Below are 113,941 nucleotides of genomic sequence, written 5' to 3' on the forward strand. Positions count from 1 at the left end.
ACCCGGACCTGGACGGGGTGTTCGCCGCCAACGACCTGATGGCCCGGGGTGCACTCGCGGTGCTCGCCGACCAGGGCCGCCGGGTGCCGGAGGACGTCGCGGTGGTCGGCTTCGACGACAGCAGCGCCGCCACCGTGGGCCGCCCGCTGCTCACCACGATCCGGCAGCCGGTCGAGGAGATGGCCGCCGAGATGACCCGGATCCTGCTCTCCCAGCTGGCCGAGCCGACGGCCAGGGCCACTTCGGTGCTGTTCGAGCCGGTGCTGGTGCTGCGCGGCTCCGCCTGAGAGGGGGTGGCGCGCTCCGGCGTGCGCTCGCGCCGGTGGGTCTGCCGGGTGGCCGGAGCAGGGCGGGTGCGGACGTACTGGTGGCAGTCATGTCACTCGACGTACGGGAGTTCTGCTCATGCGTATTGCCATTGCGGCCGGTGCGGCCCTGCTGATCTCGCTCGCCGGTGTCCCGCTCGCCGGGGCCGCCCAGGCCCAGGACCGGGACTGCCCCGAGTTCCGGACCCAGCCGGAGGCGCAGGCCGTCTTCAACATGGATCGCTCCGACCCGAACCGGCTGGACGCCGACAACGACGGGATCGCCTGCGAGAACCTGCCGGCCGGCTTGCCGGGCGCCACCGTCACCCCGGCCCCGGGTGCGGTGGCCACTCCCGCCCCGAGTCCCGCCGCCACTCCCGCGCCGCTGGTCCCGCCCGCTCCGGCGCCGCACGGCGCGGTGGCGGCGGGAGCCGGTCCGGCCGAGGGCGGCAGCACCCCCGTCGCGCTCTCGCTCGGCGCGGGTGCCGTGCTGGCGGCGGGCGGTGCAGTGGTGCTCCGGCGTCGTCAGGCCAAGCGGGAGAACTGACCGCGCATCGGCCCGGGCCGGGACGGCAGGCCGCCGTCCCGGCCCTCGCACGGAGGAGGGACGGATGGCCACGGCGGTCGGCGGCCGACGACGAGCCCGCCCGCGAGCACCCCGGCTGCTGCTCGGGTTGTCCGCCCTGCTGGCGGTCGGCGCCTGGCAGATCGGCCTGAGCGCGCCACCGGGCCCGGCCCCGCCGGCGGCGGCGCCACCCGTCGTTGCGTCGGCAACGCCGGACGGCGGCGGACTGGCCCGCGCCGTACCGGTGCGGGTCCGGATTCCGGCGCTCGGCATCGACACCCCGCTGGTGCCGCTGACCCTCGATCAGGACGGCGCACTGCGCCCGCCGGACCCGAACGGCCCCGATCTGGTGGGCTGGTACGCGGCGGGCACCAGCCCGGGCGAGACCGGTACCGCGCTGATCACCGGGCATGTGGACACCGCGCGTGGCCCGGCGGCGTTCTTCGGTCTGTCCACCCTGACCGCCGGTCAGCAGGTCGAGGTGGCAAGGGCCGACGGCTCCACCGTCCGCTTCACGGTGGACGCGGTGGTGAACCATCCCAAGAGCGACTTCCCCGAACAGCGGGTCTACGCCGCCGCCCCGCGTCCCGAGCTGCGCCTGATCACCTGCGGCGGCCGCTACGACCGGGCGCACGGCGGCTACCAGGAGAACACCGTGGTGTACGCCCACCTCGTCGGGTCTCAACCGGAGGTCCGGTGAGCCGAGTTGCCACCGCCCGAGCGAGGCGCGCGCCCCGGAGTGCACTCGACCGCGCCGGGTGCCGGACGGGGTGTCCGGGCCCGCAGTCCGGCGTCGTGGTGGTCAGGCGGAAAGAATGCGGTGCGTTGACGAAGCACCCTTGCGGTGCAGGGATCTCGATGCCGGAATCGCGCTGAGCAGATGATCGTCCGGTGAGCCCGGCGGCCCCGGTCCGAGCTCGGTGAATCGGCAACCACTTCTCGGACGGTGTGCAGCGGGCTTTTGATGCTCCTCTTCTGGTGGGAGCCGTTCCGGTTCTCGCCGAACTGGGTTCCGTGGCCGGGGTGTTGAGCCGTGCGGCGGTATCCGTCGTGATGTCAGGGGCCACTCGTGAACGTTCACCGCATCAGTGCCGTCGTCCTCACCGCCGCTCTCATGGTGGGTGGTACGGCGCTCACCACGGCGCCGTCCAGCGCCGCCGCTGCCGATCCGGTCGCCTGTGCCGCGTCCACCACCGGTGCGGCCACCGCCGCCACGAACGCGGCCACCGCCGCCGAGGTGGCCAAGACGGATGCGGCGAGCTCCGCCGCCGCCGTCAAGACGCTGTCCGCCGCGATCGCCGCAGGCGACCCCGCTCCCGCCGTCGCGGCTGCGGCCACCACGGCGGTCGCCACCGCCGACGCCGCGGTCACCTCGGCCGTGGCGAGCGCGGCGGCCACCACCACCGCTGTGGACGCCACGGCTGCCGCCGTCACCGCCTGCGCGGTCTAGCCGCCCTGCGGGCCCGACTCCGTCCACTTCCCGAAAGGAACGTCATGCGACGCACCCGTACCTTCCCGGTCCTCGCCGGTTCCGTCCTGCTGGCCACCGGGGCAGCGATCCTGGTGCCGACGGCGGCCCAGGCGGCCGTGGCCTGCAACGAGAGCGCGTTGGTGGCCGCGGTCACCACCGCCAACCTCGCCGGCGGGGGAAACATCGTCCTCTCGACCGGCTGCACGTACACCATCACCACGTCCCACGGCAGTGACGCCGACGGGCCCGACGCGCTGCCGGTCATCACCACCGCCGTCACCCTGACCGGCGACAACAACACCATCACCCGGTCGACGGCCCCGGGAACGCCCGCCTTCCGGATCGTCAAGGTGGCCGCCGGCGGCGGTCTCACGGTCAAGGGGAACGTCACCCTCAGCCACGGCAGCGCCGCCACCGACGGCGGTGGCATCCTCAACCGCGGTGCGGTGACCCTCACCGCCAGTGCCCTCACCGGCAACAGTGCGACGGGGCGCGGCGGCGGTCTCGCCAACGCCGACATCGCGGCGCCGGCCCTGGGGGCGACGGCGACGTTCACCAGCAGCAGCGTCTCCGGCAACAACGCCGGTGGCCGGGGCGGCGGCATCTACAACGGTCTGCGCGGCTCGCTCACCACCACCAGCAGCTCGCTGGTCGGGGCGAACACCTCCGGCGCGCAGGGCGGTGGCATCGCCGCCGTCGACTCCACCGCGACCACCCTGACCAGCACCCAGGTGAGCGCCAACGGCGCGACCGCCGCCGGTGGCATCTACCGTCAGAACGGCACGATGACCCTCACCACCTCGCCGGTCAGCGGCAACACGCCGAACAACTGCGTCACCAGCTCGCCCGCTGTCCCCGGCTGCGTCGGCTGATCCCGCCGGGCGGGTCCGGGCCACCGAACAGGCCGACGGACCGCCACGGCGCCCGTACCAGGGTGTCCGTGGCGGTCCGTCGGCCTGTTCGCCGGGTTCAGGCGGGGTGGGCCGCCGTGAAGGCGGCCGCGTCCCAGCTGCCGCCGAGGGCCGGGGCCAGGGCGGACTTGGCCAGGGCGGCGAAGTCGGGAGAGTGCGGGGCGCCGTGCGGGAGGGCGCCGAGCAGCGGGGCGCCGGCGGCGCGGGGGAGGTCGGTGAGGTTGCAGCGGGTGGCCAGGTCCGGGTCGGCGGGCCAACTGCCGATCACCACGCCGAGGGTGTCCAGGCCGCGGTGGCGCAGTGCCTCGGCGGTGAGCGCGGTGGTGTTGAGGGTGCCGAGCCCGGCGGAGGCCACCAGCAGGACCCGGACCGGGAGTCCGAGGGCGGCGGTGGCGAGCGCCTGGTCGGCCAGCGTGCGGCCGTCCTCGTCGTAGCGGACCAGCAGGCCGCCCGCGCCCTCGACCAGCACCAGCCGGTGGGCGGTGGCCAGTTCGGCCACGGCCTCGGCCGTCTGCTGCGGCCGCAGGGGCGGCAGGCCGGACCGCCGGGCGGCGGTGTCGGGGGCCAACGGCTCGGGGTAGCGGGCCAGTTCGCGGGTGGTGACGTGCGGACCCGCCAGCCGGGCGACCTCGTCGGCGTCGCCGGGCTCGGTCGCGGTGACGCCGGTCTGACCGGGCTTCAGGACGGCCACCGAGGCGGCCAAGGCGGCGACGGCCGCGGTGACGGCGGTCTTGCCGACCTCGGTGCCGGTGCCGGTGACGAACAGGACGGTGGCGGTCATCCGGCCACCGCCGCCGAGGCCACGGCCGTGGTGATCCGGGCCAGGTCGGCGTCGGAGGTGATGAACGGCGGCATGGTGTAGATCAGATCGCGGAACGGCCGGAGCCAGACGCCCTCCCGGGCGGCGGCCTCGGTGGCGGCCCGCAGGTCCACCGGATGGTCCAGCTGGACCACGCCGATCGCCCCGAGCACCCGGACATCGGCCACCCCGGGGAGTTCGGCCGCCTCGGCCAGCCCCTCGGTCAGTCCGGCCTCGATCCGCTTCACCTCGGTCCGCCAGTCCTGCCGGAGCAGCAGGTCGATCGAGGCGTTGGCGACGGCGGCGGCCAGCGGGTTGCCCATGAAGGTCGGCCCGTGCGCCAGCACCGGCAGTTCGCCCTGGCTGATGCCGTCGGCGACCCGGGCGGTGCACAGGGTGGCGGCCATCGTGAGGTAGCCGCCGGTGAGCGCCTTGCCCAGGCAGAGCACGTCGGGGGAGACGCCCGCGTGGTCGGCGGCGAAGAGTTCGCCGGTCCGGCCGAAGCCGGTGGCGATCTCGTCGAAGATCAGCAACACGCCGTGCCGGTCGCAGAGTTCGCGCAGCAGCCGGAGGTAGCCGGGGGAGTGGAAGCGCATGCCGCCCGCGCCCTGCACCACCGGCTCGACGATCACGGCGGCCAGCTCGTCGGCGTGCTCGGCGATCAGCGCGGCCAGCTGCTCGGCGTACGCCTGGTCCGGCTCGGCGCCGAAGCCGGCCGGGGGCTCGCCCGCGAACAGCTGACGCGGCAGCACCCCGCCCCAGAGCTGGTGCATCCCGCCCTCGGGGTCGCAGACCGACATCGGATGGAAGGTGTCGCCGTGGTAGCCGCCGCGCCAGGTGAGCAGCCGGCGCTTCTCCGGCCGTCCGGTGGACTGCCAGTACTGCAGGCACATCTTGATCGCGACCTCGACGGCCACCGAGCCCGAGTCGGCCAGGAACACGTGCCGGAGCGGTTCGGGGGTGATCTCCACCAGTTTGGCGGCGAGCCGGACGGCGGGTTCGTGGGTGAGCCCGCCGAACATCACGTGACTCATCCGGCCGAGCTGGTCCCGGACCGCCTCGTCCAGCACCGGGTGCCGGTAGCCGTGGATCGCGGCCCACCAGGAGGACATGCCGTCGATCAGCTCCCGGTGCCCGGCCACCGGCTCGGCGAGCCGGAGCCGGACGCCGGCGGCGGACTCCACCACGTACGGGGTGGAGGTGCCGGGCATCGGTGCGTACGGGTGCCAGACGTGCGCCCGGTCGAGGTCGAGGAGGGTGTTCACGGTGCGTCAGTTCCTAGACGAGTAGATCCGATGTGATTAGTGGTCGTAGGCGATCAGCGAGCGGGTGACCGGTGCGCCGATCAGGTCGTTGTGCCAGATGCCGGCGGCCATCGCGAGGACCCGCTGGGTCACCCGGACGGCAACGCCCTCGAAGGTCCGTCCGCCGTGTTGTTCCAGGTCAAGCTGCCCTTTGAGGGTGTCGTTGACCGACTCGATCAGCTGGCGGACCTTCTTGAGCATCGGCTCGCCGTACCGCTTCTTCTCACGCTTGAGTGACGGACGCAGGAGCTCGATGCCCTGCTCGGCGAGGTCCTTCTCGAACGGTTTGGAGGCGAAGCCCTTGTCCGTGATGAGCAGGATGCCCTCGCGTCCGGCGACCAGGTCGGCGTCGACTTCGAGCATTGCCGCCAGAACCTCGCGTTCGCCGATCTTCGGGTTGGCCAGTGCCCACATGATCGGCATCCCGGTAGGAGTGCACACCAGGTACAGGCGCAGGCCCCAGAAGAAGCGGGAGTGGGAGGCGCAGTAGCCGTAGCCGGCCCAGCCGGCCAGGTTGGATCGCTGGACGGTCGGGCGGGACATGCCGCAGGGCACCGGGGTCGAGTCGGCGATCCAGACCGTGTCGGTCCAGAAGTCGCTGTCCATGGCGAGTTCCCGGATCATGCGCTTGAGCAGTGGCAGTGCTGACTTCAACCGCTTGTTGTAGCCCGGCCGTTGGGGCAGGTAGGGGAACATGTCGGACAGGTTCTTGCGGGCGTAGCGCAGCCAGCGGGCTTCGGAGTGGTAGCCGAGCAGGGCCTGGGCGACCGCGAGACAGACGAGTTCGGAATCGCTGAGCAGGGGCGGTCGTCCCATCCATCGAGTTCCTCCGATCTCGTCGTCGATCTTCACGTAAAGTGCGGTCAAGAGGGTGTTCAGGTCGGTCGTCACAAACTGATCTTGGACACCCTCTGCCCTTTGGCGGGCCAGAACTTCGGATCTACTCGTCTAGGCGTTCGGGGCCAGTTCGGTGCCAGCGCCACGGCGGCGGACCCGGACCAGGTCGGAGCGCAGTTCGTCGTTCTCGTGGGTGTCGGCGGGAGCGCCGGCGTGGCCGCCGCACGGCCCGCAGCCGCCGGTGCCGCAGGCGTGGGCCTCCTCGGCGTCGCCGGAGCCGGAGCTGCCGCAGCCGCCGCCACCGGTGCCGCAGCCGCCGCCGAGTGCGGCCTCCGCGCGGTGCCGGGGCAGGGTCGGCTCGCCCGCGCCCTCCACCTCGAAGCCCGCGTCCGCGATCATGTCGAGGTCGGTCTGGCCGGCCTGGCCCTCACTGGTGAGGTAGTCGCCGAGGAAGATCGAGTTGGCGATGTGCAGGCCGAGCGGCTGCATCGAGCGCAGGTGCACCTCGCGGCCGCCGGCGATCCGCACCTCGACGTCGGGGCAGACGAAGCGGACCATCGCCAGGATGCGCAGGCAGCGCTGCGGGGTGAGGTTCCACTCCTTGGCCAGCGGGGTGCCCTCGAACGGGATCAGGAAGTTGACCGGCACCGAGTCGGAGCCGATCTCGCGGAGCGCGAAGACCACGTCCACCAGGTCCGCGTCGCTCTCGCCCATGCCCGCGATCAGACCCGAGCAGGCGGAGAGCCCGGCGCCGTGCGCCTTGGTGACGGTGTCCACCCGGTCCGCGTAGGTGTGGGTGGTGGTGATGTCGCCGTAGGTGGCTTCCGAGGTGTTCAGGTTGTGGTTGTAGGCGTCGGCGCCCGCCGCCTTCAGCCGCTCGGCCTGGTTGTCGGAGAGCAGGCCCAGGCAGGCGCAGACCTCGACGGCCTCGTTGGCGTCCTTGATGGCGGCGATGGTGTCGGCCACCCGGTCGATGTCACGGTCCGTCGGACCGCGTCCGCTGGCGACCAGGCAGACCCGCTTGGCGCCGCCCGCGAGACCGGCGGCGGCGGCCTCGGCGGCCTGCTCCGGCTTGAGCCAGGTGTACTTGAGGATCTCGGCCTTGGACCCGAGCCGCTGCGAACAGTAGTTGCAGTCCTCGGGGCAGAGGCCGCTCTTGAGGTTCACCAGGTAGTTCAGCTTGACCCGGCGGCCGAACCACTGGCGGCGCACCCGCCCGGCGGCCGCGACCACGTCCAACAACTCGTCATCGGTGGTGGCGAGTACGGCCAGCGCCTCCTCCCGGGTCGGTGTTTCCCGGCGCAGGCCCTTGGCGGTGAGGGTGTCAAGCAGATCCATGAGCCTGATCCTGCCCGGGCGACGTGGAGTCGCGCCAGAGGGAACCACCCAGAAGATCTCTCGGAACGTGTGCGGGTTGTCACAGTCGCCGCGGTGCGGTACGGCGCGGCCCCGGGGGGTCGGCTGTTCGGATCATCCGTTTAGAATCTGCGCCATGACCACGCAGGGGGAACGCCACACCCATCGGGCGCACGGCAGCCGACGCCGGACCATCGCCCTCTGCATCGTCGGCGCGGCGGCGATCACGGTAGGGGTGGTGGTGACCGAGACCGGCGACTGGCTGGAGGGCGCCGGGCGGACCACCCAGGTGGTCGCCTCCGACTCCGTGCCGCCGTCCCAGCCGCTGTCCGAGAAGGACTTCTTCGTCGCGGAACGGTACTTCCCGGCCGCCAAGCCGATCGAGCAGGACGGCTACAAGGCGCTGCGCACGGTCGGACGGCAGGGCGAGCCCTGCGCGGACACCCTGGCGGACCGGGCCCACGACGTGCTGCACGACACCGGCTGCCTGGGCTATGTGACGGTGGGCTACCTGCGCGAGGACAAGCAGGTGACCACCAGCGTGACGGTGCTCAGGTTCGCCGACCAGGCGGCGGCCGAGAAGGCCGGGCAGCTGCTGGCGGCCGACAGCGCCGCCGCGATCGCCTTCGTCGCGGCCGATCCCGGCACCGCCCCGCCGGTGACCGGCTCGCCCTCGCCGGGCGCGGCCAAGCCGGTCGCCGTCACCAAGGTGGAGTCGGTCGGCCACTACCTGACCGTCACCACCTCGCGCTTCGCGGACCTGCGGCCCACGCCGCCCGCCAACGACGTCTCGCTGGACGCGGCGACCCGGGCGGTGTCGTTCACCGCCCGGGCTCCGTTCGTCTGGCTCTGAGGACCGCTACGGGTAGCTGACCAGGTTGGCCACGTTGCTGCCGGAGTTGGACGGTCCGCCGGTGCCGTTGATCACGTGGTTGATGGTCCCGGTACCGCCGAGCGAGACCGTCACCATGTCGTGGAACCGTACGCCGCTGCGGTTCGGCACCTCGAAGGCGTGCTCGGCCACCACCGCCGGGTTGACGTTGAAGTAGCAGTAGCTGCCCAGGCCCCAGGCCTCGTGCGTGGTGACCGAGTCGGCCACCTTGTACGCGGCGTAGCCCTTGGTGCCGCCGTTCGTCCAGGCGGCCTGGTTCGGCGGGTCGTAGGGCATCTCGTTCTGGTAGAAGTACGTCCGCCCGCCGTTGCCGTTCCAGATCACCTGGTGCTGCTGGTAGTGCTCGACGAACAGGCCGTACATGGTGACGTCGGTGCCGTTCACCACCAGGCCGGTGGCCGCGGTGTTGCCGGACCAGCCGACGCCGCTGCCGTGGTCGGCGCGCCAGATCCACATGTGGTCGCCGATCACGTCGGAGCTGTTCACCACCAGGCTCTGGCCGGCCTTGCCGACGCCCGCGCCGCCGATCCGGAAGAACACGTCGTGCAGCGAGGTCGGGTCGGCGGTGTGCCGGGCGGCCGCACCGGCCGGGCCGATCTGCATCAGCACCGGGGAGTTGACCGGGCCCGCGTCGATCAGCAGGCCGGCGATCTTCACCCCGTCCACGTCGGCCACGGTCATCGCGGTGATGCCGTTGTCCGGGATCAGGGTGGCCAGGCCGAGGCCGAGCACCACGGTGTCGGCCCGGGCCACGTTCAGGGTCTGGTCCAGGTGGTAGACGCCCGGGGTGAAGAGCAGGTTCTTGCCCTGGCCGAGCGCGGCGTTGATCTGGCCGGCGGTGGCGCCCGGCTTCACCACGAAGAACTGGTCGATCGGCAGCGAGCTGCCCGGCTGGCTGCCCGAACCCCAGCTGGTCCCGCTGGAGTTGCCGCGCAGCGCGGGCACGAACACCCGGTACGCCCCGGCGCCGTCCACGTACAGGAACGGCTTCTCCCGGACCACCGGGGTCTGGCCGACCGTGGTGTAGGGCGGGTTCGGGAAGGTGTTGGCGGGTGCGTTGACGTCGCCGACGAAGACCATGTTCCAGTTGGAGCCGGTCCAGCTGCCCCACTGCGAGTTGCGGGACAGCCACTGCTGCTGGGAGCCGGAACGGACCTGGCCGTCGATCTTCGAGTCGGCCATCAGGCCGCCGCTGGACCAGCCGCCGTCGTCCAGCTGGAGGTTGCCCCGGACGTGCATCCGGCGGTACGGGGCGGCCTGCGAGACCGCCCAACGGTCGGTCCCGGAGGGCGGGTTGACGGAGAGGTTCTCGGCCGAGCGCCAGAAGTTCTGGGTCGCGTTGCCCTGGAACCAGTCCGCCTCGGCGTGCACCCCGCCGTTGATCGTGACGTCGTCGGGGGACAGGCCGAGCCCGGCGACCTGGGTGTAGAAGCCGACGTTGGCGTCCACGTTGTAGCTGCCGGGTTTGAACAGCAGGGCCTGGCGCTGGGTGCCGAACTGGTTGGTCTCCTGCTGCTGGAAGACCGAGTTCAGCTTGGACTGGATGGTCGAGGCGGCCATCGAGGGGTCGAAGACGGTGACGTTCGGACCGAGATCGGGGTTGCCGGGGGTCACCGGGGTGCCGAAGGTGAAGGACTGGGCGGTGGTGCCATTGCAGGTGTACTGCTGGAGCACCACGCCGTCGGCGGTCGAGGCGGCGGGCACGTCGAGGCACTTGCCGCTGTTGCGGTTGACGAAGTGGTAGCCGCCGCCGGCCTCCTCGACCGGCAGCCACTGCTGGTTGGCGCCGCCGCCGTAGGCCCAGAGCTGGAGCTTGGCGCTGTCGGCGGTCGACACGCCGGTCACGTCGATCACCTTGGTGGCGTCGTTCAGGTTGGCGATCCGGACATAGCCGGAGTCGGTCGGCTGGAGCTGCCACTGCTGGGCGGTGGTGCCGTTGCAGGAGTACTGCTGGACGGCGGTGCCGTTGGCGGTGGCGGCAGCGGCGGCGTCCACGCACCGGCCGCTGTTCCGGTTGACCAGGGTGGTCCAGCCGGTGGGGACGGCGGCCTCGGCGGGGGCGGAGGCGACCAGGGCGGCGGGTGCCAGCAGGGTGGCGGCGGTGAACAGGCGTACGCCGTAGCGCCGTTGTCCGGGATTCACGGGTGTTCGCTCCTGAGGTGGGGGGATCAGCGGCGGGTGGTCAGGCCGAAGCCGTACCGGAACAGCGGGTCGTAGTCGCGGTCGCCGACGTTGATCGGCTCCTGGGCCTCGGTGCGCGGCCAGCTGACCGGGAGCTTCCCGGTGAAGCCGCGCTCGCCGAACAGCACGTCGGCCACCCCGGCACCCTCGCTGCCGGGCAGCCAGGACATCACGAAGGCGTCCAGCTTGGGCAGTTGGTCGGCGATCAGCTGCGGACGTCCGGCCACGTCGAGCACCACGCAGGTGGCGATCGCCGAGCAGACCCTGTCGATGTTCGCCTGGTCGGCGGCCGAGAGCGCGAGGGTGTGGCCGTTGTTGCCGACGTCGCCGACGCCCTCGGCGTACGGGGTCTCGCCGACCACCACGATGCCGACCTGGTAGCCGGCGGTGGGGGCCGAGGCGTCCAGGCTGTAGGCGGCGTCGGGGGCGTACTGGCGGATGCCCTCCAGGAGGGTGGTGGCGGGGATGGTGTCGCCGGATCCGCCCTGCCAGGTGACCGTCCAACCACCCGCCTGGTTACCGGGGTTGTCGGCGTTGGCGCCCGCCACGTAGATCCGCTGGGAGCGGTTCAGCGGCAGCGCCCGGTGGTCGTTCTTCAGCAGCACCTGGGACTTGGCGACCGCCTCCCGGGCCACCGCGCGGTGGGCCGGCGAGCCGATGGTGTCCGCGTACCGGCGATCGGTGAACGGGTGCTCGAACAGGCCGAGTTCGAACTTGGCGCGGAGGATCCGGCGGACCGCGTCGTCGATCCGGGCGGTGGTCACCCGGCCGCCCTGCACCTCGGTGAGCAGGGCCTGCTCGAACCTGGCGGCGCTGTACGGCACCATGAACATGTCCAGCCCCGCGTTGACCGCCGTCCGGACCTGGGTGGCGTAGTCGCCGGGGAGTTGGTTGATCGCGTCCCAGTCGCTGATCAGGAAGCCGTCGAAGCCGATCTTCTGCTTGAGCACCTCGGTGAGCAGCTCGTGATGGGCGCTCATCTTCACCGGGTTGCCGACGCCGTCCTCGGTCCAGTCCACGCTGGAGTAGGACGGCATGATGCTGCCGACCCGGTGCTCTCGGACCGCCGCGACGTACGGTGCCAGGTCGATCCGACGGAACCGCTCGTGCGAGGTGACGGTCACGCCCTGGTCCAGCTTGTAGCTGCCGGCCGCCGAGCCGTAGGTGGTGTCGCCGTCACCGGCGAAGTGCTTCGCGGTGGCCAGCACCCGGTCGGGGCGGTCGAGTTGGCTCGCGTTGCGACCCTGGAAGCCGTCGATCGCGGTCTCCAGGCTGGTGACCAGGTCGGGGTCCTCGCCGAAGCTCTCGTAGGTACGGCCCCAGCGGTCGTCCCGGGCCACGCACAGGCACGGGGCGAAGACCCACTGCGGGCCGGTGGCCCGGGTCTCGGTCGCGGTGATGTGGGCGGCCTCGCGGACCAGCTCCGGGTCACGGGTGGCCCCGAGGGCGATGTTGTGCGGGAAGACGGTGGCGCCGACCAGGTTGCCGTGGCCGTGCACCGAGTCCACGCCGTAGAGCAGCGGGATGTGCAGCCGGCCGGCCAGCGCGCGGGACTGGTAGCCGTCGATCATGTCGGCCCAGGCGGCCGGGGTGTTGGGGGTGGGGGTGGAGCCGCCGCCGGAGAGCAGCGAGCCGAGGCCGAGGTCGGTGATCTGCGCCGGATCGCCGTCGACCGCGTTGCGTTCGGCCTGGGTCATCTGGCCGATCTTCTCCGGCAGGGTCATCCTGGCCAGCAGGTCGCTCACCCGACGCTCCACCGGTTGGCGGGAGTTGAGGTAGGGAGCGATGCCCTCGGCGGCCGCCGAGGGCGTGACCGAGAGGGTGCCGGCGGCGACGGTCGCGGCGGTGAGCAGGGCGCCGCCGAGCAGGGTGTGCCGTTTCATGCAGGTGTCTCCAGTCCTGGGTGGGATGCCGGAGGTGCGTTGGCAGCAAGCATGAAAGCAGACCTACCGAGTGGTTGGTAAGTAGTTGGCGACTCTTTGTTCAATACTTGAAGTTACTCGTGAAGTAACCCGTGGTCAGGGCGCTGGCGCCCGTAGACTCGGGCGATGAAGAGCGGACAGACCGTCAGAGCAGTTCGGGTGGGCCGGCGCGAGGAGATCCTGCGGATCGCGATGGAGACCTTCGCCACCCGGGGCTACCACCATGCCTCGCTGGCCGAGATAGCCGACCGGGTCGGGCTCACCCAGGCCGGGCTGCTGCACCACTTCCGGTCCAAGACCGCACTGCTGAGCGGGGTGCTGGCACTGCGCGACGAGTCCGACATCGAGCAGCTCGGCACCGAACGGCCGCGCGGGCTGGCCTTCCTGGACCACCTGGTGGACACCGCACGGCACAACGCGGAGCGGGAGGGCATCGTCCGGCTGTACGCCGTGCTCTCGGCGGAGAGCGTCACCGACGGGCACCCCGCCCAGGGCTACTTCCGGGAGCGCTACCGGGGGCTGCGGGCGATGGTCGCCGAGGCGCTGGTCGAGGCGGCCGAACTCGGCGAGCTGCGGCGGGAGTTCGAGGTCGAGTCGGTGGCCGCCGCGATCGTCGCGGTGATGGACGGGCTCCAGGTGCAGTGGCTGCTCGACCCGGGCTCCGTCGACATGGCGGAGAGCACCCGACGGGCCGTCCGGGTGTTGCTGGCCGACCTGCGGAGCCGCTGAGGAGTGGGGTTCCGAGGGCTATCGGCGCCACCGGCGCCGGTGCTTGAATGGCCGCCATCAACCCCCGGTCCCCACAGACTTGGACGGTCCTGTGACCACGCGCGTAAACCTGGTGCCGCGGTGGATACTTCGCCCGCTGAGATACGCCGCCCTGCTCTCCGTCGTCGCCGCCCTGGCGGTCTTCTTCGCGGGCGTCCAGCCCGCCCGGGCGGCCCCCGCCTGCGGGGTGCTCGCCTCCGGTGCCGCCCCGCAGGCGGGAGCGGCCGTCAACGCCGCCTGCGGCCTGATCGGCACCCCCTACTCCTGGGGCGGCGGCCACGGCGCCCAACCCGGTCCCTCGTACGGCAGTTGTGACGCCTCCAACGGCGCGCCCGACGACTGCCACGTGCGCGGGCTGGACTGCTCGGGTCTGGTCCGCTACGCCTACTACCTCGCGGTCGGCGCCGACGTGATCAACGGGACGACGTACACCCAGTGGCCGTCCTCCCGCGCGGTGGCCCGCTACTACCGGGGCGACGGGCCGGCCCCGCTGCTCCCCGGTGACCTGGTGTTCTACGGGAACACCGCCGCGAGCATCCACCACGTGGCGATCTACCTGGGCCAGGGCTACATCGCGGAGGCGCCGTACTCCGGCGGTCACGTCCAGGTGGCGACGCTCTACTCGCACGGTGACTACTACGGCTCGATCCGGCTGTACGGGCCCGGTGGTGGCTCCACCACCCCGCCGCCGTCGGGCGGTGGGCAGTACTGGGTCGACACCTTCGCCAACGCGCCGGTCTACGGTTCGCCGAGCAGCACCACCTCGACGGGGACGTTGTACCAGGGCACCAACTACGTGTTCTGCAAGGCGTGGGGGCGGGAGGTCTCCAGCGGGAGCAGCTTCAACCACTGGTGGTTGAAGACCGATCCGGACGTCGGTCCCGGGGGACAGTGGGTGTCCGCGTTCTACCTGTCGCGTTGGGGCAACGACGTCGCGAAGGACAACAACGGCACGGTGATCCCCGACTGCCCGGGCGGCGGCGCGCCACCGGCCACCGGGAAGTACTGGGTGGACACCTTCGCCAACGCCTCGGTCTACGGCTCGCCCAGCAGTACGGCGGCGACGGGGACGTTGTACCAGGGCACCAACTACGTGTTCTGCAAGGCGTGGGGACGGGAGATCTCCAGTGGGGGCAGCTTCAACCACTGGTGGTTGAGGACCGATCCGGATGTGGGCCCCGGGGGACAGTGGGTGTCCGCGTTCTACCTGTCGCGCTGGGGCAACGACGTGGCCAAGGACAACAACGGCGCCGTGATTCCCGACTGCTGACGAACCATCTCACCGGCCGGGGCCGGGCGGTGGCCTGCCGCCCGGCCCCGGCTCACGCTGTTCAGCTGGGGTGATGCGCCGGACGGGTAATGAAGTTGTGAGGGTTGCGTCGGCGTGCCAGCATCGCCGGGCCGTCGAGATCGTCGGCACACCGAACAACGGGGGGATTCACATGCACGGAACGTCCGTACGACCAGCCGTCGGCCGGGGAGCGATCGGCCTGCTGGCCGGGGCCCTGCTGGTGGGGGGTGTCGCCACCGGAGCGGAGGCGGCGCCGAAGCCGCGCCTGGCGCTCACCGCGCTCGCCTTCGCGGAGGCGTCGGTCGACGCCACCACCGGCAACGCCCGGGCCACCGTGGAGTGGACGGTGGCCGACAACCAGCAGACCGCCACCAACGTCGCGGGGAACGTGGTGATCCAGCAGCTCGGCCGGGACGGCCGCCCGGTCGGCGCCGCGTACCCGGTGAGCTTCGCGTTCCAGCGCAAGTGGGACACCAAGGCCACCCTGGTCTCGGGCACGGCGCAGTCGGCGACCTACCGCTACGCCTTCCCGGTGCCGCGCTACGCGGCCGTGGACCACGCCACCTGGGCGGTGGTGGGACTGACCGCCGCCGACGACCGGGGCACCGAGCTCTCGCTCGGCCGGGCCCGGCTGGGCGACTTCCACAACAGCTTCACCGCGACCGAACTGACCGACACCACCGGCCCAGGCGTCGAGGGCGCGTACGTGGTGTACGGGCAGCCCGTGTACCGGTTCCTGGACGGTCGACCGGTCGCGGTCTCCTACGAGGTGATCGCCTCCGACCACGAAGCCGGCGTGTACAGCGGTGAGCTGACGGTCCGTGGGCCGGACGGGGGCACCGCCACCGGCGGTTTCACGATCGAGCGGAGCAACGGTTACTACACCTGCGGCCCCGGGACCGGGAACGGTGACACCGAGGAGGTCAGGTGCCGGGTCGACGTCCAGCTTCCGGCCACCGCCGCCGTCGGCGACTGGAAGATCACCCGGGTCCGCCTGACGGACAACACCGGCAACGTCGCGGTGCACCGCGACCAGGCACTCGCTCCGGTCCACCTGACCCGGAACGAGCAGCTGAAGGCGACCGAGCTCGCGATCAGCCCGAAGGTGTTCGACAACTGGAGGGACTCCACCGAGGTCGCGGTCTCCCTGAAGCCGGTCGGACTGCGCGGGACGGTCGTCGAGGCCACCGTGCTGGCCAACGGCGCCTGTGACGACCAGAAGATGGAGGCGCCGGCCCTGGAGGCCGACGGGACGCTCAAGGTGCGGCTCTGGGTCCCGCCGGGCTACTCCGACCACTGCACCGTCACGGGCCTCGCGCTGCTGGACAGTTCGGGACGCGCCGCGGCGTACGGGACGGCCTTCGGCGGCCCCGCGCTCGAACTGACGTCGACCCGTCTCCCGGACAGCACCGATCCGGTGGCCACCTCGGCGGTGCTGAGCGGGACCGAGTTCCGCACCAGCGAGATGCCGATGAGACTGGGGCTGGCCGTCGAGGCGAGCTCGCCGGTGGGCATCACCCAGGCCTCGTTCACCATCTACGACGCCGCGGGCCGGTCGGTCGGCGGCGAGAGCGGTGGGGCGGCTCCGGCGGCGGACGGGAAGTTCCACCTGGGCTTCGACGGCTACCTGGCCCCCGGCAGCTACACCGCGGGCTTCACCGTCACCTCGGCGGGCGGCCGGTCCGCGATGTACGGCTACCCGGGCGGCGCAGGTCTGCCCGCCCCGTCCGGTCCGCTCGCCTTCACGGTGATCGAGGGCTGACCCGACCCACCACCACGGTGTGCCGATCCCGGACCAGTTGCAGCATCGGGCAACGCCGGTCGGCCTCCGCCAGCAGCGCGGCCAACTCCTCGGAGTCGGCCGCGCTGTCCAGTTCCACCTCGGCGACCAACTCGTGCGGCACGGCGGGTGCTTCGGTCGGCACCCCGAAGAACCGGGCATCGTTGTTCCGGGCCCGGACCCTGACCTCGACCCGGTCCAGCGGGACACCGCCGACGGCGGCCAGACAGAGCACGGTGTGGGTCAGGCAGGTGCTGACCACGGCGCAGAGCAGCTCGGGTGAGGACGGCCCGAGGCCGAAGCCGCCGATGTCGGGACCGCCGTCGCCGAGCAGCGACCAGTCGCCGACCCGGACCTTGCGCACACCGGTCGCGTCGTCGGCGACGCAGACCGCCTCGATCCGCTCGTCCCAGTCGGCGCCGGCCGGGCGGCGGGCGGCGGCGGCCCGCATCGCGGCGCCCTTGTCGAGCAGGTGGTCGGCGAGCCCGGGCCGGCGGGCGGTGTCGGTCATGGCCCTCAACCTAGGCGGACCCGAGCCGGTCCGGCCGGTCCGGTCACGAGGCTGTAGGAAGACTGCAACGTACGCGGAGCACGGGCGGGTCGGCCCGGTGGAGGTTTGCAACTCGCCGGACGGGCAAGGCGGGGTTCGGTGGCCGCGACGGCGGCCCGTCCCGAAACCGACCGAGAAGGAGTGGACATGGAGGTCGTCTACGTCGTCGTCGTTCTGCTGCTCGCCCTTGGCGCGGGCTTCGCAGTCATGGCGCCCCGACTGCGCTCGCACCGACTGCACGAACGGTTCGGCGCGGAGTACGCCCACGCCGTGACCGCCCACCACGGCAACGTCCGGGAGGCCGAGCACGAGCTCGCCGACCGGCTGACCCGGCACCGGCAGCTCAAGCTCACCCCGGTGGACGCGGCCGAGCGGGACCGGGCACTGGCCGAACTGCGCGGCCTGCAGGCGCTGTTCGTCGAGGACCCGCGGCAGGCCGTGACCCGGGCCGAGGGACTCCTCGACTCGCTGCTCGGCACCATCGGGTACCCGGAGCAGGGCCGGGAGGCGGCGCTGTCGGTGGACCACGGCGGCCGGATCCCCGCCTACCGTGCCGCCCGGCAGACCCTGAGCACCCCCGAGGCCGACAGCGAGGAACTGCGTCAGGCCATGATCGCAGTCCGCGACCTGGTCCTGGCCCTGCTGCACCACGACCGCACCGGAGCGCTCGCAGCCCACTGAGCCCGCACCCGGAACACCCGCCCCAGGAGGAGACCCATGACGAACAGTCAGCGGAACACCGACAGCGACCTGCAGGGCCGGCCGGACCCGCGTGCCGGGATACCGGAGCCCCGCGACGGGATGCACCCCGACCGTCAGCCGCCGCAGCCCGACGGCCGCTCGGACGGCATCGTCGACCCCGTGCACGCCACCGAGATCCCGAAGGCCACGGGGCGGTTCGTGGACGGCACCGGTGATCCCAAGGGCGCCACCGGGCGGTTCGTCGACGGCACCGGTGCCCCCGAAGGTGCCGCCGGACGGTTTGCGGAGGGTACCCATGGAGGCGCCCGGCCCGTCGGTGCCGAGCCGGTCGTCGGACCCTGGCTCGGGACGAAGGAGGTGCAGGGCGTGCGCGAGGAGTGGACCGGCGTCCAGGCCGACTTCGTGGACGACCCGGCCCGGGCGGTCGCGGCGGCCGGTGAACTGGTGGAGCGCACCGCCGAGCTGACCGCGGAGGCCGTCCGCCTCCGCCTGAGGAAGCTGCGGGACGGCAGCCGGCAGGGCGCCGACGGCACCGACGACGACGCCGCCAGCACCGAGCACCTGAGGCTCGCGATGCGCGAGTACCGCGCCGTGCTCGACCGCCTGGCCGGCTGACGGTCAGCGGCCGACGGCGTCAAGTGTCCTGGTGCGCAGGCGGGCAACGGGAGTTCGGCGACGGAGGGAGCGGTGGGATGGACGAACAGCGGCCGGTGTTGCGGGCGTTCGGCTGGGCCCGGGTGTTCCCGGTGTCCGGCGGGGTCCGCAACGGGCGGGCCTGGGCGCGGCAGCACCTCGACGCGCTCGGCTGGACGGAGCACGCGCCGGAGTCGGCCGACGCGGTCGTCCTGACCGTCTCGGAGCTCATCACCAACGCCCACCAGCACGCCGCCAGCGCCGCCGACCTGGTCCTCACCTGGGACGGGAGCTTTCTGTACGTCAGCGTGCACGACGCCTCTCCCGAGGCGCCTCGGCCACGGGAGGCGGACTCCGAGGCCACCTCGGGCCGGGGCATGGCGCTGATCGACGCCCTCGCCGACGACTGGCAGACCCGGACCAACCCGTCCGGCAAGACCGTCACCGCCCGGTTCCACCCGCGACGCGGGCCGGGTGTCGGGTGGTGCCGGTCCGGGTGAGCGCGGTGGACGGACCGATCCGGTCCGTCCACCGCGCTCACCCGCGACGCGCCGGGCTCAGCGCGAGTACACCCCGATCTCGTAGACCGAGTACCGGTTGTCGGTGGCCCGCTCCAGGCAGACCAGCCGGACGTACCGGGCGTCGACCGGTGCGAAGGCCCGGTTCTCCACTCCGCCCCGGCCCGCCGAAGTGGCCCACGCCGTACGCCAGTTGACGTTGTCGGCGGAGACCTCGACCCGGTAGGCGCGGGCGTACTGGTCGGCCCAGCGCAGCGCCACCCGGCCGACCCGCCGGGAGCTGCCGAGGTCGACGGTCAACCAGGCGGTGGCGACCGTCTTGCTGGCCCAACGGCTGCCGATGTCACCGTCGTTGGCCTTGCCCGGCGGGTAGGAGACCACCACCGCGTCCTGGTAGTCGGAGGCGGTCACCCGGGCGCCGGTGGCCAGGTTGGCGAGGTTGTCCGACCGGCGGGCCGGGAACTCCACCACCTGCTGGTAGGTGGGCCGGTTCTGCCAGGCGATCCGGGGCACGGTGATCCCGCCCATCGCCCGGTGCACGATGGAGTCGGCGCAGAGCTGGTCCCCGGCCGCGCAGTACTTGTCCGCCGGGTAGACCTGGGCGGCCGGGGTGGCCGCCGCCGTCGCCAGGGTGGCGAGCAGCAGCTGCCGGCAGGCGGCGAGCGAACCGCCGCCGCAGTACGTGGTGGGCAGCGGGCCCGCCACCGGGCGGCCGAGCACCGCGCGGAGGTCCTTGTCCACGTAGGACCACCATCCGTGCTGCAGCGCCGAACCCTTGTGCGGCTCGCTGCTGTTGAGGTCGGTGCCGGGACCGCCGGCGCCGTTCTGCCCGCCCGAGGGCGACTCGTTGACCGGGGCCACGGCGGCCAGCGCCCGGAACGTCTCGTCGCCGAGGCCGGGCTTGAACTGACCCTCCACCAGCAGCGGCCACCAGGCGTCCAGGGTCCGGATCGCGGCCGCGTCGGTGTACGCGCCCGCGCCCTTGGACGGTTCCCTGCGGTGCGACCCGGAGGCCGCCCAACCGCGCAACTGCTGCACGGTGGCGGCCAGCGCGGGGTCGGTGACCGGCGCCGAGTCGATCACCTGGAGCAGCTCGGGCAGCACCCGCTCGGCCCGCAGGTCGACGTTGGCCGCGTCCTCCATCGCCTGCACCAGCTTGCTGCGGGTCACGCCGCCCGCCGCCACCAGCGCGGCGACCCGGCGGTCCAGCAGGTCACCCCGGTGCACCGAGCCGTTGCCCCAGGGGGAGGCGAACCCGGGAGCCTGCTTGTTGTTCCAGCTGACGTAGTAGTCCTGGCCGACCGACTGCGGGTGCTCGGCCGGGGGCGTGACCTGGGAGACGTTCGAGGCCGGGTCCCAGCCGCGCCACTCGAACTCGGGCCGGGCCAGGATCGGTTGGTCCGGATCGGTGTTCGCGGCCCGCACCGGGTTGACCCCGGAGTTGTAGTAGGCGGCCTGGTTCGCGTCCACGTAGAGCCAGTTGAAGGTGTAGCCGATCTCCGAGGCGGCCTGCTGGAAGGTCTGCGCGGAGGTCACCGCCGAGGGGTCGTTCAACTTCTGGAAGCCGATCACCGAATCCACCTCGTGCTGATAGGTGGAGCGCAGCGCGGTGTACGCGACCGGTCTGCCGCCGACCGTGCCGGTGTGGGTGACCAACCCGTACGCCGAGCGCAGGGTGACCAGGTCGTAGGCCCCGGCGGCGGTGGAGTCCGCGGTGCTGGGCGCCCAGCTGTTGCGCTTGGCCAGCCGCTCGAAGGGCGTGCAGACGCCGCGCAGCAGGTAGCTGCCGGAGGCGGTGGTGGGAGACCCGCCGCCCGGCTCGCAGAGCTCGACCGCGAAGGTGTCGGTGATGTCCTGGTTGGCCGAGGTGGCGCTCCAGGAGTAGTCCAGGCCGCGCCCGAGCTGGACGTAGAAGCTCAGACCGGGGAAGGAGGCGCCGCGCGAGCGCAGCCCGGGCCCGTCCAGCTCCTGGACCAGCAGGATCTCCGGTGCGAAGTACCCGGTCTGCGGCCCGTAGACGGCCACCGGGTGCCCGGAGGCGGTGTGTGCGCCGGAGACCACCAAGGCGTTGGACATACCCTTCCGCGCGGTGATCAGGTCGGCCGGCAGCACGCCGTCGGCTGCCGTCGGCGCCGCGCCGGCGCCCGTACCGGTGCCGTTCTGGGCGTGCTGGTAGCCGTGCACCGAGCCACCGTCCGGGGCCGCCACGCCGACCGGGTTCGCGGGTGAAGTGCCGTACGGGAAACTGGTGTTGTGGACGGTGGTGGTCGCCTCGGGGTCGTTCTGCGCCCGCCAGGCGGTGTACGCGGCGGCCCCGGCCGTGCTGCCCAGCCGCTGCTGGAAGGCCAGCTCGGCGAGCGCGTTCTCCACCTCGCCGCCACCGCCGCTGCCGAAGATGGCCCCGATCACCGAGGCGATCGCCACCACGTCGGTGCCGGTGAACGGCCGGATGTCGCTGCCGTGCCCGGTGAGCACGTACTCGCCCGGGTAGTTGTTGGCGGCCAGGTCGGCGGCGATGAAGGCGTTCAGCCCGGCCACGTAGTCCTGCACGTCCTGGTACGCCTGCGCGCCGCGCGGCCCGGAGTCGCGGACCCGGTCGATCTGCCGCTGCAGGTCCGCCTCGGTGTACGGGGCCACCGCCCACAGGCTCTGCTCCAGCGCCCGGTTGCCCGCCGCGCCGCCCGCGAACGAGGACAGCTCGCCTCGGCCGATGTGCCGCAGGATGTCGATCAGCCAGAGCCGGTCCTGCCCGGCCGCGTAGCCCGCGCCGAACTCGGTGCCGGAGCGGGTGGTGCCCTTGATGTGCGGGGTGCCGGTGGCCTTGTCCCGGCTGATCGTGACGTCGGCGCGCGGGGAGAGGGTGCTCTCCACCTGGCCGGGGGCGATGCCGAAGGAGGCGTCGTTGAAGTAGTCGGAGAGCTGGTCCTCGGTCAGGCCCGAGTAGTCGTGCAGCAGGTTGTCGTAGGCGTCGATCTGGTCGGCGGAGTGCGCGGGGCGGGTGCCCACGCTCTGGTGCAGCAGGATGCCCGCCAGGGTGGCGTGCCCGTTCTGACCCGCGGTCAGGATGTCCTGGCACTGGCCGAGGCAGGGGTCGCCGGCCAGCGGCGAAGGGGCGGGAGCGGGGGCGGCGGCGAAGGCGGGGGTGGCCGCCACGGGGGCGAGCAGGACGACGGCGGACAGGGCGGCGGCGAGGACGCTGCGGAGTCCGGCCCGGCGCAGGCCGGGTCGTGCGGGGGCACGGGTCACCTGAGTCCCTTTCGGAGTGTGAGGTGGACACGCCGCGATGGCGGTGGCTGGCACGGTAGTCCCGTACCGCTACCGCCGGGTAGACCCGTGCATGCAGTGCCATGCATCCGCAACAGTCAAGATCTGCAAGGGAGTTGCCGTCCGGGCCCGGTGGCACCCGAGGAACCGGGCGGTCGATTCGCATCCACGCCCCGGAAGGTTGTCCACCCATGCCGCACGACCACCGGCACCGGCCACCCGTCACGACCGTCCAGCTGAACCACACTGTCGTCCCCGGTGCGCGTGCGATACGTTTCCCGGCATGACCGATCTTGGAGCCGTCGCCTGGCCACCGGACCCGATCAGGACCGAGCGACTCGTGCTCCGGGTGTCCGAAGCCCGGGACCGCGCGGCGTTCGTCGAGCTGTTCGCCTCGCCGGAGGTGGGTACCTACCTCGGCGGCGCCCGACCGCGCGAGGAGCTCGAACGCGCGGTGCCGGACCTGCCCGGGCGGCGGCCCGGCATCTTCGTGATCGCCCTCGACGGAGCGATGATCGGCACGGTCACGCTGGATCGGCGCGACCCGGAGCGCCCGGGGCACCTCCACCCGGGCGCCGAAGAGGCCGAACTCGGCTACCTGCTCATGCCGGAGACCTGGGGGCGCGGGTACGCCGCCGAGGCGTGCGCGGCGGCACTCGACTGGTTCGCCGGCGCGCGCCCCGGCGAGCCGGTGGTGCTCTGCACCCAGACCGCCAACAGCCGCTCGATGAGCCTCGCGGCCAGGCTGGGGTTCGCCGAGGTCGAGCGGTTCGAGGAGTTCGGCGCCGAGCAGTGGTTCGGTGTGCGGTCCCTGGCCGCGTCGTCCGCCTGATTCCGCAGCAGGGTCACCCGGGCCGGCCGGTCACCGATGGTGGCCGGCCGGCCCGGGAAGTCTCACCTGGTGTACAGCGAACTGCCGTTGACGGTGCGGGTGGTGCCGTCGGCGAGGGTGATGCTGGCCATGTCGACGGAGCCGCCGCGCGACGTGGCGCCGGGCCACCAGGCGGTCCAGCGGCCGTCCGCCACGGTGACCTGGAAGGTCCGTCCGTTGGCCTGCATGCTGATCGCCTTGACGTTGGCCCCGACCGAGCCCTGCGCGTAGTTGAACGTCTCGTCCCCGTCACCGTGGGAGCCGCCCGTGTCGTACGTGACCGCGTCGGCCGGCACGGTCATCACCGGGTCGATCGCCTCCCAGAAACCGCTGTGCTCCGAGGCGACGTAGCAGAGCATGGCGTTGCCGCCACGGTTGACGATCAGTGAGGCGATCTTGCCCCGCAGGTCCGCGTTGGTGATCGTGGCGGGCGCCCCCGCGCCGGGGGCGTCGGTCATCCGGTCCAGGCACCACTTCTCGGCGGTGGCGCCCGGGCCCGTCGAAGCGGCCAGCGGCGTCGGCACGCCGGTCCAGCTGGCCAGTTCGGTGGAGCTCAGCGACCCGCTGGCGGCGCCACCGCCGGTCAGCCCGTACTGCGTCGAGGCCACGGCCACGGCCGCACCCACGACGAGCGCACCGGCGACGGTGACGGCCAGCCGCCGCCGAATGCGCGGCCTGGCGGGCGTGGTTGCCGGGGCCGGGGCGGCGGCCGGGGTGGGGGTGTCGAGGTCGATCTGTCGCATCAGGCGCTCCCGGTGTAGGGCGTGGCGTCCTGCGGGGAGGTCGCGCTCGGCCGGCACGGGCAGCTGCCCGAGCAGTTCCGCGCGCTCGACCGGCTCCGGCCGCTGTCCGGCGTTCACTGGTGTACCTCCTTCGGGGACGGGGCCGCATGCGCGGTCCCACCTTTGATCTGGTTCCGGCCACGAGCGGGTTCCACTTTTTCTCGCTGCGCCCGACGCTGCGCCGTCTCGGCGAGCCGGTGCAACCGGGTCCGGGCGCGGGACAGGCGTGAGCGCACGGTGCCCACCGGTACGCCCAGGGCCTCGGCGGCCTCCTGGTAGTCCAGGCCCGCCCACACGCACAGGGCCAGCACCTCACGGTCCGGGCGGCGCAACCGCGCCAACGCCACCTGCAGGACCGCGATTTGGGACGCGTCGTCGATCCGCCCGGCCAGCTCCTGGGCGAAGTCGGGGACCTCCTCACGCGGCGTCGGGAGCTGCGCCAGCACCTGCCAGTACCGCCGGGCGGCCCGGCGCTGGTTGCTGACCAGCTTGGTGGCGATGCCCAGCAGCCAGGGCCGCAGCGACCCGCCCTCCGCCTCGATCCGGTCGTGCCGGCGCCAGGCCTCCAGGAACGTCAACGACATCACGTCCTCCGCCGTCGACCAGTCCCCGGTCAGCCGGAACACGTGGTTGTACACCGCGCGCGCATGCGTGTCGAAGAGCAGGCCGAACGCGTCCCGGTCTCCGGCCCGCACCCGCGCGCGCACATCTCGATCTGAAGATTCCACGTCCTCTATCTGGTACCCCGTCCGCCCGAGTTCCTATGACCTGGGTCACATGTGACCGGACGGGCCCGGTGCCGACCGCAGGTCAGACGGGGTACCCGCCTCGCGCCGCCTTGCGTCGGCTCCTGTCGGCGCACGGTCGTACGGTGTGCGGATGACTCAGCATGTGATCACGCGACGTTCCTTGGCGGCCGTGGCCCTGGACGTCGAGCAGGCGGTGACCGAGTACGACAACGCCCGTGCCTGGCTGCTCCGCGCGGAGGCGGCGGACGCGACGGGCGTGGCGGACGTGGCGACGAGTGGGCCGCTGGCGGCGGAAGTCTGGGTGTTCGACCGGGAGTTGGAGCAGGTGCTGCTGGTCGAGCATCGTTGGCGCGGATGGGTCTGCCCCGGCGGGCAGGTCGAAGTCGACGAGACGCCTCGTGAGGCGGCGACCCGCGAACTGCTCGAAGAGGCCGGGGTCAGCGCGCAACTCCTCGCCGTACCGGCGGCCGTGACCGTTCGTTCGTACGGTCCCGGCCTGGCGGCGACCCTGGGGGTGTCCTTCGTCGCAGTCGTCGACCGGGCGACACCCCTGGCCCCCGAGCCCGGTCAGCCGGCGGCCTGGCTGCGCCTGGACGAGCAGTGGCAGGGGTACTTTCCTGAGGACCGGCTCAGGATGACGCGGCATGCCGCGTGGATCGCGGCCCGCCGGTCCTACTGACCCGCTCCACAGGCTCTGCCGGCCACTCCCGACGGGCGGAGTCCGACCGTGAGCGAGCCCCGGGTGCTGTGCATCGCGGCCCGGGCCCGGGCCGCGCCCCTGCGGGCAGCCGTCGCGCCGTTGCCGACTGCGGTCACCCGTCCGCCGAGGCCCGCGCAGGCCCGGCAGATGCCGCGCTGCGGCACCGGGTCGTGGCACCTGTCGCACTCGGCGTACCGGGCCGTCGGGCGCTGTGCCGCAGTGCGGGGCGGTGGCATCTTGCGCTCCAGGCGGCTGCGCAGCACGGCCACGGGGGAGTGCACCGTGGTCGGCAGGCCGTCCAGCAGGGCACGGGCCAACTCGCCTGCGGTGGCGCCACGTTCCAGCCAGTCGGTCACCAAGGGCGCCAGGCTCAGGGCCTCGCTCTCGCCCAGCCACAGTCGTGGCTCCGGCCGGACTGCCCGGAGGAGAGTGTCCGCCGCCACGCGTGCCGCTTCGTCGGGGACTTCGGCTGACCGTTCGTCGGCTCGCCGGTCGGGGAGGGAGGGTGCTTTCCCGTCGTCCTCTACCGAAGGAGCGTCTGTACGGCCGGTGTTCGGCCCACCGGTGCCCGGGTGGGCGACACCCGGTGGCGTCCACTGCGGGGTGTCGAAGACGTGGGCCTCCGAGCGGACGGTGCCGTTGGGGAGGCGGACGGTGTCGACCCGGTAGTACCCGGCCGCCGTGAGCTCCTTCAGCGCCCGGCGGACGGCACCCCGCCCCTGGGGGCTGGAGTCGGCCATCTGGCGACCGTCCTCACGCCGGCCGTCCGGCCGGGAGAGCAGGTCGACGAGCAGGCCACGGGCGGTGTAGCTGAGTCGGCGGTCCTGGAGGAGTGCGTTGGGCAGCACGGTGAAGTTGCGCGCGTGGGCGCTACGATGAACCCGCATCTGGAGGTTGTGCTCCTGTTGCCGGACCCCGGGGTGTTGGCGCACCGCCGGGGTCACCTGTTTATGTTTTGACCACGGAACGTAGCACGCCCCGCTGCTGGGGTGGCCAGTTCTCCGGAGACGGCCGGATCGTGGCCCAACTCGACCGTTCTCGCGATGAATTGACCACTGACCCCGGAAGTTCGTTCAGTGGGTGCGGCGCAGGTGGTAGGCGCGGGTGACCACGGCGAGCAGCGGCCCCCAGGCCAGGATCGGGAGGTAGCAGATCCACAGTGCCCAGGCGCCCGGTCCGCTGGTCGGCAGCACCTCGCCCTTGTCGTTCAGCCCCGGGACGAAGTGGAAGAAGTAGTTGAGCGTGCCGTACGCCGCCAGGGCGGTGGCGAGGAAGGCGCCCAACGAGGCAGGGACGACGACCGCGCGGACCGGCAGTGGGCGACCGCCGACGAACGGTACCCGGTCGGGGAGCCGCTCGCCCCACGGTCGGACCAGCCCGAGCGTGAGCAGCGCCAGGCACTCCGCGATCAGCGAGAGCGAGAGGACGTACGGCCGCTCCCACGGGAGCCACTCGTGCTCCCCGTACCAGTCGGGCCAGCCGACGACGAGCGCGATGCGCCACAGGCCCGACGGCAGCGCGCAGAGCGGGACGGCGTGCGCCGCCCATCTGATGCCGCGTGAGATGTGGGGCGCCGGCTCGGCGGTGGTCGTGGCGGGGCGGTCGAGCACGCTCATCGGGGGCTTCTTTCCGGGAAGGAGGGACCCCCCAATCCTCCGGCGGCCCCGGCCGCCCGGCCTCCGCCCCAGGACCTGGTCACCTCCCCCGCGCGAGGGAGGCCCCGGTCCGGCGTCCGTGCGGCTTCGACGTCTGCAAGCGCCGAGGACGTGAGTTCGACTGACGAACCTGGCAAGGAGTCGTGTCCGACCGCCCCGCTACGTCCTACTCCTCCGGTTCCCAGGCGCGGAGCAGGTCGAGCAGCCCTGCGTCTCCGTCAACTCGCAGGGAGTCGGCCGGGATACGGTCGTACAAGTAGATGACCAACTCACTGGCCGTGCCGTGGACGGAGGCGCCGGCTGGGTCCGAGTCCTCGCCGGTCGCGGCCGTGGGTGCGGGGATGCGGGTGGAGCGTGCGCCGTCGCCGTCGACCGTGACGCGCCAGGAGCGGCCCTCGGTGGCGTGGAAGTCGAAGGTCGTGGGCTTGTGCGGCCAGGCGCTGGGCGACGCGACGCAGGTGAACAGGAACTCCTCGACACCGTCGAGTGCCACCTCGGTCGGCAGCGGCTGCGTGGCGCCTGCGGCGAGCCGGGCGTCGTACGTGTGCACCGCGCTCTCCTGGACCCGGTGTCGGGCGACTCCGCCGGAGGTCCGCGGCGTCTGCAGGTCACTCCACCACGTCCAGCAGCCGGCGTCCGGTCCTGTCTCGCGCAGGGCGCTCAGCAGAAGCTGCGTCGACGCGGCCAGCCAGGCCAGCAGGGCCTCACGCTCCTGCGGCACCTCCAGAGCGGCGCGCGCAGCGGCGGCCTCGGCCGGGGGAGTGTCGGCAGGCCCCGCGCCGACGATGCCGGCCCAGAAGCGGTCTCCCCCACCCAGGTGCTTCGCCAGATCGAACAGCGTCCACTCGGGGCAGGTCGGCACGGGTGCGTCGAGACTGGGCGCGTCGGCGACCGCGGCGCGGAAGGCGGTCGACCGGTCGTCGATCAGGCGCAGCAGGTCAGGGAACTCAAGATTCTTTTCCACGCCGGATGTCTACCACCGTGATCCGGTGGTTGGACAGCAATTTTTTCACAGTCGCTGCCAGCTGGTGCTGAGCACTCCGGTGCGCGACACCCGCGCCCAGGTGGCGGAGCTGCCGGTCCTGACGGCGCGGGCGCACCAAGGCCCCGTCACCCTCTCGGCAAGGTGGCGGGGCCTCTTGGTCACGCGGTCAGAGCGAGCCGAAGTGCTCAGCGAAGGCCGTATCGAAGTACCCCGAGCCAGCGGCAGTGGCGAACGAGCTGAGAGCTTGTGGAGTGAAGTCCAGCACGGGGCCGTCCGGGTCCTTGGAGTCACGGACCTTGCCGTAGTTGTTCATGTCGAACTCAACGCACGAACCGTTATTGCCGCCGCTGTGACTGCTCTTGCGCCAGGCTGGCCGACGTCGTTTCTGGTGATCATCGTTGTGCATTGTGATGGTCCTCCGCCGCCGACCGGATCAGGGCTAGGGACGCCTCCGGCGACAGCGCGGCGGCCCGTACCAGATCGTAGGACCGTGAGCAGGCGGTAACCAACCGAGAATCATCAACCAGTTGTCCAGCGTGAGGGCCTTCGAGGTAGGCGAGTGGCGGGGCATCGGCGAAGGTCATCAGGCTGATCATGCCTTCCAGCAGGGCATGAGCCCCAGCAGCGAACTCCACAACCTGAACGATCACCTTCCGGGTCTCGATGAGATCCACGATATGCCGGAGTTGACCCGCCATCACGGCTCTGGTACCAACCACGCGGCGTAGTACGGCCTCGTCCAGGATGTACCACAACAAGCGCTCTGTTGGGTCGATCAGCTTCCCTGCTCGCTCCAGCCGCGCGGCTATCCGGGAGGCCAGATCCTCCTCAGAGAGCAGAGGTTGAGCACCAAGGAACACGGCAGCCGCGTAGTCCTCGGTCTGCATCGGACCCGGGACCAGCAAAGGTGCGTACTCGTTGATCGTCAAGGCCAGGAGTTCGTGTTCCGCTGCCTCTGAGAAGTAGTGAGCGAACCGCGAGTAACTGAGCATGTCGTGGAGCCGCTCAAGTTGACCACCGCTACTCAGTGAAGTTCCCCCTCTGAACTGGACAGCCTGATACTGGGACGGTTGGGTCCCGGAGGAAGCAGTCCAGGTAGTGAGTGGCAAGAGCAACATGAGTAAGCGGTACACGGCGGAGTTCAAGCGGGACGCGATCGCGCTCGTCCGGTCCTCGCCGCATCGGAACGTCACCGAGATCGCCCGGGAACTGGGGGTGAGTCCCGAGGGGCTGCGGGGCTGGGTCAAGCAGGACCGCACCGACCGGGGCGAGGGGGCGCCCGGTGCGCTGACCACGACGGAGAAGGAAGAGCTCCAGCGGCTGCGCCGGGAGAACCGGGAGCAACAGCAGACCATCGAGATCTTGAAAAAAGCCGCGGCCTTCTTCGCGAAGGAGACGATGAAGTAGGCACGTTGTGCCGTTTCATCGACGCGGAGAGGGCTGCCGAGGACAGACCCGGCGGCTTCAGCGTCGCGCTGTTGTGCCGGGTTCTGAGGCTGTCGCGTGCCAGCTACTACGCCTGGCTCGCCGGTCGGCCGGCCGCCGCCGAGCGGCAGCGGGCAGAGGACGAACTGGCCGAGGAGATAAGGGAGATCCACGCCGGCTCGCGCGGTGCCTACGGCGTCCCGCGCGTGCACGCGGCCCTGCGGCGCAAGGGCCGTGCGGTCAACCGGAAGAAGGTCGAGCGGATCATGCGTGAGCGTGACATCCGCGGCGTGACCCGTCGCAGACGCCGGTACCTGACGAAGCAGGACTCCAAGGCCGCCCCAGCTCCGGACCTGGTCGGCCGCGACTTCACGGCCGAGCGGCCCGGCATGAAACTCGTCGGCGACATCACGTATCTTCCGACGATCGAGGGCTGGTGGTATCTGGCGACGGTCATCGACCTGGCCACCCGCGAGGTCGTCGGCTACGCGATGGCCGACCACCACCGCGCCGAGCTGGTCACCGACGCCCTCAAGATGGCCGCCGTCCGGGGCGGCCTGAAGCCCGGCTGCATCATGCACACCGATCGCGGTAGCGAATACACGAGTAGTGAATTCCGCACGGAGGTAAGGGAGTTGAACCTGAGGCAGAGCATGGGACGAACCGGCATATGCTACGATAACGCCGCAGCCGAGAGCTTCTTCGGACTGCTCAAAGCGGAGATCGGCACCACCGTCTGGGAGAGCCGCGAGGCCGCCCGGGCCGACGTGTTCCGCTTCATCGAAGTCGAATACAACCGCACCAGGCTCCGCAAGCACCCCGAGTTCGGATACCTCACCCCGCTCGAGACCCGAGCCAGACTGCAGCACGACTTCACCCCCGCAGCGTAAGCAACCGCTGTCCAGGATCAGGGGGGAACTTCACAGTGCGGTGTCGAGGCGAACCGACAGGTCGAGCTGGGGGGCGCGGGTCGCGTTCTCCAACTGGCCGATGTACGCGCCCGAGACGTACACCAATTCGCCGAGAGCCTGTTGGGACAGCTTCGGGGCAACGGTCTCGCGCAGCCGGCGAAGCTCTGAGCCGTAGAAGTCCCTGGGGGATCGGCCCGGGTTGAGATCGTTTGGGCTGACCACCGTTGCCCCCTTTGAGCAGTCCTTTTGTTGGGTTGCCGCTGCTTCTCAGGGTAGCGCCGGACCGCGACGCTTGGACCACAGACAGCGGCGGTGGGCCAATGCAAGGCGCCGGAGAGGGACATGATGGATGCTCAGACCGAACAATTGAGCGGGATGCGCCCGCAGTATGTGGGACGCCTCCGATCGAACCCTGTTCCTGTGGTCGACGTCGTCCAGCCGTTCCCCAAACCGGCTGCACGTGAGAGTAGTTCGCCGCTGGACGACTACCGGCTGGCCCGCAGCACGGGGTACCCGATCCCCGGTGACTCCGGAATCCAGCGGGACGCGCAACGCGCCATCTGCGGCTGTCCCGATCCAGAGTGCAAGGGGCGCAAGGCATGAGCCGGCCGAGCTGCGTTCAAGTGGCGGCAGTCGGCCTGGTCGTTGCCGTCGGGGTCGGGCTGGCGTTCGCCGCTCAGACCATGATCGACCCGGGACAGACCGGAGTGCGCGGACTGGTCTGGTGGCTGGTCGCCGGAACGGTCTGTGCCGGTATCCCGTACGCCTACGACGGGGCAGGCCGGTGGGAACGGCGAAGACGGGCGACTGTCCGAGTTCGACGAATCCTCGCCAACCCGCCCTCGGGGCACGTCGATTCGTGAATCTGTTCGGCCCGCATGCCCGGATTCCTGATCGGCGCGTGCCCCGTGATCGGCGCTGGATTCTCGGCTGGTGCCGTCCCTGCGGCGCATGGCAAGACGTGACGTCGATCGGGTCGCTCAGTATGCGGCCGTGGATCACCGTCTGCCGCGTGCACTAGAGCCCGTACGAGGAACTGCACCTCCGGGCAGCGCAGTTGGGGCCGTGGTCCCAAGCCCGTTCCCGTGCCCACCAGGCGGCCATGCCCGCCCTTTCATCTCCCGTTCCGGCCGTGTGAGCGCCTGCCTATCAACCGTGCACTCACGGCTGCCCGGCGCTCGGCATAGACACGGCCGGGGCGGGCCCAACTCCACACCGGAGGGTGTTCCATGGAACCGCAGGATCGGGCTCGGCTCGACGCGTACTTCGACAAGATCGCAAAGACGTTCGTCCCGGAGCAGCGCCCCGCCGGACTGCTGGTAACGCACCTGTTGCCCGACCGGCCGAGCTTTGTTAGAGCGGTCGACAAGGTGACCGAGCTTCGTGCCGTGCTGCCCAAGCCCAAGAGCATCGACCTGGGTGCGCGCCGCGAGATCGAACAAGCGGTGGCTGTCGACGCGTTGTCGCGTGAGCTGTTCGCCGACCCGGTGGCAGCCGTGACGTATCTGGAGACCAGGGCCGCCGACGAAGACGTGGTGCTGTTGGACGTGGGTGGCTACTTCGCGCCCTCGCTCACGGAGATGTGTGACACCTTCTCGGGCCGCATCCTCGGCGTGGTCGAGGACACCGAGAACGGGCACAAGCGGTACGCGGAGATGCCCAAGCCGCCGTGTCCTGTCGTGTCCGTCGCCCGCTCGCCGCTCAAGGACCCCGAGGACTATTTGGTGGGGCAGTCGGTCGTGTTCTCCACCGAGGCCCTGTTGCGCGGCCGAGGGGACATCATGAACGGCCGCCCTGCCTTGGTGCTGGGCTTCGGCAAGCTCGGTTCGAGCATCGCCCGGCTGCTGCACGCGAAGGGCGTGCACGTCACGGTGTACGACATAGACCCGGTCCGGCAGGCACAGGCGTTCTCGCAGGGCTTCACCGTGGCGCAGGACCGTGACCGGGCGCTCACCATGGCGGGGGTGGTGCTGTGCGCAACCGGATCGTTGGCCCTGCGCGGTGAGGACTTCCCGAAGCTCCGGAACGGCGCGTTCGTGGCCTCGGTCACCAGCTCGGAGGACGAGTTGGAGTTGGACGGACTGCCCGACTACTACGGGCGCACCACGTCCGGGGAGAACATCACCCGGCACACGACCACGGGTCACTACTTCTACCTGCTCAATGGCGGAAACGCCGTCAACTTCCTGCACGGTGCGTCAGTTGGGCCGTTCATCTTCCTGGTACAGGCTGAGATCCTGGCGGGCGTGCGGTTGCTCGCGCGCGGTGACCTCGGCCCCGGGATGCACGAAGTCTCGGTCGACGACCGCGCGGCCATCGCCGCTACCTGGCTCCACTACTACAACAGGTGATCCCATGACCATCACGAGTGCAGAGATCCGCGAGACCATCGGCGGGTATCTCGACCGGTACCCCGACGAGAAGCCGGATCTGTCCGTGGTTCTCGCGCTGCTCGACCAGGGCACCGACGTGACCAGCCGGAAGGAGTTCCGGGGCCACGCGACCGCCGGGGCCGTGCTGGTCGACCCCGACGGGAAGGCGCTGTTCATTCGTCACGTGGCGCTCGATCGATGGCTGACCCCCGGCGGGCACCTTGAGCCCGAGGACCACAGCTTGGCTGCCGCCGCTCTCCGGGAGCTGACCGAGGAAACCGGCATCCCGGCCGAGCCGGTCGCTCTCGCCGACGCCGATCCCGTGCACATCGACGTGCACCCGATCCCGGCGAACCCGGGCAAGGGCGAACCCGACCACCAGCACTTCGACTTCCGGTTCGTCTTCCGCCTGATCGACGGCGGAGCGGTCACACTGCAAGAGGAAGAAGTGAGCGGGTACTCATGGGGCCCGCTGGACATGATCGCCGACGAGACGTTCCGATCCCGGGTGCGGGAGGCCCTGCGAGGGCGCAAGTAGGGTGAAAGTCGGGCTCGGGGACCGGTGATCCTGACGCCCCGAGCCCGAGTCGCCGGCCCCGGCCCCGGCGGTCGACAGTGGCGACGTGCCTGCCCTGACCGAGCCCCAGGCGTTGGCCGTCGTCGAGGCCCCGTCAGGACATCGTTCCGCAAGTAGCAGCACCACGGCCCCGGTCGGCGCTCGTCGGTGCTGTGACCGCGCCGGTTCAGCGGTTTCGGGCTTGCCCTAGGATCCCGTGGACATGGGGGGATCTGATCGTGGCCGCGACCCGCGTCGCTCTGGCCGGCGCGCTGTTCGGGCCGTTGTCGTGGCGTCGGCTGTGCTGGCTGTGCTTGCCGTACTGGCCGTTGTGCTCCTGGTGCTTCCGGGGCTGGTCGTCGACCGCGATCTCTCAGGTGCCCAACTCGCTGCGGCGGACCGTCTGAACGCGGTGAACAACGTGCGCACCACGTTCCTGCAAGCGGTCGGCGGCGTGGTCGTGCTGTTCGGCGCCTGTGCGACGTGGCGTCAGTTGCGCGTCAGCCAGGACGGGTTGAACGCCACCCGGGAGGGAAACGTCACCGATCGCTTCAGTCGCGCCGTGGATCAACTCGGCAGCGACAAGCTGGACGTGCGGATCGGGGGCCTCTACGCACTCTGGCGGATCGCGGATCACTCCGGCCACGACCGCGAGGCGGTCATCTCGATCATGGCGGCGTATCTTCGGACGCACCTTCCCTGGCCGCCGGAACAGCCGGGAGCTCCGGCGGCGGATGTGTCCATCAACGCGGTGCGCCCGCTCGAATCCCGCGCGGCGGACGCTCAGGTGGCGCTGACGGGCCTCGGCGTGCTGGGCCGGGAACGCCGTCCGGAGTGGCTCAACGTCAGTTTCACCGACCTGCGTCGGGCCGACTGTGACGGACTGTGGCTGAACGGGGTCAATCTCGATGGCGCCTGCCTGGAAGCGGCCAGCATCTACCAGGTCAACCTGACTGGGACGTCACTGATCGCGGCCAACCTGCGGCATGCCGAGCTCGGCACCTCGATTCTCCGCCGGGCCCGCTGCGTCGAAGCCGACCTGCGCGGCGCTCGTCTGGTCAAGGCCGACCTGGGGGAGGCGGACTTCTCGGGTGCGGACCTGCGGGAGGCGAACCTGCGCAAGGCCCACGCTCATGGTGCGGTATTCGTCCGAGCCGATTTGCGGTTGGCCGATTTGCGGGGATGCGACCTGAGCGCCGCCGACCTGCGGGAGGCGAAGCTGGAAGGCGCGCTGGCGAGCGATCGCACGACCTGGCCGACCGGTTTCGCAGTCGAGGGGACCGGCACGGTCGTCACGGACGACCCCGGTGCCGAACCGGACAACCTGCTGCCGGCCGCCGCGATCACGAGGGCTGCGCCGCCGCTGCGATCGGCCTGAGGCCCGTGCAGTCGCGCGTACCAGGGGCAGGGTTCCCGGCGGCCGCGCGGCGAGGACCTCCGGCGAGCGGCCGCCGGGAAATCCGGTAGGGATGTCAGGAGCGGTGGATAGCCTGCGCGGATGGGTGAACTGATCGACTACGTACGGGGGGACGCCACGGCCCCGCAGGGCAAGGGCGTCAAGGTGATCGCCCATGTCTGCAACGACCTGGGCGGCTGGGGCAAGGGCTTCGTGGTCGCGCTGTCCAAGCGCTGGCCGGAGCCCGAGGCGGCGTTCCGGCGGTGGCACCGCGAGCGGGCGGGCAACGACTTCGGTCTCGGGGCGGTGCAGTTGGTGCAGGTGGAGCGGTACGTGTGGGTGGCGAACCTGGTCGGTCAGCGGGGGATCAGGACGAGTCGGTCCCAGGGCGTCCCGGTCCGCTACGAGGCGATCGACGCCGCACTCGCCCGGCTGGCTCCCCGGGTGCGGGAGCTCGGGGCCTCCGTGCACATGCCCCGGATCGGCTGCGGCCTCGCGGGCGGGCGCTGGGACCGGGTGGAGCCGTTGGTGACGGCGCGGCTGACCGGGGCCGGTGTGCCGGTCACGGTGTACGACTTCGACTGAGCAGTGGTCCGGCGGCGGTGACCGGATCGGTCCGGATCGGGGCATGATGGTGTCTGTCGCGGGGGACCGGCAGGCAGCAGGATCGAGGCATGAACAGCGCACTCGTCGTCATCGACGTCCAGGAATCGTTCCGGCAGCGGGAGAACTGGGCCGCCGTGTCCAACCCCGACATCGTCGGGCAGGTGAACAGGCTGGTCGACGCCACCCGGGCGGCCGGGGACCTGGTGGTGTGGGTCCTGCACTCCGAGCCGGGCACCGGTACGGTCTTCGACCCGGCGCTGGGCCACGTCCGCCTGATCGAGGGGGTGCGGGCCCCGGCCGAGGGCGAACCGGTCGTCACCAAGACCTCCCACAACGCGTTCACCACCACGAACCTGCAGCAGCGGCTCACCGAGCGGGGCGTCCGGGAGGTGGTGATCAGCGGCATCCGGACCGAGCAGTGCTGCGAGACCACCGCCCGGGTCGCCTCCGACCTCGGGTACGACGTCACCTTCGTCACCGACGCGACCGCGACCCACCCCATCGAGCACCGGGACGCCCCGGCGGGCCGCAGCCTGGCCGAGATCCTGGCCGATCCGCGCACCCTGACCACCGATCAGATCATCACCCGCACCGAGTACGTCCTCGCGGGCCGGTTCGCCCGGGTGGCCACCGTGGACGAGCTGACCGGATCGTGACCCGGTGACCCAGGTGGTCTTCCTGCTCGTCCCGCAGTTGCATCTGCTGGACCTGGCCGGGCCTGCACAGGTCTTCTCGACCGCGGCGGACTTCGGCTACGACTACCGGGTCAGCTACGTGGCCGAGCAGGAGGACGTGCCGACCGCGCAGGGCCTGGATCTGCGGGCCGCCACCGACTGGCCGGAGCTGGGAGCCGAGGACCTGCTGGTGGTGCCCGGCTGGCGCGCGCCCTCGCTGCGCAGCAACGGTGCGCTGCACGACGACACGCTGGCCCGGCTGACGGCGCATCACGCGGCGGGCGGCACGGTGGCCAGCATCTGCGCGGGCGCGGACGCGCTGGGCCGGGCCGGGCTGCTGGACGGGCGGCGCTGCACCACCCACCACGAGGCGCAGGACGAGCTCGCCCGCTGCTACCCCCGGGCCACCGTGGTGCGGGACGTGCTCTACGTGGTGGACGACCGGGTGGTCAGCTCGGCCGGGATCGCCAGCGGCATCGACCTCGCGCTGCACCTGGTGGCCGTCCGGCACGGCCCGGCCGCCGCCGCCAAGGTGGCCCGGGACATGGTGGTCTACGCCCGCCGCAACGGCGACGAGCAGCAGACCAGCGCCCTGCTCCGGCACCGCACCCACCTCAGCGACGCCATCCACCGGGTGCAGGACCTGATCGACAACCGGTTCACCGACCGGCTCGCGCTCGCCGACCTGGCCGCCGCCTCCGGGGTCAGCGAACGGACCCTCACCCGCCGGTTCACCGAGGCCACCGGCCTCACCCCGCTGCGCTACCAGCAGGAGCTGCGGGTCGAGCGGGCCGAGCACCTGATCACCCGGGGCAGCACGGTCGAGGCCGCCGCCCGGGTGGTCGGCTTCCAGGACGCCCGGATGCTGCGCCGCCTGCGGTCGAGGGTCTGACGGGCGGTCGGGCCGCCGCCCGGAAACGCCCTGGCCGGGGCGCGTTCGGTGACGCCCGGTCAGATCCGGAAGATCGACCCCACGAACTCCGCCAGCAGCCGCTCCTGCAACGGTGCGGGCAGTGCGTCCAGCAGCACCAGCACCGGCGCCATCCGGGCCGGCAGCCCGCCCGTGCCGGTCAGCCCCGCGAAGGCCAGCACGGCGGCCACCTCCTCGGGCCCGAGGGTCGCCGGGTCCAGGGCGGCGGCCAGGTCGAGCACCCCGGGATCGACGGTGACCGGCGGCAGGGAGCGGGCGGCCTTCAGGGCCTCGCGCAGGTCGGCGAGCAGCGCGTCGACCCGGTCGACGGTGGCCGGGGTCAGGGTGAGGTGCAGGTTGGCGGGCAACTCGCCGTGGGAGAGCTGGGGTTGCAGGTACCAGCCGCGCTCGCGCAGCTCGTCGGCCAGGTGCAGCAGCAGGCTCAGCCCCGCCGGCAGGGTGAAGGAGACCAGTCCGGCGGACGGATCGCCGAGCACCTCGACGCCCTCGGTGTCGCGCAGTCCGGCCAGCAGCCGGTCGGAGGCGTCCGCCACCCCGGCGGCCAGGGCCGTGTAGCCGTCCTCGCCGACGTACTGCAGGACGGCCCAGGCCTGGGCCAGCAGCCCGGCCGACTTGGTGCCCTGGACGGTCGGGTTGACCACGGGGTAGCCGGGCCAGCCCGCGTGCGCGAAGTACTGGTGGCGGCGCAGCTCGGCGTCGCGGTAGAGCACCACCGAGGCACCCTTGTCGGCGTAGCCGTACTTGTGCAGGTCGACCGAGAGCGAGGTGACCCCGGGCACGGTCAGGTCGAAGGCGGGCACCGGGCGGCCGGCCCGGCGCAGGTACGGCAGCAGCCAGCCGCCGATGCAGGCGTCCACGTGGCAGAGCACGCCGCGCGCCGCCGAGGCGGCGGCGATCTCCGCGACGGGGTCGATCACGCCGTGCGGGTAGGACGGCGCGGAGGCGACGGTCAGCACGGTGCGGTCGGTGATCGCCGCCGCGAGGGCGTCGGTGTCGGCCCGGAAGGTGACCGGGTCGACCGGGACGAAGACCGTCTCCAGGCCCAGGTAGCCGGCCGCCTTGTGGAAGGCGGCGTGCGCGGTGGCGGGCAGCAGGAGCTGAGGACCGGTCACCCCACGGGTGGCCCGGGCGTGGTCGCGGGCGGTCTTCACGGCGAGCAGGATGCTCTCGGTGCCGCCACTGGTGAAGGTGCCCTGGGTGCCCGGTGCACCGAGCAGCGCGGCCGCCGCGCCGACCAGGTCGTTCTCCAGCCGGGCGACGCTCGGGAAGACGGTCATGTCCAGGCCGTTGACGGTGGCGAACTCGGCGTACGCGGCGGCGGCCAGCTCGTCCAGGCCCGGCAGCGCGGGGTCGTAGACGTAGGCGAAGGTGCGGCCGCCCCGGGTCGGGGCGTCGGCGCCGCGCAGGGCGCGCAGGTCGGCCAGCACCTCGGCGGCGGGGCGGGCGGGGTCAGGGGACACGGCGGGTCTCCTCCTCGTCGAGGGAGTAGCGGTGCAGCAGCCAGAGGCTCAGCGCGGTCAGGACGGCGGGCAGCAGGCTCATGCCGACGGTGATGCCGGTGAGCGCGGAGCCGGGCTGTGCCACCCGGTGACCGGCGTCCGAGGAGCGGAAGCCGCTGACCGCCAGCACCGCGGCGAAGGTGCCCGCACCCAGGGCGAAGCCGAGCGTCTCCGCGGCGGTCCACAGGCCGGTGAAGGTGCCCGCCCTGGTCCGGCCGGTCCGGCGGTGGTCGCCGGCCAGGGTGTCGGCGAGCATGGTCAGCGGCAGCAACTGGAGCCCCGCGTAGGCGATGCCGACCAGGGCGACGGCGGTGTACCCGAGCCAGTGGCCCGCCGGCGGGGTCAGCGCGAGCGCGAGGGCCGCCAGCAGGAACAGCGAACTGGCGCACCACTGCGCGTACTTGACGCCCCGGCGGGCCGCCAGGCGGTTCCACAGCGGCATCACCAGCACCAGCGGGCCGATCATGCAGGCGAACAGCGGGGTGACGGCCGCCGCCGACCCCAGGGTGTAGGTGGCGAAGTACTGCACGCCCGCCAGCATCACGCCGACCGCCAGGGCCTGGAGGGTCCACATCCCGGCCAGGTTCAGGAACGCCGGGTTGTCCCGGGCGGTCGCCAACTGGGCCCGCAGGGACGGCTCGGAGTCGTTGCGGGCGACCACCGGGGCGTGCCGGGTGAAGTGCCAGGCGCCGAACATCCCGACCGCGAGCAGGACGGCCACCGCCAGACCCATCAGCCGGTAGCTCGCCGGGGTGTCGCCGTCGGCGTGCGCGATCGCCGGGGCCAGCGCGCCGGAGAGCAGGATCGCCACCCCGAGGAAGCCGACCCGCCAGCCGAGCACCCGGGCCCGCTCGCCCTGATCCGCCGTCATCTCGGCGGGCAGCGCGACGTACGGCACCTGGAAGACCGCGTAGGCGGTGGCCGCCAGCAGGAACAGCACCGCGACGTAGGCGGCTGCCGCCGCGCCGCGCAGCGGCGGTGCGGCGAAGATCAGCGCGAACAGCGGCGGCAGCGTGCAGGCGCCGATCAGCAGGAACGGACGGCGCGGGCCGCCGGGCAGCCGGCTGCGGTCGGAGAGCGCACCGACCAGCGGATTGACCAGCACGTCCCAGACCTTGGGCAGGAAGACGGCGGCCCCGGCCACGGCGGCCGGCACCGCCAGCACATCGGTCAGGTAGTAGAGCAGGATCAGCCCGGGGACGGTGCCGAAGGTGCCGGTGCCGAGCGAGCCGAGACCGTAGCCGATCCGGACGCTGCGGGGCAGCCCGCCGCTCATCCGGTGCCGCCGGTCGGGGTGAGCGCGCGCAGCCGGGCCGGTCGCTCGCCGAGCGCCACCGGTGGTTCGCCCCAGCGGAGTTGGACGTCCGCGCGGCGGGTCCGGGCGGCCGGGTCGCCGCCGGTGGGCCGGAACGAGTGGAACGACACGGGCATGGGGGTGTCCTCGGAAAGGTGACAGCGGGGCGTCGGCGTCCGGTCGAACCGGACTACGGACAGGCCACCTTGGCGGCGAGGACGCGGGGCATACGGCAGATCATGGTGGACGCCACCGCCGCTGACAAGCCCCGGGAACGCCGCCGGCCGCCCGGGTTCTCCCGGGCGGCCGGCGGCAGGTGGCGGAGGGTCAGCCGTCCAGGCGGTTCACGCCGGTGACCCGGAGGACGGCGCGGCCCTCCTCGTCGGAGCCGTACAGGTCGACCTCGGCGCTGATGCCCCAGTCCTGGTCGCCGGCCGGGTCCTCGAAGATCTGCCGGACCCGCCAGGAGCCCTCCTCCGGGTCCTCCTCGATCAGCAGCATCTTGGGACCGCGCGCGTTCGGGCCGGTGCCGAGGTCGTCGTGCTCCTCCCAGTACTCGTCCATCGCGTCCGCCCAGCGGTCCCGGTCCCAGCCGTACTCGCCGTCCAACTCGCCCAGCGTGCCGTACTGTTCGAGCGCGCAGAGCTCGACCCGGCGGAACATCTCGTTGCGCACCAGGACCCGGAAGGCGCGGGCGTTGGCGGTGACCGGGGCGGGCTTGTCGTCCAGCCGGACCTCGGTGGTCGCCGGGGAGGTGGGGTTGGCCAGCTGCTCCCACTCGTCCAGCAGGCTGGAGTCGACCTGGCGGACCAGCTCGCCGAGCCAGGCGATGACGTCCTTGAGGTCGTCGGTCTTCAGGTCGTCCGGGACGGTCTGCTCCAGCGCCTTGAAGGCGCCGGCCAGGTAGCGCAGCACGATGCCCTCGGTGCGGGCCAGGTCGTAGTGGCCGACGTAGTCCGAGAAGGTCATCGCCCGTTCGTACAGGTCGCGGACCACGGACTTGGGCGCCAGGTGGTGGTCGCCGATCCACGGGTGGGCCTGGCGGTAGACCTCGTAGGCGTGGCCGAGCAGCTCCTCGAGCGGCTTGGGGTAGGTGATGTCCTGGAGCCGCTCCATCCGCTCCTCGTACTCGATGCCGTCCCGCTTCATCTCGCCGATCGCCTCGCCGCGCGCCTTGTTCTGCTGCGAGGCGAGGATCTGGCGCGGGTCGTCGAGGGTGGCCTCGACCACCGAGACGATGTCCATCGCGTAGGAGGGCGACTCCTGGTCGATCAGCTCGAAGGCGGCCAGCGCGAAGGTGGAGAGCGGCTGGTTGAGCGCGAAGTTCTCCTGCAGGTCGACGGTGAGGCGGACGATCCGGCCCTCGGCGTCCGGCTCCGGCAGGCGCTCGACCACGCCGCCCGCGAGCAGCGAGCGGTAGATGGCGATCGCACTGCGGATGTGCCGGCGCTGGGCCGAGCGCTCCTCGTGGTTGTCGGTCAGCAGGTGGCGCATCGCCTCGAAGGCGTTGCCCGGGCGGCCGATGACGGAGAGCAGCATGGCGTGGCTGACCTTGAACCGGGAGACCAGCGGCTCCGGGTCGGCGCCGATCAGACGCTCGAAGGTCTCCTCGGACCAGCTGACGAAGCCCTCGGGGGCCTTCTTCCGGACCACCTTGCGCTTCTTCTTCGGGTCGTCGCCGGCCTTGGCGACCATCTTGTCGTTCTCGATCACGTGCTCGGGCGCCTGGGCGACCACCTGGCCGACGGTGTCGAAGCCGGCCCGCCCGGCCCGGCCGGCGATCTGGTGGAACTCCCGGGCGCGCAGCACCCGGACCCGCTGGCCGTCGTACTTGGAGAGCGCGGTGAACAGCACGGTGCGGATCGGCACGTTGACGCCGACGCCGAGGGTGTCGGTGCCGCAGATGACCTTGAGCAGCCCGGCCTGGGCGAGGCGCTCGACCAGTCGGCGGTACTTGGGCAGCATGCCCGCGTGGTGCACGCCGATGCCGTGCCGGACGTAGCGGGAGAGGTTGCGGCCGAACTTGGTGGTGAACCGGAAGCCGCCGATCAGGTCGGCGATGGCGTCCTTCTCCGCCTTGGTGCACATGTTGATGCTCATCAGCGACTGGGCGCGCTCGACGGCTTCCTTCTGGGTGAAGTGCACCACGTAGACCGGGGCCTGACCGGTCTTCAGCAGCTCCTCCAGGGTGTCGTGCAGGTTGGTGCGGCGGTACTCGTAGAACAGCGGCACCGGGCGGGTGACCGAGCGGACCACGGTGGTCGGGCGGCCGGTGCGGCGGGTCAGGTCCTCCTCGAACCGGCGGACGTCGCCGAGCGTGGCGGACATCAGCAGGAACTGCACGTGCGGGAGCTCCAGGATCGGGATCTGCCAGGCCCAGCCGCGGTCCGGCTCGGCGTAGAAGTGGAACTCGTCCATCACGACCTGGCCGACGTCGGCCCGGGCGCCGTCGCGGAGCGCGATGTTGGCGAGCACCTCGGCGGTGCAGCAGATGATCGGCGCGGTCGGGTTGACGCTGGCGTCACCCGTCATCATGCCGACCTGCTCGGTGCCGAACATCTTCACCAGGTCGAAGAACTTCTCCGAGACCAGGGCCTTGATCGGCGCGGTGTAGAAGGTGCGCTTGCCCTCGGCCAGCGCGGCGAAGTGCGCACCCGCCGCGACCAGGCTCTTCCCCGACCCGGTGGGGGTGGCGAGGATGACGTTGTTGCCCGAGACCAACTCGATCAGCGCCTCCTCCTGGGCGGGATAGAGCGTGATGCCACGGTCCTGCGCCCACTCGGCGAAGGTCTCGTACAGGGCGTCGGGGGTAGCGGGCTTCGGCATCAGGTCCAGGAGGGTCACCGGGCCATCTTGCCTGGTTGGGAACGTCACGGGCAAAGCTCGGGCGCGCACGGCCGGGCCGCGCCGCCGCCCACCCGCGCGGGTGACTTCGCAGGGTGCCCGGCATATCACCCTGGGTAGCGGGGAAACTGCCGTGGACCGCCCACGAACGAGTTGGGCGGACGACGGAAGGACATCCATGCGCAAGCGACTCCTGGGGGTGGGTCTGGCCGCGGCCGGCCTCGCCGCCCTGCTGGCCGGCCCGGCCCACGCCGACGACACCACCAGCGTCTCGGTGACCGGCTCCCCGGGCGGGGTGGAGGCCCACTGTCCGGAGGGCACGCACCTCACCGACTGGAAGGTCACCAACGGCGACGGCAGCCCGCTCGGCCCGGACCAGCGGGTCCGCTGGACCGACGCCGGCAACGAGGGCGTCGGTGCCTGGATCGCTCCGTACGAGGGCTCCCCGCCGCCGCCGGAGTCCATCACCCTGACGGTCTTCTGCACCTGCTGACGGTCCCTCGGGCCGGGCGGGCGGAGCCGGTGACCGGTGGCTCCGCCCGCGCAGTGGTGTGGTCAGCCCAGGGTCCACCGCTGGGCGGCGCTGCCGTTGCAGGTCCACTGCTGGAGCCGGGTGCCGTCGGCGGCGGAGCCGTTCGGGGAGTCCAGGCACTTGCCGGAGCCGGGGTTCAGGAAGTCGTGGCCGGAGCGGTACGTCCACTGCTGGGCGCCGGTGCCGTTGCAGGTGTAGAGCTGGATGACGGCGCCGTCGTTGTGCGAGGCGCCGTCCACGTCCAGGCACTTGCCGAGGGCCCGGACGGTGCCGTCGGTCCCGACCGTCCACTGCTGGGCCGCGCCGCCGGTGCAGTTGTGCAACTGGATCGGGGTGCGGTCGGCGCCGGAGGCGCCGGCCACGTCGACGCACATGCCGCCCGGGCCGGTGATCCGGCCGGTGTACGGCAGGCCGGAGCTGCCGCCCCAGGTGGTGGTGTGCACGTAGTCGACGGTCATGGTCTGCGGGTAGGTCGACGAACCGTCGGGGCTGCCCGGCCAGTCGCCGCCGACCGCCAGGTTGAGGATGACGAAGAACGGGTGGTCGAACACCCAGCGGTTGCCGCCCAGGTCGGCCGGCGTCCGGGTCTGGTAGGCGTGGCCGTCCACCGACCAGGTGATCGCGGAGGGGCTCCAGTCCACCGCGAAGGTGTGGAAGGCGTCCGCGAAGGACTGCCCCGCCGGCAGGCTGTACGGGGCGCCGATGCCGCCCGCCCCCGAGTAGCCGGGGCCGTGGATGGTGCCGTGCACGGTGCCCGGCTCGCGGCCGATGTTCTCCATCACGTCGATCTCGCCGCTGGTGGGCCAGCCCGCCGTGCCGAGGTCGTTGCCGAGCATCCAGAAGGCGGGCCAGATGCCCTGGCCGCGCGGGATCTTGATGCGGGACTCGAAGTGCCCGTACGCCTGGGTGAAGGTGCGGGCGGTGTTCAGCCGGGCCGAGGTGTACTGGCAGGTGCCGTACCAGCAGGCCAGGCCGCCGTCGGTGTTGCGCCTGGCGGTGATGACCAGGTTGCCCTGGCCGTCCAGCGCGGCGTTCTGCGCCCCCGGCGTGTAGTACTGGAGCTCATGGTTGCCGTTGCCCGAACCACCGGTCTCCATTGTCCACTTGGTGGGGTCGACGGCCGAGCCGGCCGGTCCGTCGAAGTCGTCGTTCCAGCTCTGCGCGGCGACCGGGGCGGTGCCGTCGGGCGCGCTGGCGGCGCCGGGGGCGGCCGGCGCGAGCAGGGCGGCCGCCAGCAGGCCGGCGCCGAGCAGTGAGAGCAGTCCGCCGAGGGGTCGGCGGCGTGGGCGGGGTGCAGCAGGCATGGGGGAACCACCCTTGACTGTGGGGGAGGAAGGGGGAGGACCGTGCTGAGAGCGCTCTCCGGGAAATCCTACGGACGCCGTTCAAGTCATGGCAACGTCAATGCGCGGACTTCTTCCGCCGGACGGGAAAAGGAGCCTGACGGAGCCTCAGCGGCAGCGGCCGCGTTCGGATGGTGAAGGCAGTCGGGAGCGCTCCCCGTCCGGGGAGAGAAGTTCCGCTTCCCGGCGCGTGACGCGGGCCGGCGGGGGGCATTACTCCTAGTCTCACGGTCACACCGCTGCTGCGAGGGAGTCCGTCATGAGTCGTGTCGTACGTGCCGCCCTGTTCCAGACCGCGTGGACGGGGGACGAGGAGACAATGATCGCGGCCCACGAGCGGGCGGCGCGGGACGCCGCCGCGCAGGGCGCGCAGATCATCGGGTTCCAGGAGGTCTTCAACGCCCCGTACTTCTGCCAGGTCCAGGAGCCCGAGCACTACCGCTGGGCCGAGCCGGTGCCGGACGGGCCGACCGTGCGGCGGATGCAGGCGCTGGCCAAGGAGCTTGGCCTGGTGGTCGTGGTGCCGGTGTACGAGGTCGAGCAGTCGGGCTTCTACTACAACACCGCCGCGGTGATCGACGCGGACGGCTCCTACCTCGGCAAGTACCGCAAGCACCACATCCCGCAGGTGAAGGGCTTCTGGGAGAAGTACTACTTCAAGCCCGGCAACCTCGGCTGGCCGGTGTTCGACACCGCGGTCGGCAAGGTCGGCGTGTACATCTGCTACGACCGGCACTTCCCCGAGGGCTGGCGCGCGCTCGGCCTGGCCGGGGCCGAGATCGTCTACAACCCCTCGGCCACCAGCCGGGGCCTGTCCGCCTACCTCTGGCAGCTGGAGCAGCCGGCCGCCGCGGTGGCCAACGAGTACTACATCGCCGCGATCAACCGGGTCGGGGTGGAGGAGTACGGCGACAACGACTTCTACGGCACCTCCTACTTCGTCGACCCGCGCGGCCAGTTCGTCGGCGAGGTCGCCTCGGACAAGGACGAGGAGCTGGTGGTCCGCGACCTGGACCTGGACCTGATCGAGGAGGTCAGGCAGCAGTGGGCGTTCTACCGGGACCGGCGCCCGGACGCCTACGGCCCGCTGACGGAAGCCTGAGGGGGCGTCGGATGACCCGTACCGTGATCCGCGGCGGCCTGGTGATCACCGCCGCCGAGGAGATGCACGCGGACGTGCTGGTCGAGGGCGAGCAGGTGGTCGCGCTGGCGTCCACCGGCAGCGAGGTGGCCGACGGCTGGACGGCGGACCGGGTGATCGACGCCACCGGACAGTACGTCATCCCCGGCGGCGTGGACGCCCACACCCACATGCAGCTGCCGTTCGGCGGCACCGAGGCCAGCGACACCTTCGAGACCGGCACCCGGGCCGCCGCCTTCGGCGGCACCACCACCATCGTGGACTTCGCGGTCCAGTCGGTCGGCTCCTCGTTGCGGGCCGGGCTGGACGCCTGGCACGAGAAGGCGGCCGGGGTCTGCGCGATCGACTACGGCTTCCACATGATCCTCGGGGACGTGAACGAGGCCAGTCTGAAGGAGATGGACCTGCTGGTGGGGGAGGGGGTGACCTCCTTCAAGCTGTTCATGGCCTACCCGGGCGTGTTCTACAGCGACGACGGCCAGATCCTGCGGGCCATGCAGCGCGGCGCCGACAACGGCGGGCTGATCATGATGCACGCCGAGAACGGCATCGCGATCGACGTCCTGGTCGAACAGGCGCTGGCGGCCGGGAAGACCGACCCGCGCTACCACGGCGAGGTGCGGCGCGAGCTGCTGGAGGCCGAGGCCACCCACCGGGCGATCAAGCTGGCCCAGGTGGCGGGCGCCCCGCTGTACGTGGTGCACGTCTCGGCCGCCTCGGCCGTGGCCGAGCTGGCGAAGGCGCGGGACGAGGGCCTGCCGGTGTTCGGCGAGACCTGCCCGCAGTACCTCTACCTGTCGACCGACAACCTGGCCGAGCCCGGCTTCGAGGGGGCCAAGTACGTCTGCTCCACGCCGCTGCGCCCGCGCGAGCACCAGGCCGCGCTGTGGCGGGGGCTGCGCACCAACGACCTCCAGGTGGTCTCCACCGACCACTGCCCGTTCTGCTTCGTCGGGCAGAAGGACCTCGGGCGGGGCGACTTCTCGAAGATCCCGAACGGCCTGCCGGGTGTGGAGAACCGGATGGACCTGCTGCACCAGGCGGTGGTGGAGGGGAAGTTGACCCGGCGCCGGTGGATCGAGATCGCCTGCGCCACCCCGGCCCGGATGTTCGGCCTGTACCCCAGGAAGGGGACGATCGCGCCGGGCGCCGACGCCGACCTGGTGGTCTACGCCCCGACGGCGGTGCAGACCCTCTCGGCCGCCACCCACCACATGAACGTCGACTACTCGGCGTACGAGGGCAGGCAGCTCACCGGCAAGGCCCGCACCGTGCTCTCCCGGGGCACGGTCGTGGTCGACGGCGACGTCTACCTCGGCCGGGCCGGCCACGGCCGCTACCAGCCGCGCTCGACCTGTCAGTACCTGTAGGGCCTGTCTGACCATTCCCGTCGGGTCCGGCCCGCCCGGTGCGCACGCTCGCCGCACGGCCGAAACGCCCAAGTAGCTCCGCTACGAGGGCGTCCCGGCCGCACGCCGATCGCACGCACCGAACGACCCGGCCTGATCCGACGCGAATGGTCAGACAGGCCCTTGAGGAGAACCAAGTTGGACATCGGCCTCGTACTCCAGACCGACCCGCCCGCCCGGCTGCTGGTCGAGCGGATGGTGCGCGCCGAAGCGGCGGGCTTCACCCACGGGTGGACCTTCGACTCGGTGGTGCTCTGGCAGGAGCCCTTCGTGATCTACAGCCAGATCCTGGCGCAGACCTCGCGCCTGACGGTCGGTCCGATGGTGACCAACCCGTCGACCAGGACCTGGGAGGTCACCGCCTCGCTGTTCGCCACCCTGAACGACATGTTCGGCAACCGCACGGTGTGCGGGATCGGGCGCGGCGACTCCGCGATGCGGGTGGCCGGCCGGCGGCCGGCCACCCTGGAGCGGCTGTCCGCCGGGATGCACGCGATCAAGGAGCTGGCGGAGGGCCGGGAGACCGAGGTGGACGGCACCCCGATGCACCTGCCCTGGGTGCGGCCCGGCGCCGAACTCCCGGTCTGGATGGGCGCGTACGGCCCGAAGGCACTCGACCTGACGGGACGGCAGGCGGACGGCTTCATCCTCCAGCTGGCCGACCCCTACCTGACCGAGTGGATGGTCAAGGCGGTGCGCACCGCCGCCGAGCGGGCCGGGCGCGACCCCGCCTCGATCACGGTCTGCGTGGCCGCGCCCGCGTACGTCACCGCCGACGACTCGCCCGAGGCGCTGGCGCACGCCCGGGAGCAGTGCCGCTGGTTCGGCGGCATGGTCGGCAACCACGTCGCCGACCTGGTCTCCCGCTACGGCGAGCACTCCGGCCTGGTGCCGGAGGCGCTGACCGACTACATCCGGGACCGGCACGGCTACGACTACGCCCACCACGGCCGCTCCGGCAATCCGGACACCGCGTTCGTACCGGACGAGATCGTCGACCGGTTCTGCCTGATCGGCCCGCCGCAGGCGCAGCTCGCCAAGCTGCGCCAACTGCGGGACCTGGGGGTCGACCAGTTCGCGGTGTACGCGATGCACGACGCGATCGAGGCCACCATCGACGCGTACGGCGCGGAGGTGATCCCCGCCCTGTGACGCGCCGGGAGCCCCGCAGGCGGGGTGCCTGCGGGGCTCCTGAGCGGGGGTCAGAAGTAGATGTTCCAGGTGACGCTCACCGAGGCGGACCTGCCCGCGCCGTCGGTCACGGTGAGGGTGCTGGTGCGGAAGCCCCAGGTGGTGGGTGCGCCGGTGACCAGCCCGGTGGCCGGGTTGAGGGTCAGGCCGGCCGGGAGGCCGACCGCCTTGAAGGTGTACGGGGTGGTGCCGCCGGTGGCCCGGAGGGCGAGCGAGACCGGCTTGCCGATGTAGGCGGTCTGGCTGCCCGGGTTGGCGAGCACCGGGGTGCCGCCGCCCTGGCCGGCGCTGACCGTCCAGCTGAAGCCGGTGGAACCGGCCCGGCCGGCGCTGTCGGTGGCGGTCACGGTCACCGAGCTGCTCCCGGCGGTGGTGGGGGTGCCGGTCACGGTGCCCGTGGCGGCGGCGATGGCGAGACCGGCGGGCAGGCCGGTGGCGGTCCAGGTGTACGGGGCGGTGCCGCCCTCCGCGCTGTTGCGCAGCTCGACCGCCGTGCCCAGGGCGGTGGTCCGGTCCGAGACGGCCGCGACGGTGACGCCGTCGGGCTGCGGGGCGGCCACCACCACGGCGGCGCCGAACCGGGTGAGCGCCTCGTTGACGGGCTGGAAGATGGTGAACTTCTCGCCGCTGCCGGAGGTGCAGGTGGCGCTGCCGCCGCCGGAGTGCAGGCCGACCGCCTTGCCGCCGGTGGCGGTGACGTAGGCGCCGCCGGAGTCGCCGCCGGCCGAACAGGCGCTGGAGTAGGAGAGTCCGTCGACGACCACGTTCCCGTAGTCGACGCTCTGGTCGACCTTGGTCACCTCGCCGCAGCGCAGGCCGGTGGTCTGGCCGGAGCGGCAGATCGCGGTGCCGACCACCGCCTCGGCCGAGCCGGTGACGGTGATGTCGCCCTGCCCGTAGCCCGCCACCTTGGCCGCGACGTTCCAGCCGGGCTGGTCGACGTCCACGATGCCCATGTCGCCCTCGCGGGCGTTCACGCTGCCGACGCCGCCCCGGTTGGAGGTGCCGACCCGGGTGCCGTCCTTGCCGTACGCCGCCTGGTCCGCGTCGTTGGTGCAGTGACCCGCCGTCAGGAAACCCTTCGCCCCGCCGCTGGTACGGGTCACCGGGAAGCCGATCGAGCAGGGGCTCTCGGTGCCGGGGGTCCACTTGTCACCGCCGACCACGTCGGCCTGCTGCCGGGGCGCCTGGTCGGAGACGCTGACCCGGACCAGGTCGCCGAGCGCCCCGAGCCGGGTGAGGAAGGCTTCGGTGGCCGCCGTCCGGCCGGTGGCGGCGACGGTCACCTCGATCCGGTTGCCGCGCACGTCCGGGCCCCAGGAGTGGACGCCGGGCACGCCCGGGCCGACCAGGGCGGTCACCGCCCGTGCGGTGGCCGCGAGTTCGGCCGGGCCGTGGGCGACCAGGCGCGGCACGGCACCGGCCGCCCGGGCCAGCGCGGCGTCGGACTCGCCGGTGACGGCGGCGTTCAGCCGGCCGGTGGCGGCGTCGAACCAGAGACCCGCGACCCGGTCGCCGATCCGGCCCCGGACCAGGGTGGCCGCGTGCGCCGCGGCGCTCTCGTCGGCGACCCGCTCGCGGGCCTGAGCGGCCGTCAGGCCGAAGTCCCGCTGGACGGCCGCCAGGATCCGGGCGGTGGTGGTGTCCGTCGGCGGTGCGGCGGCGGCGGGCAGGGCGTTGAGACCGGCCAGCGCGAGGGCGGCGGCGAGACCGGCCAGCAGGGGCCGGTGGGGAAGAGCACGCACGGCGGGGTTCCTCTCGTGGGGGTACCGACCGTTGGTCGGTTGCGGGGCCCGGGCCGGGGCCGGTGGGGGGCTGCGAGGCACTGGCCGGGGTGGTGAACACGGTGGCCCGCCGGGCGGTCCGGCGGCATCGGAGGAATCCCCTGCGTCCCGGACCGGCCATGAGGGGAAACCCTTGCCGCGCCTGCTCCGGCCCCCAGACCGTTGCCGGCGTCGGCGGAGCCGCATACCGTGCCGTGTCGTGGCAGTACAGCTGACGTCCGCGCAGGCCGGAGCCGCCGCCTCGTGGCCCGCCGCCCTGGCGACGGCCGCGCGGGCGCTGGACGAGCACGGCCGCCTCGCGGTGACCGGGCCGTGGGGCTCCGGAAAGACCAGCCTGGTCGCGCAGTTGACCGAGGCCCGGGGCGCGCAGGCCCCGACGGTGCTGCGGATCAGCCCGGCGGACGGCGACCAGGAGCTGGCCTTCGGCGCGGTGGCGCAGCTGCTGGCCGGCTGCCCGGCGCCGCTGCTGGACGCCCTGCCGCCCAGCCGGGCCGCCGTGGTCGACCGCCTGCTGCACCGCAGCCCCGAGGGGCCGCTGCCGGGCGGGGAGCTGCCGGCCGCCCGGCTGACCCTGGCCGAACTGCTCGGCACCGGCGGCCTGTTGCTGGTGGTGGACGGTGCCCAGTGGCTCGACCCGGCCAGCGCGGACCTGCTCGGGTACGCGCTGCGCACGGTGCCGGCCGAGCGGCTGCGCGCGGTGGTCACCGAGCGCGGCACCGGGGGAGCGCCGACCGCGGCCCGGCTGCTGGGCGGGCACCCGGCCGAGGTCCGGGTGCCCGACCTGGATCTGCCGGAGACCTCGGCCCTGCTCTCCCGGCACGGGCTGCCCACCCGGTGGGCCGCGCTGCTGCACCGGCAGTGCGGCGGCCACCGGTTGCTGACCTCCTTGTGCTGCACGGCACTTGCCCAGCAGCCGCCGTCCGCGCGCGGCCGTCCGATCGTCCCGCCGGAGGCCCGGGAGGCGGCCGAGACCTGGTTGGCCGCACTGCCCGGACCGGTCCGGAGCACCCTGCTGGCGGCGGCGCTGGCCCACCGGCCGACGCCCGCGCTGCTGCTGCGGGCCGGGTGCGAGGAGGCCGAGGAGCACCTCCGGCAGGCCCGGCGGGCGGGCGTCCTGCGGGCCGGTCCTGGGGTCCGGTTCACCGCCACGCTGCTGGCGGAGGCGGCGTCCTGCACCGCGGGCCGGGCGGCCCGGTCCGCCGTGCACCGCACGCTGGCCGCCGCCGTGGACGATCCGGTGCAGGTGGTCCGGCACCGCGCGCTGGGCCATCAGGGCGGTACCGAACGGGAGTTGGCGGAGGACACCGAGGCCGCCGGTGAAACCGCCCGGCAGGGCGGGGACCGGGAGCTGGCGGCCGAGCTGTTCCTGCTGGCGGCCGAGCTCACCCCGGCCACCGGCGCCGGGCTGCGGCTGCGCCGGCTCGGCTCGGCCGCGCGGGAGGCGGCGGTCGCCGGGCGGACCGACCTGGCCTGGCAGGTCGCCGACACCGTGTCGGCCGCCCGCGCGGGGGCCGAGCACCAAGTCCCCGCCCTGCTCGCGGTGGTGGACGCGCACAGCCAGGCGCTGGCCGCCCTGGACCCGCTGATCGCCCGCTGCCGCGAGCTGGCCGGCGCCGATCCCGGCCTGCTGGCCGCCGTCGAACTGCGGGCCGCGATCGCCGCCAACGTCACCCACGGGGCGCCAGGGGAGGCGCTCGGGGCGGCCGCCCGGGCGGCCGAACTGGCCCACCGGAGCGGGCAGTCGGGGCTGGAGGCGGCCGCGCTGACCATGCGGGCCCGGATGGAGCGGGTGCTCGGCCGGGACGACGCGCCCGCGACGCTCGGCCGGGCGCTGGCGCTGGCGGTGCCCGCGCACCGGTTCGGGGTGCGGAACAGCGCGCAGTACCTGGCAGCCCGGCACGCGGTCTTCGACGACCGGCTGCCCTGGGCCAGGGAGCAGCTGACCGGGCTGCTCGCGGTGGCCGAGCGGCACGGCGACACCGAGGACCTGGTGGACATCTGGCGCAGCCTGGCCGAGGTGGACACCCGGCTCGGCCGCTGTCCGGACGCGCTGGCCGGGGCCGACCGGGCGGTGCGGGTCTCGGTCTCGGCCGGGCTCTCGCTCGGCCCCGCCTGGTACACCGCCGCCCTGGCGCAGAGCGTCGGCGGCTCGTTCCCGGCCGCGCTGCGGTACGCCGCCTGCGGGGCCGGGGCGGCCGAGGAGGAGGGGGACGCCCTGCACCTGGCGCGGAACCTCTGGGTGCTGGCGGCGGTCCGGCAGCACGGCGGGGACAGCGCCGGGGCGGCGGCCGGCTTCGCCGAGCTGGCCCGGCTGGAGGGTGGTCCCGCCGCCGATCCCACCATGTTCCGCTGGCAGCCCGACGCGATCGAGGCGTTCGCCGCCGCCGGCCGGCCCGACCTCGCCCGGGAGCTGCTGGCGCAGGCCGGGCCGGCCGTCGAGGCCCACCCGGGTACGGCGGCGGCCTGGAGCCGGGCGCGCGGGGTGCTGCTGGCCCGCACGGGTGCGGGGGAGGAGGCGGTGGCGGTGCTGCGCCGGGCGGCGGACGGCTTCGGCGGCAGCGGGCTGCCGGTCGAGCAGGCCAGGACGCTGGTGGCGTGCGGCCGGGTCGAGCGGTCGCGCCGTCGGCAGGCCGCCGCCCGGGCCGCCTGGGAGCAGGCGGCGGGCCTGCTGGCCGAGGCGGGTGCCCGGCCCTGGCTGGAGCTGACCCACGAGCTGCTGGCCCGGCTGAACGGCACCGGGGCGGGCAGCGGTACCGCGCCGGTGGACGAACTGACCGGCACCGAGCGGCGGTTGGCCGCCCTGGTCGGCGGGGGTGCGAGCAACCGGCAGGCGGCCCAGCAGCTGTTCGTCTCGGTCAAGACGGTGGAGGGCACCCTGAGCCGGATCTACCGCAAGCTCGGCATCCGCTCGCGTACCCAGCTGGCCGCCGCGCTCGCCGGGCGGCCGTCCTGACGGAGCGTCGGCTCCCCGGGAGGGCCCGTCGCGGCCCGAGTTGATTGTTTCGTGGTCCGTTGATGGCGACCAACCGGGCGCTCTGTTGAACTCGGTGACGAGCGGACACCCGGCACCCCGGCCCGCGCCCTCCGACCGGCCCGATCCAGCCGGTTCCCGACAGACCAGGGGAATGAACCGTGAACAGTGAGCTGCTGGTTTCCGACGCGACCCATTTCCGGGTCGACTACGAGATCAACCCCTACATGCACACCGAGATCCAGCCCGACCTGGCGGCCGCGATCGCCGAGCACGAGGCCATCGTGGCGGCGCACCTGGCGGCCGGCCGCAAGGTCGAGTTCGTGCCGTCCGCGCCGGAGTGCCCGGACATGGTCTTCACCGCCAACGCCGCCGTGGTCCGGGGCGGTCGGGCGATCCTGGGCAACCCGCCGCCGGAGCGCAAGGCGGAGGTGTCGTACTTCCAGGAGTGGCTGACCTGGCGCGGGTACGAGGTGATCGAGGTGCCCTACGCGTTCAGCGGCCAGGGCGACGCGCTGGCCTTCGGCGACCTGCTGCTCGCGGCCCACGGCCAGCGCACCGACCAGCGGATGCTGGCGGTGCTGGCCGAGGAGCTGGAGTACGAGGTGGTGCCGCTGCAGACCGTGAGTTCGCGCTGGTACGACCTCGACCTGGCGGTCGGCGTGGTCGGCCTGCCGAACACCCTGGCCTACTGCCCGGCGGCCCTCGACGCACCGAGCCTGCGGCGGCTGCGCGGGCTCGGGGCCGAGCTGATCGAGGTGTCGGTCGAGGAGGCGGCGAAGTTCGCGCTCAACCTGGTCGGCGACGGCACCACGGTGACCATGACCAAGGGCGCGCCGCGGCTCGCCGCCGAGCTGCGGGAGCGCGGCCTGCGGGTGATCGAGCTCGACACCACCGAGCTGGCCAAGGGCGGCGGCGGGGTCCGCTGCACCGCCCTGACCCTGGACAACCCGCCTGCGAGGACGTCGTCCTGACGCTGCGGCAGGCAGCGACACCCGAGGCAGCGGCCTGACCCCCAGCGGGAGCGCCGCAGTCCTAGATTGAGCTGCCGATCATCTCTACCAGCCCGGGAAGTGCAAGGAATGACCGAACGATCCCTGTGGATACGCCGTACCGCCGGCGTACTGGTCGCGCTGTTCGCGGCCCTGCTGATGGTGCTGGGCGGTGCGGGCAGCGCGGCCGCGCACGCGGCGCTGGTCTCGACCGACCCGGCGCAGAACTCGGTGGTGCCGTCCGCGCCGAGCGCCGTCACGCTCACCTTCAGCGAGGGCGTGACGCTCAGCGCCGACTCGGTCCGGGTGCTCGACCCGGCGGGGAAGCAGGTCGACGCCGGCGACTCCGGGCGGGCCGACGGCAAGGGCGACACCGCCCGGGTCTCGCTCCGCGGCGGTCTCGCCGACGGCACCTACACGGTGGCCTGGCGGGCCGTCTCGGACGACTCGCACCCGGTCAGCGGCGCGTTCACGTTCTCGGTCGGCGCGCCCTCGGCCACCGTGGTGCCGGCCGACTCGAACCAGGGCGTCAAGACGGACGGTCTGATCTCGTTCCTGTACGACACCGGCCGGGTGGCGGCGTACGTCGCGTTCGCGCTGCTGGTCGGCGCGGTGGCGTTCGTCCTGGTCTGCTGGCCGGCCGGGGCGGCGGTCAAGCAGGTGCAGCAACTGCTGGTCACCGGCTGGCTCGGCCTGCTGGTGGCCACGGTGGTCCTGCTGCTGCTGCGCGGCTCGTACGAGCGGGGCAGCAAGATCGCCCAGGCGGCCGACCCGGCGCTGGCGCACGTCTCGCTGGACGGGCGGATCTACACCGCGCTGGCGGTCCGGCTGCTGCTGCTGGTGCTGAGCGGGGTGTACCTGGCCATGCTGGTCGGCCAGGCGGGCCAGCCCGGCGAGGAGCCGCTGTCCCGGCCGGCCCGGTCCAAGCTGGGCCTGACCGGGGTGCTGCTGGCGGTCGCGCTGGCGGCGACCTGGGTCGGCACCGACCACTCCGCGGTGGGCATCCAGGTCTGGCTGTCGCTGCCGACGGCCGTCCTGCACCTGCTCGCGATGGCCGCCTGGCTGGGCGGGTTGGCGACCCTGCTGACCGGGCTGCGGCAGGGGGTCGAGGCCGCGAGCGTGGAGCGGTTCTCCAAGGTGGCGCTCGGCTCGGTGACGGTGCTGGCGCTGACCGGGGTGTACCAGTCCTGGCGCGGTGTGGGCTCCTGGAGCGCGCTGACCTCCACCGACTACGGGCGGCTGCTGCTGATCAAGGTCGGGTGCGTGGCGGTGATGCTCGGGGCGGCCTGGTCCTCGCGCCGCTGGGTGGCCCGGCTGTGGACCGACCCGCTCTCGGACGGCGCCGCCGCGCGGTCCGGCCTGCGGCGCTCCGTGCTGGTGGAGGCGGGCGTCGCGGCGGCGGTGCTGGTGGTGACCACGATGCTGACCAGCGCCCCGCCCGGGCGGGTGGCCCAGGCGGTCGCCGCGCTGCCGCCGAACTCGGCGGCACCGGCCGCGCCGGGCCGGGCGGTGGAGCTGAGGCTGTCGTACGACACCGGTGGCCGGACCGCCAACGCCAAGGGTGCCGCGACCGTGGGCGTCGCCCCGCCGGCGGTCGGCAACAACACCGTCCGGCTGGCCTTGGACGGCCCGGACGGGCAGCCGGTGGAGGTCGCGGAGGTCGAGCTGACCTTCACCCTGCCCGCCCGGGACGTCGGGCCGCTGACGGTGGCTCTGCAGGCGGAGGGGACCGGCCGTTGGACGGGCACCGTGCAGCTCCCGCTGGCGGGTGAGTGGGTGGCCTCGCTGACGGTCCGTACCTCCGACATCGACCAAGCAACGTCCGTGCAGAAATTGACGATTGGGAGCTGAGCGAAGCATGGGATCACGCACCGCCGGACCATGGTCCGAACCTGACAAAGTGGAGGACCAGCGCTATCCGGATGGGAACCGGGGCGAGCACTCTGGCCAGGTGATTCGAAACAAGCAGATCTGGCCATGGATGATTGCGGCCATCGGTTTCGTCGCGCTGGTCGGCGCGGCAGGCTTCCGGGCCACCCCGGGCGCACTGGTGGAGCCGCTCAAAGAAGAGTTCGGTTGGTCGTCCGGCATCATCGGACTGGCCATGTCGGTCAACCTCGCGCTCTACGGCATCACCGCACCGTTCGCCGCCGCCCTGATGGAGCGGTTCGGCGTCCGCAAGGTGACGGCCGGTGCGATGACCCTGATCGCGCTGGGCAGCGGTCTGACCGTGTTCATGACGTCGGCGTGGCAGCTGGTGATGCTCTGGGGCGTGCTGGTGGGCCTGGGCGCCGGATCCATCTCGCTCGGTTTCGTGGCGACCATCGGCACCCGGTGGTTCGTCAAGCGCCAGGGGCTGGTCACCGGCATCCTGTCGGCGGGCGGCGCGACCGGTTCGCTGATCTTCCTGCCGCTGGTGGCCTCGCTGACCGAGACCTCGGGCGGCTGGCGGACGGCCGCGATCGTGGTGTCGCTGGTGGCGCTCGCCACGGTGCCGCTGATCCTGCTGTTCTTCCGCGAGCACCCCGCCGACCTGGGCATCCCGCCGTACGGCGGGGACGAGATCGTGCCGGTGCCGGCCCCCACCGGCAGCGCCGCCAAGCTCGCCGTCGACGGCCTGCGGAAGGCCGCCAAGACCCGGACGTTCTGGCTGCTCGCGGTCGGCTTCGCGATCTGCGGCGCCACCACCAACGGACTGGTGGCCACCCACTTCATCCCCGCCGCCCACGACCACGGCATGGCGACCGTCACCGCGGCGGGCCTGCTCGCCATGATCGGCATCTTCGACCTGATCGGCACCATCCTGTCCGGGTGGCTCTCCGACCGGGTCGACTCGCGGATCCTGCTGGCCGTCTACTACGTGCTGCGCGGTCTGTCGCTGCTGGTGCTGCCCTCGCTGTTCAGCGAGGAGATCACCGGGCCGATGGTGATCTTCGTGATCTTCTACGGGATGGACTTCATCGCCACCGTGCCGCCCACCGTGGCGCTCTGCCGGGAGCACTTCGGGATGTCGGCCGGGATCGTGTTCGGCTGGGTGTTCGCCTGTCACCAGCTCGGTGCCGCCTTCGCCGCCACGGCGGCCGGTGTCACCCGCGACAGCTTCGGCGACTACGCGCCGGCCTGGTACGTGGCCGGTGTGCTCAGCGTCGGCGCGGCACTGCTGTCGATGCGGATCAAGCGGGCCCCGGCCGAGGTCGCCCCGGAGGCTCCGGCCGCCGTGGAGCTCACGCCGGAGGAAGCCCGCAGCTGAGCACGTCCCCCTGCACCACATCCACCCTCCCCCCACGCCGAAGCGGCGTCTCCGCACCAGCGGAGGCGCCGCTTCGGCGTGGGCGCGCCCGGGTGCCGGCCGGACCTGACGGACCTTCGGGGGAGACAACGTCGCTGGTGGATGAGGTGATGGAGTCCGTTCGGTTCCGTTGACGGTCCTTCGATCGAATAGGGAGTATTCCGATGAAACCCCCTTACGAAAGGTGCGTCATGACGAACAGTCAGCAGGCCAAGGCCGTCCTCCTCCGCGAGCTGCACAAGGACGGTGTCCTGGTCCTTCCCAACGCCTGGGACGCCGGGAGCGCGGCGCTGATCGGCCAGGCCGGTGCCAAGGCGATCGCCACCACCAGTGGCGGGGTCTCCTGGTCGGCCGGCCGGCCGGACCAGCAGGCGCTCAGCCGGGACGAGATGGTGGCGGCGGTCGCCCGGATCGTCGAGGCGGTCGAGCTGCCGGTGACCGCCGACATCGAGGCCGGCTACGGGCTCGCGCCCGAGGACGTGGCGGCCACCATCACCGCGGTGATCGGCGCCGGGGTGGTCGGGGTCAACCTCGAGGACTCCAAGCCGAACTTCGAGCTGTTCACGGCCGAGGAGCAGGCCGCCCGGATCCGGGCGGCCCGGCAGGCGGCCGAGCAGGCCGGGCTGCCGGAGCTGGTGATCAACCTGCGCACCGACGTGTTCCTGTTCGGGATCGGTGCGCCCGAGGGCCGGGCGGCCGACGTGCTGGCCCGCGCGGCCGTCTACGCCGAGGCCGGTGCGGACAGCCTGTTCGTGCCGGGCCTGCTCGACCTGGCGGTGATCGCGGAGCTGGTGCAGGGTCAGCCGCTGCCGGTCAACGTGATGGCCGGTCCGGGTGCGCCGACGGTGGCCGAGTTCGAGGCCGCCGGCGTCCGCCGGGTCAGCGTCGGCACCGCCGTCGCGCAGGCCGCCTACACGCTGGCCCAGCGCGCCGCCGCCGAGCTGGTCGGCAAGGGCACGTACGACGAGCTGGCGGGCGCGCTGGACTTCGGCGCGGTGAACGGCAGCTTCAACCGCTGAGCCCGACGGCGGCCCGCGGGCCGCCACCCCCGGTCGGGTCCCGACCCATGCGGGTTGAACGGGCTGTGAGGTCCGGGCACCACGGTGCCCGGGCCTTTCCGAACCGTGCACAGCCAACCGGGATCGAGGACCTATGACCAGCACCATCAGCACAGCCAAGAGAACGGACGCCCCGACGGGCGTCCTGGCCACCCTGAGAGCGACACCGGTGCAGGTCAGGTACCTGCTCGGAGGCGTACTCGTGAACCAGATGGGCGCGTTCGTCCAGACCTTCCTGGTGCTCTACCTGACGGCGCGTGAGTTCTCCCTCGGCCAGGCGGGTTTCGCCCTCACCGCGTACAGCGCGGGCGCGGTGCTCGGCACCATCCTCGGGGGCGAGCTGACCCAGCGGTTCGGCCCGAGGGCCACCATCGTCGGCGCGATGTCCACGTCGGCGGTGATCCTGGCGCTGGTCCCGACCCTGAGCGGTCCCGGCCGGTTCGGGCTGCTGCTGGCCGCGATCGCGCTGGCGGGCCTGGCCACCCAGTCGTACCGGCCGGCCGCCGCCGTGCTGCTCAGCGACCTGATCCCGGACGAGCACCGGGTGATGGGCTTCTCGATGATGCGGATAGCGATGAACGGCGGTGCCGCGCTCAGCCCGCTGATCGCGGCCGGGCTGATCCTGGTCGACTGGGACCTGTTGTTCTACCTGGACGCGGCCACCGCGCTCGGCTACGCGCTGCTGGCGCTGACGCTGCTGCCCAAGGTGGCCGCACCCCGAGAAGAGGAGGAGGTGGAGACGGCGGACGAACCGGGAGTGCGGGGCGGCGCCTACGCTCTGCTGTTCCGGGACGGGCGGTACCTGGCCTTCCTGGTCTCGGTGCTGTTCGGGGCGTTGATCTACGTCCAGTACACGGTGGCGCTGCCACTGAAGATCACCGAGGAGGGGCACCCGGCCGCGCTGTACAGCGGGGTGCTGACGGCCTCCTCGGTCATCCTGATCCTCTGCGAACTGAAGATCACCAGCTATGTGAAGAACTGGAAGCCGTACGTGGCGGGTGCCGGTGGCACCGCGCTGATGGGAATCGGGGTGGCCGGCTACGGCCTGCCGTTCGGCTCCAGCGTGACGATCGTCGCCTGCACGGTGCTGTTCGTCCTCGGGGTGATGACCAGCGGACCGACCATGTTCGCGCACCCCGCCACCTATCCCGCGGCGGTGAAGGCCCGTTACATCGCCGCCCACCAGGCCGTCTTCGGGCTCGGCATGGCACTGGGCCCCACGCTCGGCGTGCTCGCCTGGAGCACGCTGGGGAACGGGATCTGGGCGATCTGCGGAGTACTCGGCGTGATCGCCGGGCTCTGCGCCCGGGTGGGCCTGCGGGGGCACCTTGCAGCCTGACGGCGGCACGACGCACGGAGGAGGGGAACGGCCGGAGACACCGGTCCGCCCTGTCCGCCGTGCTTTTCCGTAGGTAACCCGGGGGAGTGGGCCGGCCGGTGACACCGGCCGCCCCGCTCCCCCGGGGCATTTCCGTCGGCACACAGGCCGTCTGTGTGCGTGAACAAAAGGGGTTGAAGAACATGGGGAGGCCGGAGAAGCCGGTGGACGAGACGGGTGGCGCGGTCGCGGAGTTCGCGAGCCGGCTCCGTCGACTGCGTGCGGAGGCTGGCAACCCGACCTATCGGGACATGGCCAGGACCGCGATGTACTCGGCCTCGGTGCTGTCCAGCGCCGCGAACGGACACCGACTGCCCACCCTGCAGGTGGCGTTGGGGTACGTGGAGGCCTGCCAGGGGGACCGGGAGGAGTGGCGGCGGCGCTGGCTGGTGGCCGCCGCCGGAGGAGGGCTGCCGGTGGTCGGGCCGCGGCCTGCGCTGTCGGTGACCGAGCCGGCCGCCGAGCAGGCGCCGGCGGCCCCGGTGGCGTCGCTCGTGGTGGCGGAGCGACGGCCGGCCGACGGCCTGCCCCGACCGGCCCAACTGCCTTTGCGCCCGCAGGGGTTCGTCGGCCGGGCGGCGGAGCTGGCCCGGCTCGGCGGGCCGGGCGGCAGCCCGGTGCTGATCAGTGGCCGGGTCGGGGTCGGCAAGAGCGAGCTGGCCCTGCACCACGCGTACGGCCTGGCCGACCGGCTGGTGGACGGTCAGCTCTACGCCGACCTGGGCCCGTTGACCAAGGCGACCTTCGACCTGGCGGCGCTGGTCGGGGGCTTCCTGTCCGCGCTGGGGGTGCCGGCCGAGCGAATACCGGCCGCACCGGACCAGCAGGCGGGGCTGTTCCGCTCGCTGCTGGCCCGGCGCAGCGTGCTGGTGCTGCTGGAGAACGTGCACTGCGAGCGGCAGATCAGGCCGCTGCTGGCGGACAGCGGGACCAGTACCACCATCATGGTGAGCCGCACCCCGCTGCTCGGTCTGCGGGACGTCCGGCGGATCAGGCTGGAGCCGTTGTCCCGGGCCGACTCGGTCGAGCTGATCGCCCGGGCGCTGCCCGAGCGGGCCCAGGCCGACCCGGCCGGCGCGGACCGGCTGGCGGAGCTCTGCGGCGACCTGCCGCTGGCGCTGGACATCGCCACCCGCAAGCTGGCCGCCCGGCCGGACATCTCGCTGCGCTGGGCGGCGAGCCGGCTGGAGCGTCCGGACACCCTGCTGGGCTGGTTGAGCGTCGGGGACCTGTCGATGCGGGAGTCGCTCAACTCCGCGCACGTGCAACTGGGCGATCGGGCGGCCGAATTGCTCGATCTGCTGGCCCAGCGGGCGGATTCCGAGCTGCGGGTCGAGGAATCAATCCCGGCCGGATCGGACGAATTGATCGACGAGTTGGTCGATGCCGGGATGCTCGGACCGGGTGAACGGCCGGGCACCCACCGGGTCGACCCGTTGGTCCGGGCCTTCGTCTCGGACCGCGATCCGGCCCACAACCTGCAGCCTCGCCGGGAGTTGCCGTTCGCCCGGATGCGACCGGAGCACACCGCCGGGCCGTTGACCGGCCCGACCGAACAACTGGCCGCCGGGGCCGCTTGATCGGCCTTGCCGGACAAGGCTGCCGATCAACAGCCGCACTCGCTTGACTCGTCCTACCGAACGACGCCGAACACCAGAACGGCGACGGAACACCTACTCGCTCGAAGGGGCGGTAGGACGAGTAGCGAGGTGGCATAGCAATGACGAACCACGAGGTCGAGGTCCTGGCAATCGGTGCCGGCCCGTCCAACCTGGCCCTGGCCGTGGCGATCGAGGAGTCCGGCTCCACCGGTCTGGCCAACGACACCCTGATCCTGGAGCAGTACCCGGACGTGAAGTGGCAGCGGAACCTGCTGCTGCCCTTCGCCCGCAGCCAGGTCTCCTTCGTCAAGGACCTGGTGACGCTGCGGAACCCGCAGAGCCGGTTCTCCTTCCTCTCCTTCCTGCACGCCAAGGGCCGGCTCGACGAGTTCGTCAACCTCGGCACCTTCAACCCGTTCCGCCGGGAGCTCTCCGAGTACCTGCAGTGGGTGGCCAACTCGCTGGAGCACGTGGGCATCCGCTACAACGCCAAGGGCCAGAGCGTGGCGCCCCGCCGGGCCGACGACGGCACCGTGATCGGCTGGCGGGTCACCCTCACCAACGGCGACACGGTGGACGCCCGGGACCTGGTGGTCGGCACCGGCCGGGACGCCCACGTCCCGAAGGAGTTCGCCCACCTGCCGGCCGACCGGGTGATCCACAGCACCGCGTACAGCACCCGGATCGCCCAGTACCCGATCGACCGACCGGTCCGGGTGGTGGTGATCGGCGCGGCGCAGAGCGCCGCCGAGATGTTCATGGCCGTGCACAAGGACCTCCCGCTCAGCCAGCCCACCCTGATCCACCGCTCGATCGGTCTGCAGAACTACCAGACCAGCAAGTTCGTCAACGAGCTCTTCTTCCCCTCCTTCGTGAACGAGTTCCACGACAGCCCCGTCGAGGCCCGCAAGCAGATCCTCGAGGAGATCCGGCTGACCAACTACGCCGGACTGGCCGCCCCGTTCCTGGACGAGACCTACTCGATGCTCTACGAGCAGAAGCTCTCCGGCTCGCAGCGCTCCGCCGTCCGGTCGATGACCGAGGTGCTGGAGACCCGCGAGGAGGACGGCGAGGTGGTGCTGGAGCTGCGCGACCGCCGGACCGGCAAGACCGACCAGATCCGCTGCGACCTGGTGCTGCTCGGGACCGGCTACGACCAGCGGATGCCCGCGATGGTCCGGCACCTGGCCGGCCAGGTCGGCATCGAGGACATCGCGGTCAACCGCCGCTACCGGGTCGACCTCGGTGACTCCACCCGGGCCGGGCTCTACCTGCAGGGCTTCAACGAGGCCACCCACGGCATCTCCGACTCGCTGCTGAGCGTGCTGGCACACCGCTCGCACGAGATCACCACCGACCTGCTGGACCGCCGCACCGTCTCGGCCGAGCGGGGTCTGTGATGTCGCTGATCCGCCGCCTCGACCGGGCCAACCTGACCCCCGCCTACGGCATCCTCGGCGAACGCCTGCAGCCCTGGGACGCGCTCAACGCACCCTTCGAGGGCGCCTGGTGCGTGGTCAGCGGCGGCGGGGAGTCCACCCCGCACGCCCACCACGAGTACGAGATCTTCATCGCCATGGCGGGCCGCTCGACCCTGGTGGTCGACGGCACCGACCACGAGTTCATCGCCGGCGACATCGTCCGCCTGCCGCCCGGCTGCACGCACAAGGTGGTCAACAACCACCAGGAGGACTTCGAGTACTACGGGATCTGGTGGGACACCGAGATGTCGGACACCTTCCTGGCCCGTCACCAGAAGGAGAAGTCATGAGCAAGCGCGTGGCGGTGATCTCCCCCGCCCCGACCGCCAACGGAGACCTGCACCTCGGCCACCTGGCGGGGCCGTTCCTGGCCGCCGACGTCTACACCCGCTACCAGCGGGCGGCCGGCCGGGAGACCGTCTTCGGCACCGGCGCCCAGGACACCTCGACCTTCGTGGTCACCACCGCCCGCCGGCTGGGCACCACCCCCGAGGCCCTGGTGGCCGACTCCACCGCCCGGATCGAGGCCACCCTGGCCGCGATGGGCATCGAGGTCGACGGCTTCAGCCGGGACGAGGACCGGTTCACCAAGCTGGTGCTGGACTTCGTCAGCCGACTGCACTCGGCCGGCAAGATCGTGCTGAAGCCGGCCCGCTTCCCCTTCCTGCCGAGCACCGGCGAGTACCTGGTGGACGGCTACGTCAAGGGCGGCTGCCCGGTCTGCCTGACCGAGGGCTGCGCGGGTCTCTGCGAGAGCTGCGGCCACTCCTCGGCGGCCGGCGACCTGATCGACCCACGCTCCACCGAGCATCCCGACGCGGTCGTCGAGATGCGCGAAGTCCCGGTCCTGGTCCTGCCGTTGGAGGAATACCGGACCCGCCTGAAGGAGTACTTCGCGAGCAGCGGGGCCGCGCTCCGCCCGCACATGGCGCAGGCCGTGCAGGAGATGCTGGACAGCCCGCTGCCCGACCTCCCGATCACCTACCCGATCTCCTGGGGCATCCCCGCCCCGTTCCCCGAGGTGGCCGGGCAGACCATCAACCCGAACGCCGAGACGATGGCCTGGTCCATCTACACCACCGCCCTCGGCGCCGAGAAGCGCGGCGAGCTGCTGGCCGCCGACGACCAGCTCTGGTGGCCGGAGGCGGAGACCGAGGTGGTCTACTTCCTCGGCTTCGACAACACCTTCCCGTTCGCCATCGCCGGGGCCGCGATGCTGCTCGCCCTGGGCGACCGCTACGCCCTGCCGGCCGGGTTCGTCACCAACGAGTTCTACGAGCTGGAGCACCAGAAGTTCTCCACCAGCCGGGGTCACCTGGTCTGGGGACAGGACCTGGCGGACCGGCTGCCCCGGGACGTCGGCCGGTTCCACCTGGCCGCCACCAGCCCGGAGAACCAGCGCACCAACTTCGGCTGGGGAGCACTGGAGGCCGTCACCGGCGCCCGGCTGATCGAGCCGTGGAACCGGGTGGCCGCCAAGGCCGAGCAGTGGGCCGGGCAGACCCTTCCGGTCTCCGCCGCGTCCCGGTTCGCCGCCGACCGGATCACCCAACGATTCGCCGCCACCTACCAGTTGCCGGCCTTCAGCCTCGGCCGGGCGGCCGAGACACTGGCCGAGCAGCTCGGCCGGCTGGACCGCTGGCAGGTGACCGCCGAGCTGGCGGGGGACTTCTACCACCAGCTGGAGGCCGTGCTGCGCGGCGCCGCCCCGATCCTGATCGACCTGGCCGCCGCGGCCCTGGACGACACCGCCGTCCGGCTCCGCGACGAGACCACCGAGATCACCCCGAAGGTCCTGCCCCGGCTCACCGGTGGGGCGGTCTGAGATGGCTGCCGAAGCGCGTCGGGTGCTGGTGGTCGGGGCGGGGGTGACCGGACTGCTCACGGCGGTACGGGCCTCGCTGGCCGGTCACCGGGTCACCGTGCTGGACCGGGGGGCGATCCCCAACCCGGGCTCCACCTCCTTCGACCAGCACCGCGCAGTCCGGGCACTGGACCCGGACGACCTGGCCGGGACCAGGCGCACCGCGGTCGCACACCGCAGGTGGCTGGCCATGGAAGCCCTGCTGGGTACCAAGTTCTACCGCCAGGTCGGGATGCTCTCCGCCTGGCCGACCACCGAGATCGACCAGGTGACCGCAGCCGCGGCCGACGCCGGTCTCCCGGTCACCCTGCTGGACACCGCCGCCTTCCCGCACGTGCGGTTCCCCGCCGACTCGGTCGGCGTGCTGGAGCACCAGGGCGGCGTGCTGCTCGCCGACCACGCCCTGGCGGCCGTGGTCCGCTGGCTGGCCGAACAGCCGAACGTGACGCTCCGCCCCTGGCAGGAGGTCAAGGCCGTGGACCCGGAGACCGGCGAGGTGCACCTGCCCGACGCCGAGACCCTGGAGTCCGACCTGACCCTCATCGCCACCGGTCCCTGGTCGAAGAACCTGGTCGACCTGCCGATGCTGCTGCACCGTCAGACCCTGGTCTACCTCAAGCCGCCGGAGGACCTGGCGGCGGTGTGGGATCGCACCCCCGGCATCGGCCGGATCGGCTCCGAAGGTACCGCCTGGCTGCTGCCGCCGGGCGAGGGCACCCTGCTCAAGGCGAGCTCGGCCACCGTCTGCCGGGAGGCCGACCTGGCCGCCGACGGCAGCCCGGCCGAAGAACTCCGCTGGGCCGAGCAGGTGTTGGCCGAACCGATCCTGACCGACCCCAAGCGCTACACGGTGATGGCGGTCAAGCGCTGTCACTACCTGGTGGATGCCGGCACCGGCGCCGCCCACCTGATCCAGCTCGGCCCCAAGACCTGGGCCCGCACCGCCAGCGGCGGCGACGGATTCCGTACCGCCCCGCTGGTCGCCGACCGCATCGCGGCGGCTCTCGAAGACACCGACTACCTGGGAGATGACACGAAATGAGTGCCGAAGACCGAGTGCTGCTGGTGATCGGCAGCGGGCTCAAACTCTACCGCGAGTACATCATCGAGTCCGCCGCCCGGCGGGCGGCCGAACTCGGCCTCAAGCTGGTGCTGGTCAACAACCTCAAGCCCACCTGGCAGCAGGAGTACTTCGACGAGATCACCGTGGTCAACGTCTTCGACCACGAGCAACTGCGGGACGCGGCACGGGAGATCGCCGGCCGCCGGACCATCGTCGGGGTGGCCTGCTACGACGAGCCGCTGGTGATGCCGGCCGCCGAGCTGGCCGCCGAGTTCGGGGTCCCGGGTCTCGGTCTCGAGGGTGTGCAGGGCTGCCGGGACAAGCACCGGACCCGCTCGCTGCTCTCCGCCGCCGGACTCCCGCAGCCCGGCTTCGAGTTGACCGACACCCTGGAGCAGGCCCGCGAGGTGGCCGAGCGGATCGGCTACCCCGTGGTGGTCAAGCCCCGGGCGCTGGGCGCCTCGATGGGCGTGGTGCTGGCCGCGGACCAGGCCCAGCTGGACGAGGCGTACCTGGTCGCCTCGAACGCCAGCCTGGTCGGTGACGAGCCGTTCCGCGGCGGGGCGATCGTCGAGGGCTACGCCGTCGGCCCGGAGATCAGCATCGACGGGGTGGTGCACCGGGGCGAGTACCGGCCGATGTTCATCGCCCGCAAGGAGACCGGCCACCACCCGTACTTCGAGGAGATCGGCCACGTCGTGGACGCCGCCGACCCCCTGCTGAAGGACCAGCGGCTGCTGGACGTGCTGACCAAGGCGCACGAGGTGCTGAACGTCGAGAACGGGATGACCCACGCCGAGGTCAAGCTGACCAGCTACGGCCCGGTGATCATCGAGATCAACGGCCGGCTGGGCGGGGACCTGATCCCCTTCCTGGGCCGGATCGCCACCGGGATCGACGTCGGCGAGGTGCTGGTGGAAGCCGCCACCGGGATCCGCACCGACATCACCTTCACCCGGCACGGGGTGGCCGGCATCCGGTTCGGCTACCCGACCGAGGACGTCACCGTCCGCGAGGTACGGGTGCCGACCGGCCTGCCCGGCCTGGTGACCGCCGCACCGATGGTCGACCCGGGCACCGAGCTGCGGCTGCCGCCCGGCGGCTACCTGGCCCGGCACTCCTTCGTGGTCTCCGAGGCCGAGGACCGGGAGGGCGTCACCGAACGCCTGCTGGACGCACTGAACGCAGTTGAGCTGGACGCCGATCCACTGGAGCGAAAGGACGTGAGTGCGGTGCTGGAGATGCCTGCGGGGTTGTTGGACGTGGACAAATGAGGATCGACTACGACGGACGCCAGTTCCGGAAGCTCGAATCGACCGACGGGGTGGTGGCGGTCTACCACCAGCGGGACGACCTGGTCTGGGCGGACTTCGCCGGCGGACCGGTCCGCCGCGGGAGCGTGGCCGGCACCTGCAGCGAGGACGGCACGCTGCGGCTCGCCTACACCATGGTGCTGACCGGCGGAGAAGTGATCGCGGGGCATTCGACGAACACCCCGGAGGAAGGCGCGGACGGCGAACTGCTGCTCCGCGAGGAATGGGAGCGCTACGGCCCGCACGCCGAGACCGGAATCTCCTACCTGTCGGAAGTGACGGAACGTCAGAAGCAGGAGGCAGTGCGATGACCATCGACTGGGAGAGCCTGCGGAGCCAGGTGGACGGCCGGGTCAGCCGGCCGGGAGAGCCCGGCTACGAGGAGAACAGCACCGCCTTCAACAAGCGGTACGCGGGAGTCAGGGCGGCCGGGGTGCTCTCGGTGGCCAGCGTGGCGGACGTGGCCCGGGGCATCGCCTGGGCCCGCTCGCAGGGCCTGCCGGTGGTGGCCCGGGGCGGCGGCCACAGCTACGCCGGCCAGGCCACCACCACCGGCCTGGTGCTCGACCTGCACGGGCTGGACGCGATCACCGTGGACCGCGGGTCCGAGCTGGTCCGGGTGGGCGGCGGCGTCCGGGCCGGCCAGCTGTACGCCGAACTCCAGCGCCACGACCTGGCGGTACCACTGGGCAACTCGAACGACGTCGGGATCGGCGGCCTCACCCTCGGCGGGGGTGTGGCCGCGGTCTCCCGGGCCTTCGGGCTCACCTGCGACGCGCTGGTGGAGACCGACATCGTGCTCGCCGACGGCACCCTGGTGACCTGCAACGAGCACGAGAACTCGGACCTGTTCTGGGCCAGTCGGGGCGGTGGTGGCGGCAACTTCGGGGTCAACACCTCGTTCACCTTCCAGGCCAGGCCGACCGTCGCCAGCTCCACCTGCCTGCTGCTCTGGCCGCTCACCGACGCGGCCGCCGTGCTGCCGGTGATGCAGCGGATCATGCGGGACGCCCCGAACGCGTTCTCCGCCCGGATCGGCTTCAGCCGCTCCTCCGGGGACGACGGGGTGGTCTCGGTGATCGGCCAACACCTGGGCCCCGCCTCGGAGTTGCGGGAGCTGCTGGCCCCGGTGCTGAGCACGGTGGTGCCGGACCGGGCCGAGATCGAGGACCGCAGCTACTGGGAGGCCAAGGAGTTCCTGCACCACGAGACCTCGGGCGACCCGTTCGCGGTCCGCACCCGGACGGTCACCGAGCCGCTGCCGGAGGACGCCGTGCACACCGCGCTGACCTTCCTGGCCAAGTGGCCGGGCAGCGGGAACCCGGACGGCGCCGGCCTGGCGCTGTTCACCTGGGGCGGCGCGATCAACAAGGTGCCGGCCACCGAGACCGCCTTCCCGCACCGGGACGTGCTCTTCCTGGTCTCGATGGACACCTCCTGGAGCACCGAGGACAGCGCCGAGGTCCGGCAGGCCAACCTGGACTGGCTGACCGACCTGCACGCCGCGATGGGCGAGTTCGCCCGGGACGCCAGCTATGTCAACTTCACCGACCCCGATCTGCCCGGCGCCCAGGCCGCGTACTTCGGTCCCAACCTGGACCGGCTGCGCCAGATCAAGCGCCGCTACGACCCGGATCGGGTCTTCACCTTCCCGCAAGGGCTCTGACCGACCGCGGGCCGCCGGGCCCGCACCTGACATACCGCCGTTCGACGAGGCGTCACCCGACGTACCGTCATCCCACCGAGCACGAGAGGACCATGCCATGTCGCCCGATCTGCGCGGCGCGATGCGGAACTTCGCCACCGGAGTCTGTGTCGCCACCACGTACGCCGACCGCGAAGGCACTCGCCGCCACGACGCGGTGACGCTCAACTCCCTGACCTCGGTCTCGCTCGACCCGCCGCTGGTCTCGCTGTCCCTGCACCGCGACTCACAGTTCCTGACCGATCTGCTGGAGACCAAGAAGTGGGCGGTCTCCATCCTCGACTGCGAGGCGGAGCCGCTGGCCCGGCGGCTCGCCAAGGGCCGGGACGCCCGGGCCGAGGCGGTGGAGGCCCTCCCGGCCACCCCGGGGCCGAAGACCGGTGCGCTCGTCCTGGACGAGCAGAGCGGCCTGGAGTGCGTGCTCTGGGACAGCTTCGACGTCGGTGACCACACCATGGTGATCGGTGAGGTGGTCTCCACCGGCGTCCGTGACCTTCAGCCCCCGCTGCTCTTCCTGCACGGCAGCTTCCAGCACCTGGCGGCTGCCACTACCTCCAAGGAGTCATGACGATGTCGAACAACCCGGCGGTTCCGAACACCGCCGCCGAGATCCTCGCCGCCGCGAAGGCACTGGCCCCGCAGCTGCGGGAGCGCTCGGTGGAGATCGAGCAGAACCGCCGGCTCCCCGCCGACGTGGTCGAGCTGATCCGCGGCACCGGAGCCTTCCGGATGGGCTTCAGCAAGGCCTGGGGCGGCCCGGAGCTGACCTCGATCGAGCAGACCGAGGTGGTCGAGGCGCTGGCCTACGGCGACACCTCGGCCGGCTGGTGCGCGATGATCGGGATGGACTCCGGCCTGTACGCCAACTTCCTCGACGAGGTGACGGCCAAGGAGATGTTCCCCAGCATCGACATGGCCACGGCCGGTCTGCTCTTCCCGACCGGCAAGGCCGACCGGGTGCCCGGCGGCTACCGGCTCACCGGCCGCTGGCAGTTCGGCAGCGGCATCACCCAGGCCGACTGGGTGGTCTCCGGCGCCTTCATCACCGAGGGCGGCAAGCCCTGGCCGGCTGAGGGGCCGCAGGACTCGATCCTGCTGGTGGTGCCGCGGGCCGAGGTCGAGGTGATCGACACCTGGCACACCACCGGCCTGGCCGGCAGCGGGAGTTGTGACTACACCATCACCGACGTGTTCGTCCCGGACCGCCGCACGATGACCTTCGGCGACGTCCGCAACGGCGAGAGCCCGCTGGCCCAGCCCGAGGTGCACATGCGGAACATGCCGGGCGTCCCGCTCGGGGTGGCCCGGGCCGCGCTGGACTGGGTGCGGGATCAGGTGGTGGCCAAGTCGCAGCCGGGCGGCGGCGGTTGGAACGACAACTGGCGGATGCAGGTCGCGCTGGCCGAGTGCGAGGCGGACTACAACGCCACCCGCAGCGCGGTCTACGGCGCGATGCGGCGGCAGTGGGAGGTGCTGGCGGACGGCGGCACGATGGACGACCTGACCGCGGACGAGCGGGCGGCCCTGCCGCTGTCCCGGCTGCACGCCTTCCGGACCGCCCGCTCGATCGTGATGCGGCTGTACGACCTGATGCAGACCGGGTCGATCTACCGCCCGAGCCCGCTGGACCGCTGGCTCCGCGACACCATGACCATGTGCCAGCACGTGGTCGCCCAGGACAAGATCCTGCAGACCGCCGGCGCGTACCTGCTGGGCAGCAAGCCCGGCTTCCCGCTGAGCCTCGGCATCACCGGCTGAGACCCCGGGCGCCCCGCGCACCTCTTCCACCACCCCCGGAAGGACAGACCCTCATGACCGACCTCCTCACCCCCCGGTCCCCGGCGACCCAGCGCACGGCACGGATCCGGCACTTCCTGATGTGCCGCCCGGACCACTTCGACGTCACGTACAGCATCAACCCGTGGATGAACCCGGCGAAGCCCACCTCCAACGACCTGGCCCTGGCGCAGTGGGAGGTGCTGCACAACCTGCTGGTCGAGCTCGGCCACCACGTGCAGACCATCGACGCCGGGGCCGGCCTGCCGGACATGGTCTTCGCCGCCAACGGGGCCACGGTGGTGGACGACAAGGTGCTGGTGGCCCGGTTCCGGCACCCGGAACGGGACGGCGAATCGCGGCACTACGTGGACTGGTTCCGCAAACAGGGGTTCGTGGAGGTCGTGCAGGCGCAGTACCCGAACGAGGGTGAGGGCGACTACCTGACCACCCGCCAGGTGATCCTGGCCGGCCACGGCTTCCGCTCCGACCCGCGCTCGCAGGCCGAGGCCGAGGCGCTGTTCGGCCGCCCGGTGGTCGGGCTGACCCTGGCGGACCCGCGGTTCTACCACCTGGACACCGCGCTGGCCGTACTGAACGAGGACGAGGTGATGTACCACCCGGCCGCGTTCACCCCGGAGAGCCGCCGGGTGCTGGAGACGCTGTTCCCGGACGCGGTGCTCGCGGACGAGGCGGACGCGGTGGTGTTCGGCCTGAACGCGGTCTCCGACGGCTACAACGTGATCCTCCCGGAGGCCGCCACCGGCCTGGCCGCCAAGCTCCGGGCCCGGGGCTTCCACACCCACGGGGTGGACCTCTCCGAGCTGCTCAAGGCGGGCGGCAGCGCCAAGTGCTGCACCCTCGAACTCCGGCACTGACCCCCACATCTTCCTTCCGTGACAGGAGAAGCACCAATGACCGAGCAGCCCTGGATCATCGTCGGCTTCGTGAACGTGCTCCCGTACATCAAGGAGTTCGCTCCCGGTTCGGTGATCGTCATCGACGAGCCGGACGTGATCCGCAAGGGTGACGTCAAGGCCGCTCTCGAAGGCGCCGCGATGCTCCGCGAGCTGATCGAGTGGGAGTACCAACTCCCGGCCTCCGCCGACGAGTTCTTCAACACCTACCCCGACCTCGACCCGGCGCTGGTGTCCCCGCTGGTCGAGTACGCCACCCCGTTCGCGGCCCGGCTGGCCGAGCGGTACGGGGTGCCGGGGGCGGGGGCCGGCGCGGCCCAGATCCTGCGGGACAAGTCCGTGCTGCGCAAGGTGAGCCGGGCGGCCGGTGTCCCGAACCCCGCCTCCCGGGAGGTCTCCTCCCCGGACGAGGTCCGGGAGTTCGCCGCCGCGCACCCCGGTTCGCTGGTCCTCAAGCCGGCCAACCGGCAGGCCTCGGTGGGCACCAAGGTGCTGCACTCGCTGGAGGGCCTGGATGCCGCCTGGGAAGAGTGCATCAACCAGGACGAGGGCCATGTGGTCCCGGACCGGGAGCGCGAACTGCGGATGCTGATCGAGCAGTTCGTGAAGGGCGAGGAGTACAGCGTCGAGTTCCTGGTCCGCGAGGGCGAGGTGCTGTTCTCCAATGTCACCGGCAAGCTGCTGTTCCCCGGACCGCGCCCGATCGAGCTGGGGCACACCGTCCCGGCCGCCGGGATCTCGGCCGAGCTGAGCGCGCTGCTGGTGGCGCAGACCGAGACGGTGATCCGCTCGGTCGGCTTCGGCAGCGGCATCATCCACTGCGAGTGGATCGTCAGCGACGGCCTGCCCTACCTGGTCGAGTGCGCCGGACGCTTCCCCGGTGACGGCATCCCGATGCTGATCGAGGAGGCCTACCGGATCAACCTGGCCCGCGACTTCTACACCGTCATGCGGGGCGGCCGCCCCGAGCCGATGCCCCGGCAGGCGGCGGGCGGTGCGGCGGTCCGCTTCATCGAGGCGGTGCCCGGCGAGGTGGTCTCGGTGACCGGTGTCGAGCAGGCGCGGGAACTGCCCGGCGTGCTCTCCCTCACGCTGAAGCTGGCGCCCGGCGAGACGGTTCGGGAGCTGCGCAGCTCCTGGGACCGGGTCGGCTCGGTGACGGCCAGTGGGGCGGACTCGCTGGAGGCGCTGCGGAACGCGGAGTCGGCGGTCGGCGCGGTGCGGATCGAGACCACCCCGGCGAGCTGAGGTGACCGGCCGGACGCGCCGACTCCCGGTGGGCGGCGCGTTCCCGGCCTGTTTCCGACGTGAAACGGTTGGGGCACGGCACTAGCCTCGGGCTTTCATGAGGCCAGCTGTCCGACGGGTGATCAGGAAAGCAGAAAGGGCCTCTGACCAGCGAGAATGAGGATTGTCTAGGTCCCTGTTCCCGCCCCGGTCGGAGGCACTTTCCAGGTGAGTAAGCGTACCGGGTCGTACCCGCGTGTCCGCGTCGAGGGCGGTGGCCGCGGGGTGGTCTCGCAGTCCGGCGCCGTGCTGCTGGTCGAGACCGCCCGCAAGACAGGGCTAGATGCGGCGATATCGACGGCACTGGCGCCGTGGCGCAAGGCTCGGGCCGTCCATGACCCGGGCAAGGTCCTGCTGGACGTCGCGCTCGCGGTGGCCCTTGGCGGGGACTGCCTGGCTGATGTCGCGATGCTGCGGGCCGAGCCCGCCGTGTTCGGCCCGGTGGCCTCCGACCCGACCGTCTCGCGCCTGGTCGACACCCTCGCCGCGGCCGGGCCCCGCGCACTCGCGGCGATCCGTCGGGCGCGGGCCGAAGTCCGCGAGCGGGCCTGGCGGTTGGCCGGCGAGGCGGCCCCGGACGCGGGCGGCGAGGTGACCGTGGACATCGACGGAGTGCTGGTCCTCGCGCACTCCGAGAAGCAGGACGCCGCCAAGACCTGGAAGAAGACGTTCGGGCACCACCCGCTGTTCGCGTTCGTCGACCACGGCCGCGAGGGGTCCGGGGAACCGGTGGCGGGCCTGCTGAGGCCGGGGAACGCCGGCAGCAACACGGCCGCAGACCACATCGAAGCGGCCCGGACGGCACTGGCCCAGCTACCGAAGAAGTACCGGCGCGGACGCCGAACCCTGATCCGCACCGACTCCGCCGGCGGCACCCACGACTTCCTGAACTGGCTCACCACACGCGGCCGGTGGCTGTCCTACTCGGTGGGGATGACCATCACCGGCGGCATCCACCAGGCCGTGCTGAAGATCCCGGCCTCTGCCTGGACCCCCGCAGTCGAACCCGGCGGAGAGATCCGCGACGGCGCCTGGGTTGCCGAGCTCGCCGGCGATGTCCTCAAAGGCTGGCCGAAGGGGATGCGGCTGATCGTCCGCAAGGAACGGCCGCACCCCGGCGCGCAGTTGCGCTTCACCGACGCCGACGGCATGCGCCTGACCTGCTTCGCCACCAACTCCACCGGCACCCCGATAGCCCGGCTGGAGCTGCGGCACCGCCAGCGGGCCCGCGCTGAGGACCGCATCCGCGCCGCCCGCGACACCGGACTGCGCAACCTGCCCCTCCACCAGGCCACCCAGAACCAGATCTGGCTGGAGATCGTCCAGCTCGCACTCGACCTGCTCGCCTGGATGCCCATGCTCGCCCTGACCGGCACCGCCCGCCGATGGGAACCCAAACGCCTACGGCTGCGGCTGTTCTCCGCCGCCGCCCAGCTCGTCACCACCGGCCGCCGCCGCTACCTCCGCCTGGCCCGCCACTGGCCCTGGACCGACACGATCACCAGTGCCTTCGAGCGCCTGCACGCCCTGCCGGACCCCGGCTGACCAGCGACATCACCCCATCCCGACGAACACCAGACAACATCCGGAACCGCGGAACCCGGCGCCCAACCGACGCGACAGTCGGGCCCTCGGTATTTCTATAGGCAGAAGACCCAGCCCGGACAAGCAGAAACGGCCCGCCAGCCGAGCTGACGAGCCGTCATGCAAGATCGAGGCTAGGCAAGGGGCGGGGTTGGCGGGATCATCGACGCCACCCCACCGCTCTCACCCGGGAGTTGCCCTTGTCCAGCCAGCTGGTCCACCCCGACCGACGGGTCGAACTGCTCCCCGACGTCGCCCTGACCGACCCCCGGTTCGCCAACGAGGACCTCCGCCCGGTACCGGTCGCCGACCGGCGCTGGACCACCTACAACTTCCTCGCCCTCTGGGTCGGGATGGCGCACAACGTGCCGTCCTGGACGCTGGCTTCGGGCCTGGTCGCGCTCGGCATGGACTGGAAGCAGGCAGTGCTCACGATCGGCCTGGCCAACCTGGTCGTGCTGGTCCCGATGCTGCTGACCGGCCACGCCGGCACCCGGTACGGCATCCCGTTCCCGGTCTTCGCCCGCGCCTCGTTCGGCCTGCGCGGCGCCAACCTGCCCGCGCTGCTGCGGGCCGCCGTGGCCTGCGCCTGGTTCGGCATCCAGTCCTGGATCGGCGGCTCCGCGATCTTCCTGCTGGCGGGCGAACTGATCGGGGCCGACTGGCTGGGGGCGTCCCAGGTCGGTGGCCACCCCTGGACCCAGTGGCTGTCCTTCCTGCTGTTCTGGCTGGTCGAGATGGTGGTGATCGCCCGGGGCATGGAGACGCTGCGCCGGTTCGAGAACTGGGCGGCGCCGTTCGTCATCGTCGGGGCGCTCGCGCTGCTGGGGTGGATCTCGGCCAAGGCGGGCGGCTTCGGCCCGCTGCTCTCGCAGCCGTCCGCGCTCGGCTGGGGCAGCGGCTTCTGGCAGGTCTTCTTCCCGGCCCTGATGGGCATGATCGGCTTCTGGTCGACCCTGTCGCTGAACATCCCGGACTTCACCCGGTTCGGCGGCAGCCAGCGCGCCCAGGCGGTCGGCCAGGCGCTCGGCCTGCCCACCACGATGACCCTGTTCGCGCTGCTCTCGGTGCTGGTCACCTCGGGCTCGCAGGCCGTCTACGGCGCGCCGATCTGGGACCCGGTGGCGCTGGCGGCCAAGATGGACAGCACCGTCGGCATCCTGTTCGCACTGGTCACCGTGCTGATCGCCACCCTGTCGGTGAACATCGCCGCGAACGTGGTCAGCCCCGCGTACGACCTGGCCAACCTGCTGCCACGGTTCGTCAACTTCCGTACCGGCGCGCTGGTCACCGGCGTGGTCGGGATCGTGATCTTCCCGTGGAAGCTGGTCTCCGACCCGGCGTTCTACATCTTCACCTGGCTCGGTACGGTGGGCGGCCTGCTCGGCAGCGTCGGCGGGGTGCTGATCGCCGACTACTGGCTGATCCGCCGCACCGACCTGGTGCTGGCCGACCTCTACCGGCGCGAGGGCCGCTACTGGTACACCGGCGGCTGGAACTGGCGCGCCGTCACCGCCCTGGCGGTGGGCGGGCTGCTGGCCGTCGGCGGTTCGCACGGCGGACCGTTCCCCGCCGACGGCCTGATCCCGCTGCTCGAACCGCTGGCCGACTACGGCTGGGCGGTCGGCTTCGGGGCGGCGCTGCTGCTGCACACCGCCCTGACCCGGCTCGCCCCGCCGCGCACCGACTGACGCCGACCGGCACATGGAGGGCCACGCCTCGGGACGGCTCAGTCCTCGACGACCAGCGAGGGGGTGTCGTGCCGCAGGGTCTGTCCCCGGAAGTACGCGGGGGCGCGGTACTGCCAGACGAACATCAGGACCACGCCGAGCAGCAGCAGCCCGAAGCCGATCAGGAAGACGGTGCCGATGCCGAACAGCGAGGTGCCTGAGCCGTAGTCCGGGTCCCAGGTGTCGACGGCGGTCTTGGCGAAGACCAGGGTCAGCAGCACCGCGCCGGTCAGCGGGAACACGCCCTTGAAGAGGAAGTCCCGGACCGAGTGGGTGAGTTCGCGGCGGAAGTACCAGACACAGGCGTAGGAGGTGAGGCCGTAGTAGAAGCAGATCATCATGCCCAGCGCGAAGATGGTGTCCACCAGGACGCTGTCGCTGATCAACGTCATCACCGAGTAGAAGACCGCCGTGCCCACCCCCGAGACCAGGGTCGCGGTGGACGGGCTGGCGAACCTCGGGTGGACCCGGGCCAGACGGGCCGGGATGGCCCGGTAGGTGCCCATCGCCAGCATGGTGCGGGCCGGCGGCAGGAAGGTGGTCTGCAGACTGGACGCCGAGCTGGCCAGCACTGCGACGAAGATCAGGATCGCCAGGTTGCCGAGCACCGGATCGGCCAGCGCGGCGAACACGTTGTCCTCGGTCTCCGGGTTGCCCAGCCCGTACGAGCTGCTGCCGACCCCGGCGAACCGCTGGGCCGCGATCGCCACCACCAGGTAGCTGGTGAGGATCACCAGCATGGTGAGCAGCGCGGCCCGGCCGGGCGTCTTCGCGCTGCCGCTGGTCTCCTCGTTGACGGTCAGTGAGGTGTCCCAGCCCCAGTAGATGAAGAGCGAGAGCGAGAGCCCGGCGGTGAAGGCGGCGAAGGACTGGACCGCGAACGGGTCCAGCCACTGCCAGCTGAACTCGACGGCCAGCGGCGAGCGCCCCTGGCCGGCCTTGACGAAGGCGAACAGCGCGAACACGGCCAGCACCGCCAACTGGAGCCCCACCAGGACGTACTGGACCTCCTTGGTGAGCCCGACCCCCCGGTAGGCGATCGCGGTGGCGGCGGCCACGAAGACCACGCAGGTCAGGACGTTGAGGCCCTTGTGGTGCGCCAGGTCCGCCAGGCTCGGGTGCTCGAAGACCCGGGCCAGCAGCAGGTAGAAGAACGAGACCGCCACCCCGGCCAGGTTGGACAGCACGATGATGGTGGCCACCACCAGGCCCCAGCCGCACATCCAGCCCACGTGCGGGCCGAACGCCTTGGCGGTCCAGGTGAAGGAGGTGCCGCAGTCCGGCATCACCCGGTTCAGCTCCCGGTAGGCGAACGCCACCAGCAGCATCGGCAGGAACCCGGCCAGGAACACCGCGGGCATCTGCAGGCCGACCTGACCCACCGTCGGCCCCAGGGTCGCGGTCAGCGCGTACACCGGTGCGACCGAGGAGACGCTGAGCACCACGCTCGCCACCAGGCCGACCGCGCCGGAGCGCAGTCCCTTCTCCTGCAGGTCCGGCTCCGCCAGGTGTTCGCCGTCGGTACTGCGGTCGCTCGCGCGCACTGGGCCTCCCGACCGCGATCATCGGCGGGCGGGCCGCGCGATGTCACGGACCGGGGCGCCGAACCGCCCGGAACCACCCGTGCGGCGGTGCGCCGGCGGTGGCCCGCCGGGGCAGCCGCCTTCGGGTGAACTCAGCCACACGGTGCACCGGCCGGTGCGGTGAATCCGCAGGTGAGGGTGGTTCTCCGGACAGCGTCGAGCGGTCGTGGCCGTTGCCCGGCGGGCGGCCCGGATGGCAGAGTGCGGCCATGGTCACCTCCGCCGCGCCCGTCACCGCCCCGCCACTGGCTCCCGCCGCCGTCTTCGACTGGCTGGACCAGGCCGCCGACCTGCGGGCGGCCGCCGGGCTGACCCGGACGCTGCGCAGCCGCCCGGCCGAGGACCCGGTGCTCGACCTGGCCGGCAACGACTACCTCGGCCTGGTCCGCCACCCGGTGGTCACCCGGGCCGCCGCCGACGCGGCGCTCCGCTGGGGCGGCGGCGCCACCGGCTCCCGGCTGGTGACCGGTACCACCGCGCTGCACACCGAACTCGAGGAAGAGCTGGCCGAGTTCTGCGGGGCCGAGGCCGCGCTGGTGTTCTCCTCCGGCTACGCCGCGAACCTGGCCGCGCTGACCGCGCTGACCGACCCGGACACCCTGATCGTCTCGGACGCCCACAACCACGCCTCGCTGATCGACGGCTGCCGGCTCTCCCGCAGCCAGGTGCACCGGGCGCCGCACGACGACCCGGCCGCCGTCGCCGAGGTACTGGCCGCGCGGACCCAGCGGCGGGCGCTGGTGGTCAGCGACTCGGTGTTCTCGGTGGACGGCAACGCCGCCCGGGTCGGCGAGCTGTCCGCGGCCGCCCGCGCGCACGGCGCCGCACTGCTGATCGACGACGCGCACGGCCTCGGCGTGCTCGGCCCCGGCGGCCGCGGCGCACTGGCCGCCGCCGGTCTGGCCGGGGCCCCGGACACGGTCGCCACCGTCACGCTCTCCAAGTCGCTCGGCTCGCAGGGCGGCGCGGTGGTCGGGCCCCGACGGGTGATCAGGCACCTCACCGAGACCGCCCGCACCTTCATCTTCGACACCGGCCTGGCCCCCGCGGCCGCCGGGGCCGCGCTGGCCGCGCTGCGCCTGCTGCGGGCCGAACCCGAGCGCGCCGACCGGGCCCGCGAGGTGGCCCGGCTGCTGTCGGCGCAGCTGACCGCCGCCGGGCTGGCGGCCAGCATCCCGGACGCCGCCGTGGTCTCGGTCCGGGCCCCCGGCCCGGAGGCCGCGCTGACCTGGGCCGCCGACTGCCGCACCGCCGGGCTCGCGGTCGGCTGCTTCCGCCCGCCGTCCGTGCCCGACGGCGTCTCCCGGCTCCGGCTGACCGCGCGCGGTGACCTGACGGACGCCCAGATCGCCGCCGCCGTCGAGGTGATCCGGCGCACCGCCCCGCGCGGCTGACCCTCAGCCCTGCCAGCCGGCCGCGCCGCCGAGCAGTGCCAGCAGCAGGATCGCGCAGACGTTGTGGACCGGGTACGAGACCAGCACCGCGACGAACTCGCGCAGCACGGCGCTCGGCCAGTAGTAGGCCGCGGTCGGCGCGCCGGTCACCTGGCCCGGCACCCCGGCCCGGCGGGTGATCAGGGCGGTGCGCAGGACGTGGAAGTCGTTGGTCACCACCACGCAGCGGTACCGCTCCCGCTCGGCCGCCATCAATGTCGCGCTGAACTCCATGTTCTCGGCGGTGTTCCGGGACCGGTCCTCCAGCCGGATCCGGTCGGCCGGGACGCCCCGCGCGATCAGGTGGTCGGCCATCGCGGACGCCTCCGAGCAGCGCTCGTCGTCGCCCTTGCCGCCCGAGACCACCAGCACCGGCGGGCGGCCCCGGGCCTGCTGCGCCGCGGCGAGGTCGAAGGCCCGGTCGAGCCGGGCGCCCAGCAGCGGGGGCACCTGGTCGCCGTCGATCAGACCGGCGCCGAGCACCACCAGGAAGTCGGCGTCGCGGCGGACCGGCAGCCGCCCGTACAGCCAGGAGTACCCGAGGAAGCAGAGCAGCAGGAATGCCAGGTACCCGGCGGGCAGCAGGACCGCGCCCGCCACCACGTGCAGCGGCCGGGAGTCGACCCGGGCCGCCGTCAGCAGCAGGGCGATCACCCCGAGCAGGGCCAGTCCGGCGCCGAGCGACAGCAGGTTGGCCAGCCGGGTGCCCTCGTGCCGGGCCATCACCACGCCGTTGGCGAGCAGGCAGACGGCCACCGCGAGCGCGGCGGGCAGGGCGGCGAACGGGGTCAGTACCGCGACGGCGTCCAGCACGACGGGCGGCAGCCGGTCGAGCTCGCCGAGCAGACCGAGGGCGAGGAAGGCCACCGCGAGCCCGAGCAGGACGGCGTTGCTGAACCGGCGGCGGTCCCGGCGGACGTTGCGCCCGAAGAGCACCAGGAACAGGATGGCGAGCGCGTAGGCGATCATCTGACCGATCCTAGGCAGCCCGGCCCGCGGGCGGAGCCAGGACGGCCGCAGGCGTGGCGCGGCCGACCGGAGCCGGCCTGCCGCGCGACCCGGACCGGACCGCGAGCCGACGGTCGGTCAGCGTTCGTCGGCCGGGACGCCGTTCCAGCGCCACTCGGTGCGGCGGGGGCGGCCCGGCAGCTCGGCGCGGCCGGTGCACCAGAGCAGGGTGGGCCAGGGGTCGGCGTCGGCGGGGGCGTCGGGGAACAGGCGGGCCAGCACCGGGGCGCAGAGCTCGGCGGGCGGGGTCCAGGGCAGGCCGAGGCCCTCGGCCAGGTCGTGGGTGTGCACCAGGGTCTCCACGATGCCCATCGCGGTGAAGCCCTCGGGGTCGGAGACGCCGAAGCCGTGGTGGGCGCGGACCTGCGGGGGAGTGGTGCGGGCCATCGCGACCAGCAGCGCGCCGCAGGACTCCAGGACCTGGAGCAGCCCGGCCGGGCCGGCCGTCCGGTCGGCGCCGATCGCGTTGGCGGGGCCGCCCGGCCGGCGCCGTTCCCAGACGAAGGGCACCTCGCCGGTCAGCGGCGGGGTGCGCGGGCCGAGCTGGGCGGCGTACGCGAACAGGTCGTCGGCCAGGTGCTCGACGGTCTCCCAGCAGGTCCACTCCAGCGAGCCGGCGGGGTGGTCCCAGGCGGTCCCGGGTGCCTCGCGCAGGGTGTCGACGGCGAGCCGGACGGCCAGGTCGAGGTCGTCCGGCGTCACCGGCCGGTCGGATCGGATCATGGTCATGGCAGGACGGTACCCCGCCCGCCGGCGGGGTCGCCGGGGATTTCCGGTCAGTGCTTGCGGGCCCGGCTGGGCTGCACCCGGGGCGGTTCGCCCTCGACCTTGGGGTGGTCCGGCGGGTACGGCAGGTCGCCCACGCCGTGCTCGGCGGCCTGACGGCCCGCCAGCTCCAGCAGCGGGTCGAGCCGGAACGCGTGCTCGGGCAGGTCCGCGTGCAGGTCGCCCAGTTCGGCGTAGCGGGCGGGCATGGTGCGGATGGTGAAGTCGGTGGGGGCGACCTCGTCGAGCTCCTCCCAGCGCAGCGGGGCCGAGACGGTCGCCTCCGGGTGCGGCCGGACGGAGTAGGGGGAGGCGATGGTGCGGTCCCTGGCCATCTGGTTGTAGTCCACGAAGATCCGCTCGCCGCGCTCCTCCTTCCACCAGTTGGTGGTCACCCGGCCCGGCATCCGCCGTTCCAGCTCCCGGCCGAGCGCGATCACGGCGTGCCGGCAGTCGGCGAAGGTCCACTCCGGCACGATCGGCACGTACACGTGCAGGCCGCGCCCGCCGGAGGTCTTCGGCCAGCCCCGCAGCCCGTGCTCCGCCAGCACCGCGCGCAGCTCGTGCGCGGCCGCCACGGCGTCGTGGAAGTCGGTGCCCGGCTGCGGGTCGAGGTCGATCCGCAGCTCGTCCGGGTGCTCGGTGTCCGCGCGGCGGACCGGCCACGGGTGGAAGGTCAGGCAGCCGAGGTTGACCGCCCAGAGCACGGCGGCCGCCTCGGTCGGGCAGATCTCGTCGGCGGTGCGTCCGCTGGGGAAGGCGATCCGGGCGGTCGGCAGCCAGTCCGGCAGGCTCTTCGGGGCGCGCTTCTGGTAGAAGAACTCGCCCTCGATCCCGTCCGGGAACCGCTGCAGCGTGGTGGGCCGGTCGCGCAGCCCGCGCAGCGCGCCGGGCGCCACCGCGAGGTAGTACTCCGCCACGTCCCGCTTGGTGTACCCGGGCCCGGGGAAGTACACCTTGTCCGGGCTGGACAGCCGTACCGCGCGGCCGTCCACGTCCAACTCGATCGCCGTGCTCGCCATGGCGCCCACGCTAGGCCGACCGGGCCGGACCCGCGCGTTCTGACGGGCGTTCGGGCTGACGGACCGCCACCATCGGGGTATGGACCTCCCCGTGCTGCCCCCCGTCTCCCCGATGCTGGCCAAGGCGGTCACCCGGATCCCGCCCGGCCTGCACTACGAGGCCAAGTGGGACGGGTTCCGGGCGATCGTGTTCCGGGACGGCGACGAGGTCGAACTCGGCAGCCGCACCGGCAAGCCGCTGACCCGGTACTTCCCCGAGGTGGTCGAGGCGGTCCGGGCCGAGCTGCCGGAGCGGTGCGTGGTCGACGGCGAGATCGTGATCGCGCACGACGGGCGGCTGCACTTCGAGGAGCTGCTGGAACGGATCCACCCGGCCGCCTCCCGGGTCCGCACGCTGGCCGAGCGGACGCCCGCCTCGTTCGTCGCCTTCGACCTGCTCGCCCTCGGCGCGGACTCCTACCTGGACCGGCCGCTGAGCGAGCGCCGGGCGGCGCTGGTGACCGCGCTGGCCGACTCCGGGCCGCCGGTCCACCTGGCCCCGGCGACCACCGAACTGGCGGTGGCCGAGCGCTGGTTCGGCCAGTTCGAGGGCGCGGGCCTGGACGGGGTGGTGGCCAAGCAGCTGGACCAGCCGTACCAGCCGGGGGCCCGGGCGATGTACAAGATCAAGCACACCAGGACCGCCGACTGCGTGCTGGCCGGCTACCGCGAGCACAAGAGCGGCCCGGTGGTCGGCTCGCTACTGCTCGGCCTGTACGACGAGGCGGGACAGCTCCAGCACGTCGGGGTCTGCGCCTCGTTCACCATGGCCCGGCGGGCCGAACTGGTCGAGGAGCTGGCGGAGTTGCGGCTCCCCGAGGGCGCCGAGCACCCGTGGATGGCTTGGCAGGACGAGGAGGCCCAGGCGTCCGCCCGGCTGCCCGGCGGGCAGAGCCGGTGGACCGGCGGCAAGGACCTGAGCTGGGTGCCGCTGCGCCCGGAGCGGGTCTGCGAGGTCGGCTACGACCACATGGAGGGCACCCGGTTCCGGCACACCACCCAGTTCAAGCGCTGGCGCCCGGACCGCGAGCCGGCCTCCTGCACGTACCGGCAGCTGGAGGAGCCGGTCGGCTACGACCTGGCGGAGCTGCTCGGCGGCTGACCGGGGTCAGGAGCCGGCGGCGCCCTGAGGGCGGGTCAGCCGCCAGACCGTGTCCTCGCCGGTCTCGGCCGGGGCGAGGCGTTCGGCCGGGCGCCGGAGGTGCTCGGTGTAGCCGAGCCGGGCCGGGACCGCGCCGCTCGCGCGGTTGGCCGAGTCGTGCGCGATCTCGACGTACTCCACCCCGGGGAGGCGGAACGCCTGCTCGGTCACCGCCCGGGCGGTCCGGGTGGCCAGCCCCCGGCCGGTGGCGGCGGGGTGCAGCCAGTAGCCGATCTCCCGGCCGTCGGCCGGGGTGTCGTCACGGCGGAACAGGCCGCAGATACCGACCATCGCCCCGTCCAGCACGATCGCGTAGGTGTACTCCGTCCCGTCGGCCCAGCACTCCGCGCGGCGGTCGAGGAAGTCGGCGGTCTTGGCCGGGCTGTGCTCGGCCACCCAGGGCATCCAGGGCCGCAGGTGCTCCAACGACTCCTCGATCACCCGGAGCAGCTCCGGGAGGTCCGCCGCGCCGTCGAAGCGGCGCAGCGTCAGTTCGTCGAGCTCGATCACCTGCAGCGGAATGTCCATGCCCGGCATGATCGGCTTCGGCGGCGGCGCCCTGCAACGGAGTTTCGGGTGCCGGGCGACGCAGGCGACGGACAGTGACCACGAACCATCCTTCGCCCGTCTGTGCGAGCGGCCGGTCGATCCGGTAAGAAGTACACGGAGCAGTGGACTTGTGACCTATCATCGCCCGCGGGCCGGAACCCGTCGGCCGTCGGCCGCGTCACTCTCGGTGGCCAGCATGCGGTGTGGGTCGAGTTCTCGGGGTGGGACAGATGGACGATGCGATAACCAAGGCAGGACCGCAGGACCAGCGGTGGGAGCTGCCGGACTACGAGCACGGGCGCGAGCTCGGCGCGGGTGCGGCGGGCCGGGTGGTACTGGCCCGGCACCGTGCCACCGGTACGCCGGTGGCGGTCAAGTACCTCTCCGGTGCGGCGGCCGACCACGAGGGCTTCCGGGCCGAGGCCGAACTGCTGGCCGGGCTGGACTCGCCGTACGTGGCCCGGCTCTACGAGTACGTGGAGAGCCCGTACGGGGCCGCGATCGTGATGGAGCTGGTCGACGGCATCTCGCTGCGCGACCTGCTGCGGGCCGAGGGCGCCACCGGTCCGGAGGCCGCCCTCACCGTGCTCAAGGGCTCGCTGCTCGGCCTGGTCGCCGCGCACCGGGCCGGGGTGGTGCACCGGGACTACAAGCCGGGCAACGTGCTGGTCGCCACCGACGGTGCGTCGAAGCTGGTCGACTTCGGCATCGCGCTCCGGGTCGGCGACACCGGCACGATCGCCGGCACCCCCGCCTACATGGCGCCCGAGCAGTGGGCCGGCCGCCCCGCCGCGCCCGCCACCGACGTGTACGCCGCGACCGCCACCTTCTTCGAGTGCCTGACCGGGGCCAAGCCCTACGCGGGCACCACGCTGATGGAGCTGGCAGTCCAGCACACCGAGGCGGAGATCCCGGCCGAGCAGGCGCCCGAGGCGCTGCGCCCGCTGATCCTGGCCGGGCTGGCCAAGACGCCGGAGCAGCGGCCGAACGGCGCCGCGCTGCTGATCGAGCAGTTGGAGGCGGTGGCGGGCGCCGCGTACGGACCGGACTGGGAGGCCCGGGGGCGGCACCGGCTCGCCGCATTGGTCGCCCTGCTGCCCGGGCTGCTGCCGTACGGCGGCGCGCCCTCGGTGGGGAGCACGTCGTTCGCGACCACGACGATCGGTCAGGTGGCGGCCGGGCCGGCCCGGTTCGGGACCAGGGCCAAGCTGCTGAGCGCGGGCGTCGGGGTGGTGCTGGTGGCCGGAGCGCTCGCCGGGGTCGCGGTGGCGGGCGCCACCGGCTCGGGCGGGAGCACGGCGGTGGCCGCGCCGAAGGCGACCACGACGCTCGGAGCGGGCGGCGGGCCCTCGCCGGCCGACACCGGGTCACCGACCCCGGCGGCCTCCGAGTCCCCGTCACCCTCGCCGTCGGTCTCCGCCTCGGCCTCGGCATCGGCGGAGGCGAGCGCCGCCGCCTCCGCGACGGTGGCGGCGCCGCCGAAGCCGAGCCCGAGCACGAAGGCCCCGACGCCGACCACCACCGCGTCCGCGAGCGCACCGCCGCCGCCCGCCGTCACGCCCACGCCGACCGTCACGCCGCCCGGGCCGCCGCTGCGGGTGGTGTACATCGCGGGCTCGGCGAGCTGCTCCCCTTCGTACATGACGGTCTCGGGCACGGTCAGCACCGACGGTGCCGCCGACGGCACCCTGACACTGACCTGGACCAGCAGCGTGTCCAGGTTCCCGGTCACCCACACCGTCGCGCTGCCCAAGGGCCAAGTGAGCGTCAAGTTCAGCGACTCGATGCCGTTCGGCGCGGCCCGGTCGCTGACCGTCCGGCTGGCCAGCACGCCGGCCGCCGGCCGGGGACAGGGCTCGACCTTCACCCTGGACACCATCACTTGCAACCCGCCCCGCTGAGAGCAGGACAGCCATGACCACTCCACCGGCGTCCGAACCGGACCGTACCGTGCGCCTCGGCAAGCCGGCGGACCCGGAGCCCGCACCGGCACCCGCACCCGTGGTGGCCCTCGGCCCGGTACGGCGCCAGAAGCCCGCCGAGCCCGCCGAGCCCGCCGCCGCACCGACGGAGACCGTCCGGCTCGGCGGTCCGCCGCCCGGGCCGAACGAGACCGTCCAGCTCCGGATCGATCCGGCCGAGGCGGCGGCCCAGACCGCCGCGCTGAACGAGGAGTCGACGGTCCGGCTGAACCAGGACGAGCCGTTCGGCACCGTCCGGCTCGGCCCGCCGCCGGCCGGGGGCACGGTGCAGCTGCGGCTGCCGGCGGAGCCGACCCCGTTCGAGAGCGCGACCTTCCTCGACCCCGAGGTGTGGCCCGCCGCCGCACCGCCCGCCGGTGCCGACGACCCGACCCGGCGGGAGGCCCCGGCCGTCGCGCCGGTCCCGGCCCAGCCGGACGGCCTGCGCCGGTTCGGCCCGGGGGTCCCGCCGCAGGCCGCCGCGGTCTGGCACGGCACCGCCGAGCCGCCCCGCAGGCGCCGTTGGAGACGGTGGCTGATCCTGCCGCTGCTGCTCGCGCTGCTGGCCGCCCTCGGGTACTGGGCCTGGCAGCAGTACGGCCGCCCGATGGTGGTCGACTCGGTCGCGATGGAGACCGACCCGGCGGCGCTCGGCTGCGAGGGCACCCAGGTGATCCGGGCCGTCCTGGCCACCGACGGCGGTGGCGGCGACCTGAGTTACCGCTGGCGCCGCAGCGACGGCACCGACTCCGGCGAGCTCACCCAGCACATCGCCCGGGGCCACCGCAGTACCGAGCTGGTGCTCCGCTGGTCCTTCCACGGCCAGGGCTCGATGGACGCCACCGCCACCCTGGAGGTACTCGCCCCGGACTCCCACACGGCCGCCGTCTCGTTCACCTACGACTGCGCCTGACCGCTCGTCACCCGGCCCGCAGGTCGGGCTCGGGGCGGTGGTCGCGCAGCCAGCGCCGGTAGGTGGGGCTGCGGGCGCCGACGGCTCGTTGGGCTTCGGCGACGTGCTGGACCAGGGTCGGACCCAGGTGGGCCACCGGCCCGGCGCGGTGCCAGGCGAGCAGGTGGCGGTACCACAGTGGGTTGCCGACGATCGGCCGGACGGCGATGCCGGGGATCTCCTCGAAGGTGGCCTGGCACAGGCTCACCGCGTGGCCGCCACGGACCAGTTCCAGCAGCAGCCGCCCCTCCACCTCGTGGACGGTGCGCATCCGGTGGCCGGTCGCCAGCAGGGTGGTGGACCAGTACTCCCGGATCCGGTCGTCGTCGGGGTGCGGCGACGCCCAGTCCTCGTCGGCGAGTTCGTCCAGCGTCACCTCGTCCCGCGCCGCCAGCCGGTGGCCGGCGGGCAGGGCGACGAACAGCGGTTCGGTGGCGATCGGGTGCAGCGCGACGCCGGGGCAGGGGGCCAGTTCGAAGCCGGGGCTGTCGCCGACCACGGCGACGTCGAGGCGGCCGTTGGCGACGTCGTCGACCAGCGGTACCGACGAGCCGTGTCCCCGGGAGACGATCCGGGCCCCGGGAAAGTGGATCTTGAGGGTGGTGATCAGCCCGCCCAGCGGTGGAGCGTTGACGGAGCCGAGCCTCAGCTGCGGCACGGGGTCACCGGCCCTGGCGGCCAGCGCGGCGGTGCCCAGCAGGTCGTCGATGGTGGGCAGGACGGACCGGGCCCGGGCGAGCACCACCTCGCCGAACGCCGTCGGCACGGCCCCGGAGGGCCTGCGGTCGAAGAGCCGGCCGCCGAGCATGGTCTCGATCCGGCGCAGCTGCGCACTGAGCCCCGGCTGGCTGAGCCGGAGGGCGGCGGCGGCGCGGCTGAGGCTCCCGGACTCGGCGATCGCGCAGATGATCCGCAGGTGGCGTATCTCGAGCTCCATAGCCGGATGTTATGGAGTGATGAGAGCTCCCGGGAAGGGCTCCGAGCAGCCAATCTTGTCCCACATGTGAAATGTCATATGACATAGGAGTGGCGACAATGAGAACACGAAGGGCCCGATCGGCCCTGGTCGCGGCGCTCGGGCTGCTGGCGACGGCAGCCTGTACGGCCACGGGCGGCACCGGCGCCGGCGACGCCGCCCCGGTGCGCGGCGGCACGCTGCACGTGCTGTCGAGCCTCGACCTGGAGCACCTGGACCCGGCCCGCGCCTACGTCACCTCCACCCAGGACGTGGGCCGGCTGATCTACCGGACGCTGACCACCTTCGCACCCGCCCCGGGGCCGGCCGGCGGCCGGATCGTGCCGGATCTGGCGACGGACACCGGGCGCCCCAGCGACGGGGCGAAGACCTGGACCTTCACCCTCAAGGAGGGCGTGAAGTACGAGGACGGACGGCCCGTCACCAGCAAGGACGTCAAGTACGGGGTGGAGCGGACGTTCGCCGCCGAGCTGCCCGAGGGACCGCCGTACGCCCGGCTCTGGCTGGCCGGCGGCGAGGCGTTCAAGGGCCCGTACCAGAACCCCGCCGGGCTCGCGTCGATCGAGGCCCCGGACGACCGGACCATCGTCTTCCGGCTCAACCGCCCGGTCTCCGACTTCGGTTCGGCCGTGTCGCTGCCGATGTTCGCCCCGGTCCCGCAGGACAAGGACACCGGCGTCGGCTACGACGGCCGCCCGTTCTCCTCCGGCCCGTACAAGATCGAGCGGTTCGAACCCAAGAAGCAGCTCACGCTGGTCCGCAACACCGCGTGGGACCAGGCCACCGACACCGTCCGCAAGGGCCTGCCCGACCGGGTGGTGATCGACCTCAACCTCGACCCGGCCGTGCTGGACCAGCGGCTGATCGCGGGTCAGGGCGAGGACGCCGACGCGGTCGCGATGGAGCCGATCGGTCCTGCCTCGGTCGGGCGGGTGCTGAACGACCCTCAGCTCAAGCAGCGGCTGGTCACCGGGGAGTCGATCAACACCCGGTTCCTGAGCATCAACACCAGGCACCAGCCGCTGGACGACGTCCGGGTCCGGCAGGCCATCGCGTACGCGCTGGACAAGGACGCCCTGCGCACCACCCGGGGCGGCCCGATCGCGGGCGAGCTGGCCACCACCCTGCTGCCGCCCACCCTGCCCGGCCACGTCGCGGACGACCGGTACCCGAGCAAGGACGGCAAGGGCGACCCGGCGAAGGCCAAGGCGCTGCTCGCCGAGGCCGGCCACGCCGCCGGGGTGACGCTCACCCTCGACACCCCGGCCACCGCGGGCGGCAAGGCACAGGGCGAGGCGGTGCAGGCATCGCTGGCCCGGGCCGGGATCACCGTGAAGATCAACGAGATCAGTTCCTCGGCGTTCTACTCCACCGTGGGCAGCCCGGCCCGGCAGCACGACCTGGTGATCGACGGCTGGACCCCGGACTGGCCGGGTGCCTCGACCTACCTGCCGATCCTGTTCGACGGCCGCCTGATCACCGCTGAGGGCAACAACAACCGGGCCCAGTACGACTCCGCCGAGGTGAACAAGCGGCTGGACGAGATCAGCACGCTCGGCGACCCGGCCGCCGCCCAGGCGGCGTACGGCGAGCTCGCCGGTCGGATCATGCGGGACGCGCCCGTGGTGCCCTTCCTCTGGGACCAGGCCGCCATCCTGGTCGGACCGAACGTCACCGGGGCGTACGGGCACACCGCCTTCGTCGGCCGGCTCGACCTGGTCTCGCTGGGGCTGCGGAAGTGACCGTCCTGCGAAGGCTGCTGACCCGCCGTTCGGCGGCGTTCGCGCTGGCCGTGGTGGCCCTGCTGGTGCTGGCCGCGCTCGCCGCCCCGCTGGTCGGCCGGCTCACCGGCAACTCACCCACCGAGTTCCACGGCGAGGCGGTGGACGCCGCGCTCGGCGGCCTGCCGCGCGGCCCGGCGGGCGGGATCAGTGCCGAGCACTGGCTCGGCGTGGAACCGGTGAACGGCCGGGACGTGCTCACCCGGGTGGTGTACGGCGCGCGGGTCTCGCTGCTGATCGCCGTGCTCGCCACCGCGCTGTCGGTCCTGCTGGGGACCACGCTCGGCCTGCTGGCCGGCTTCCTCGGCGGCTGGACCGACACCGTGATCGGCCGGCTGATGGACCTGTTGATGTCCTTCCCCGGCCTGATCTTCATGATCGCGCTGATCTCGGCCGCACCCGGCGCGGACCGCCGGCTGCTGCTGGTGGTGGTGCTCGGGTTCTTCGGCTGGCCGTACGTCGGCCGGATCGTGCGCGGGCAGGCGATGGTGCTGGCCCGGGGCGAGTTCGTGGCTGCGGCCCGGGTGCTCGGCGCCTCCCGGCGGGCCCTGCTGCTGCGCGAGGTGCTGCCCAACCTGACCGGCCCGGTGCTGGTGGTGGCGACCATGTCGGTCCCGGCCTGCGTCGCCACCGAGGCCGGCCTGTCCTTCCTCGGCGTGGGCGTGCAGGCGCCGACGCCCAGTTGGGGCCAGATGATCGCCGCCGCCGTGCCCTGGTACGCCGCCGACCCCGTCTACTTCCTCATCCCCGGCGCCTTCCTGTTCGCCACCGTGCTCGCCTTCAACGTGCTGGGCGACGCGGTGCGCGATGCGCTCGACCCCCGGAGCCAGCAACGATGATCCTCTACCTGCTGCGCAGACTGGCCGTCACCGCGGCCGTCCTGGTGGTGATCTGCGCCATCACCTTCTCGATCTTCTACCTGATGCCCGCCGACCCGGCCCAGGGCGCCTGCGGCAAGGCGTGCAGCCCGGCCCGGATCGCCGAGATCCGCGCCACCCTGGGTCTGGACCGCTCCGCGCCGGCCCAGTTCGCGGACTACCTCGGCGGCATCGTCGGCGGCCGGACGTACGGCACCGGCGAGCGCGCCGTGCAGTGCCCGTTCCCCTGTCTGGGGTTCAGCTTCCAGACCGGCCGGCCGGTCTGGCACCTGCTCACCGACCGACTGCCCGTCAGCATCTCGATCGCGCTCGGCGCGGCCGCGCTCTGGCTGGCGGTCGGCGTGGCGGCGGGCGTGGTGTCCGCGCTGCGGCGCGGCAGCCTGTGGGACCGCGCCGCGATGACCGCCGCGCTCGGCGGCATCTCGCTGCCGATCTACTTCACCGCGCTGGTGCTGCAGTACCTGCTGGTGGTCCAGCTCGGAGTGCTGCCCTACCCCCGGGTGGTCCCGATCACCCAGGACCCGGTCGGCTGGGCGCAGTCGATGGTGATGCCCTGGATCACCCTGGCCATGCTCTACGCCGGGGTCTACGCCCGGATCACCCGCGGCGAGATGCTCGACAGCCTCGGCCAGAACTACGTCCGCACCGCCCGGGCCAAGGGCCTGCCCGAGCGCACCGTGGTGCGCAGGCACGCGCTGCGGCCCGCGCTGATGCCGATCGTGACGATCTTCGGGATGGACCTCGGCGCGCTGCTCGGCGGTGCGTTGATCACCGAGTCGGTGTTCGGCCTGCCCGGGGTCGGCAAGCTCGCGGCCGACGCCATCGCGGGTGCCGACCAGCCGGTGATCCTCGGCGTGACCCTGTTCGCCGCCGCCTTCGTGGTGCTCGCCAACCTGGCCGTCGACCTGGTCTACGCCGCCCTCGACCCGAGAGTGCGGGCCGTCGCATGAATCTGCTGACCGTACGTGACCTGACGGTGGACTTCCGCTCCGGCGTCCGCGCCGTGGACGGGCTCGACCTGGAGCTGAGTGCCGGTCAGGTGCTCGGCGTGGTGGGCGAGTCCGGCAGCGGCAAGTCCGTCACCAGCCTGGCGGTGCTCGGCCTGCTCCAGGGCGCCACCGTCCGCGGTGAGATCCGCTTCGACGGACGCGAGCTGACCACGCTCGACCAGCGCTCGCTGCGCCGGCTGCGCGGGGACCGGATCGCGATGGTCTTCCAGGACCCGCTGTCCTGCCTCAACCCCTACTACTCGGTGGCCTTCCAGATCGCCGAGGCCTACCGGGCGCACCACCGGGCCGGGCGGCGGGAGGCCCACCGGGTCGCCGTCCGGATGCTGGAGCGGGTCGGCATCCCCGAGCCCGAACGACGGGCCCGGTGCCACCCCCACGAGTTCTCCGGCGGGATGCGGCAGCGGGTGATGATCGCGATGGCACTCTGCCTGGAACCCGACCTGCTGATCGCCGACGAGCCGACCACCGCGCTCGACGTCACCGTCCAGGCACAGATCCTGGACCTGCTGCGCGAGCTGCGGCAGGAGGCCGGCACCGCGATCATGCTGATCACCCACGACATGGGCGTGGTCGCCGGGCTCGCCGACCAGGTCGTGGTGATGCACCAGGGGCGGGCGGTCGAACGCGGCACCGTCCACGAGGTCTTCCAGCGGCCGCAGCAGCCGTACACCCGCGGCCTGCTCGCCTGCGTGCCGCGGATCGACGGCCCGCTGCCCCACCGGCTGCCCACCCTGGAGGCGACGGCATGAGCGAGCGAAGCAAGCGAAAAGTCGAGCACAGTGCCCTGCTCGAAACCCGTGACCTGGTCAAGCGCTTCCCGGTGCGCCACGGCTTCACCCGGCGGCTCGCCGGGCAGGTCACCGCCGTCGACGGCGTCTCACTACGGGTCGGCCCCGGCGAGACGCTCGGCCTGGTCGGCGAGTCCGGCTGCGGCAAGTCCACGGTGGCCAGGCTGATCACCGGGCTGGAGCGACCCAGCTCCGGCACCGTCCGGTTCGCCGGGCGGGACCTCGACGGACCTGACGACCCCGGGGTGCGCCGCGAGCTCCAACTGGTCTTCCAGGACCCGTTCTCCTCGCTCAACCCCCGGCAGACCGTCCGGCAGATCCTCGCCTCGCCCTTCCGGTACCAGGGGCTGACCCCGGACGAACCGGTGGAGCGGCTGCTGGAGCGGGTCGGCCTGCGGCCGGAGCACGCCGACCGCCATCCGCACGAGTTCTCCGGCGGGCAGGCCCAACGCATCGGCATCGCCAGGGCGTTGGCGCTCCGGCCGAAGCTGGTGGTGTGCGACGAACCGGTGTCGGCGCTCGACGTCTCGGTGCAGGCCCAGATCCTCAACCTGCTCAAGGACCTCCAGGACGAGTACGGCCTCGCCTACCTGTTCATCGCGCACGACCTCGGCGCCGTACGGCAGATCAGCACCCGGATCGCGGTGATGTACCTGGGCTCCGTGGTCGAGACCGCCGACCGGGACACCCTGTTCGCGACCCCCGCCCACCCGTACACCCGTGCCCTGCTGTCGGCCGTGCCGCTGCCCGACCCGGACGCCGAGCGGACCCGCGAGCGGATCGTGCTCCGCGGCGACCTGCCCAGCCCGCTCGACCCGCCCAGCGGCTGCCGCTTCCGCACCCGCTGCCCGCGGGCGGCCGACCGCTGCGCGGTCGACCGGCCGGTGCTGCGGACGCTCGCGCCCGGACACGAAGTCGCCTGTCACTACCCGGAGTTCACCGAATGATCCTGCACACGCACCAGCTGCCCGGCCTGGCGGTCACCGACCACCTCTTCACCGTGCCGCTCGACCACACCGACCCCGGCGGCGCGACGATCGAGGTCTTCGCCCGGGCGCTGGCCGACCCGGCCCGGGCGGCGGACCGGCTGCCGTGGCTGCTCTACCTCCAGGGCGGCCCCGGCGGGAAGTCCCCACGCCCGCTGAACGCCGGCGGCGGCTGGCTCGGCCACGCCCTGAAGACCCACCGGGTGCTGCTGCTCGACCAGCGCGGCACCGGCCGCTCGACCCCCGTCACGGCCCGCAGCGCGGCCGGCTTCCGCAGCCCCCGGCGGCTGGCCGACCACCTCGCCCTGTTCCGGGCCGACTCGATCGTCGCCGACGCGGAGCTGATCAGGGCTCAGCTCTGCGACCAGGAACCCTGGGAGACGCTCGGTCAGAGCTACGGCGGCTTCGTCACCCTCAGTTATCTCTCCGCCGCCCCCGAGGGGCTGCGCGCCTGCTACGTCACCGGCGGCCTGCCCGGCCTCGACGGCACCGCCGACGAGGTGTACGCCGCCACCTACCCCCGGGTGCGCGACAAGGTCACCGCCCACTACGCCCGCCACCCCGGCGACCGCGAGCAGCTCCGGCGGATCGCCGACCTGCTCGGGGGTGATCCGGTGCTGCTCCCCGACGGCGATCCGCTGACCGTCCGCCGGCTCCGCACCCTCGGGCTGATGCTCGGCATGGGCGACGGCTCCACCCGCCTGCACTGGCTGCTGGAGGAGGCGTGCGACGCCGACGGCGGACTCTCCGCCACCTTCCTGCAGCAGGTGGCCCAGCTGACCGGGTTCACCGAGAACCCGCTGTTCGCCGCCCTGCAGGAGTCGATCTACGGACGGCCCGGCAGCGCCACCGGCTGGGCCGCCCTGCGCGCCCTGGCCGAGCACCCGGAGTTCGCCGAGGAGGCCGACCCGCTGCTGCTCACCGGCGAGATGATCTACCCCTGGATGTTCCGCGACATCACCGGCCTGCGCCCGTTCGCCGAGGCCGTCGAGCTGCTCGCCCAGCGCACCGACTGGCCCGACCTCTACGATCCCGCCCGGCTCGCCGCGAACCGGGTGCCGGTGGCCGCCGCGATCTACCACGACGACATGTACGTGGACGCCGAGCTGTCCCTGCGCACCGCCCGTGCGGTCGGCGGCCTGCGGACCTGGGTCACCAACGAGTGGGAGCACGACGGGGTCACCGCCTCCGGGGGCCGCGTGCTGGCCCGCCTGATGGACCTCGCCGCCGACCGGATCTGACAACCCCTCACCGCCAAGGAGATTGATGCGACTCCGCACCCTCACCGCCGCCGTCGCCCTTGCCCTCCCGCTGGCGACGGCCGTCCCGGCCGCCGCCGCCCCCGCCCCGGCCGCCGGGTGCGCACTGCCCGGCCGGACCGGTTGGACCGACGAGGGCCACGACACCGACCGCACCCAGTTCCAACGGGCGGTCGGCACCAAGCGCGTCCTGATGCTCCACGTCGACTTCCCCGACGCCCCGGCCACCGGCGAGTTCGCCGACTACTACCGGCAACTCGCCCCGGCGGCCGACTGGTTGAAGGAGGCTTCGGACGGCCGGACCCGCCTGGAGATCACCCCGCTGAACCGCTGGCTGCACATGCCGCAGGACTCCGCCTCCTACGGCTTCGACCGCGGCATCACCTTCGAGCAGCACGAGCTGTACGTCCGGCAGGCCGCGGAGGCCGCCGCCCCGTACACCGACCTCGCCCGGTACGACATGGTCTACGTCGTCCCGACCAGGTCCGCCGCCGCGATCAGCTTCTCGCCCACCTACCTCTACGACCCGGCCACCGCCGGCATCGTGGTGGACGGGAAGCGCCTCAAGTGGGCGGTGACGTTCGGGCAGGACATGTACCGCTGGGGCCCCAAGGTCGCCGCGCACGAGACCGGGCACACCTTCGGCCTGCCCGACCTGTACGCCTTCGCCGGTACCGACTACCACCGGTTCGTCGGCGGCTGGGACCTGATGGGCCTGATCTCGGGCCCGTCCCCGGAGCAACTCGGCTGGGAGCGCTGGAAGCTGGGCTGGATCGACGACCGCCAGGTGGCCTGCCTGCCCGCCGCGGGCACCCGCACCGTACGCCTGGGGGCCGTCGAACGCCCCGGCGGCACCAAGATCGCGGTGATCCGCACCGGCGAGACCACCGCGTACGTCGTCGAGTCCCGCCGGGCGGTCGGCGGGGACGCCGGTGCCTGCTCCACGGGGGTGCTCGTCTACAAGGTCGACAGCGCGGTCCCGACCGGTGAAGGCCCGATCCAGGTCGTCAACGGCAACCCCGGCGCCACGCCGCCGGCCGGCTGCACGCCGCTCGACCTGGCGGCGTACGGGCCGGGACAGTCCTTCGACGACCCCGCCACCGGGGTCCGGATCGACGTCCTGCGCCGGGACCGGTTCGCCGACACCGTCACGGTCAGCAGGCGGTAACGCCTGCTGACCGTCCACCGACTCGCGTCGGGGCACCGCAGGGGCTTCCCCCACGGCTGAGCGGTGTCCCGGCGCGACCCCCCCGGCCGGAGCCGGGCCGGTCAGTCGAGGGTGGCCGAGGTCCGGGGGCGCACCGGGGCGGTGAGCGAGGGGTCGGTCAGCACCGGGTCGTCGGCGCGGGCCCGGGCCAGGGCGGTGGGGGAGAGGCGGGCGGTGGCGAGGGCGGGGCCGTCGGGGCCCACCTCGGTCTGCAGGGTGCCGTCGGGGTTCCAGACCGCGCTGCCGCCGCAGCCGTGGTACGGGCCGCTGGTGACGCAGTGGTTGGCCAGCAGGGTGTAGCTGGTGTTGTCGAGGGCGCGGGCCGGCAGGACGGTGGCGCGCTGGTGGGCGCCGCTGCCCCGGCCGAGCATGGCGCCCAGCAGGTAGGCGTGGGCGCCGTCCAGGGCGGCGGCCCGGGCGTGCTCGGGGAAGCCGAGGTCCCAGCAGATGCCCAGGCCCAGGCGCCAGCCGTCCAGGGTGAGGGTGCAGCCCTCGGTGCCGGGGCTGAACCCGGCGGCGCGCTCGTTCGGGGTGGCGTGCTGCTTGTCGTACTGGGTGACGAAGCGTCCGTCCCGGCCCAGTACCAGGGCGGAGATCCGCAGCTGGCCGCCGGAGTGGTGACGGGTGGGGGCGCCGACCACCACGGCCGTCCCGGTGTCGGCGCAGGCGGTGGCCAGCGGGTCGAGCCGGGCGTCGCCCGCGCCGAGGGTTTGGGTGTCCGGGTCGGCGGCGATGCCGTCGAGCTCGTAGCCGGTCAGGAACAGCTCCGGCAGCACCAGCAGCGCGGAGCCCTGGTCGGCGGCCCGCCGGACCAGCTCGGCGGCGGTGGCGACGTTGGCGGCGATGTCCAGGGCGGCGCAGGCGGCCTGACCGGCACTCAGGGTGAGAACGGTGGACGGCAGGGCGGGAAGATCGCTCATGGAAGGCCAGCCTAGCCCAGGCCGTCCGGGGCGGATCAGCCCGGGAGCCCCGGTACCACCAGGCCGGACTCGTACGCGAGCACCACCGCGTGGGTCCGGTTCTGCGCGCCGAGCTTGGTCAGCACGTTCCCCACGTGGGTCTTCACGGTCTCCTGACTGACCGTGAGCGACCCGGCGATCTCCGGGTTGGACAGGCCGGTGGCCATCAACCGGAGCACCTCCTCCTCCCGCCCGGTCAGCGCCGCCTGCGGCAGGGCCTGGGCGGAGGCCAGCGGCCGGGCGGAGACCAGCCGGCGCAGCGCCGCCGGGAAGAGCACCGCCTCGCCCGCCGCCGCCACCCGGACCGCCTCCGCGATCTGCCGGACCGGCAGCCGCTTGAGCACGAAGCCGCTGGCCCCCGCGCCGAGCGCGGCGGTCACGTAGCCGTCGTTCTCGAAGGTGGTGATCACCACCACCTTCGGCGGCTCGGCCGAGTCCGCCAGCAGCTGCCGGGTGGCCTCGATCCCGTTCCGGCGCGGCATCCGGACGTCCATCAGGACCACGTCGGGCCGCAGCTGCCGGGCCAGCTCGACCGCCTCGACGCCGTCGGCGGCCTCGCCGACCACGGTGATCCCCGGCTGGGCCGCGAGCAGGGTGCGCAGCCCGCTGCGGGTCACCGCGTCGTCGTCCGCGATCAGCAGCGTGACGCCCGGGTCCTGGTCGGGGCCGGTCACGCCGACTGCCGAACCGGCAGCCGGACGGCCAGCCGCCAGTGCTGTGCCCCGTCCGGGCCGGCCTCGAACTCGCCGTTCAGCAGCCGCACGCGCTCGGCCAGCCCGGGCAGGCCGTGGCCGGAGGTCGGGAAGGCGCTCGGGCCCGTCCCGGTCCGGTTCAGCACGCTGAGCTCCAGTCCGTCCGGCCCGGCCGCCACCCGGACCGCGATCGGACCGCCGGCCCCGTGCCGCAGCGCGTTGGTGAGTCCCTCCTGGAGGATCCGGTACGCCGCCCGGGAGAGCGTCCCCTGCACCTGCGTCAGGTCGGCCGACAGCTCGGGCTGGACCACCGCCCCGGCGTGCCGCAACCGGTCCAGCAGTTCGGGCAGGTCGGCCAGGGTCCGGGTCGGCGCCGTCCCCGCCTGCTCCTCGCGGAGCACGCCCAGCACGTAGTCGAGGTCCTCCAGGGCGGCCCGGGTGGACTCCTCGATGCTGCGCAGCGCGGCCCGGGCGGCCGCCGGGTCGGCCGCGAGCACCTCGCCCGCCACCGCGGCCTGGATGGTGGCCGCCGTCAGGGTGTGCCCGATCGAGTCGTGCAACTCGTGGGCCAGCCGGTTGCGTTCGGCCAGCTGCTGCTCGCGCTCGGCGGCCAGCGCGAGCCGCTCCGCCGAGGAGGGGCCCAACAGCCTCGGTGCCAGCCACCGCTGGGCGTTCGTCACCAGGACGCACACCAGCAGCGCCAGCAGGATGCAGGCGGCCGCCAGCACCCAGCTCCAGGCGCCCGAGACCTGCACCGACCAGTTGAACAGGGTCACCCCCGCCTCGGAGCGGGTCCAGTCGCCCGGCAGGGCCACGCCCATGGCGAGCAGCAGACCGCCCAGCAGCAGCGCCGTCCACCCCAGGGCCACCTGCAGCACCAGCCAGAGCGGGGTCCGCCAGCGGTCGGCGCCGGTCGGGCCGGTCGCGGCGGGGGCGGGCAGCGGCACCGCCAACAGGCGCCGGGCGGACGCGACCAGCACCCGCCGGGTGGTCCTGGCCAGCCCGACCACCCCGGTCAGCGCCGCCCAGAGCAGCAGGCAGAGCGCGGCCTTCACCCCGTAGGGAGCGGTCTCCCAGGCCAGCGCCGGCACCAGCGCGAGAGGCAGCAGCGCAAGACTCGCCGCCGCGCCGAAGGAGGCGAACAACACACCCGAATACGTTGAGCCGCGCAGTAGCGGCCGGATTCCCCTGATCATGATCGTCAGTATTGCCGAGCGGTCCGGCGGGGACCTCCCCCGATCGGGGGAAGAGCGGCGGCCCTGGCCGCCCGGGGTGCGGCGTACGCTGCTGCCATCCACCCGAACAGGAGACCGAGTGATCATCGCCGAAACCGTCCGGACCGCCAGGCTGACGCTGCTCCCGCTGCTGGTCGAGCACGCCGAGGAGATGGCCGAGGTGCTGTCCGACCCGGACCTGCACGGCTTCATCGGGGGCGAGCCGCTGAGCCCCGGGGACCTGCGGGCGCGGTACGGGCGGATGACGGCGGGCTCGCCGGACCCGGCGGTCGGCTGGCTGAACTGGGTGCTCCGGCTGGACGGTCCCGACCACCTGGTCGGCACGGTGCAGGCGACCGTCACGGCGGACCCGGTGGGGAGCGTCGCGGAGATCGCCTGGATGGTGGGGACGCCCTGGCAGCGGCGGGGCTTCGCGGTGGAGTCGGCCCGGGCGTTGGTCGGCTGGCTCGGCGAGCGGTCGGTGCGGACGGTGGTCGCCCACGTCCACCCGGAGCACCGGGCGTCCGCCGCCGTCGCGAGCGCGGCCGGGCTGCGGCCGACCGAGGAGTGGCAGGACGGCGAGGTCAGGTGGCGGCTGCCGTGAGGCCGGCCGGCTCCGGCCGCAGGGGGAGCCTGCGGCCGGAGTGCCTGGCCCGGTTTGTCAGACCTCCAACTCGGCCTCGATCCGCTTGAGTTGGTGGCGGGCCATGGCGAGGTTGGCCCGGCTGCGGTCCAGCGCCAGGTAGAGGAAGAGGCCCTTGCCCGAGCGCCCGGTGAGCGGGCGGATCAGGTGGTACTGGGTGTTGAGCGAGATCAGGATGTCCTCGATGGACTCCTTGAGGTTGAGCAGCTCCAGCGCGCGGACCTTGGCGCGGACCACGTCGGTGTTCCCGGCGGCGGCCACGTTCAGGTCGAGCTCGGCGGTGCCGCCCAGGGTGCCCAGCGCCATGCCGCTGTTGTAGTCGACCAGGGCGACGCCGATGGCGCCGTCGATCGAACTCATGACGTCCTTGAGGGCGGACTCGGTGTTGGCCATGGTGGTGCTCTCCTTCGCGGTGGTGAGGTTCGGGACGGGTGGTTCGGAGGTCAGTCGCGGTCCTGGCGGGCCAGCACGGCGTCGGACAGTTCGGCGATCCGCCGCCCGGCCCGGCGGGCCTCCAGGTGCAGGCGGCCGATGTTGGCGTCCGGCCCGGCCAGCAGGGTGAGCACCACGTAGTTGCCCGCCGCGTAGGTGGCGGTGTACCCGAGTTCCCCCCGGGTGAGCAGCTCGCGGAACTCGCCCTGCCCGGTGGCCTCGGCCAGCCGGGCCCCCACGCCGAGCGCGGCGGCGGTGAGCGCGGCGACCCCGGACGGCTCAAGCCCCCGGGTGTCGTGGGCGACCACCAGGCCGTCGGTGGTGGCGACCAGGCTGCCGGTCAGGTGCGGGACCCTGGCCCGCAGCCCGCTCAGTTCGTCGAGCAGACCGGGGCCGGCCAGCAGTTCGGGATCGATCAGGACGGGTGGCCGACGGCCGGTGAACTGTCGCAAGGTGCGCTTCATGACTCGATCGGGCGGACGGTACGGACGGGAACACTCACAGTCGGGCCTCCAGGCCGGCTCGGATCCTGAGCAGCAGGGCGACGTGCGGATCTGACGGGTCGTACGCCGGTGGGGCGGCGGATCTCTGCGGTGGTGGGGCGGAGGGTGGCGCCGGCGCGGCGGCCGACCGCTGGGGCGGTACGGCGGCGGCGGGGGTCTCGACCAGCCCCCGGGCGGCCAGGTGCCGGACGTCCAGCACGGTGCCGTAGGCGGAGCGCCCCAGCAGCAGCGCGATCTCGGCGGGCGTACGGCGCCCGTCGGCGGCCTCCAGCACCGCCTGCCGGCGCCGGGTGCAGCCGCGCGGCACGGTGCCCGGACGGCGGCGCACGGCCGCCGTGTCCACCTGCGGGGACGGCCAGACCCGGTCGAGCAGGGCCCGCCGGCGGCCGACCGCCGCCCGCAGCTCCCGGACGCTCACCGGCCGGGCCAGCACCAGCGGCGGGGCGTGGCCCGGGACGAAGTCCGGCTCGCCCCCGGAGCGGCTGAGCACCACGTACGCGGCGTCCAACAGGGCGGTCAGCTGGCAGAGTTGGAGCTCGCCGTGGCTGACGTGGCCGGCCCCGACCAGCTGCTCCGCCAAGGTCCGGCCGGAGCCGGTGCAGGCGGCCAGCTGGGTGGCCCACTGCCGTGGGGTGAGCCGCCCGCAGCCGGTGAGCAGGGCCTCGACCCCCGGCGTGGCCGGGCTGTCGGCGGCCACCACCGCGCCGTCGGCCAGGTGCAGGGCGCCGGCGCTGCCGTACAGGGTGCCGGTGGCCCGGGCGGCGGCGAGGTCGGCGAGCGCGCTCTCGACCGGACCGGCGGGGGAGCGGCCCGACCGGCGCCGGTGGGGGAGCCGGAGGGTGGGTGCGGGCAGCGTGAGGGTCATCAGTCCAGCACCAACTGCTCGGCGATGGCGGCCAGTCGGAGTCTGGCCAGGGCCAGGTTGGCACGCTCGCGGTCCAGCCGGAGGTAGAGGATCAGGCTGCTGTCGAAGTCGGTCTCCAGGAAGCGGACCAGGTGGTACGCGGCGGCCGAGCTGAGGATCAGGTCCTCGGCGGGCGCGGTGCCGGCGGCCGGGTCGACGAAGGACGCGCTCTGGGTGACCGCCCTGGCCAGCTCGGTGGCGTCGGCGGCCCCGGCCTCGTGGTCGCCGCCGGGGCCCTCCCCGGCGGTGCCGAGCGCCAGGCCGCTGGTCCAGTCGACCAGGCTGACCCCGAGGGCACCCGGTACGGTCATCGCCTGGGCAAGGCAGTCATCAATTCCCGGCACCGGTCCGCTTCCCTCCCGTCGCACCCGTGGCAGGGCGCGCCTGTTGGCCCCGCGCTCACGGGCGGTAACCTTTGCGGGACGTAACGCTAGCCCGGTCCATCCGATCGTGGGTCGGATTCCGGCATATTCCTCGGGCATATGCCCGAATCTGATAGGGGACAACTTCCGCACGTTCCGGCGGAACTGACGGAGCGTCGGCGGGGCGGCGGGCGTGGGCTCGGGGACGATCGTGAAGCCGAACTGTGGCGGCCGTTAAGAATTCCTCGATGGACCGCAGCCGCGCCCAGCAGGCAGATTGCACAGTGCCGCGCGGCCCCGGTGAAGATCCGGAGCAGGCCGTCGGCAGCCCAGACCGTCCCACCGTGCGTCAGGAGCAGTCGCCGTGAAGGCACTCGTCAAGCAGAAGGCCGAGCCGGGACTCTGGCTGATGGACGTCCCCAAGCCCGTGATCGGCCCCGCCGAGGTGCTGATCAAGGTGCTCCGGACCGGGATCTGCGGCACCGACCTGCACATCCGGAACTGGGACGGCTGGGCCCGGCAGACCATCAGCACGCCGCTGACGCTCGGTCACGAGTTCGTCGGCGAGGTGGCCGAGATCGGCGCCGGGGTGACCGACGTCAACGTCGGCGACCTGGTCAGCGGCGAGGGCCACCTGGTCTGCGGCAAGTGCCGGAACTGTCTGGCCGGGCGCCGCCACCTGTGCCGCAACACGATCGGCCTGGGCGTCGGCCGGGACGGCGCGTTCGCCGAGTACGTCGCGCTGCCCGCCTCCAACGTCTGGGTGCACCGGGTGCCGGTCGACCTGGACGTGGCCGCGATCTTCGACCCGTTCGGCAACGCCGTGCACACCGCGCTCTCCTTCCCGCTGGTCGGCGAGGACGTGCTGATCACCGGCGCGGGCCCGATCGGCATCATGGCCGCCGCCGTCGCCAAGCACGCCGGCGCCCGGAACGTGGTGATCACCGACGTCTCGCCGTACCGCCTGGACCTGGCCCGCGAGGTCGGCGTCACGCTCGCGCTGAACGTCGCCGAGACCTCCATCGAGGAGGGCCAGCGCAAGCTCGGCATGCGGGAGGGCTTCGACGTCGGCCTGGAGATGTCCGGCCGCCCCGAGGCGATGCAGTCGATGATCGCCAACATGACGCACGGCGGCAAGATCGCCATGCTCGGCCTGCCCGCCGAGCAGTTCGCGGTGGACTGGGCCTCGATCGTCACGTCGATGATCACCATCAAGGGCATCTACGGCCGGGAGATGTTCGAGACCTGGTACGCGATGTCGGTGCTGCTGGAGGGCGGTCTCGACCTCAGCCCGGTGATCACCGGCCGGTATGCCGCAGCCGACTTCGAGGCCGCCTTCGACGAGGCCGCCGGCGGCCGCTGCGGCAAGATCATCCTCGACTGGACCGTCTGACCTTCCCTCAGGTAGGAGCCCCTGTGTTCGACAACGTCCGCGACGACCTCGCCGCGACCCTGACCGAGATCCGCGAGGCCGGTCTGTTCAAGCCGGAGCGGGTCATCGGCAGCCCGCAGAACGCCACCGTCACGGTGACCGGCGGCGGGGAGGTGCTGAACTTCTGCGCCAACAACTACCTCGGCCTGGCCGACCACCCCGCCGTGCTCGCCTCGGCGAAGGAGGCGCTGGACCGCTGGGGCTACGGCATGGCCTCGGTGCGCTTCATCTGCGGCACCCAGGACGTCCACAAGCAGCTGGAGGAGCGCCTCTCGGGCTTCCTCGGCCAGGAGGACACCATCCTGTACTCCTCCTGCTTCGACGCCAACGGCGGCGTCTTCGAGACCCTGCTGGACGACCGCGACGCGGTCATCTCGGACGCGCTCAACCACGCCTCGATCATCGACGGCATCCGGCTCTGCAAGGCCCGCCGGTACCGCTACGCCAACCGCGACCTGGCCGACCTGGAGAAGCAGCTCCAGGACAGCCAGGACGCCCGCCGCCGGCTCATCGTCACCGACGGCGTCTTCTCCATGGACGGCTACATCGCCCCGCTCCGGGAGATCTGCGACCTCGCCGAGCGCTACGACGCGATGGTCATGGTCGACGACTCACATGCCGTCGGCTTCATCGGCGAAGGCGGGCGCGGCACTCCCGAACTCCACGGGGTCATGGACCGCGTCGACATCATCACCGGGACCCTCGGCAAGGCGCTCGGTGGGGCTTCCGGGGGGTACGTCGCGGCGCGAGCGGAGATTGTTGCGCTGCTGCGCCAGCGCAGCCGCCCGTACCTTTTCTCCAACTCCCTGGCCCCCGTGATTGCCGCCGCCTCCCTGACCGTGCTGGACCTGATTGAGCATTCCGGGAACCTGCGAGACCGGCTGGCCGCCAACACGGCTCTGTTCCGAACCCGCATGACCGCCGCCGGATTCGACATCCTTCCGGGCGAGCACCCCATTGCCCCCGTTATGGTTGGTGACGCGGCCCAAGCTGGTCGGCTGGCTGAACTGCTGCTGGACCGCGGGGTTTACGTGATCGGCTTCTCCTTCCCCGTGGTTCCCCACGGGCAGGCCCGAATTCGGGTTCAGCTTTCCGCCGCGCACTCCACCGAGGACGTTGAGCGCGCTGTCGAAGCTTTCGTGGCCGCCCGCGCCGAGCTTGCCACCGAGCTTGCCGCCGCCACCGCCGCCGACGCCGCCGAGCTTGGGGCGTAGCGCGTCGAAGGCCGACAGGCCGGGGTCGAGCTGAGCCCCGCCGCCGGTCTTGCCACCGGCTCCACCCGTGAGTTGGGTGGGGCCGGTCGGGCCCTTGCCGAACGAGGTGCTCAGCAGGGACATGCCGCCGTTCATCTGCTGGGTGTGGATGTCCTCGTTCTCGGACAGGTTGCGGACCACCGTGTCCATCTTGTCGGCGGTGCCGCGGAACGAGTTGAGGATCCGGTTCAGCACCTCGGTGCCGACGCTCTTGGCGACCTCCTCGGCGACCGCGATGGCCAGCTTGCCGAACGCGTCACCGGGCTTGCCGACGTCCAGGCTGTCGACCACGCTGCGGAACGAGCTGCCCGCGCTGTCCACGTCGTCGGAGTGCTTGCGGATGTCCAGCGCGCACTGGGCCATCGCCGCCACGTCGACGCCGAAGCCCTGGCCCGCACCGCCGCTTCCGGAGCCGCTGCCGAGGACCTTGGCGATCACGGTGTCCGCCAGGTCGGCGATCGGCTTGGCCAGCTCGTGGGCGAGCCGGGAGACCGCCTCGTCCAGGATCCGGGTCATGATCTCCCGGCCGGCCGCGATGATGGCGGGCGTGCTCAGCCCGAAGGTGGCCGAGGAAGCCGCCAACTGGGCCTGGATGTTGATCAGTTGGACCAGCGCCTGGCCCTTGCATATCTGGATGACCAGGGCAGCGGCCTTGATCGCGGTGGCGGCGGTGCCCAGCATCTCCACCACCATGCCGGAGTACTTGGAGATCGTCCCCCACAGCTCGGCCAGCTTGTCGGCGGACTCGCCGTGATAGACCTCACCCAGCTTGGCGAGCGCCTTGTCGGCCGCCATCTGGGTGGAGTCGATGGCCGAGGCCAGCTTGGTCAGCTGGTCGGCCAGTCTGGTCAGCTCGTCCTCATTCGCCTGGGGCCAGTTGACCCCGAGGAGTTTCAGTACGAACGTCAATTCCGAAGGTAGCTCCAGTGCCATTGCTGCTGCCCCCCAGCTGCTGGTGGTCGGCCCGTGATCGCAGAACGCGACGATACACACGGAACTCGGTTACCACTACCGGCCCTTGGCCCGCTGTGGAAGGCGTGTCCGGTACCGGCGGGGCGGACCCCCGGCCGGTCGGTGCGTGGACGGCCCCCGGCCCCCGCTCCGAACGACCGCGCTCTGACGGTGTGTCGTCATTCGTAGCGTAGTAGTCGGGGCCGACAACGGAACGGCCGTGGGCGTCCTGGTACAACTCCGTTACGGCGCGGGACAGCTGGGGAGCGACGGCTTTCGGTCAGCCGCTCCGGGGGTTGGCCGGATTCCGGCCGGGGCGGTGAGCTGGCCGGCCGGAGGTGTTCGGGTTTCCGGCTGTGGTCGGCGCGCTGGCAGAATAGGGGACGTGATCGATGCAAGACGGTTGCGGACCCTGCGGGCCGTGGCCGACCACCGGACGGTGACGGCCGCCGCCGCCGCGCTCTACCTGACCCCGTCGGCCGTCTCCCAGCAGCTCGCCGCGCTGGAGCAGGAGACCGGCCACGAACTGCTCGCGCGGGAGGGGAGAGGGGTCCGGCTGACCGCGGCGGGGGAGATCCTGCTGCTGCACGCCGACCTGGTGCTGGCCCAGCTGGAGCGCGCCGAGGCCGACCTCGCCGCGTACCGGGAGGGCGTCGCGGGCGAGGTGACGGTGGCGGCGTTCGCCACCGGGATCGCGCTGGTGCTCGCCCCGGCGATCGGTGTGCTGGCCGGGACCGCCCCGGGCGTACGGCTCCGGGTGCTGGACGCCGAAGGGGACGCCAGCGTCCCGATGGTGCTGGACGGCCGGGCGGATCTCGCGGTGGCGGTGGAGTACCGGGGTGCCCCCCGGGCCGACGACCAACGGCTGACCCGGGTGGCGCTGTACGCCGAGCCGTTCGACGCGGTGCTGCCGCTCGGCCACCCGCTGGCCGCGGGCGACGGGCCGATCGCGGTGGCCGAGCTGGCCACCGAACCGTGGATCGGCCCCTACCCCGGCAACCCGTGCCACGACGTGGTGCTGCTGGCCTGCGAGTACGCCGGCTTCCAGCCCCGGCTGGTGCACTCCTCGGACGACTTCCGCGCGGTGGTCGCCCTCGCCTCGGCCGGCGCCGGGGTCGCCCTGGTGCCGCGGTCGGCGCTGCGCGGGACCGACCTGGCGGCGGTGGCGGTCCGGCCGGTGGACAGCGCGCTGGCCACCCGGAAGGTGTTCGCGGCGGTCCGGACCGGGGCGGACCGGCACCCGCTGATCCGTCCGGTGCTGGCGGCGCTGACCTCGGCCGCCGCGCCGCTCGCGGTGGAGTGACGGCCCGGCGTCGCCCGTGCCGCGCCAAGGGGATCGCAGGGTGCTCGTCCTGACTGATCAGTACCCGTTCTGGCATATGCTGCTGGGCGTGGCCGGGCACCACGACGGCGTGGCGCCGCCGCTGGACGAACGGTTGGAGCACCCCGATGAGCGAGAACGTCCCGGACCTTGCGACCGAGCCGATTCCGGTCGGGGTGATCGGCCTCGGCGACATCGCCCAGAAGGCGTACCTGCCGGTGCTCGCCGCGCTGCCGGGCCTGGACCTGCGGCTGATGACCCGGGACCGGGCCAAGCTGGACCGGATCGGCGACAGCTACCGGATCACCCAGCGCTACGGCGACCTCGGCGAGCTGATCGACAGCGGGCTGCGGGCCGCCTTCGTGCACGCCACCACCGACCAGCACGTGCCGATCGTCACCGCGCTGCTGGAGGCGGGCGTCGACGTCTACGTCGACAAGCCGCTCGACTACCACCTGGACGGCGCCCGCCGACTGGTCGACCTGGCGGAGCGTCAGAACCGTTCGCTGATGGTCGGGTTCAACCGTCGGCACGCCCCGGGCTACCTGATGGCCAAGGAGCGGCCGCGCGACCTGATCGTGCTGCAGAAGAACCGGGAGGGCCTGCCGGAGGCCGCCCGCACCCTGGTGTACGACGACTTCATCCACGTGGTGGACACGCTGCTGTTCCTGGCCCCCGGCGAGATCGAGCACGTCGACGTCCGGTCCCGGATCCGGGACGGCCTGGTCGAGCACGTGGTGCTGACCCTGGCGGGCGACGGCTTCACCGCGCTCGGCATCATGAACCGGCTCTCCGGCTCGACCGAGGAGATCCTCGAGGTCTCCGGCGGCGACTCCAAGCGGGCCGTGCACAACCTGGCCGAGGTGATCGACCACCGGGGCCAGCCCACCGTACGGCGCCGGGGCGACTGGGTGTCGGTGGCCAGGCAGCGCGGCATCGAGCAGGTGGTGGTCGGCTTCCTGGACGCCGTCCGGGCTGGCAAGGTGCTGTCGGCCCGGGACGCGCTGCGCACCCACGAGCTGTGCGAGCGGATCGTCAGCGAGCTGGCGGCACAGACCCGCTGACGCGTTCGCGGGCGCTGCTCACGACGCGGACTCGTCGACGTCACGGGAGGTGTTGCCCCGGTGCGCCAGGTTCCAGCTGATGACCCGTTTCGGATGGATCCGGATCACCTCGGCACTGAAGAACCCGGCCGCCTGGGGCGGCGCCACCCCCGTCAACAGCTCGGCCCGGCCCCGCAGTTCGACCCCGCGCCCCCACCCCGGCGCCACCGGGTCGTCCGCCGGCGCGAAGTCGTCCACCACGAACGACACCAGCGGATTCGCCTGCAGATTCCGGTACTTGCGGCTCTCGCTGAGCTTCGGCCCCCCGATGTCCACCGTCCCGTCCGGGTTGAGCCGGAACGACACCGGCCGCACCTGCGGCCCCCCGTCCGGCCCCACCGTCGCCAGCCGCCCGACCGGCTGCCCCGCCAGGTAAGCCCGCTCCTGCTCGGTCAGTGCCATCACCGTCTCCGTCCAGTTGCCGTCGGATCCCCACGGTAGAAGGTGAAGTCCGCTTGAGGTCAAGCGCGGACGACGGCCGTCCGGTGGGCTCCCTCAGCCGAGCAGCTCGGGAGCGAAGTAGTCGCGCAGCCGAGCGATCTTCCCGTCCCGGACCCGGAAGATCTGCACCAGCGAGACGGTCACGTCCTCCCCGCCGCCGGCTCCGTCGAAGACGGTGTCGATCTCGGCGACGAACACGTCGGGATCGGCGGTGGTGTGCAGCACGTAGCCGGTCTTCTCGAGGTTCGGGACGGGGCCGTCCTTCGGTTGGCGTTGGTAGTACGCCGCCATCGCGCGGCGGATCTCCTCGCGGCCCGCCATCCTGCTGGGGAAGGCGCCGCCGGCGGGCAGCAGTGGTGCCTCCAGGACACCGTCCGGGGTGAAGCTCTCGGCAAGGGCGTCGGCGTTCCGGGAGAGGGTCCCGGCGTGGACGTAACTCCGGAAGATCTCCTGCGGCGTTCGGGACACGGCTGCTCCTGGGCTTCGCTTCGGACACAGAGGGCCGGCCAATCACAGTGAGCCGCCCGGGAGCGCCGTTTCCACCCGCGGGCCCGACCGGGCCAACGCTGTGGCCGGCGCGGTGCCGGCGGTGCATGATCGTGCCCATGGAGAACCCTGCCCCCGCGCCGGCCCCCGCCGCGTACGCCTGCATGATCGTGCGCAAGCCCGCCGAGGAGGTGTTCCGTGCTTTCGCCGACCCGGCCGTGACCACCCGGTTCTGGTACAGCGGGAGCAGCGGGCCGATGGTCGCGGGGGCCGAGCTGCGCTGGGAGTGGGAGACCTACGGCGCCTCCGTCGACGTGCGGGTCGAGGAGGTGCAGGAGGGGCGGCTGATCCGGTTCGCGTGGGGCAACTACGAGCAGCCGACCACGGTCGAGCTGCGGTTCACCCCGCGCGCGGCCGGGACCACCTTCGTCGAGGTCACGGAGACCGGGTTCCAGGGCTCGGCGGAGGCCGCCGTCCGCTGGGTGAACGACACCGTCGGGGGATTCAGCACAGCGCTGTGCGCCCTGAAGGCCCTGCTGGAACACGGCATCGAGCTCAACGCCGTGCCCGACCACCACCCGGCGTCCTGAGCCGGCCTCCTGGTCCGGCGTCAGGCCGTGCCCGACGGAGGCGGCCTGACCACCGCCGCCCGAAAATGAGTTGCCTGCGGACCGTGCTCTGAATCACGATCACCCGCATGGACCTGTAACGGCTGCCACGTGGCAACACCCCACCTGTCGCGCGACCGACCTCGGAGTCTGACGACCCGGCCCCGAGGGGATGACCCGCGCCCTCGTGTGCATCCGTCAGATGTCAGGGGCCGCAGCCTGCCTGCGAGCGCCCCTGCCCAGTCCTGAAAGCAACCACCACCATGAATACCAACCGCAAGGCCCTGTGGGCCGTGCGTCGGTCCGCGCTGCCCGCCGTCGTGCGCCCCTGCCCGGACTGCTCCGGTTCGCGCCACCGCCCGTCGGGGAAGATCCGGGTCAACGCGAACGGCAAGCTGCTCGACGTCTGGCTGCTCCTGAGCTGTGCGGCGTGCGACCGGACCTCGAAGGTGCCCGTCCACGAGCGCGTCCACGTCTCCTCGCTGGAGCCCGCCCGCCGGGTGGCGTACGAGACCAACAGCCCCGCCGTGGTGGCGGAGTTGGCGATGAGTGCGGCACTCGCGGCGAAGAACGGCCACCGCCTCGACTGGACCGGTACCTGGGAGCTGGAGACCCGCACCCCGCTCCACGCACTCGACGACCCGACACCGCTCGGGGTGCAGGTGAGGTTCGAACTGCCCGCGCCGGTCCGGGTCGAACGGCTGCTCATGCGCGGCCTCGGTCTCAGCCGGACCGAGGTACGACGGATGGTCGGCGACGGACGAATCCGCCTGCCGTTCGCGCCGGACGCCAAGACCCACCGGGACTTCGAACTCACCGTCCACGGACCGGCTTCCGCTTCGGCCGATGCCGCGCAGCGGTCGAAGCTCCCCGGCGCCCGGTCCCACCGGCTGCGGCCTGCCCTGACCGACCTCGGACTACGGGGCGTGCCAAGGCAGTTGGCCGGCTCGGTGCGGGCTGCGGCGGGAGCGTAGGAGAGTGACGGCCGGGCCTTCCGGCAGTCGAGGGCGGGTCCGCCTTCGAACTGCCGGGAGGCCCAGCCGTACCGTCCGGTCAGGACAGGAGCTCGACGTACCCGTCGGTCCCGTGCACCCGGATCCGCTGCCCGTCCCGGATCAGCCGGGTGGCCTGCTCCACGCCCACGACGGTCGGCAGGCCGTACTCCCGGGCGATCACCGCGCCGTGGGTCATCAGGCCGCCGACCTCCGTCACCAGGCCCGCGATGCCGACGAACAGCGGCGACCAGCTGGGGTCCGTGAAGGTGGTGACCAGGATGTCGCCGGATTCGAGATCGGCCGCCGCCATGTCCAGGACGACGCGGGCCCGCCCCTCGACCGTCCCGGCGGAGACCGGTACGCCGACCAGCGCGCCGTCCGGCACGTCGTCCCGCCGGTACGCCCCGCTGAGGGCCTCGCCGTCGGAGGTGAGCACCCGGGGCGGTGTGAGCGCGTGGTAGGAGCGGAACTCCTCCTTGCGCCGCTCGATCAGCCCGCCGTCCAACTGCCGTGACCGCACCAGGTCGTGGAACTCCTGGAAGGTGAGGTGGAAGACGTCCGCCCGCTCGGCCAGCACCCCGGCCTGCACGAGTCGCCCGGCCTCCGCCAACAGGGCCTGCTTGTAGACGAAGTAGCGGCTGATGATGCCGTACTTCGGGTACTCCCGGTACCCGATGAAGGCCCGCACCTGGTCGATCATCCGCTTGGTCCGGTCGGCCTTCCGGTCCCCGTCCGGCAGGGCCCGCAGGCGGGCCAGCACGTCCTGTTCCTTCTGCTCCGCCTTCTGCCGCCCCTGCTCGAACCGCCGCTCCGCAGCGCCCGGTTCGAAGTTCCGGACGTTGTCGAGGATCGCGGGCACGAGCGTGCCGGGGCGCTCGCGCCACCGGGGCCTGGTGATGTCGATCTCGCCCGCGCAGCGCATGCCGTAGCGGTCGAGGTACGCCTCGATGGCGTCGCGCGCCTCGGTCCCGCCCGCCAGCTTCGGCAGCTCGTCCAGGAAGCCGTCGTCCTGGACGCCCTGCAGGAACGCCACCACCTCCGGGTGCGGGCGGATCACGTCCGCGACGTCGAGCAGCTCCAGCCCCATCTCCGAGGTGATGTTGTCGGGGGCGGACAGCGTGAGCGTGTCAGCCGCGCTCTTCTCGCCGAGCCACTCCTGCAGCTTGTCGTTGAGCCACCAGGTGGCCTCCATCGCGGTCATGATGGCCTGGATGTTCAGCGGATCGCTGAGCACGCGCTTGTGCTCCTCGAAGGCCGCCAGCAGGAAGTCGAACAGCGCCGGTCCGGTCTTGCCGCGGATGCCGCGTTCCAGGGCGGCGACCGAGGCCCGGCTGCGCTCGATCAGCTCGGCGACGACGGCCGGGTCGGTCCGGGCCGGGTCCTGCTCGGACTCGTCGGACGGGTGGTCGGCCGGATGGTCGGACGGGGGCTGAGCGGGGCTCGGGTCCGGGAGCGACGGTACGAGGTCGCCGCGTTCGAGGACGGTCTCCAGAGCGTCCCTGACCAGCGGATCGCCGCGCCCCAGGACCTCCAGGAGACCGGCCCGGCTCACCGGCGAGGCCAGCCGCGGGGCGACGTCGACGAACAGCCGCCCGCCGGCCTCGTGCATCGGCACCATGGCGGTCAACTGCCACATCGAGAGCCCCAGCGGCTTCATGGGGTCGGTCATCATCTGCCCGTGCCCGACGGAGACGTAGACGTGGTTCTCCCGGTCGTCGCTCCGGGGGACCGGGAACAGCGTGGTGATCGGCCGGCTCTGGACGATCCGGAAGTCGTCGTCGACCAGGCACCACTCGATGTCCTGCGGGCGGCCGAAGTGCGCTTCGATCCGCCGCCCGAGCTCCACCAGCCGGACGGCCTGAGCATCCGTCAGCGCGGGCCGCTCCTGCTGCTCCGGGCCGATCGCCACCTCCCGCGTACCGCCGCCCGGCAGCGGCTGAACGGCGACTCGCTTGGCGGCGATCGTCCGGTCGACGACCTCGCCGCCCCGCACCTTGAAGACGTCCGGGTTCACCAGGCCGGAGACCAGTGCCTCGCCCAGGCCGAAGCCGGCGTCCACGGTGGCGACCTTCCGGTGGCCCGTGACGGGGTCGGCCGTGAACAGGATGCCGGACGCCTGCGGGAGGACCATCCGCTGCACGACCACCGCCATCCGGACCGTACGGTGGTCGATCCCGCCGCGCTGACGGTAGGTCACGGCCCGCTCGGTGAACAGCGAGGCCCAGCACCGGCTGATGTGCCGGAGGATCTCCGCAGGCCCGACGACGTTCAGGTAGGTGTCCTGCTGGCCGGCGAAGGAGGCCGTCGGCAGGTCCTCCGCCGTCGCGCTGGACCGGACGGCGTAGGCGTCCTGCGCGCCGAACCGGACGAGCGCGCCGGTGACCGCCGCCGCGAGCTCGTCCGGGACGACGGTCTCCTCGACGGTCCGACGGATCCGCGCACCGAGCACCTGGACCGCCTCCCGGTCGTCCGGGCCGAGGTGGGCCAACTCGTCGAGCAGGTCGTCGATCGCCGGTGCGTCCGCCATGACCCGCCGGAAGGCGTCCGTGGTCACGCAGAAGCCGTCCGACACCCGGATGCCCCCGATCCGCGACAGCTCGCCCAGGTGCGCGGCTTTGCCGCCGACGTCCGCGACCCGCGTGGCGTCGAGCTCCTGAAGATCCAGCACGTACTGCTCACTCACTGCGATACCTCCGAGGCGGCCGCGCTCCGTTGTCCTGCCGTACCTGATCGAATCACCGGCGCCGCCGACTCCGTCGAATCCCCCGACCGGGCGCGTCCCGGTCGATCCGACCTCGTCATGCTCTTCGTACCTCGACAACAACAGACTCATTTCCGCAGGTGGTGGCTTCGGCCGACGATTCTGCGGCATGATCGGGGGCTTGTGGCAAGCCCCGGGGTGCGCTATATGTTGGGAGTGGCAAGGAGCGCGTTCTCCTTGCCTTTGCTGTTGGCGCCGGGTGGAAACCCCTGTCGGTGGTGCGGGGCGAGGACGCAGAACTCGTGGCCCTCCGGGTCGGCCAGGCAGGTCCATGGGACATCGCCCTGGCCGAGGTGGGGAGCGTGTCACCGGTGGAGCCCCGACCCGACCGAAGGCGGTTCCACATTCGGGTAGTGCGCCACCGCCACCTCACACCACCCGTCCAGACCTTCGTACTCCCACACCCCGGACAGAGCAGCCTCGGGACGGCCCGACCCGATCGGATTGGTCGCCAACTCGGCCGCACGCCTGCCGTCCGCTTCGTCGGACTCCACAGCAGCCCGTACGATCCGTGCCGCAATCTCCGAGAACCGGTCGGCCCCCATCCACCCCCGCGTCAACTGCGCACCGTCGAACGACCACGACGCCACCCACCGCCGCGACACCGACCCACCACCACTGGCACTCACCGGACCGCCGGAGCGACCGATACCAGGTGACACCGGCCGGCCGGCGCGAACGTCAGGTCGAGACGGCCGTCCCAGGCCAGAAATTCCGCCACTCGCTCCACCGCATCCGGCCGCGTCAGGAAGTACCGGTAGGCGTCAGCCTGCACCGCGCCGACCTTCCGCTCTCCGTCCTGACTGATCAGCTCACCATCGCAACCGAGTGCATCGACGTGCTGGTCCATGCCGCGCTGTTCCTGCACGAGTCCTTCCCCGGCTTCAGTGCCCTACTGGCCGAGCGTGCCGCCCAAGGCTGCACGGTTCGGATCGCTCTCGGTGATGCCGACCGCGAGAACGTTCAACAGCGGGGTAGAGAGGAGAAGTTCGGCCATGGGATCGAGACCCGCTGCCGACTCGCCGCCATGCACTACCGGCCCTTGACCGAGGTGCCCGGCATCGAGGTGCGAATGCATGGCACAACGCGCTGAAGGGAGACTGACGTATGGCCAGGACCGAGTACTACGACGACCCGAACGCCCCTCAGCCCAATCGCCTCGTGGTCGCCGCCTCCGCAGTCGTCACCGACGACATAGGGCGAATCCTGCTGCAACGCCGAACCGACAACGGTCTCTACGCCCTGCCAGGGGGTGCCATGGACTTCGGCGAGTCCCTGCCCGCCGCCGCAGTCCGCGAAGTCCTGGAGGAGACCGGACTGGAGGTTGAGATCACTGGACTGGTCGGCACCTACACCGACCCACGCCACGTGATCGCCTACTCGGACGGCGAAGTACGCCAACAGTTCAACGTCTGCTTCACCGCCCGCCTGACGGGCGGAGCACTGCGCATCTCCAGCGAGTCCACCGACCTCCGCTTCGTCTCCCCGGCGGAACTCGACGGACTGCCCATCCACCACACCCAACGCCTTCGACTCCAGCACTTTCTGGAGCGCCGGACCACCCCGTATCTCGGATGACTGCGCAACGCCGAAACGGTCTTGACCTACCCCCGCTCCGGAAGGTGGATCGGGGCCGCTGTGATGCTGATGGAGGGTCAGTCCCCGATGTCGGAGCCGCCACTCCCAATTGCCCGATCCAGGCTCTAGACGGGGAGCTTAGGCGCCGGTCTCTCCGCCGTAGAAGGGCACGGGGCGTCGGCCACAATCTGTCCTCCCATCGGCCCTGAAAGGCATCGCGGGCGTTCCTGGCTCCATTCGGCTTCCAGGCAGTGGGC

At 72.4% G+C, this 113,941-nt stretch carries 104 protein-coding genes and 2 pseudogenes (1 of these 106 only partly in view); 67 read left to right on the top strand and 39 right to left on the bottom strand.

Translation table 11 applies throughout. The annotated features are described in order from the left end of the window. From OHV05_RS32155 to OHV05_RS32175, 5 genes are all read left to right on the top strand, one after another. Nucleotides 1-287 carry the 3' end of a LacI family DNA-binding transcriptional regulator gene (locus OHV05_RS32155; RefSeq protein WP_405020830.1) on the top strand. 775 nt of this gene lie to the left of the window's left edge, so only the last 287 of its 1,062 coding nucleotides appear in the window; its start codon lies off the left edge, out of view; its stop codon occupies nt 285-287. Nucleotides 288-405: 118 nt separating this feature from the next. Further along, on the top strand, nt 406-852 hold the full coding sequence (locus OHV05_RS32160; RefSeq protein WP_405020831.1) for an excalibur calcium-binding domain-containing protein: 447 nt from the start codon (nt 406-408) through the stop codon (nt 850-852). Between the two features lie 64 nt (nt 853-916). Beyond that, complete coding sequence (locus OHV05_RS32165) at nt 917-1,570, top strand: class F sortase (RefSeq protein ID WP_405020832.1); 654 nt, start codon at nt 917-919, stop codon at nt 1,568-1,570. Nucleotides 1,571-1,939: 369 nt separating this feature from the next. After that, the gene (locus OHV05_RS32170; RefSeq protein ID WP_405020833.1) at nt 1,940-2,320 is read left to right on the top strand and encodes a hypothetical protein; all 381 of its coding nucleotides are present in this window, start codon (nt 1,940-1,942) and stop codon (nt 2,318-2,320) included. Nucleotides 2,321-2,364: 44 nt separating this feature from the next. Beyond that, nucleotides 2,365-3,213, top strand: coding sequence for a hypothetical protein (locus OHV05_RS32175; protein ID WP_405020834.1), 849 nt, complete (start codon nt 2,365-2,367; stop codon nt 3,211-3,213). Between the two features lie 97 nt (nt 3,214-3,310). On the opposite strand, the gene bioD is transcribed toward OHV05_RS32175, so the two are convergent. From bioD to bioB, 4 genes are all read right to left on the bottom strand, one after another. Further along, nucleotides 3,311-4,033 (bottom strand): dethiobiotin synthase, encoded by a 723-nt coding sequence (gene bioD / locus OHV05_RS32180; protein ID WP_405020835.1) that lies wholly within the window; start codon nt 4,031-4,033, stop codon nt 3,311-3,313. After that, nucleotides 4,030-5,262: an adenosylmethionine--8-amino-7-oxononanoate transaminase gene (locus OHV05_RS32185; protein ID WP_405021592.1), complete on the bottom strand. Its 1,233-nt coding sequence runs from the start codon at nt 5,260-5,262 to the stop codon at nt 4,030-4,032. Before OHV05_RS32185 ends, bioD begins: the two co-directional genes overlap by 4 nt. A 90-nt stretch (nt 5,263-5,352) precedes the next feature. Next, nucleotides 5,353-6,246, bottom strand: a complete 894-nt coding sequence (locus OHV05_RS32190; RefSeq protein ID WP_405017805.1) for an IS982 family transposase — start codon at nt 6,244-6,246, stop codon at nt 5,353-5,355. Between the two features lie 57 nt (nt 6,247-6,303). Continuing rightward, nucleotides 6,304-7,530, bottom strand: coding sequence for a biotin synthase BioB (bioB, locus tag OHV05_RS32195; RefSeq protein WP_405020836.1), 1,227 nt, complete (start codon nt 7,528-7,530; stop codon nt 6,304-6,306). A 154-nt stretch (nt 7,531-7,684) separates the two neighbouring features. Between bioB and OHV05_RS32200 the strand changes: the two genes are divergently transcribed. Continuing rightward, nucleotides 7,685-8,401 (top strand): hypothetical protein, encoded by a 717-nt coding sequence (locus OHV05_RS32200; RefSeq protein WP_405020837.1) that lies wholly within the window; start codon nt 7,685-7,687, stop codon nt 8,399-8,401. Between the two features lie 6 nt (nt 8,402-8,407). Here OHV05_RS32200 and OHV05_RS32205 read toward each other — a convergent pair whose 3' ends face one another. Then, a complete protein-coding gene (locus tag OHV05_RS32205) occupies nt 8,408-10,582 on the bottom strand; it encodes an RICIN domain-containing protein (protein ID WP_405020838.1) in 2,175 nt (724 codons plus the stop codon). Between the two features lie 26 nt (nt 10,583-10,608). Further along, nucleotides 10,609-12,504 (bottom strand): glycoside hydrolase family 3 protein, encoded by a 1,896-nt coding sequence (locus OHV05_RS32210; protein ID WP_405020839.1) that lies wholly within the window; start codon nt 12,502-12,504, stop codon nt 10,609-10,611. 165 nt (nt 12,505-12,669) lie between these two features. On the opposite strand from OHV05_RS32210, the gene OHV05_RS32215 reads away from it, so the two are divergent. The 3 genes from OHV05_RS32215 to OHV05_RS32225 all read left to right on the top strand — a co-directional run bounded on the left by OHV05_RS32215 (nt 12,670) and on the right by OHV05_RS32225 (nt 16,364). Continuing rightward, the gene (locus tag OHV05_RS32215; protein WP_405020840.1) at nt 12,670-13,272 is read left to right on the top strand and encodes a TetR family transcriptional regulator; all 603 of its coding nucleotides are present in this window, start codon (nt 12,670-12,672) and stop codon (nt 13,270-13,272) included. Between the two features lie 91 nt (nt 13,273-13,363). Then, nucleotides 13,364-14,581 (top strand): C40 family peptidase, encoded by a 1,218-nt coding sequence (locus tag OHV05_RS32220; protein ID WP_405020841.1) that lies wholly within the window; start codon nt 13,364-13,366, stop codon nt 14,579-14,581. A gap of 172 nt (nt 14,582-14,753) precedes the next feature. Next, nucleotides 14,754-16,364 carry a hypothetical protein gene (locus OHV05_RS32225; RefSeq protein ID WP_405020842.1) on the top strand — a complete coding sequence of 537 codons (1,611 nt, stop codon included), beginning with the start codon at nt 14,754-14,756 and terminating at the stop codon, nt 16,362-16,364. On the opposite strand, the gene OHV05_RS32230 is transcribed toward OHV05_RS32225, so the two are convergent. Continuing rightward, the gene (locus tag OHV05_RS32230) at nt 16,345-16,893 is read right to left on the bottom strand and encodes an OsmC family protein (RefSeq protein ID WP_405020843.1); all 549 of its coding nucleotides are present in this window, start codon (nt 16,891-16,893) and stop codon (nt 16,345-16,347) included. The genes OHV05_RS32225 and OHV05_RS32230 overlap by 20 nt on opposite strands. A gap of 186 nt (nt 16,894-17,079) precedes the next feature. Here OHV05_RS32230 and OHV05_RS32235 point away from each other — a divergent pair, with 186 nt between their 5' ends. The 3 genes from OHV05_RS32235 (at nt 17,080) to OHV05_RS32245 (ending at nt 18,767) form a co-directional block, all read left to right on the top strand. Continuing rightward, entirely contained in the window at nt 17,080-17,613 is a 534-nt protein-coding gene (locus tag OHV05_RS32235; RefSeq protein ID WP_405020844.1) for a hypothetical protein, read from the top strand. Nucleotides 17,614-17,649: 36 nt separating this feature from the next. Then, nucleotides 17,650-18,249 (top strand): hypothetical protein, encoded by a 600-nt coding sequence (locus OHV05_RS32240; RefSeq protein WP_405020845.1) that lies wholly within the window; start codon nt 17,650-17,652, stop codon nt 18,247-18,249. 77 nt (nt 18,250-18,326) lie between these two features. Beyond that, nucleotides 18,327-18,767: an ATP-binding protein gene (locus OHV05_RS32245; protein WP_405020846.1), complete on the top strand. Its 441-nt coding sequence runs from the start codon at nt 18,327-18,329 to the stop codon at nt 18,765-18,767. A gap of 57 nt (nt 18,768-18,824) precedes the next feature. Here the strand turns inward: OHV05_RS32245 and OHV05_RS32250 are convergent, their stop codons facing one another. After that, nucleotides 18,825-22,031 (bottom strand): penicillin acylase family protein, encoded by a 3,207-nt coding sequence (locus tag OHV05_RS32250; protein ID WP_405020847.1) that lies wholly within the window; start codon nt 22,029-22,031, stop codon nt 18,825-18,827. 301 nt (nt 22,032-22,332) lie between these two features. On the opposite strand from OHV05_RS32250, the gene OHV05_RS32255 reads away from it, so the two are divergent. Next, nucleotides 22,333-22,881, top strand: a complete 549-nt coding sequence (locus tag OHV05_RS32255) for a GNAT family N-acetyltransferase (RefSeq protein WP_405020848.1) — start codon at nt 22,333-22,335, stop codon at nt 22,879-22,881. A gap of 62 nt (nt 22,882-22,943) precedes the next feature. Here OHV05_RS32255 and OHV05_RS32260 read toward each other — a convergent pair whose 3' ends face one another. Together OHV05_RS32260 and OHV05_RS32265 are read right to left on the bottom strand one after the other, a co-directional pair. Beyond that, nucleotides 22,944-23,780, bottom strand: a complete 837-nt coding sequence (locus OHV05_RS32260) for a hypothetical protein (RefSeq protein ID WP_405020849.1) — start codon at nt 23,778-23,780, stop codon at nt 22,944-22,946. Further along, complete coding sequence (locus OHV05_RS32265; RefSeq protein ID WP_405020850.1) at nt 23,777-24,409, bottom strand: RNA polymerase sigma factor; 633 nt, start codon at nt 24,407-24,409, stop codon at nt 23,777-23,779. Before OHV05_RS32265 ends, OHV05_RS32260 begins: the two co-directional genes overlap by 4 nt. 172 nt (nt 24,410-24,581) lie before the next feature. Here OHV05_RS32265 and OHV05_RS32270 point away from each other — a divergent pair, with 172 nt between their 5' ends. Beyond that, a complete protein-coding gene (locus OHV05_RS32270; RefSeq protein WP_405020851.1) occupies nt 24,582-25,130 on the top strand; it encodes an NUDIX domain-containing protein in 549 nt (182 codons plus the stop codon). Here the strand turns inward: OHV05_RS32270 and OHV05_RS32275 are convergent. From OHV05_RS32275 to OHV05_RS32295, 5 genes are all read right to left on the bottom strand, one after another. Then, nucleotides 25,124-26,038, bottom strand: coding sequence for a hypothetical protein (locus tag OHV05_RS32275; protein WP_405020852.1), 915 nt, complete (start codon nt 26,036-26,038; stop codon nt 25,124-25,126). The genes OHV05_RS32270 and OHV05_RS32275 overlap by 7 nt on opposite strands. A gap of 186 nt (nt 26,039-26,224) precedes the next feature. Then, nucleotides 26,225-26,767, bottom strand: coding sequence for a hypothetical protein (locus tag OHV05_RS32280; protein ID WP_405020853.1), 543 nt, complete (start codon nt 26,765-26,767; stop codon nt 26,225-26,227). Between the two features lie 205 nt (nt 26,768-26,972). Next, nucleotides 26,973-27,770 carry a maleylpyruvate isomerase family mycothiol-dependent enzyme gene (locus tag OHV05_RS32285; RefSeq protein WP_405020854.1) on the bottom strand — a complete coding sequence of 266 codons (798 nt, stop codon included), beginning with the start codon at nt 27,768-27,770 and terminating at the stop codon, nt 26,973-26,975. Between the two features lie 187 nt (nt 27,771-27,957). Next, on the bottom strand, nt 27,958-28,197 hold the full coding sequence (locus OHV05_RS32290; RefSeq protein ID WP_405020855.1) for a DUF397 domain-containing protein: 240 nt from the start codon (nt 28,195-28,197) through the stop codon (nt 27,958-27,960). Continuing rightward, a complete protein-coding gene (locus tag OHV05_RS32295; RefSeq protein WP_405020856.1) occupies nt 28,184-28,909 on the bottom strand; it encodes a DUF5753 domain-containing protein in 726 nt (241 codons plus the stop codon). Before OHV05_RS32295 ends, OHV05_RS32290 begins: the two co-directional genes overlap by 14 nt. Here OHV05_RS32295 and OHV05_RS32300 point away from each other — a divergent pair. Next, on the top strand, nt 28,908-29,198 hold the full coding sequence (locus OHV05_RS32300; protein ID WP_331731019.1) for a transposase: 291 nt from the start codon (nt 28,908-28,910) through the stop codon (nt 29,196-29,198). The two genes, OHV05_RS32295 and OHV05_RS32300, sit on opposite strands and share 2 nt — an antisense overlap. Nucleotides 29,199-29,203: 5 nt before the next feature. Then, nucleotides 29,204-30,106, top strand: a complete 903-nt coding sequence (locus OHV05_RS32305) for an IS3 family transposase (RefSeq protein WP_331731017.1) — start codon at nt 29,204-29,206, stop codon at nt 30,104-30,106. Nucleotides 30,107-30,136: 30 nt separating this feature from the next. Here the strand turns inward: OHV05_RS32305 and OHV05_RS32310 are convergent, their stop codons facing one another. Next, the gene (locus OHV05_RS32310) at nt 30,137-30,349 is read right to left on the bottom strand and encodes a helix-turn-helix domain-containing protein (RefSeq protein ID WP_405020857.1); all 213 of its coding nucleotides are present in this window, start codon (nt 30,347-30,349) and stop codon (nt 30,137-30,139) included. A 1,007-nt stretch (nt 30,350-31,356) separates the two neighbouring features. Between OHV05_RS32310 and OHV05_RS32315 the strand changes: the two genes are divergently transcribed. The 6 genes from OHV05_RS32315 to OHV05_RS32340 all read left to right on the top strand — a co-directional run bounded on the left by OHV05_RS32315 (nt 31,357) and on the right by OHV05_RS32340 (nt 36,623). After that, entirely contained in the window at nt 31,357-32,478 is a 1,122-nt protein-coding gene (locus OHV05_RS32315) for an adenosylhomocysteinase (protein WP_405020858.1), read from the top strand. A 4-nt stretch (nt 32,479-32,482) separates the two neighbouring features. Next, nucleotides 32,483-33,037, top strand: coding sequence for an NUDIX hydrolase (locus tag OHV05_RS32320; protein ID WP_405020859.1), 555 nt, complete (start codon nt 32,483-32,485; stop codon nt 33,035-33,037). Nucleotides 33,038-33,356: 319 nt separating this feature from the next. After that, complete coding sequence (locus OHV05_RS32325; RefSeq protein ID WP_405020860.1) at nt 33,357-34,433, top strand: pentapeptide repeat-containing protein; 1,077 nt, start codon at nt 33,357-33,359, stop codon at nt 34,431-34,433. Between the two features lie 120 nt (nt 34,434-34,553). Further along, nucleotides 34,554-35,036 carry a macro domain-containing protein gene (locus tag OHV05_RS32330; protein ID WP_405020861.1) on the top strand — a complete coding sequence of 161 codons (483 nt, stop codon included), beginning with the start codon at nt 34,554-34,556 and terminating at the stop codon, nt 35,034-35,036. An 89-nt stretch (nt 35,037-35,125) separates the two neighbouring features. Beyond that, nucleotides 35,126-35,713: a cysteine hydrolase family protein gene (locus OHV05_RS32335; protein ID WP_405020862.1), complete on the top strand. Its 588-nt coding sequence runs from the start codon at nt 35,126-35,128 to the stop codon at nt 35,711-35,713. A gap of 4 nt (nt 35,714-35,717) precedes the next feature. Beyond that, entirely contained in the window at nt 35,718-36,623 is a 906-nt protein-coding gene (locus tag OHV05_RS32340) for a GlxA family transcriptional regulator (protein WP_403043134.1), read from the top strand. Between the two features lie 59 nt (nt 36,624-36,682). Here the strand turns inward: OHV05_RS32340 and OHV05_RS32345 are convergent, their stop codons facing one another. The 4 genes from OHV05_RS32345 to OHV05_RS32360 all read right to left on the bottom strand — a co-directional run bounded on the left by OHV05_RS32345 (nt 36,683) and on the right by OHV05_RS32360 (nt 42,281). Continuing rightward, entirely contained in the window at nt 36,683-38,122 is a 1,440-nt protein-coding gene (locus OHV05_RS32345; RefSeq protein ID WP_405020863.1) for a pyridoxal phosphate-dependent decarboxylase family protein, read from the bottom strand. Beyond that, the gene (locus OHV05_RS32350) at nt 38,112-39,437 is read right to left on the bottom strand and encodes an MFS transporter (RefSeq protein ID WP_405020864.1); all 1,326 of its coding nucleotides are present in this window, start codon (nt 39,435-39,437) and stop codon (nt 38,112-38,114) included. The genes OHV05_RS32345 and OHV05_RS32350 overlap by 11 nt, the downstream gene beginning before the upstream one ends. Beyond that, on the bottom strand, nt 39,434-39,592 hold the full coding sequence (locus OHV05_RS32355; protein WP_405020865.1) for a hypothetical protein: 159 nt from the start codon (nt 39,590-39,592) through the stop codon (nt 39,434-39,436). Before OHV05_RS32355 ends, OHV05_RS32350 begins: the two co-directional genes overlap by 4 nt. 190 nt (nt 39,593-39,782) lie before the next feature. Beyond that, nucleotides 39,783-42,281, bottom strand: coding sequence for a DEAD/DEAH box helicase (locus OHV05_RS32360; RefSeq protein WP_405021593.1), 2,499 nt, complete (start codon nt 42,279-42,281; stop codon nt 39,783-39,785). A 196-nt stretch (nt 42,282-42,477) separates the two neighbouring features. Between OHV05_RS32360 and OHV05_RS32365 the strand changes: the two genes are divergently transcribed. Then, nucleotides 42,478-42,792 (top strand): hypothetical protein, encoded by a 315-nt coding sequence (locus tag OHV05_RS32365; RefSeq protein ID WP_405020866.1) that lies wholly within the window; start codon nt 42,478-42,480, stop codon nt 42,790-42,792. A 62-nt stretch (nt 42,793-42,854) separates the two neighbouring features. Here OHV05_RS32365 and OHV05_RS32370 read toward each other — a convergent pair whose 3' ends face one another. Further along, nucleotides 42,855-44,135, bottom strand: coding sequence for a ricin-type beta-trefoil lectin domain protein (locus OHV05_RS32370; RefSeq protein ID WP_405020867.1), 1,281 nt, complete (start codon nt 44,133-44,135; stop codon nt 42,855-42,857). 298 nt (nt 44,136-44,433) lie between these two features. On the opposite strand from OHV05_RS32370, the gene OHV05_RS32375 reads away from it, so the two are divergent. From OHV05_RS32375 to OHV05_RS32385, 3 genes are all read left to right on the top strand, one after another. Beyond that, nucleotides 44,434-45,276, top strand: coding sequence for a nitrilase-related carbon-nitrogen hydrolase (locus OHV05_RS32375; protein ID WP_405020868.1), 843 nt, complete (start codon nt 44,434-44,436; stop codon nt 45,274-45,276). Between the two features lie 11 nt (nt 45,277-45,287). Next, complete coding sequence (gene hydA, locus OHV05_RS32380; protein ID WP_405020869.1) at nt 45,288-46,685, top strand: dihydropyrimidinase; 1,398 nt, start codon at nt 45,288-45,290, stop codon at nt 46,683-46,685. Nucleotides 46,686-46,862: 177 nt separating this feature from the next. Beyond that, on the top strand, nt 46,863-47,876 hold the full coding sequence (locus OHV05_RS32385) for a TIGR03842 family LLM class F420-dependent oxidoreductase (protein ID WP_405020870.1): 1,014 nt from the start codon (nt 46,863-46,865) through the stop codon (nt 47,874-47,876). Between the two features lie 50 nt (nt 47,877-47,926). Here OHV05_RS32385 and OHV05_RS32390 read toward each other — a convergent pair whose 3' ends face one another. After that, complete coding sequence (locus tag OHV05_RS32390; RefSeq protein ID WP_405020871.1) at nt 47,927-49,660, bottom strand: putative Ig domain-containing protein; 1,734 nt, start codon at nt 49,658-49,660, stop codon at nt 47,927-47,929. A gap of 238 nt (nt 49,661-49,898) precedes the next feature. On the opposite strand from OHV05_RS32390, the gene OHV05_RS32395 reads away from it, so the two are divergent. The 20 genes from OHV05_RS32395 to OHV05_RS32490 all read left to right on the top strand — a co-directional run bounded on the left by OHV05_RS32395 (nt 49,899) and on the right by OHV05_RS32490 (nt 75,669). Next, nucleotides 49,899-52,652 carry an AAA family ATPase gene (locus OHV05_RS32395; protein ID WP_405020872.1) on the top strand — a complete coding sequence of 918 codons (2,754 nt, stop codon included), beginning with the start codon at nt 49,899-49,901 and terminating at the stop codon, nt 52,650-52,652. Nucleotides 52,653-52,831: 179 nt separating this feature from the next. Continuing rightward, entirely contained in the window at nt 52,832-53,644 is an 813-nt protein-coding gene (locus OHV05_RS32400; RefSeq protein WP_405020873.1) for a dimethylarginine dimethylaminohydrolase family protein, read from the top strand. 108 nt (nt 53,645-53,752) lie between these two features. Further along, nucleotides 53,753-55,513: a FixH family protein gene (locus OHV05_RS32405; RefSeq protein WP_405020874.1), complete on the top strand. Its 1,761-nt coding sequence runs from the start codon at nt 53,753-53,755 to the stop codon at nt 55,511-55,513. Between the two features lie 100 nt (nt 55,514-55,613). Further along, on the top strand, nt 55,614-56,912 hold the full coding sequence (locus OHV05_RS32410; protein ID WP_403043169.1) for an MFS transporter: 1,299 nt from the start codon (nt 55,614-55,616) through the stop codon (nt 56,910-56,912). A 230-nt stretch (nt 56,913-57,142) separates the two neighbouring features. Further along, nucleotides 57,143-57,970 (top strand): isocitrate lyase/phosphoenolpyruvate mutase family protein, encoded by an 828-nt coding sequence (locus OHV05_RS32415; protein ID WP_405020875.1) that lies wholly within the window; start codon nt 57,143-57,145, stop codon nt 57,968-57,970. A 133-nt stretch (nt 57,971-58,103) separates the two neighbouring features. Continuing rightward, nucleotides 58,104-59,348, top strand: a complete 1,245-nt coding sequence (locus OHV05_RS32420) for an MFS transporter (RefSeq protein ID WP_405020876.1) — start codon at nt 58,104-58,106, stop codon at nt 59,346-59,348. Between the two features lie 182 nt (nt 59,349-59,530). After that, on the top strand, nt 59,531-60,967 hold the full coding sequence (locus tag OHV05_RS32425) for an XRE family transcriptional regulator (RefSeq protein ID WP_405020877.1): 1,437 nt from the start codon (nt 59,531-59,533) through the stop codon (nt 60,965-60,967). 140 nt (nt 60,968-61,107) lie between these two features. Next, nucleotides 61,108-62,388 carry a SidA/IucD/PvdA family monooxygenase gene (locus tag OHV05_RS32430; protein WP_403043179.1) on the top strand — a complete coding sequence of 427 codons (1,281 nt, stop codon included), beginning with the start codon at nt 61,108-61,110 and terminating at the stop codon, nt 62,386-62,388. Further along, on the top strand, nt 62,388-62,759 hold the full coding sequence (locus OHV05_RS32435; RefSeq protein ID WP_403043182.1) for a cupin domain-containing protein: 372 nt from the start codon (nt 62,388-62,390) through the stop codon (nt 62,757-62,759). The genes OHV05_RS32430 and OHV05_RS32435 overlap by 1 nt, the downstream gene beginning before the upstream one ends. Further along, nucleotides 62,756-64,294 carry a class I tRNA ligase family protein gene (locus OHV05_RS32440; RefSeq protein ID WP_405020878.1) on the top strand — a complete coding sequence of 513 codons (1,539 nt, stop codon included), beginning with the start codon at nt 62,756-62,758 and terminating at the stop codon, nt 64,292-64,294. Before OHV05_RS32435 ends, OHV05_RS32440 begins: the two co-directional genes overlap by 4 nt. A 1-nt stretch (nt 64,295) precedes the next feature. Beyond that, nucleotides 64,296-65,375: an NAD(P)/FAD-dependent oxidoreductase gene (locus OHV05_RS32445; RefSeq protein WP_405020879.1), complete on the top strand. Its 1,080-nt coding sequence runs from the start codon at nt 64,296-64,298 to the stop codon at nt 65,373-65,375. After that, a complete protein-coding gene (locus tag OHV05_RS32450; RefSeq protein ID WP_405020880.1) occupies nt 65,372-66,670 on the top strand; it encodes an acetyl-CoA carboxylase biotin carboxylase subunit family protein in 1,299 nt (432 codons plus the stop codon). The genes OHV05_RS32445 and OHV05_RS32450 overlap by 4 nt, the downstream gene beginning before the upstream one ends. Then, nucleotides 66,667-67,020: a hypothetical protein gene (locus OHV05_RS32455; protein WP_403043191.1), complete on the top strand. Its 354-nt coding sequence runs from the start codon at nt 66,667-66,669 to the stop codon at nt 67,018-67,020. The genes OHV05_RS32450 and OHV05_RS32455 overlap by 4 nt, the downstream gene beginning before the upstream one ends. Further along, a complete protein-coding gene (locus tag OHV05_RS32460) occupies nt 67,017-68,375 on the top strand; it encodes an FAD-binding oxidoreductase (RefSeq protein WP_405020881.1) in 1,359 nt (452 codons plus the stop codon). The genes OHV05_RS32455 and OHV05_RS32460 overlap by 4 nt, the downstream gene beginning before the upstream one ends. Nucleotides 68,376-68,472: 97 nt before the next feature. Next, nucleotides 68,473-68,982 (top strand): flavin reductase family protein, encoded by a 510-nt coding sequence (locus OHV05_RS32465; RefSeq protein WP_403043196.1) that lies wholly within the window; start codon nt 68,473-68,475, stop codon nt 68,980-68,982. A 2-nt stretch (nt 68,983-68,984) separates the two neighbouring features. Next, nucleotides 68,985-70,172, top strand: coding sequence for an acyl-CoA dehydrogenase family protein (locus OHV05_RS32470; protein WP_405020882.1), 1,188 nt, complete (start codon nt 68,985-68,987; stop codon nt 70,170-70,172). A 53-nt stretch (nt 70,173-70,225) separates the two neighbouring features. Further along, a complete protein-coding gene (gene ddaH, locus OHV05_RS32475; RefSeq protein ID WP_405020883.1) occupies nt 70,226-71,068 on the top strand; it encodes a dimethylargininase in 843 nt (280 codons plus the stop codon). Between the two features lie 36 nt (nt 71,069-71,104). Then, entirely contained in the window at nt 71,105-72,355 is a 1,251-nt protein-coding gene (locus OHV05_RS32480) for an ATP-grasp domain-containing protein (RefSeq protein WP_405020884.1), read from the top strand. A 207-nt stretch (nt 72,356-72,562) separates the two neighbouring features. Next, complete coding sequence (locus OHV05_RS32485; RefSeq protein WP_405020885.1) at nt 72,563-73,939, top strand: IS1380 family transposase; 1,377 nt, start codon at nt 72,563-72,565, stop codon at nt 73,937-73,939. 239 nt (nt 73,940-74,178) lie between these two features. Next, a complete protein-coding gene (locus tag OHV05_RS32490) occupies nt 74,179-75,669 on the top strand; it encodes an NCS1 family nucleobase:cation symporter-1 (protein ID WP_405020886.1) in 1,491 nt (496 codons plus the stop codon). A gap of 38 nt (nt 75,670-75,707) precedes the next feature. On the opposite strand, the gene OHV05_RS32495 is transcribed toward OHV05_RS32490, so the two are convergent. Continuing rightward, a complete protein-coding gene (locus OHV05_RS32495) occupies nt 75,708-77,252 on the bottom strand; it encodes an APC family permease (RefSeq protein ID WP_405020887.1) in 1,545 nt (514 codons plus the stop codon). 248 nt (nt 77,253-77,500) lie between these two features. Here OHV05_RS32495 and OHV05_RS32500 point away from each other — a divergent pair, with 248 nt between their 5' ends. Next, nucleotides 77,501-78,685 (top strand): 8-amino-7-oxononanoate synthase, encoded by a 1,185-nt coding sequence (locus OHV05_RS32500; protein ID WP_405020888.1) that lies wholly within the window; start codon nt 77,501-77,503, stop codon nt 78,683-78,685. Between the two features lie 3 nt (nt 78,686-78,688). Here OHV05_RS32500 and OHV05_RS32505 read toward each other — a convergent pair whose 3' ends face one another. The 3 genes from OHV05_RS32505 to ligD all read right to left on the bottom strand — a co-directional run bounded on the left by OHV05_RS32505 (nt 78,689) and on the right by ligD (nt 81,504). Beyond that, complete coding sequence (locus tag OHV05_RS32505) at nt 78,689-79,693, bottom strand: YdcF family protein (protein ID WP_405020889.1); 1,005 nt, start codon at nt 79,691-79,693, stop codon at nt 78,689-78,691. A 117-nt stretch (nt 79,694-79,810) separates the two neighbouring features. Further along, nucleotides 79,811-80,461 (bottom strand): maleylpyruvate isomerase N-terminal domain-containing protein, encoded by a 651-nt coding sequence (locus OHV05_RS32510; protein WP_405020890.1) that lies wholly within the window; start codon nt 80,459-80,461, stop codon nt 79,811-79,813. Nucleotides 80,462-80,508: 47 nt separating this feature from the next. Then, entirely contained in the window at nt 80,509-81,504 is a 996-nt protein-coding gene (gene ligD / locus OHV05_RS32515) for a non-homologous end-joining DNA ligase (protein ID WP_405021594.1), read from the bottom strand. 94 nt (nt 81,505-81,598) lie between these two features. Between ligD and OHV05_RS32520 the strand changes: the two genes are divergently transcribed. After that, on the top strand, nt 81,599-82,660 hold the full coding sequence (locus OHV05_RS32520) for an ATP-dependent DNA ligase (protein WP_405020891.1): 1,062 nt from the start codon (nt 81,599-81,601) through the stop codon (nt 82,658-82,660). A gap of 6 nt (nt 82,661-82,666) precedes the next feature. Here OHV05_RS32520 and OHV05_RS32525 read toward each other — a convergent pair whose 3' ends face one another. Next, nucleotides 82,667-83,227: a GNAT family N-acetyltransferase gene (locus OHV05_RS32525; RefSeq protein ID WP_405020892.1), complete on the bottom strand. Its 561-nt coding sequence runs from the start codon at nt 83,225-83,227 to the stop codon at nt 82,667-82,669. 251 nt (nt 83,228-83,478) lie between these two features. On the opposite strand from OHV05_RS32525, the gene OHV05_RS32530 reads away from it, so the two are divergent. Next, nucleotides 83,479-85,149: a serine/threonine-protein kinase gene (locus OHV05_RS32530; protein ID WP_405020893.1), complete on the top strand. Its 1,671-nt coding sequence runs from the start codon at nt 83,479-83,481 to the stop codon at nt 85,147-85,149. 13 nt (nt 85,150-85,162) lie between these two features. Continuing rightward, nucleotides 85,163-86,122: a hypothetical protein gene (locus OHV05_RS32535; RefSeq protein WP_405020894.1), complete on the top strand. Its 960-nt coding sequence runs from the start codon at nt 85,163-85,165 to the stop codon at nt 86,120-86,122. A 7-nt stretch (nt 86,123-86,129) separates the two neighbouring features. Here the strand turns inward: OHV05_RS32535 and OHV05_RS32540 are convergent, their stop codons facing one another. Beyond that, a complete protein-coding gene (locus OHV05_RS32540; RefSeq protein ID WP_405020895.1) occupies nt 86,130-87,098 on the bottom strand; it encodes a LysR family transcriptional regulator in 969 nt (322 codons plus the stop codon). A 98-nt stretch (nt 87,099-87,196) separates the two neighbouring features. Here OHV05_RS32540 and OHV05_RS32545 point away from each other — a divergent pair, with 98 nt between their 5' ends. The 7 genes from OHV05_RS32545 to OHV05_RS32575 are packed head-to-tail and all read left to right on the top strand — an operon-like array spanning nt 87,197 to nt 95,007. Next, entirely contained in the window at nt 87,197-88,879 is a 1,683-nt protein-coding gene (locus OHV05_RS32545; RefSeq protein WP_405020896.1) for an ABC transporter substrate-binding protein, read from the top strand. After that, nucleotides 88,876-89,757 carry an ABC transporter permease gene (locus OHV05_RS32550; RefSeq protein ID WP_405020897.1) on the top strand — a complete coding sequence of 294 codons (882 nt, stop codon included), beginning with the start codon at nt 88,876-88,878 and terminating at the stop codon, nt 89,755-89,757. Before OHV05_RS32545 ends, OHV05_RS32550 begins: the two co-directional genes overlap by 4 nt. Beyond that, nucleotides 89,754-90,746 (top strand): ABC transporter permease, encoded by a 993-nt coding sequence (locus OHV05_RS32555; RefSeq protein WP_405020898.1) that lies wholly within the window; start codon nt 89,754-89,756, stop codon nt 90,744-90,746. The genes OHV05_RS32550 and OHV05_RS32555 overlap by 4 nt, the downstream gene beginning before the upstream one ends. Beyond that, a complete protein-coding gene (locus OHV05_RS32560) occupies nt 90,743-91,555 on the top strand; it encodes an ABC transporter ATP-binding protein (RefSeq protein WP_405020899.1) in 813 nt (270 codons plus the stop codon). Before OHV05_RS32555 ends, OHV05_RS32560 begins: the two co-directional genes overlap by 4 nt. Next, complete coding sequence (locus tag OHV05_RS32565) at nt 91,552-92,541, top strand: ABC transporter ATP-binding protein (protein WP_405020900.1); 990 nt, start codon at nt 91,552-91,554, stop codon at nt 92,539-92,541. Before OHV05_RS32560 ends, OHV05_RS32565 begins: the two co-directional genes overlap by 4 nt. Next, entirely contained in the window at nt 92,538-93,821 is a 1,284-nt protein-coding gene (locus OHV05_RS32570; RefSeq protein ID WP_405020901.1) for an alpha/beta fold hydrolase, read from the top strand. The genes OHV05_RS32565 and OHV05_RS32570 overlap by 4 nt, the downstream gene beginning before the upstream one ends. A 25-nt stretch (nt 93,822-93,846) precedes the next feature. Beyond that, the gene (locus tag OHV05_RS32575; RefSeq protein WP_405020902.1) at nt 93,847-95,007 is read left to right on the top strand and encodes a M6 family metalloprotease domain-containing protein; all 1,161 of its coding nucleotides are present in this window, start codon (nt 93,847-93,849) and stop codon (nt 95,005-95,007) included. A 101-nt stretch (nt 95,008-95,108) separates the two neighbouring features. Here the strand turns inward: OHV05_RS32575 and OHV05_RS32580 are convergent, their stop codons facing one another. Genes OHV05_RS32580 through OHV05_RS32590 form a run of 3 tightly spaced genes read right to left on the bottom strand, consistent with a single transcriptional unit; the run spans nt 95,109 to nt 97,845 of the window. Then, nucleotides 95,109-95,966, bottom strand: a complete 858-nt coding sequence (locus tag OHV05_RS32580; RefSeq protein WP_405020903.1) for a carbon-nitrogen hydrolase family protein — start codon at nt 95,964-95,966, stop codon at nt 95,109-95,111. 35 nt (nt 95,967-96,001) lie between these two features. Continuing rightward, complete coding sequence (locus OHV05_RS32585; RefSeq protein WP_405020904.1) at nt 96,002-96,679, bottom strand: response regulator; 678 nt, start codon at nt 96,677-96,679, stop codon at nt 96,002-96,004. Then, nucleotides 96,676-97,845 carry a sensor histidine kinase gene (locus OHV05_RS32590; protein ID WP_405020905.1) on the bottom strand — a complete coding sequence of 390 codons (1,170 nt, stop codon included), beginning with the start codon at nt 97,843-97,845 and terminating at the stop codon, nt 96,676-96,678. Before OHV05_RS32590 ends, OHV05_RS32585 begins: the two co-directional genes overlap by 4 nt. A gap of 166 nt (nt 97,846-98,011) precedes the next feature. On the opposite strand from OHV05_RS32590, the gene OHV05_RS32595 reads away from it, so the two are divergent. Then, nucleotides 98,012-98,515, top strand: coding sequence for a GNAT family N-acetyltransferase (locus tag OHV05_RS32595; protein ID WP_405020906.1), 504 nt, complete (start codon nt 98,012-98,014; stop codon nt 98,513-98,515). A 57-nt stretch (nt 98,516-98,572) separates the two neighbouring features. Here the strand turns inward: OHV05_RS32595 and OHV05_RS32600 are convergent, their stop codons facing one another. From OHV05_RS32600 to OHV05_RS32615, 4 genes are read right to left on the bottom strand one after another with little or no spacing between them, the layout of a single operon-like run. After that, complete coding sequence (locus OHV05_RS32600) at nt 98,573-98,947, bottom strand: hypothetical protein (protein WP_403043245.1); 375 nt, start codon at nt 98,945-98,947, stop codon at nt 98,573-98,575. Nucleotides 98,948-98,997: 50 nt separating this feature from the next. Continuing rightward, complete coding sequence (locus OHV05_RS32605; protein ID WP_405020907.1) at nt 98,998-99,450, bottom strand: roadblock/LC7 domain-containing protein; 453 nt, start codon at nt 99,448-99,450, stop codon at nt 98,998-99,000. A gap of 34 nt (nt 99,451-99,484) precedes the next feature. After that, on the bottom strand, nt 99,485-100,354 hold the full coding sequence (locus OHV05_RS32610) for a transcriptional regulator (RefSeq protein WP_405020908.1): 870 nt from the start codon (nt 100,352-100,354) through the stop codon (nt 99,485-99,487). After that, nucleotides 100,354-100,737, bottom strand: coding sequence for a hypothetical protein (locus OHV05_RS32615; protein WP_403043252.1), 384 nt, complete (start codon nt 100,735-100,737; stop codon nt 100,354-100,356). The genes OHV05_RS32610 and OHV05_RS32615 overlap by 1 nt, the downstream gene beginning before the upstream one ends. Nucleotides 100,738-101,119: 382 nt before the next feature. Here OHV05_RS32615 and tdh point away from each other — a divergent pair, with 382 nt between their 5' ends. The 5 genes from tdh (at nt 101,120) to OHV05_RS32640 (ending at nt 106,776) form a co-directional block, all read left to right on the top strand. Next, nucleotides 101,120-102,148 (top strand): L-threonine 3-dehydrogenase, encoded by a 1,029-nt coding sequence (gene tdh, locus OHV05_RS32620; RefSeq protein WP_405020909.1) that lies wholly within the window; start codon nt 101,120-101,122, stop codon nt 102,146-102,148. Between the two features lie 23 nt (nt 102,149-102,171). After that, nucleotides 102,172-103,401 (top strand): glycine C-acetyltransferase, encoded by a 1,230-nt coding sequence (locus tag OHV05_RS32625; protein WP_405020910.1) that lies wholly within the window; start codon nt 102,172-102,174, stop codon nt 103,399-103,401. A 144-nt stretch (nt 103,402-103,545) separates the two neighbouring features. Further along, the gene (locus OHV05_RS32630; protein WP_405020911.1) at nt 103,546-104,361 is read left to right on the top strand and encodes a hypothetical protein; all 816 of its coding nucleotides are present in this window, start codon (nt 103,546-103,548) and stop codon (nt 104,359-104,361) included. Between the two features lie 415 nt (nt 104,362-104,776). Next, nucleotides 104,777-105,694, top strand: a complete 918-nt coding sequence (locus tag OHV05_RS32635; RefSeq protein ID WP_405020912.1) for a LysR family transcriptional regulator — start codon at nt 104,777-104,779, stop codon at nt 105,692-105,694. 182 nt (nt 105,695-105,876) lie between these two features. Further along, complete coding sequence (locus OHV05_RS32640; RefSeq protein WP_405021595.1) at nt 105,877-106,776, top strand: Gfo/Idh/MocA family protein; 900 nt, start codon at nt 105,877-105,879, stop codon at nt 106,774-106,776. A gap of 18 nt (nt 106,777-106,794) precedes the next feature. On the opposite strand, the gene OHV05_RS32645 is transcribed toward OHV05_RS32640, so the two are convergent. Together OHV05_RS32645 and OHV05_RS32650 are read right to left on the bottom strand one after the other, a co-directional pair. Continuing rightward, the gene (locus tag OHV05_RS32645; RefSeq protein WP_405020913.1) at nt 106,795-107,217 is read right to left on the bottom strand and encodes a PPOX class F420-dependent oxidoreductase; all 423 of its coding nucleotides are present in this window, start codon (nt 107,215-107,217) and stop codon (nt 106,795-106,797) included. A 93-nt stretch (nt 107,218-107,310) separates the two neighbouring features. Continuing rightward, complete coding sequence (locus OHV05_RS32650) at nt 107,311-107,724, bottom strand: nuclear transport factor 2 family protein (protein ID WP_405020914.1); 414 nt, start codon at nt 107,722-107,724, stop codon at nt 107,311-107,313. Nucleotides 107,725-107,861: 137 nt separating this feature from the next. Here OHV05_RS32650 and OHV05_RS32655 point away from each other — a divergent pair, with 137 nt between their 5' ends. Then, nucleotides 107,862-108,332, top strand: a complete 471-nt coding sequence (locus OHV05_RS32655; RefSeq protein WP_405020915.1) for an SRPBCC family protein — start codon at nt 107,862-107,864, stop codon at nt 108,330-108,332. 281 nt (nt 108,333-108,613) lie between these two features. Further along, the gene (locus OHV05_RS32660) at nt 108,614-109,324 is read left to right on the top strand and encodes a DUF1062 domain-containing protein (RefSeq protein ID WP_405020916.1); all 711 of its coding nucleotides are present in this window, start codon (nt 108,614-108,616) and stop codon (nt 109,322-109,324) included. Between the two features lie 79 nt (nt 109,325-109,403). Here OHV05_RS32660 and rph read toward each other — a convergent pair whose 3' ends face one another. Together rph and OHV05_RS32670 are read right to left on the bottom strand one after the other, a co-directional pair. Further along, complete coding sequence (gene rph / locus OHV05_RS32665; RefSeq protein WP_405020917.1) at nt 109,404-112,028, bottom strand: rifamycin-inactivating phosphotransferase; 2,625 nt, start codon at nt 112,026-112,028, stop codon at nt 109,404-109,406. Nucleotides 112,029-112,327: 299 nt separating this feature from the next. Next, a pseudogene (locus OHV05_RS32670) lies at nt 112,328-112,399 on the bottom strand (VOC family protein); the annotation flags it as partial. A 428-nt stretch (nt 112,400-112,827) separates the two neighbouring features. Here OHV05_RS32670 and OHV05_RS32675 point away from each other — a divergent pair. Beyond that, nucleotides 112,828-113,193: pseudogene (locus OHV05_RS32675) on the top strand (XRE family transcriptional regulator); the annotation flags it as partial. Nucleotides 113,194-113,213: 20 nt separating this feature from the next. Next, nucleotides 113,214-113,684: an NUDIX domain-containing protein gene (locus tag OHV05_RS32680; protein ID WP_405020918.1), complete on the top strand. Its 471-nt coding sequence runs from the start codon at nt 113,214-113,216 to the stop codon at nt 113,682-113,684. Nucleotides 113,685-113,941 lie beyond the last annotated feature (257 nt).

It is taken from the genome of Kitasatospora sp. NBC_00070, assembly GCF_045041205.1.
GTDB lineage: Bacteria > Actinomycetota > Actinomycetes > Streptomycetales > Streptomycetaceae > Kitasatospora.

Bases quoted from the DNA above. Each gene is read 5' to 3' on its own strand.
- OHV05_RS32440 (WP_405020878.1), top strand. From the start codon at position 62,756: ATGAGCAAGCGCGTGGCGGTGATCTCCCCCGCCCCGACCGCCAACGGA.
- OHV05_RS32540 (WP_405020895.1), bottom strand. From the start codon at position 87,098: ATGGAGCTCGAGATACGCCACCTGCGGATCATCTGCGCGATCGCCGAG.
- OHV05_RS32570 (WP_405020901.1), top strand. From the start codon at position 92,538: ATGATCCTGCACACGCACCAGCTGCCCGGCCTGGCGGTCACCGACCAC.
- OHV05_RS32520 (WP_405020891.1), top strand. From the start codon at position 81,599: ATGGACCTCCCCGTGCTGCCCCCCGTCTCCCCGATGCTGGCCAAGGCG.
- OHV05_RS32470 (WP_405020882.1), top strand. From the start codon at position 68,985: ATGTCGAACAACCCGGCGGTTCCGAACACCGCCGCCGAGATCCTCGCC.
- OHV05_RS32360 (WP_405021593.1), bottom strand. From the start codon at position 42,281: ATGCCGAAGCCCGCTACCCCCGACGCCCTGTACGAGACCTTCGCCGAG.
- OHV05_RS32610 (WP_405020908.1), bottom strand. From the start codon at position 100,354: ATGACCCTCACGCTGCCCGCACCCACCCTCCGGCTCCCCCACCGGCGC.
- OHV05_RS32415 (WP_405020875.1), top strand. From the start codon at position 57,143: ATGACGAACAGTCAGCAGGCCAAGGCCGTCCTCCTCCGCGAGCTGCAC.
- OHV05_RS32575 (WP_405020902.1), top strand. From the start codon at position 93,847: ATGCGACTCCGCACCCTCACCGCCGCCGTCGCCCTTGCCCTCCCGCTG.
- OHV05_RS32445 (WP_405020879.1), top strand. From the start codon at position 64,296: ATGGCTGCCGAAGCGCGTCGGGTGCTGGTGGTCGGGGCGGGGGTGACC.
- OHV05_RS32660 (WP_405020916.1), top strand. From the start codon at position 108,614: ATGAATACCAACCGCAAGGCCCTGTGGGCCGTGCGTCGGTCCGCGCTG.
- OHV05_RS32320 (WP_405020859.1), top strand. From the start codon at position 32,483: ATGACCATCACGAGTGCAGAGATCCGCGAGACCATCGGCGGGTATCTC.
- OHV05_RS32290 (WP_405020855.1), bottom strand. From the start codon at position 28,197: ATGCACAACGATGATCACCAGAAACGACGTCGGCCAGCCTGGCGCAAG.
- OHV05_RS32600 (WP_403043245.1), bottom strand. From the start codon at position 98,947: ATGGCCAACACCGAGTCCGCCCTCAAGGACGTCATGAGTTCGATCGAC.
- OHV05_RS32330 (WP_405020861.1), top strand. From the start codon at position 34,554: ATGGGTGAACTGATCGACTACGTACGGGGGGACGCCACGGCCCCGCAG.
- OHV05_RS32365 (WP_405020866.1), top strand. From the start codon at position 42,478: ATGCGCAAGCGACTCCTGGGGGTGGGTCTGGCCGCGGCCGGCCTCGCC.
- OHV05_RS32530 (WP_405020893.1), top strand. From the start codon at position 83,479: ATGGACGATGCGATAACCAAGGCAGGACCGCAGGACCAGCGGTGGGAG.
- OHV05_RS32510 (WP_405020890.1), bottom strand. From the start codon at position 80,461: ATGACCATGATCCGATCCGACCGGCCGGTGACGCCGGACGACCTCGAC.
- OHV05_RS32335 (WP_405020862.1), top strand. From the start codon at position 35,126: ATGAACAGCGCACTCGTCGTCATCGACGTCCAGGAATCGTTCCGGCAG.
- OHV05_RS32185 (WP_405021592.1), bottom strand. From the start codon at position 5,262: ATGCCCGGCACCTCCACCCCGTACGTGGTGGAGTCCGCCGCCGGCGTC.
- OHV05_RS32545 (WP_405020896.1), top strand. From the start codon at position 87,197: ATGAGAACACGAAGGGCCCGATCGGCCCTGGTCGCGGCGCTCGGGCTG.
- OHV05_RS32315 (WP_405020858.1), top strand. From the start codon at position 31,357: ATGGAACCGCAGGATCGGGCTCGGCTCGACGCGTACTTCGACAAGATC.
- OHV05_RS32560 (WP_405020899.1), top strand. From the start codon at position 90,743: ATGAATCTGCTGACCGTACGTGACCTGACGGTGGACTTCCGCTCCGGC.
- bioB (WP_405020836.1), bottom strand. From the start codon at position 7,530: ATGGATCTGCTTGACACCCTCACCGCCAAGGGCCTGCGCCGGGAAACA.
- OHV05_RS32230 (WP_405020843.1), bottom strand. From the start codon at position 16,893: ATGACCGACACCGCCCGCCGGCCCGGGCTCGCCGACCACCTGCTCGAC.
- OHV05_RS32405 (WP_405020874.1), top strand. From the start codon at position 53,753: ATGACCGAACGATCCCTGTGGATACGCCGTACCGCCGGCGTACTGGTC.
- OHV05_RS32680 (WP_405020918.1), top strand. From the start codon at position 113,214: ATGGCCAGGACCGAGTACTACGACGACCCGAACGCCCCTCAGCCCAAT.
- OHV05_RS32375 (WP_405020868.1), top strand. From the start codon at position 44,434: ATGAGTCGTGTCGTACGTGCCGCCCTGTTCCAGACCGCGTGGACGGGG.
- OHV05_RS32235 (WP_405020844.1), top strand. From the start codon at position 17,080: ATGGAGGTCGTCTACGTCGTCGTCGTTCTGCTGCTCGCCCTTGGCGCG.
- OHV05_RS32245 (WP_405020846.1), top strand. From the start codon at position 18,327: ATGGACGAACAGCGGCCGGTGTTGCGGGCGTTCGGCTGGGCCCGGGTG.
- OHV05_RS32160 (WP_405020831.1), top strand. From the start codon at position 406: ATGCGTATTGCCATTGCGGCCGGTGCGGCCCTGCTGATCTCGCTCGCC.
- OHV05_RS32655 (WP_405020915.1), top strand. From the start codon at position 107,862: ATGGAGAACCCTGCCCCCGCGCCGGCCCCCGCCGCGTACGCCTGCATG.
- OHV05_RS32175 (WP_405020834.1), top strand. From the start codon at position 2,365: ATGCGACGCACCCGTACCTTCCCGGTCCTCGCCGGTTCCGTCCTGCTG.
- OHV05_RS32165 (WP_405020832.1), top strand. From the start codon at position 917: ATGGCCACGGCGGTCGGCGGCCGACGACGAGCCCGCCCGCGAGCACCC.
- OHV05_RS32525 (WP_405020892.1), bottom strand. From the start codon at position 83,227: ATGGACATTCCGCTGCAGGTGATCGAGCTCGACGAACTGACGCTGCGC.
- OHV05_RS32295 (WP_405020856.1), bottom strand. From the start codon at position 28,909: ATGTTGCTCTTGCCACTCACTACCTGGACTGCTTCCTCCGGGACCCAA.
- OHV05_RS32535 (WP_405020894.1), top strand. From the start codon at position 85,163: ATGACCACTCCACCGGCGTCCGAACCGGACCGTACCGTGCGCCTCGGC.
- hydA (WP_405020869.1), top strand. From the start codon at position 45,288: ATGACCCGTACCGTGATCCGCGGCGGCCTGGTGATCACCGCCGCCGAG.
- OHV05_RS32355 (WP_405020865.1), bottom strand. From the start codon at position 39,592: ATGCCCGTGTCGTTCCACTCGTTCCGGCCCACCGGCGGCGACCCGGCC.
- OHV05_RS32505 (WP_405020889.1), bottom strand. From the start codon at position 79,693: ATGATCGCCTACGCGCTCGCCATCCTGTTCCTGGTGCTCTTCGGGCGC.
- OHV05_RS32450 (WP_405020880.1), top strand. From the start codon at position 65,372: ATGAGTGCCGAAGACCGAGTGCTGCTGGTGATCGGCAGCGGGCTCAAA.
- OHV05_RS32420 (WP_405020876.1), top strand. From the start codon at position 58,104: ATGACCAGCACCATCAGCACAGCCAAGAGAACGGACGCCCCGACGGGC.
- ddaH (WP_405020883.1), top strand. From the start codon at position 70,226: ATGACCGACCTCCTCACCCCCCGGTCCCCGGCGACCCAGCGCACGGCA.
- OHV05_RS32425 (WP_405020877.1), top strand. From the start codon at position 59,531: ATGGGGAGGCCGGAGAAGCCGGTGGACGAGACGGGTGGCGCGGTCGCG.
- OHV05_RS32370 (WP_405020867.1), bottom strand. From the start codon at position 44,135: ATGCCTGCTGCACCCCGCCCACGCCGCCGACCCCTCGGCGGACTGCTC.
- OHV05_RS32565 (WP_405020900.1), top strand. From the start codon at position 91,552: ATGAGCGAGCGAAGCAAGCGAAAAGTCGAGCACAGTGCCCTGCTCGAA.
- OHV05_RS32255 (WP_405020848.1), top strand. From the start codon at position 22,333: ATGACCGATCTTGGAGCCGTCGCCTGGCCACCGGACCCGATCAGGACC.
- OHV05_RS32480 (WP_405020884.1), top strand. From the start codon at position 71,105: ATGACCGAGCAGCCCTGGATCATCGTCGGCTTCGTGAACGTGCTCCCG.
- OHV05_RS32580 (WP_405020903.1), bottom strand. From the start codon at position 95,966: ATGAGCGATCTTCCCGCCCTGCCGTCCACCGTTCTCACCCTGAGTGCC.
- OHV05_RS32465 (WP_403043196.1), top strand. From the start codon at position 68,473: ATGTCGCCCGATCTGCGCGGCGCGATGCGGAACTTCGCCACCGGAGTC.
- bioD (WP_405020835.1), bottom strand. From the start codon at position 4,033: ATGACCGCCACCGTCCTGTTCGTCACCGGCACCGGCACCGAGGTCGGC.
- OHV05_RS32435 (WP_403043182.1), top strand. From the start codon at position 62,388: ATGTCGCTGATCCGCCGCCTCGACCGGGCCAACCTGACCCCCGCCTAC.
- OHV05_RS32300 (WP_331731019.1), top strand. From the start codon at position 28,908: ATGAGTAAGCGGTACACGGCGGAGTTCAAGCGGGACGCGATCGCGCTC.
- OHV05_RS32455 (WP_403043191.1), top strand. From the start codon at position 66,667: ATGAGGATCGACTACGACGGACGCCAGTTCCGGAAGCTCGAATCGACC.
- OHV05_RS32460 (WP_405020881.1), top strand. From the start codon at position 67,017: ATGACCATCGACTGGGAGAGCCTGCGGAGCCAGGTGGACGGCCGGGTC.
- OHV05_RS32270 (WP_405020851.1), top strand. From the start codon at position 24,582: ATGACTCAGCATGTGATCACGCGACGTTCCTTGGCGGCCGTGGCCCTG.
- OHV05_RS32645 (WP_405020913.1), bottom strand. From the start codon at position 107,217: ATGGCACTGACCGAGCAGGAGCGGGCTTACCTGGCGGGGCAGCCGGTC.
- OHV05_RS32200 (WP_405020837.1), top strand. From the start codon at position 7,685: ATGACCACGCAGGGGGAACGCCACACCCATCGGGCGCACGGCAGCCGA.
- OHV05_RS32500 (WP_405020888.1), top strand. From the start codon at position 77,501: ATGGTCACCTCCGCCGCGCCCGTCACCGCCCCGCCACTGGCTCCCGCC.
- OHV05_RS32240 (WP_405020845.1), top strand. From the start codon at position 17,650: ATGACGAACAGTCAGCGGAACACCGACAGCGACCTGCAGGGCCGGCCG.
- OHV05_RS32215 (WP_405020840.1), top strand. From the start codon at position 12,670: ATGAAGAGCGGACAGACCGTCAGAGCAGTTCGGGTGGGCCGGCGCGAG.
- OHV05_RS32430 (WP_403043179.1), top strand. From the start codon at position 61,108: ATGACGAACCACGAGGTCGAGGTCCTGGCAATCGGTGCCGGCCCGTCC.
- OHV05_RS32275 (WP_405020852.1), bottom strand. From the start codon at position 26,038: ATGCGGGTTCATCGTAGCGCCCACGCGCGCAACTTCACCGTGCTGCCC.
- OHV05_RS32350 (WP_405020864.1), bottom strand. From the start codon at position 39,437: ATGAGCGGCGGGCTGCCCCGCAGCGTCCGGATCGGCTACGGTCTCGGC.
- OHV05_RS32210 (WP_405020839.1), bottom strand. From the start codon at position 12,504: ATGAAACGGCACACCCTGCTCGGCGGCGCCCTGCTCACCGCCGCGACC.
- OHV05_RS32555 (WP_405020898.1), top strand. From the start codon at position 89,754: ATGATCCTCTACCTGCTGCGCAGACTGGCCGTCACCGCGGCCGTCCTG.
- OHV05_RS32225 (WP_405020842.1), top strand. From the start codon at position 14,754: ATGCACGGAACGTCCGTACGACCAGCCGTCGGCCGGGGAGCGATCGGC.
- OHV05_RS32280 (WP_405020853.1), bottom strand. From the start codon at position 26,767: ATGAGCGTGCTCGACCGCCCCGCCACGACCACCGCCGAGCCGGCGCCC.
- OHV05_RS32605 (WP_405020907.1), bottom strand. From the start codon at position 99,450: ATGAAGCGCACCTTGCGACAGTTCACCGGCCGTCGGCCACCCGTCCTG.